Origin of the sequence: Salmonella sp. SAL04162, from assembly GCF_046551535.1 — a bacterium.
Taxonomy (GTDB): Bacteria; Pseudomonadota; Gammaproteobacteria; order Enterobacterales; family Enterobacteriaceae; genus Salmonella; species Salmonella enterica.
This window is the reverse complement of the sequence record NZ_JBGDVX010000005.1, coordinates 1-114,359: the sequence shown is the minus strand read 5'-3', so window position 1 is coordinate 114,359 and position 114,359 is coordinate 1. Positions and strand designations below refer to the sequence as shown.

At 51.5% G+C, this 114,359-nt stretch carries 118 protein-coding genes and 2 pseudogenes; 53 read left to right on the top strand and 67 right to left on the bottom strand.

The annotated features are described in order from the left end of the window. Nucleotides 1-83 precede the first annotated feature (83 nt). The 3 genes from cspF to msgA all read left to right on the top strand — a co-directional run bounded on the left by cspF (nt 84) and on the right by msgA (nt 1,664). On the top strand, nt 84-296 hold the full coding sequence (cspF, locus tag ACLJRH_RS11675) for a cold shock-like protein CspF (protein ID WP_001537306.1): 213 nt from the start codon (nt 84-86) through the stop codon (nt 294-296). Between the two features lie 416 nt (nt 297-712). Continuing rightward, nucleotides 713-1,234 (top strand): RICIN domain-containing protein, encoded by a 522-nt coding sequence (locus ACLJRH_RS11670; RefSeq protein ID WP_001542631.1) that lies wholly within the window; start codon nt 713-715, stop codon nt 1,232-1,234. Between the two features lie 190 nt (nt 1,235-1,424). Then, complete coding sequence (msgA, locus tag ACLJRH_RS11665) at nt 1,425-1,664, top strand: virulence protein MsgA (protein WP_000497451.1); 240 nt, start codon at nt 1,425-1,427, stop codon at nt 1,662-1,664. 210 nt (nt 1,665-1,874) lie between these two features. Here msgA and ACLJRH_RS11660 read toward each other — a convergent pair whose 3' ends face one another. Next, complete coding sequence (locus tag ACLJRH_RS11660) at nt 1,875-2,039, bottom strand: hypothetical protein (RefSeq protein WP_001036547.1); 165 nt, start codon at nt 2,037-2,039, stop codon at nt 1,875-1,877. 497 nt (nt 2,040-2,536) lie between these two features. Between ACLJRH_RS11660 and cdtB the strand changes: the two genes are divergently transcribed. Both cdtB and ACLJRH_RS11650 read left to right on the top strand, forming a co-directional pair. Continuing rightward, on the top strand, nt 2,537-3,346 hold the full coding sequence (gene cdtB / locus ACLJRH_RS11655; protein ID WP_001529135.1) for a cytolethal distending toxin S-CDT: 810 nt from the start codon (nt 2,537-2,539) through the stop codon (nt 3,344-3,346). Nucleotides 3,347-3,418: 72 nt separating this feature from the next. After that, entirely contained in the window at nt 3,419-3,796 is a 378-nt protein-coding gene (locus ACLJRH_RS11650) for a DUF1353 domain-containing protein (protein ID WP_001277616.1), read from the top strand. 147 nt (nt 3,797-3,943) lie between these two features. Here the strand turns inward: ACLJRH_RS11650 and ACLJRH_RS11645 are convergent, their stop codons facing one another. The 3 genes from ACLJRH_RS11645 to pltB all read right to left on the bottom strand — a co-directional run bounded on the left by ACLJRH_RS11645 (nt 3,944) and on the right by pltB (nt 5,828). After that, nucleotides 3,944-4,486 carry a glycoside hydrolase family 108 protein gene (locus ACLJRH_RS11645; RefSeq protein WP_000158845.1) on the bottom strand — a complete coding sequence of 181 codons (543 nt, stop codon included), beginning with the start codon at nt 4,484-4,486 and terminating at the stop codon, nt 3,944-3,946. Nucleotides 4,487-4,669: 183 nt separating this feature from the next. After that, complete coding sequence (gene pltA / locus ACLJRH_RS11640; RefSeq protein WP_000733630.1) at nt 4,670-5,398, bottom strand: typhoid-like toxin S-CDT ADP-ribosylating subunit PltA; 729 nt, start codon at nt 5,396-5,398, stop codon at nt 4,670-4,672. Between the two features lie 16 nt (nt 5,399-5,414). After that, nucleotides 5,415-5,828 carry a typhoid-like toxin S-CDT binding subunit PltB gene (gene pltB / locus ACLJRH_RS11635; protein WP_000275697.1) on the bottom strand — a complete coding sequence of 138 codons (414 nt, stop codon included), beginning with the start codon at nt 5,826-5,828 and terminating at the stop codon, nt 5,415-5,417. 611 nt (nt 5,829-6,439) lie between these two features. Between pltB and ACLJRH_RS11630 the strand changes: the two are divergent. After that, nucleotides 6,440-6,585: pseudogene (locus ACLJRH_RS11630) on the top strand (hypothetical protein); the annotation flags it as partial. A 16-nt stretch (nt 6,586-6,601) separates the two neighbouring features. Here ACLJRH_RS11630 and ACLJRH_RS11625 read toward each other — a convergent pair. The 3 genes and pseudogenes from ACLJRH_RS11625 to icd all read right to left on the bottom strand — a co-directional run. Continuing rightward, nucleotides 6,602-6,682 (bottom strand): annotated as a pseudogene (locus ACLJRH_RS11625) (tail fiber assembly protein); the annotation flags it as partial. Between the two features lie 190 nt (nt 6,683-6,872). Further along, nucleotides 6,873-7,997: a type III secretion system effector SopF gene (sopF, locus tag ACLJRH_RS11620; RefSeq protein ID WP_023136605.1), complete on the bottom strand. Its 1,125-nt coding sequence runs from the start codon at nt 7,995-7,997 to the stop codon at nt 6,873-6,875. Nucleotides 7,998-8,444: 447 nt separating this feature from the next. Continuing rightward, nucleotides 8,445-9,695, bottom strand: a complete 1,251-nt coding sequence (gene icd / locus ACLJRH_RS11615) for an NADP-dependent isocitrate dehydrogenase (RefSeq protein ID WP_000444508.1) — start codon at nt 9,693-9,695, stop codon at nt 8,445-8,447. Nucleotides 9,696-9,866: 171 nt separating this feature from the next. On the opposite strand from icd, the gene rluE reads away from it, so the two are divergent. The 9 genes from rluE to roxA all read left to right on the top strand — a co-directional run bounded on the left by rluE (nt 9,867) and on the right by roxA (nt 18,056). After that, the gene (gene rluE / locus ACLJRH_RS11610) at nt 9,867-10,532 is read left to right on the top strand and encodes a 23S rRNA pseudouridine(2457) synthase RluE (protein ID WP_001249415.1); all 666 of its coding nucleotides are present in this window, start codon (nt 9,867-9,869) and stop codon (nt 10,530-10,532) included. Then, nucleotides 10,529-10,858, top strand: a complete 330-nt coding sequence (locus ACLJRH_RS11605; protein WP_000825956.1) for a lysozyme inhibitor LprI family protein — start codon at nt 10,529-10,531, stop codon at nt 10,856-10,858. Before rluE ends, ACLJRH_RS11605 begins: the two co-directional genes overlap by 4 nt. Before the next feature lie 11 nt (nt 10,859-10,869). Then, nucleotides 10,870-11,331 (top strand): NUDIX hydrolase, encoded by a 462-nt coding sequence (locus ACLJRH_RS11600; protein WP_023136606.1) that lies wholly within the window; start codon nt 10,870-10,872, stop codon nt 11,329-11,331. A gap of 53 nt (nt 11,332-11,384) precedes the next feature. Further along, a complete protein-coding gene (gene mnmA / locus ACLJRH_RS11595) occupies nt 11,385-12,491 on the top strand; it encodes a tRNA 2-thiouridine(34) synthase MnmA (RefSeq protein WP_000004540.1) in 1,107 nt (368 codons plus the stop codon). An 86-nt stretch (nt 12,492-12,577) separates the two neighbouring features. Next, nucleotides 12,578-13,219, top strand: coding sequence for a high frequency lysogenization protein HflD (gene hflD, locus ACLJRH_RS11590; RefSeq protein ID WP_001519653.1), 642 nt, complete (start codon nt 12,578-12,580; stop codon nt 13,217-13,219). A 3-nt stretch (nt 13,220-13,222) separates the two neighbouring features. After that, nucleotides 13,223-14,593: an adenylosuccinate lyase gene (purB, locus tag ACLJRH_RS11585; RefSeq protein WP_023136607.1), complete on the top strand. Its 1,371-nt coding sequence runs from the start codon at nt 13,223-13,225 to the stop codon at nt 14,591-14,593. A gap of 126 nt (nt 14,594-14,719) precedes the next feature. Beyond that, entirely contained in the window at nt 14,720-15,391 is a 672-nt protein-coding gene (gene phoP, locus ACLJRH_RS11580) for a two-component system response regulator PhoP (RefSeq protein WP_001537766.1), read from the top strand. Continuing rightward, nucleotides 15,391-16,854: a two-component system sensor histidine kinase PhoQ gene (gene phoQ / locus ACLJRH_RS11575; RefSeq protein ID WP_001031687.1), complete on the top strand. Its 1,464-nt coding sequence runs from the start codon at nt 15,391-15,393 to the stop codon at nt 16,852-16,854. Before phoP ends, phoQ begins: the two co-directional genes overlap by 1 nt. Before the next feature lie 80 nt (nt 16,855-16,934). Then, nucleotides 16,935-18,056 (top strand): [50S ribosomal protein L16]-arginine 3-hydroxylase, encoded by a 1,122-nt coding sequence (gene roxA, locus ACLJRH_RS11570; RefSeq protein WP_000456514.1) that lies wholly within the window; start codon nt 16,935-16,937, stop codon nt 18,054-18,056. 39 nt (nt 18,057-18,095) lie between these two features. On the opposite strand, the gene ACLJRH_RS11565 is transcribed toward roxA, so the two are convergent. Both ACLJRH_RS11565 and pepT read right to left on the bottom strand, forming a co-directional pair. Next, entirely contained in the window at nt 18,096-19,430 is a 1,335-nt protein-coding gene (locus ACLJRH_RS11565) for a hypothetical protein (protein ID WP_023136608.1), read from the bottom strand. Between the two features lie 3 nt (nt 19,431-19,433). Then, nucleotides 19,434-20,663, bottom strand: coding sequence for a peptidase T (gene pepT, locus ACLJRH_RS11560; RefSeq protein WP_000359410.1), 1,230 nt, complete (start codon nt 20,661-20,663; stop codon nt 19,434-19,436). Nucleotides 20,664-20,913: 250 nt separating this feature from the next. Between pepT and potA the strand changes: the two genes are divergently transcribed. The 5 genes from potA (at nt 20,914) to potD (ending at nt 26,402) form a co-directional block, all read left to right on the top strand. Next, a complete protein-coding gene (potA, locus tag ACLJRH_RS11555; RefSeq protein ID WP_000531582.1) occupies nt 20,914-22,050 on the top strand; it encodes a spermidine/putrescine ABC transporter ATP-binding protein PotA in 1,137 nt (378 codons plus the stop codon). Beyond that, nucleotides 22,034-22,897, top strand: coding sequence for a spermidine/putrescine ABC transporter permease PotB (potB, locus tag ACLJRH_RS11550; RefSeq protein WP_000799391.1), 864 nt, complete (start codon nt 22,034-22,036; stop codon nt 22,895-22,897). The genes potA and potB overlap by 17 nt, the downstream gene beginning before the upstream one ends. A 328-nt stretch (nt 22,898-23,225) precedes the next feature. Next, nucleotides 23,226-24,236: an SPI-2 type III secretion system effector SifA gene (gene sifA, locus ACLJRH_RS11545; protein WP_001611910.1), complete on the top strand. Its 1,011-nt coding sequence runs from the start codon at nt 23,226-23,228 to the stop codon at nt 24,234-24,236. A 315-nt stretch (nt 24,237-24,551) separates the two neighbouring features. Next, a complete protein-coding gene (potC, locus tag ACLJRH_RS11540) occupies nt 24,552-25,331 on the top strand; it encodes a spermidine/putrescine ABC transporter permease PotC (protein ID WP_000580299.1) in 780 nt (259 codons plus the stop codon). Nucleotides 25,332-25,355: 24 nt separating this feature from the next. After that, a complete protein-coding gene (potD, locus tag ACLJRH_RS11535) occupies nt 25,356-26,402 on the top strand; it encodes a spermidine/putrescine ABC transporter substrate-binding protein PotD (protein ID WP_000759329.1) in 1,047 nt (348 codons plus the stop codon). An 81-nt stretch (nt 26,403-26,483) separates the two neighbouring features. Here potD and cobB read toward each other — a convergent pair whose 3' ends face one another. From cobB to lolC, 5 genes are read right to left on the bottom strand one after another with little or no spacing between them, the layout of a single operon-like run. After that, the gene (gene cobB, locus ACLJRH_RS11530; RefSeq protein WP_001191856.1) at nt 26,484-27,305 is read right to left on the bottom strand and encodes a Sir2 family NAD+-dependent deacetylase; all 822 of its coding nucleotides are present in this window, start codon (nt 27,303-27,305) and stop codon (nt 26,484-26,486) included. A gap of 18 nt (nt 27,306-27,323) precedes the next feature. Beyond that, the gene (gene nagK / locus ACLJRH_RS11525; RefSeq protein ID WP_000291333.1) at nt 27,324-28,235 is read right to left on the bottom strand and encodes an N-acetylglucosamine kinase; all 912 of its coding nucleotides are present in this window, start codon (nt 28,233-28,235) and stop codon (nt 27,324-27,326) included. Between the two features lie 28 nt (nt 28,236-28,263). After that, complete coding sequence (gene lolE / locus ACLJRH_RS11520; RefSeq protein WP_000168091.1) at nt 28,264-29,508, bottom strand: lipoprotein-releasing ABC transporter permease subunit LolE; 1,245 nt, start codon at nt 29,506-29,508, stop codon at nt 28,264-28,266. Beyond that, nucleotides 29,508-30,209, bottom strand: coding sequence for a lipoprotein-releasing ABC transporter ATP-binding protein LolD (gene lolD / locus ACLJRH_RS11515; RefSeq protein ID WP_001033714.1), 702 nt, complete (start codon nt 30,207-30,209; stop codon nt 29,508-29,510). The genes lolE and lolD overlap by 1 nt, the downstream gene beginning before the upstream one ends. After that, nucleotides 30,202-31,401, bottom strand: a complete 1,200-nt coding sequence (gene lolC / locus ACLJRH_RS11510) for a lipoprotein-releasing ABC transporter permease subunit LolC (protein WP_023223199.1) — start codon at nt 31,399-31,401, stop codon at nt 30,202-30,204. Before lolC ends, lolD begins: the two co-directional genes overlap by 8 nt. A gap of 337 nt (nt 31,402-31,738) precedes the next feature. On the opposite strand from lolC, the gene mfd reads away from it, so the two are divergent. Then, entirely contained in the window at nt 31,739-35,185 is a 3,447-nt protein-coding gene (gene mfd / locus ACLJRH_RS11505; RefSeq protein ID WP_001114324.1) for a transcription-repair coupling factor, read from the top strand. A 147-nt stretch (nt 35,186-35,332) separates the two neighbouring features. Then, nucleotides 35,333-36,298 (top strand): L,D-transpeptidase family protein, encoded by a 966-nt coding sequence (locus ACLJRH_RS11500; protein ID WP_000482962.1) that lies wholly within the window; start codon nt 35,333-35,335, stop codon nt 36,296-36,298. Between the two features lie 96 nt (nt 36,299-36,394). Here the strand turns inward: ACLJRH_RS11500 and bhsA are convergent, their stop codons facing one another. Then, on the bottom strand, nt 36,395-36,652 hold the full coding sequence (gene bhsA, locus ACLJRH_RS11495; protein WP_000706734.1) for a multiple stress resistance protein BhsA: 258 nt from the start codon (nt 36,650-36,652) through the stop codon (nt 36,395-36,397). Nucleotides 36,653-36,893: 241 nt separating this feature from the next. Here bhsA and comR point away from each other — a divergent pair, with 241 nt between their 5' ends. Continuing rightward, a complete protein-coding gene (comR, locus tag ACLJRH_RS11490; RefSeq protein ID WP_000205986.1) occupies nt 36,894-37,529 on the top strand; it encodes a TetR family copper-responsive transcriptional repressor ComR in 636 nt (211 codons plus the stop codon). A gap of 73 nt (nt 37,530-37,602) precedes the next feature. Here the strand turns inward: comR and ACLJRH_RS11485 are convergent, their stop codons facing one another. The 8 genes from ACLJRH_RS11485 to hinT all read right to left on the bottom strand — a co-directional run bounded on the left by ACLJRH_RS11485 (nt 37,603) and on the right by hinT (nt 43,675). Then, nucleotides 37,603-38,142 (bottom strand): glycine zipper 2TM domain-containing protein, encoded by a 540-nt coding sequence (locus ACLJRH_RS11485; RefSeq protein WP_001043449.1) that lies wholly within the window; start codon nt 38,140-38,142, stop codon nt 37,603-37,605. Nucleotides 38,143-38,320: 178 nt separating this feature from the next. Further along, nucleotides 38,321-39,625: an NADH-quinone dehydrogenase gene (gene ndh, locus ACLJRH_RS11480; RefSeq protein WP_000211053.1), complete on the bottom strand. Its 1,305-nt coding sequence runs from the start codon at nt 39,623-39,625 to the stop codon at nt 38,321-38,323. Between the two features lie 253 nt (nt 39,626-39,878). Continuing rightward, complete coding sequence (gene ycfP / locus ACLJRH_RS11475; RefSeq protein WP_000587945.1) at nt 39,879-40,421, bottom strand: alpha/beta hydrolase YcfP; 543 nt, start codon at nt 40,419-40,421, stop codon at nt 39,879-39,881. A gap of 24 nt (nt 40,422-40,445) precedes the next feature. Next, complete coding sequence (gene nagZ / locus ACLJRH_RS11470) at nt 40,446-41,471, bottom strand: beta-N-acetylhexosaminidase (protein WP_000529340.1); 1,026 nt, start codon at nt 41,469-41,471, stop codon at nt 40,446-40,448. A gap of 10 nt (nt 41,472-41,481) precedes the next feature. Continuing rightward, nucleotides 41,482-42,306, bottom strand: a complete 825-nt coding sequence (gene thiK, locus ACLJRH_RS11465) for a thiamine kinase (RefSeq protein WP_023136609.1) — start codon at nt 42,304-42,306, stop codon at nt 41,482-41,484. Further along, complete coding sequence (gene lpoB, locus ACLJRH_RS11460) at nt 42,287-42,925, bottom strand: penicillin-binding protein activator LpoB (RefSeq protein ID WP_000164359.1); 639 nt, start codon at nt 42,923-42,925, stop codon at nt 42,287-42,289. The genes thiK and lpoB overlap by 20 nt, the downstream gene beginning before the upstream one ends. Nucleotides 42,926-42,938: 13 nt before the next feature. Next, nucleotides 42,939-43,313 (bottom strand): YcfL family protein, encoded by a 375-nt coding sequence (locus tag ACLJRH_RS11455; RefSeq protein ID WP_000589563.1) that lies wholly within the window; start codon nt 43,311-43,313, stop codon nt 42,939-42,941. Nucleotides 43,314-43,315: 2 nt separating this feature from the next. Then, nucleotides 43,316-43,675 carry a purine nucleoside phosphoramidase gene (hinT, locus tag ACLJRH_RS11450; protein ID WP_023223200.1) on the bottom strand — a complete coding sequence of 120 codons (360 nt, stop codon included), beginning with the start codon at nt 43,673-43,675 and terminating at the stop codon, nt 43,316-43,318. 341 nt (nt 43,676-44,016) lie between these two features. On the opposite strand from hinT, the gene fhuE reads away from it, so the two are divergent. Further along, a complete protein-coding gene (gene fhuE, locus ACLJRH_RS11445) occupies nt 44,017-46,191 on the top strand; it encodes a ferric-rhodotorulic acid/ferric-coprogen receptor FhuE (RefSeq protein WP_023136611.1) in 2,175 nt (724 codons plus the stop codon). Between the two features lie 84 nt (nt 46,192-46,275). Here fhuE and ptsG read toward each other — a convergent pair whose 3' ends face one another. The 6 genes from ptsG to pabC form a co-directional block, all read right to left on the bottom strand. Continuing rightward, nucleotides 46,276-47,709, bottom strand: a complete 1,434-nt coding sequence (ptsG, locus tag ACLJRH_RS11440; protein WP_000475705.1) for a PTS glucose transporter subunit IIBC — start codon at nt 47,707-47,709, stop codon at nt 46,276-46,278. Nucleotides 47,710-48,003: 294 nt separating this feature from the next. Next, nucleotides 48,004-48,801, bottom strand: a complete 798-nt coding sequence (locus tag ACLJRH_RS11435) for a metal-dependent hydrolase (RefSeq protein WP_023136612.1) — start codon at nt 48,799-48,801, stop codon at nt 48,004-48,006. Between the two features lie 10 nt (nt 48,802-48,811). Next, a complete protein-coding gene (gene holB, locus ACLJRH_RS11430; protein WP_000872450.1) occupies nt 48,812-49,816 on the bottom strand; it encodes a DNA polymerase III subunit delta' in 1,005 nt (334 codons plus the stop codon). Then, nucleotides 49,813-50,454 (bottom strand): dTMP kinase, encoded by a 642-nt coding sequence (gene tmk, locus ACLJRH_RS11425; RefSeq protein WP_000535395.1) that lies wholly within the window; start codon nt 50,452-50,454, stop codon nt 49,813-49,815. The genes holB and tmk overlap by 4 nt, the downstream gene beginning before the upstream one ends. After that, entirely contained in the window at nt 50,444-51,466 is a 1,023-nt protein-coding gene (yceG, locus tag ACLJRH_RS11420; RefSeq protein WP_023136613.1) for a cell division protein YceG, read from the bottom strand. The genes tmk and yceG overlap by 11 nt, the downstream gene beginning before the upstream one ends. A 2-nt stretch (nt 51,467-51,468) precedes the next feature. Then, on the bottom strand, nt 51,469-52,278 hold the full coding sequence (pabC, locus tag ACLJRH_RS11415) for an aminodeoxychorismate lyase (RefSeq protein ID WP_000280842.1): 810 nt from the start codon (nt 52,276-52,278) through the stop codon (nt 51,469-51,471). A 414-nt stretch (nt 52,279-52,692) separates the two neighbouring features. Between pabC and ACLJRH_RS11410 the strand changes: the two genes are divergently transcribed. The 6 genes from ACLJRH_RS11410 to ACLJRH_RS11385 all read left to right on the top strand — a co-directional run bounded on the left by ACLJRH_RS11410 (nt 52,693) and on the right by ACLJRH_RS11385 (nt 58,676). After that, on the top strand, nt 52,693-53,235 hold the full coding sequence (locus tag ACLJRH_RS11410) for a fimbrial protein (protein ID WP_023136614.1): 543 nt from the start codon (nt 52,693-52,695) through the stop codon (nt 53,233-53,235). Between the two features lie 75 nt (nt 53,236-53,310). Further along, entirely contained in the window at nt 53,311-53,988 is a 678-nt protein-coding gene (locus tag ACLJRH_RS11405; protein WP_023223201.1) for a molecular chaperone, read from the top strand. 23 nt (nt 53,989-54,011) lie between these two features. After that, nucleotides 54,012-56,567 carry a fimbria/pilus outer membrane usher protein gene (locus tag ACLJRH_RS11400; protein WP_023136615.1) on the top strand — a complete coding sequence of 852 codons (2,556 nt, stop codon included), beginning with the start codon at nt 54,012-54,014 and terminating at the stop codon, nt 56,565-56,567. 37 nt (nt 56,568-56,604) lie between these two features. Then, a complete protein-coding gene (locus tag ACLJRH_RS11395; RefSeq protein WP_000754357.1) occupies nt 56,605-57,603 on the top strand; it encodes a fimbrial protein in 999 nt (332 codons plus the stop codon). A 12-nt stretch (nt 57,604-57,615) separates the two neighbouring features. Continuing rightward, entirely contained in the window at nt 57,616-58,137 is a 522-nt protein-coding gene (locus tag ACLJRH_RS11390; RefSeq protein ID WP_012513009.1) for a fimbrial protein, read from the top strand. 14 nt (nt 58,138-58,151) lie between these two features. Beyond that, nucleotides 58,152-58,676, top strand: a complete 525-nt coding sequence (locus ACLJRH_RS11385) for a fimbrial protein (RefSeq protein ID WP_000068580.1) — start codon at nt 58,152-58,154, stop codon at nt 58,674-58,676. A gap of 70 nt (nt 58,677-58,746) precedes the next feature. On the opposite strand, the gene fabF is transcribed toward ACLJRH_RS11385, so the two are convergent. The 8 genes from fabF to yceD all read right to left on the bottom strand — a co-directional run bounded on the left by fabF (nt 58,747) and on the right by yceD (nt 65,150). After that, nucleotides 58,747-59,988, bottom strand: a complete 1,242-nt coding sequence (gene fabF, locus ACLJRH_RS11380) for a beta-ketoacyl-ACP synthase II (RefSeq protein WP_000044666.1) — start codon at nt 59,986-59,988, stop codon at nt 58,747-58,749. A gap of 85 nt (nt 59,989-60,073) precedes the next feature. Next, nucleotides 60,074-60,310 (bottom strand): acyl carrier protein, encoded by a 237-nt coding sequence (acpP, locus tag ACLJRH_RS11375; RefSeq protein ID WP_000103754.1) that lies wholly within the window; start codon nt 60,308-60,310, stop codon nt 60,074-60,076. A gap of 155 nt (nt 60,311-60,465) precedes the next feature. Continuing rightward, entirely contained in the window at nt 60,466-61,200 is a 735-nt protein-coding gene (gene fabG / locus ACLJRH_RS11370) for a 3-oxoacyl-ACP reductase FabG (protein ID WP_000007236.1), read from the bottom strand. 12 nt (nt 61,201-61,212) lie between these two features. Beyond that, a complete protein-coding gene (gene fabD, locus ACLJRH_RS11365; protein ID WP_000191343.1) occupies nt 61,213-62,142 on the bottom strand; it encodes an ACP S-malonyltransferase in 930 nt (309 codons plus the stop codon). A 15-nt stretch (nt 62,143-62,157) separates the two neighbouring features. After that, on the bottom strand, nt 62,158-63,111 hold the full coding sequence (gene fabH, locus ACLJRH_RS11360; protein WP_000288148.1) for a beta-ketoacyl-ACP synthase III: 954 nt from the start codon (nt 63,109-63,111) through the stop codon (nt 62,158-62,160). Nucleotides 63,112-63,190: 79 nt separating this feature from the next. Further along, nucleotides 63,191-64,270 carry a phosphate acyltransferase PlsX gene (plsX, locus tag ACLJRH_RS11355; RefSeq protein ID WP_001518286.1) on the bottom strand — a complete coding sequence of 360 codons (1,080 nt, stop codon included), beginning with the start codon at nt 64,268-64,270 and terminating at the stop codon, nt 63,191-63,193. Nucleotides 64,271-64,403: 133 nt separating this feature from the next. After that, on the bottom strand, nt 64,404-64,577 hold the full coding sequence (rpmF, locus tag ACLJRH_RS11350; RefSeq protein ID WP_000290727.1) for a 50S ribosomal protein L32: 174 nt from the start codon (nt 64,575-64,577) through the stop codon (nt 64,404-64,406). 51 nt (nt 64,578-64,628) lie between these two features. Then, nucleotides 64,629-65,150, bottom strand: a complete 522-nt coding sequence (gene yceD / locus ACLJRH_RS11345) for a 23S rRNA accumulation protein YceD (RefSeq protein ID WP_001174492.1) — start codon at nt 65,148-65,150, stop codon at nt 64,629-64,631. 198 nt (nt 65,151-65,348) lie between these two features. On the opposite strand from yceD, the gene ACLJRH_RS11340 reads away from it, so the two are divergent. After that, nucleotides 65,349-65,933 carry a Maf family protein gene (locus ACLJRH_RS11340; protein WP_001137603.1) on the top strand — a complete coding sequence of 195 codons (585 nt, stop codon included), beginning with the start codon at nt 65,349-65,351 and terminating at the stop codon, nt 65,931-65,933. 94 nt (nt 65,934-66,027) lie between these two features. Here ACLJRH_RS11340 and rluC read toward each other — a convergent pair whose 3' ends face one another. Next, nucleotides 66,028-66,981: a 23S rRNA pseudouridine(955/2504/2580) synthase RluC gene (gene rluC, locus ACLJRH_RS11335; RefSeq protein WP_000846310.1), complete on the bottom strand. Its 954-nt coding sequence runs from the start codon at nt 66,979-66,981 to the stop codon at nt 66,028-66,030. 573 nt (nt 66,982-67,554) lie between these two features. On the opposite strand from rluC, the gene rne reads away from it, so the two are divergent. Then, on the top strand, nt 67,555-70,761 hold the full coding sequence (rne, locus tag ACLJRH_RS11330; RefSeq protein ID WP_023136990.1) for a ribonuclease E: 3,207 nt from the start codon (nt 67,555-67,557) through the stop codon (nt 70,759-70,761). A 256-nt stretch (nt 70,762-71,017) separates the two neighbouring features. On the opposite strand, the gene flgL is transcribed toward rne, so the two are convergent. The 11 genes from flgL to flgB all read right to left on the bottom strand — a co-directional run bounded on the left by flgL (nt 71,018) and on the right by flgB (nt 80,868). Next, a complete protein-coding gene (gene flgL / locus ACLJRH_RS11325; RefSeq protein ID WP_023136991.1) occupies nt 71,018-71,971 on the bottom strand; it encodes a flagellar hook-associated protein FlgL in 954 nt (317 codons plus the stop codon). 14 nt (nt 71,972-71,985) lie between these two features. Beyond that, nucleotides 71,986-73,647 carry a flagellar hook-associated protein FlgK gene (gene flgK / locus ACLJRH_RS11320; RefSeq protein ID WP_000096425.1) on the bottom strand — a complete coding sequence of 554 codons (1,662 nt, stop codon included), beginning with the start codon at nt 73,645-73,647 and terminating at the stop codon, nt 71,986-71,988. A gap of 64 nt (nt 73,648-73,711) precedes the next feature. Next, nucleotides 73,712-74,662 carry a flagellar assembly peptidoglycan hydrolase FlgJ gene (gene flgJ, locus ACLJRH_RS11315; protein ID WP_000578688.1) on the bottom strand — a complete coding sequence of 317 codons (951 nt, stop codon included), beginning with the start codon at nt 74,660-74,662 and terminating at the stop codon, nt 73,712-73,714. Next, on the bottom strand, nt 74,662-75,759 hold the full coding sequence (locus ACLJRH_RS11310; protein ID WP_001518955.1) for a flagellar basal body P-ring protein FlgI: 1,098 nt from the start codon (nt 75,757-75,759) through the stop codon (nt 74,662-74,664). Before ACLJRH_RS11310 ends, flgJ begins: the two co-directional genes overlap by 1 nt. Nucleotides 75,760-75,770: 11 nt before the next feature. Beyond that, the gene (gene flgH / locus ACLJRH_RS11305) at nt 75,771-76,469 is read right to left on the bottom strand and encodes a flagellar basal body L-ring protein FlgH (RefSeq protein ID WP_001174897.1); all 699 of its coding nucleotides are present in this window, start codon (nt 76,467-76,469) and stop codon (nt 75,771-75,773) included. A 54-nt stretch (nt 76,470-76,523) separates the two neighbouring features. Beyond that, entirely contained in the window at nt 76,524-77,306 is a 783-nt protein-coding gene (flgG, locus tag ACLJRH_RS11300; RefSeq protein WP_000625851.1) for a flagellar basal-body rod protein FlgG, read from the bottom strand. 13 nt (nt 77,307-77,319) lie between these two features. Next, nucleotides 77,320-78,075 carry a flagellar basal body rod protein FlgF gene (locus ACLJRH_RS11295; RefSeq protein WP_000349278.1) on the bottom strand — a complete coding sequence of 252 codons (756 nt, stop codon included), beginning with the start codon at nt 78,073-78,075 and terminating at the stop codon, nt 77,320-77,322. A gap of 20 nt (nt 78,076-78,095) precedes the next feature. After that, nucleotides 78,096-79,307, bottom strand: coding sequence for a flagellar hook protein FlgE (gene flgE, locus ACLJRH_RS11290; protein WP_000010562.1), 1,212 nt, complete (start codon nt 79,305-79,307; stop codon nt 78,096-78,098). Between the two features lie 26 nt (nt 79,308-79,333). Then, nucleotides 79,334-80,032 (bottom strand): flagellar hook assembly protein FlgD, encoded by a 699-nt coding sequence (flgD, locus tag ACLJRH_RS11285; protein ID WP_000020450.1) that lies wholly within the window; start codon nt 80,030-80,032, stop codon nt 79,334-79,336. A gap of 11 nt (nt 80,033-80,043) precedes the next feature. Then, nucleotides 80,044-80,448 carry a flagellar basal body rod protein FlgC gene (flgC, locus tag ACLJRH_RS11280; protein ID WP_001196448.1) on the bottom strand — a complete coding sequence of 135 codons (405 nt, stop codon included), beginning with the start codon at nt 80,446-80,448 and terminating at the stop codon, nt 80,044-80,046. 3 nt (nt 80,449-80,451) lie between these two features. Then, nucleotides 80,452-80,868, bottom strand: coding sequence for a flagellar basal body rod protein FlgB (gene flgB, locus ACLJRH_RS11275; RefSeq protein ID WP_000887043.1), 417 nt, complete (start codon nt 80,866-80,868; stop codon nt 80,452-80,454). 156 nt (nt 80,869-81,024) lie between these two features. Here flgB and flgA point away from each other — a divergent pair, with 156 nt between their 5' ends. The 3 genes from flgA (at nt 81,025) to flgN (ending at nt 82,496) form a co-directional block, all read left to right on the top strand. Beyond that, nucleotides 81,025-81,684 carry a flagellar basal body P-ring formation chaperone FlgA gene (flgA, locus tag ACLJRH_RS11270; protein WP_001194086.1) on the top strand — a complete coding sequence of 220 codons (660 nt, stop codon included), beginning with the start codon at nt 81,025-81,027 and terminating at the stop codon, nt 81,682-81,684. 91 nt (nt 81,685-81,775) lie between these two features. Continuing rightward, complete coding sequence (flgM, locus tag ACLJRH_RS11265; RefSeq protein ID WP_000020893.1) at nt 81,776-82,069, top strand: flagellar biosynthesis anti-sigma factor FlgM; 294 nt, start codon at nt 81,776-81,778, stop codon at nt 82,067-82,069. Between the two features lie 4 nt (nt 82,070-82,073). After that, entirely contained in the window at nt 82,074-82,496 is a 423-nt protein-coding gene (gene flgN / locus ACLJRH_RS11260; protein ID WP_000197547.1) for a flagella biosynthesis chaperone FlgN, read from the top strand. Between the two features lie 81 nt (nt 82,497-82,577). Here flgN and murJ read toward each other — a convergent pair whose 3' ends face one another. The 4 genes from murJ to rimJ form a co-directional block, all read right to left on the bottom strand. Next, a complete protein-coding gene (gene murJ, locus ACLJRH_RS11255) occupies nt 82,578-84,113 on the bottom strand; it encodes a murein biosynthesis integral membrane protein MurJ (protein WP_001537775.1) in 1,536 nt (511 codons plus the stop codon). Nucleotides 84,114-84,416: 303 nt separating this feature from the next. Next, nucleotides 84,417-85,340 carry a Gfo/Idh/MocA family protein gene (locus ACLJRH_RS11250; protein ID WP_001259725.1) on the bottom strand — a complete coding sequence of 308 codons (924 nt, stop codon included), beginning with the start codon at nt 85,338-85,340 and terminating at the stop codon, nt 84,417-84,419. Nucleotide 85,341: 1 nt separating this feature from the next. Next, complete coding sequence (locus tag ACLJRH_RS11245; RefSeq protein ID WP_000873047.1) at nt 85,342-85,989, bottom strand: YceH family protein; 648 nt, start codon at nt 85,987-85,989, stop codon at nt 85,342-85,344. Nucleotides 85,990-86,024: 35 nt separating this feature from the next. Next, nucleotides 86,025-86,609, bottom strand: a complete 585-nt coding sequence (gene rimJ / locus ACLJRH_RS11240) for a ribosomal protein S5-alanine N-acetyltransferase (RefSeq protein ID WP_000468204.1) — start codon at nt 86,607-86,609, stop codon at nt 86,025-86,027. A gap of 236 nt (nt 86,610-86,845) precedes the next feature. Between rimJ and mdtH the strand changes: the two genes are divergently transcribed. The 10 genes from mdtH to ACLJRH_RS11190 all read left to right on the top strand — a co-directional run bounded on the left by mdtH (nt 86,846) and on the right by ACLJRH_RS11190 (nt 94,254). After that, nucleotides 86,846-88,054: a multidrug efflux MFS transporter MdtH gene (mdtH, locus tag ACLJRH_RS11235; protein ID WP_000092178.1), complete on the top strand. Its 1,209-nt coding sequence runs from the start codon at nt 86,846-86,848 to the stop codon at nt 88,052-88,054. A gap of 63 nt (nt 88,055-88,117) precedes the next feature. Then, entirely contained in the window at nt 88,118-88,765 is a 648-nt protein-coding gene (gene grxB / locus ACLJRH_RS11230; protein WP_000780893.1) for a glutaredoxin 2, read from the top strand. A gap of 124 nt (nt 88,766-88,889) precedes the next feature. Continuing rightward, entirely contained in the window at nt 88,890-89,450 is a 561-nt protein-coding gene (locus ACLJRH_RS11225; RefSeq protein WP_000713057.1) for a lipoprotein, read from the top strand. A gap of 103 nt (nt 89,451-89,553) precedes the next feature. Next, the gene (pyrC, locus tag ACLJRH_RS11220) at nt 89,554-90,600 is read left to right on the top strand and encodes a dihydroorotase (protein WP_000126604.1); all 1,047 of its coding nucleotides are present in this window, start codon (nt 89,554-89,556) and stop codon (nt 90,598-90,600) included. Nucleotides 90,601-90,673: 73 nt separating this feature from the next. Next, nucleotides 90,674-90,919 carry a DNA damage-inducible protein I gene (dinI, locus tag ACLJRH_RS11215; RefSeq protein WP_001217763.1) on the top strand — a complete coding sequence of 82 codons (246 nt, stop codon included), beginning with the start codon at nt 90,674-90,676 and terminating at the stop codon, nt 90,917-90,919. A gap of 289 nt (nt 90,920-91,208) precedes the next feature. After that, a complete protein-coding gene (bssS, locus tag ACLJRH_RS11210; protein ID WP_000414441.1) occupies nt 91,209-91,463 on the top strand; it encodes a biofilm formation regulator BssS in 255 nt (84 codons plus the stop codon). A gap of 112 nt (nt 91,464-91,575) precedes the next feature. Beyond that, complete coding sequence (gene solA, locus ACLJRH_RS11205; RefSeq protein WP_000872769.1) at nt 91,576-92,694, top strand: N-methyl-L-tryptophan oxidase; 1,119 nt, start codon at nt 91,576-91,578, stop codon at nt 92,692-92,694. A 40-nt stretch (nt 92,695-92,734) separates the two neighbouring features. Next, nucleotides 92,735-92,848 carry a YceO family protein gene (locus tag ACLJRH_RS11200; RefSeq protein ID WP_001253282.1) on the top strand — a complete coding sequence of 38 codons (114 nt, stop codon included), beginning with the start codon at nt 92,735-92,737 and terminating at the stop codon, nt 92,846-92,848. A 261-nt stretch (nt 92,849-93,109) separates the two neighbouring features. Next, nucleotides 93,110-93,682 (top strand): cytochrome b, encoded by a 573-nt coding sequence (locus ACLJRH_RS11195; protein ID WP_001159784.1) that lies wholly within the window; start codon nt 93,110-93,112, stop codon nt 93,680-93,682. Beyond that, nucleotides 93,679-94,254 carry a YceI family protein gene (locus ACLJRH_RS11190; protein WP_000739886.1) on the top strand — a complete coding sequence of 192 codons (576 nt, stop codon included), beginning with the start codon at nt 93,679-93,681 and terminating at the stop codon, nt 94,252-94,254. The genes ACLJRH_RS11195 and ACLJRH_RS11190 overlap by 4 nt, the downstream gene beginning before the upstream one ends. 51 nt (nt 94,255-94,305) lie before the next feature. Here ACLJRH_RS11190 and ACLJRH_RS11185 read toward each other — a convergent pair whose 3' ends face one another. Beyond that, nucleotides 94,306-95,358: a rhodanese-related sulfurtransferase gene (locus ACLJRH_RS11185; RefSeq protein ID WP_001144629.1), complete on the bottom strand. Its 1,053-nt coding sequence runs from the start codon at nt 95,356-95,358 to the stop codon at nt 94,306-94,308. 219 nt (nt 95,359-95,577) lie between these two features. On the opposite strand from ACLJRH_RS11185, the gene ACLJRH_RS11180 reads away from it, so the two are divergent. From ACLJRH_RS11180 to ACLJRH_RS11170, 3 genes are all read left to right on the top strand, one after another. After that, nucleotides 95,578-96,498, top strand: a complete 921-nt coding sequence (locus ACLJRH_RS11180) for a Kdo(2)-lipid IV(A) acyltransferase (RefSeq protein WP_000163973.1) — start codon at nt 95,578-95,580, stop codon at nt 96,496-96,498. Between the two features lie 154 nt (nt 96,499-96,652). Beyond that, entirely contained in the window at nt 96,653-97,867 is a 1,215-nt protein-coding gene (gene mdtG / locus ACLJRH_RS11175) for a multidrug efflux MFS transporter MdtG (protein WP_023137395.1), read from the top strand. An 81-nt stretch (nt 97,868-97,948) separates the two neighbouring features. Next, entirely contained in the window at nt 97,949-98,323 is a 375-nt protein-coding gene (locus ACLJRH_RS11170; protein WP_000180050.1) for a MysB family protein, read from the top strand. Here the strand turns inward: ACLJRH_RS11170 and ACLJRH_RS11165 are convergent, their stop codons facing one another. The 3 genes from ACLJRH_RS11165 to mdoG all read right to left on the bottom strand — a co-directional run bounded on the left by ACLJRH_RS11165 (nt 98,324) and on the right by mdoG (nt 102,696). Next, nucleotides 98,324-98,551, bottom strand: coding sequence for a YceK/YidQ family lipoprotein (locus ACLJRH_RS11165; RefSeq protein ID WP_001217832.1), 228 nt, complete (start codon nt 98,549-98,551; stop codon nt 98,324-98,326). It abuts the gene before it with no gap. Between the two features lie 73 nt (nt 98,552-98,624). Continuing rightward, entirely contained in the window at nt 98,625-101,168 is a 2,544-nt protein-coding gene (gene mdoH, locus ACLJRH_RS11160; RefSeq protein ID WP_001044608.1) for a glucans biosynthesis glucosyltransferase MdoH, read from the bottom strand. Next, nucleotides 101,161-102,696: a glucans biosynthesis protein MdoG gene (gene mdoG / locus ACLJRH_RS11155; protein ID WP_023223202.1), complete on the bottom strand. Its 1,536-nt coding sequence runs from the start codon at nt 102,694-102,696 to the stop codon at nt 101,161-101,163. The genes mdoH and mdoG overlap by 8 nt, the downstream gene beginning before the upstream one ends. 271 nt (nt 102,697-102,967) lie before the next feature. On the opposite strand from mdoG, the gene mdoC reads away from it, so the two are divergent. Then, nucleotides 102,968-104,122 (top strand): glucans biosynthesis protein MdoC, encoded by a 1,155-nt coding sequence (gene mdoC, locus ACLJRH_RS11150; protein ID WP_023136823.1) that lies wholly within the window; start codon nt 102,968-102,970, stop codon nt 104,120-104,122. A gap of 16 nt (nt 104,123-104,138) precedes the next feature. Here the strand turns inward: mdoC and ACLJRH_RS11145 are convergent, their stop codons facing one another. The 6 genes from ACLJRH_RS11145 to csgB form a co-directional block, all read right to left on the bottom strand. Next, nucleotides 104,139-105,626 (bottom strand): phospholipase D family protein, encoded by a 1,488-nt coding sequence (locus ACLJRH_RS11145; protein WP_000976323.1) that lies wholly within the window; start codon nt 105,624-105,626, stop codon nt 104,139-104,141. Then, nucleotides 105,562-106,101, bottom strand: a complete 540-nt coding sequence (ymdB, locus tag ACLJRH_RS11140) for an O-acetyl-ADP-ribose deacetylase (RefSeq protein ID WP_000203939.1) — start codon at nt 106,099-106,101, stop codon at nt 105,562-105,564. The genes ACLJRH_RS11145 and ymdB overlap by 65 nt, the downstream gene beginning before the upstream one ends. Before the next feature lie 85 nt (nt 106,102-106,186). Then, nucleotides 106,187-106,507 (bottom strand): type 1 fimbrial protein, encoded by a 321-nt coding sequence (locus tag ACLJRH_RS11135; protein ID WP_023136822.1) that lies wholly within the window; start codon nt 106,505-106,507, stop codon nt 106,187-106,189. Between the two features lie 130 nt (nt 106,508-106,637). After that, nucleotides 106,638-106,964, bottom strand: coding sequence for a curli assembly chaperone CsgC (gene csgC, locus ACLJRH_RS11130; RefSeq protein WP_000557256.1), 327 nt, complete (start codon nt 106,962-106,964; stop codon nt 106,638-106,640). A gap of 62 nt (nt 106,965-107,026) precedes the next feature. Further along, nucleotides 107,027-107,482 carry a curli major subunit CsgA gene (gene csgA, locus ACLJRH_RS11125; protein WP_000771416.1) on the bottom strand — a complete coding sequence of 152 codons (456 nt, stop codon included), beginning with the start codon at nt 107,480-107,482 and terminating at the stop codon, nt 107,027-107,029. 41 nt (nt 107,483-107,523) lie between these two features. Further along, nucleotides 107,524-107,979: a curli minor subunit CsgB gene (gene csgB, locus ACLJRH_RS11120; RefSeq protein WP_000791656.1), complete on the bottom strand. Its 456-nt coding sequence runs from the start codon at nt 107,977-107,979 to the stop codon at nt 107,524-107,526. Nucleotides 107,980-108,734: 755 nt separating this feature from the next. Between csgB and csgD the strand changes: the two genes are divergently transcribed. Genes csgD through csgG form a run of 4 tightly spaced genes read left to right on the top strand, consistent with a single transcriptional unit; the run spans nt 108,735 to nt 111,088 of the window. Then, nucleotides 108,735-109,385 carry a biofilm master transcriptional regulator CsgD gene (gene csgD / locus ACLJRH_RS11115; protein WP_000481517.1) on the top strand — a complete coding sequence of 217 codons (651 nt, stop codon included), beginning with the start codon at nt 108,735-108,737 and terminating at the stop codon, nt 109,383-109,385. A 4-nt stretch (nt 109,386-109,389) separates the two neighbouring features. After that, nucleotides 109,390-109,785, top strand: a complete 396-nt coding sequence (csgE, locus tag ACLJRH_RS11110) for a curli production assembly/transport protein CsgE (RefSeq protein WP_000833307.1) — start codon at nt 109,390-109,392, stop codon at nt 109,783-109,785. A gap of 26 nt (nt 109,786-109,811) precedes the next feature. Further along, complete coding sequence (csgF, locus tag ACLJRH_RS11105; protein ID WP_001264073.1) at nt 109,812-110,228, top strand: curli production assembly/transport protein CsgF; 417 nt, start codon at nt 109,812-109,814, stop codon at nt 110,226-110,228. 26 nt (nt 110,229-110,254) lie between these two features. Next, nucleotides 110,255-111,088, top strand: coding sequence for a curli production assembly/transport protein CsgG (gene csgG / locus ACLJRH_RS11100; protein WP_001137620.1), 834 nt, complete (start codon nt 110,255-110,257; stop codon nt 111,086-111,088). A 38-nt stretch (nt 111,089-111,126) separates the two neighbouring features. On the opposite strand, the gene ACLJRH_RS11095 is transcribed toward csgG, so the two are convergent. The 4 genes from ACLJRH_RS11095 to ghrA all read right to left on the bottom strand — a co-directional run bounded on the left by ACLJRH_RS11095 (nt 111,127) and on the right by ghrA (nt 114,048). Then, a complete protein-coding gene (locus ACLJRH_RS11095; protein ID WP_001546652.1) occupies nt 111,127-111,609 on the bottom strand; it encodes a DUF1097 domain-containing protein in 483 nt (160 codons plus the stop codon). A 100-nt stretch (nt 111,610-111,709) separates the two neighbouring features. Next, nucleotides 111,710-112,264, bottom strand: coding sequence for a molecular chaperone (locus tag ACLJRH_RS11090; protein ID WP_001001890.1), 555 nt, complete (start codon nt 112,262-112,264; stop codon nt 111,710-111,712). Between the two features lie 23 nt (nt 112,265-112,287). After that, entirely contained in the window at nt 112,288-113,025 is a 738-nt protein-coding gene (locus tag ACLJRH_RS11085) for a phosphatase (protein ID WP_000283646.1), read from the bottom strand. Nucleotides 113,026-113,109: 84 nt separating this feature from the next. Then, nucleotides 113,110-114,048 carry a glyoxylate/hydroxypyruvate reductase GhrA gene (gene ghrA / locus ACLJRH_RS11080; RefSeq protein ID WP_000402552.1) on the bottom strand — a complete coding sequence of 313 codons (939 nt, stop codon included), beginning with the start codon at nt 114,046-114,048 and terminating at the stop codon, nt 113,110-113,112. Nucleotides 114,049-114,359: the final 311 nt, after the last annotated feature.

Below are 114,359 nucleotides of genomic sequence, written 5' to 3'. Positions count from 1 at the left end.
AATCTTGATTGCCATCAAATATAGCTGGCATTATTTATCCTGACGTGTATAGTGCGCCTCGTTATCCTCATTAAGGAATTTATTTGTCTCGTAAAATGACAGGAATTGTCAAAACCTTTGATTGTAAGAGCGGTAAAGGTCTCATCACCCCCTCCGATGGACGCAAAGATGTTCAGGTCCACATTTCAGCATGTCGCCAACACGAAACAGAAGCGCTTATCCCCGGTATACGCGTTGAGTTTTGTCGTATTAATGGCCTCCGCGGACCTACCGCCGCCAACGTTTATCTTTCATAATTCGTCCCTCGGCATTTTTTCAGAAAAATTTAGCGAGCCCGTATACCTCCGCAGTCTGCTATGAGGCTTTGCCTGAAAGGCTGCAGAATGTTTTCAGTGACGAAAATCTAAAGGATTTATTTTGCTGATGACTCCCGTGACCTCTCTTATCATATATCGGGTGTCAGCCCCCTTCTCACTTTGTTTAACGTGAAGAAATGTACAGCCGTTTTTCACTGTGATAGCATCTAATATTGCAAAAGTATTTAACGCTATATACCCATCGTCACAGGAGTGGCTGGCTGCGCGCATTTAACCGAAGTATTTATGTGATTCTATCGGAATTATCTCTATTGCCGCTCAATGCTACGTCATATTCAGTGGGTATAAATCGCCAATATAGTTGTAACGCTATTTATTTTTAGGGTAATAATTGAATGACTTTGCTTTCAGGAAAAACCACACTGGTTCTCTGCCTCTCCTCTATTTTATGTGGGTGTACGACGAACGGCTTACCCGCACCTTATAGTATTAATTTGTCGTTCCCGGTCATTACACAAAACCAGATTAATTCCGGTGGTTATTACATAAATGACGCGGAACAAATTCGGACAACTGATGGTCTGTGCCTTGATACAGGCTCAGATCAACAGAATCGTTTGACGCTGCGGGAGTGTAAGCATGTGCAATCTCAGCTTTTCTTATTTCACCGAGACAGAATCACGCAGGGTGAGAAATGTCTGGATGCTGCAGGACAGGGTACGAAAGAAGGCACGCCAATCATTCTTTATTCATGCACGGGTAATGATAACCAGCGCTGGCTCACTGATGATAACAAAATCAAGGGGAAGCAGAGCCGAAAATGCCTGGGCACAAATAGCATTATTGTCAGAAAAGGCGACCCTGTTGTATTGGCCGATTGCGATTTTAGTCGTGCCCTGGAATTTACCATCAGGTAGCAGGACACCGCTGTGAAGAGAGAGCCGCTAACCTCATGAAACGACAACAGGTTAGCGACCTTTACTTCCACGTGCGGTCAATTTACTTTACGCCCGCAACGTCAGGATGACAAAACGGCGGCTAAACCTTGACACCAGTTATATACCCAGCTTAAATACTGGTCATCCAACCAGTAAAAAGGAAATGGCGATGTTCGTCGAACTCGTTTATGACAAGCGAAATGTTGAAGGTTTGCCAGGCGCACGCGAAATCATCCTCAATGAACTCACAAAACGTGTACATCAACTTTTTCCCGATGCGCAAGTGAAAGTTAAGCCAATGCAGGCGAACGCATTAAACAGTGACTGTACAAAAACCGAGAAAGAACGGCTGCACCGTATGCTGGAAGAGATGTTTGAAGAGGCTGATATGTGGCTGGTCGCCGAATAACGTCCCCTCCTGCGAAAGCGACATATCCGATCGAAAACAGCGCCCTGAGGCGCTGTCTGTGACGATATAACGCAAACGCCACCACTCAGAACATGTAGCGGAAGTGGCGTTTATCGCATGGTCAACATTCTATTTGCCAAATGCCGCCAGCGCCAGTCCTTGCCACTGAATGTTTTGCCCAGTGCCACGCCTGTAAGCCCTATCAACGAATTATACGTTTTGCTGCGCATCGATAATATTGGTCACGGTTTTACAGTAAAAACGGTACCTGTTCTCAGGTTCTTCCGGCATCAGTGCACCGTTATAATGGTGAGGTCTGACGCTATTGTAGTCGTTCAAGATGTATCCATTAATTTGTCCGGTTTTCTTGTTCATTAAGTCACCTGTTTTGTGTTGAGGTGAGAATATCACCTTTAATCAGGTGACCAAATTTACTGTGTCACTACAAGAATGAGAATAGATGAAATGTTACCTTCCACACAGGGATATAATAATCCTGGTAATTAAAAATTTATGTTTACTTATAAAGTACTAATGATATCGAATCTCTATTTCCGCATATAAATCAACCCAATACAGTTACAATGAGATAAGTGAATGTAGTTTTAAATTCAGTTAGTTGTTTATCTATAGTTGTTTCTTTGGTATTAACAATAATTAATTGATTGTACTGAATAAACTATCATTTTACCTCTGTAATAGACATCTATTTTAGTTTTATTGACGTTAGGCTATGTATCTTACTATCTGCACAAGACATAGAACCAGAAACAAGTCAGGCATTGCCAGAATAAAATCAACGTCATGAAACAATGGGTTATGAACACATATATCATTCAGATAAAAAAGTAATAATCGGGAGAGTAGATATCATGAAAAAACCTGTTTTTTTCCTTCTGACCATGATCATCTGCAGCTATATTTCTTTTGCCTGCGCTAATATCAGTGACTACAAAGTTATGACCTGGAATCTTCAGGGCTCTTCAGCATCTACAGAAAGTAAATGGAATGTCAATGTCAGACAGCTTTTAAGTGGTACTGCCGGTGTGGATATTCTTATGGTACAGGAGGCCGGTGCTGTTCCCACCTCAGCGGTTCCTACCGGACGACATATTCAGCCTTTTGGAGTGGGTATTCCCATTGATGAATACACCTGGAATCTCGGAACCACCAGCCGTCAGGATATAAGATATATCTACCACTCGGCTATTGATGTTGGAGCACGCCGTGTTAATCTGGCAATAGTTTCCAGACAAAGAGCGGATAATGTTTATGTCTTGCGTCCGACAACTGTCGCATCTCGCCCCGTCATTGGCATCGGACTGGGTAATGATGTTTTTCTGACAGCGCACGCACTGGCTAGTGGAGGTCCGGATGCTGCAGCTATTGTCAGGGTTACCATTAATTTTTTTAGACAACCTCAGATGCGGCATTTATCCTGGTTTCTTGCCGGGGATTTTAATCGCAGCCCAGACAGACTTGAAAATGACCTGATGACTGAGCATCTGGAACGAGTTGTAGCCGTACTCGCACCTACAGAACCCACGCAAATTGGCGGTGGTATTTTAGATTATGGGGTCATTGTCGATCGAGCACCTTATTCACAAAGGGTTGAAGCATTACGTAATCCACAACTCGCTTCTGATCATTATCCCGTAGCCTTTTTGGCACGAAGCTGTTAATGAGTAAATAGCGTTGACGACATGTACTTTGAGCGTAAGGTGCAGAATATATATTTATTATAAGGTAAAATTATGAGTTGTTTTACCAGTCCAGCAATTATGGAAATGTTAGGTCATTATAAATGGCGTGTTTATGAGCCATTCAGGTTTTATCTCAGTGAAGATAAAAATGATGTCATTGAAGTACCGGTAGGATTCGTTACCGACCTTGCCACTGTTCCGCGTATTTTCTGGTCATTATTACCACCGGATGGTGAATATGCCAAAGCGGCAATCATTCATGACTACCTGTATCATTATCCATTACGTAACAGAAAAGAGTCCGATCTCATATTCCTGGATGGAATGAAAGTTCTGGGCGTGCCAAAATGGAAAAGGATAATAATGTATTTAGCCGTAAGAATATTTGGCTGGAAATACTATCATTCTCATACCATACAACATAATTAATTTCTCGTTTTTAACACACAAAGAACTATAGAAAAACCTGACGCCTTAATATAGTAATAATAAGACTTAGTGGCTTTCACCAGTTCTCTGTGTGAATATATCATTATATGCTATCATCACAAACCGCCATAGTGGTAAGTAAGGGGATTACAACCTTACCCGTTCCTTTATCCATCCATAAACAAATGACTCATTCGCCTGGCGCTTTTCAGCTAACTCCAGATAGCGTTGTCCCTGACTACAATTCAATGCCCGGATAAGTATCATTTCGCCCTCATCTCTCCGGTGAGAGAGAAAAAATGTTAGTGCCGAAAGCGTCCGTGGCCCAATCTGACCATCTGCTATCAAATCCGGATAAATTTTTTGCTGATCATTAAAAACATTAAGCCAACGCTGGAAGTACTTAATCGGGATTGAGGGTCCCATGTTCACACCAGTATCACAAAGCTCAGCTGCGATAGAGTGAGAGATAATGGCAACCTGATCAAGTCGTGGACCATACCAATAATCTGCCTCAAGGATTTTTAATGCTTGATTACGGGTAAGATTCCGCATATCCCCCATATAGCCATTAGCCCGGGCCGTCGTCAGGGTTATACCCCAATGCGTTGGTCCCCCCCTGTCGTCAGGGTGATCAACGTAACCGCCTTCTCTACTAAGGATAGATGCAAAGATTTCATCTTTAGTCATAATGACTCCTTCTAATATTAATAAAATACGTACCTGAATGCTATGATTGATAATGCAATGAATCTGATAAAAAACTTATTGAAGTATATAAACTTAAGTGGATAGCCAACTTAATAAACAATATTAACCAGACCACTAATAAACGGTCTGTTTAATTTAATAGGCAACATAGGTAAGTTTCATTTATTTAGAAAGTATAAGTTCTATTACAGGTCTTGCATCATAAAAAGACATGTTGTATACGTCAGCTCTTTGCCCTCGATGTGATTGACATACGCTACCTATTGAAAAGCATGAACTTATTAATGGGCCGAATGCATCAATTCGTTGTTGGGTATACGTCTGCGGTTCCGGAAGAAAAGGTATCACGCCAGGATTAGACGTAGTGCTTAAACCTAAATAACTGGAATTCATTGTGCTTACACCATCCTTTACCAGACCTGTTGCGCTATCATAAACAAGCGCCACGGCCTTTTGAATATTCTCGGGTAAAATAGATAATGTGGAAACATACTCTCTTTGCAATCGCATCATCGTTTTTTCATAAGCATTAAAGTGACCACCTTGCGTTTCCAGATAGGTGATGGATGGGAGCAAGCTGTAGAAATTATTATCTGCACGAATCTGATATCTGTATAAATTACCTTTGAATGTTGAGCGAGAATAGTACGCTCTGGCTATAGCATATGTTTGATTAACACTTGAGGTTGTTGCAATATAGCGACTGTCACTACTTCCACCACTACATGACCTTCCACTGATAAATTGCTGAAAGTTACGGTTATACCCAAGTAGTGAAAACCCATCGCGAAAAATAACGTCCGGCGGGGTTGAGTCCACACGATACACAAAATCTACTGCATAGTTATTAAAGCTAACTATAGATAAGGTTAAGAGTATTAACTTTTTCATTATTTCTTCCCCCCTCTTACTTGGGGCCAAAGCATTGTGTCGCACTGCACGATGATAGTCCCACAAGAGCATTTGCTGAAAAGGTATTTACAAAAAGCGGATAGGTCCAGATATTTTTTTGAACATGAATCCTTACGGATTGCCCTGTACTATAAAAATATCTTGCCTGGTCAAGAAGTTCTTTAAAGGAGGGTGCCCATATGCTCTGCTTTGATACCGCACATGCAACAACAGGTATACCACTACCGTTAGCTTTAACCGTTTTTATGCAAAAATAAGGACCAGTATCTATCTGACCAACATGTAATTCACTGATAACTTCGTCTGAGTAATAGGCGTTCGTTTTATCTCCTGTCCACTCAGCGCTGGCATTAAAAGAATAAATGAGAATTAATAATGTATAAACAGGCACAAACTTATTTATATACATACTACTCTCCTGTACATTTAAAATCATTAACAAAGCACAAATTTATTATATCTCATCACATCTAAATCCAGTCTATCATGATTTACTTCAACACAATGTTACCAACCACAACAAACACTCAAATTACTTGTGAATAGCAATTGATACATATATAAAAATTTCATCACTGATAATAAGCACACCTGTTTTATCAGTTACAGAATTCCTGCCACGGTAATAACACAGGTACTTCCGGCTCATATTGATCGCCGTCGTCTGTCTACTGGTTTTCATTTTCAGCAAAGCAGGACATAACTCATTAAGAAATTGACGATAATTTAACAAGTCCGCTCTTTGCAAGAACGTTCTGGATAACTATCAGATCACTATTATAGGATCAAAGAGTGGGGAATAAATCATTATCATCCAACTGAATCATGGACGACATCTTATTAACTGGCAATCTTTTTCCAGTGTAGTGATCCTACCCGCGTAATCAGTCTGTACCCTCCAGGTAAAGTGTCAGGCAATTTAGTCACCCTATTGTTGATAACCGCCAGAAAAGTAATATGTTCAGAAAGATGATCTAATAAAGTTGTGAGTTGTAGGTCGCTGAGATCTAGTATAAGGCAATGATATTTCAAACATTCCCGCATCCAAGTTTGTTGCGCGAAAATTTACCTAAAGAAAAAATAATAAGCCTTAATATTTTTACAGTATTTCAACTTATAGCAGAATAAATGTTCGTAGATGGCGTAAAAACCTGATGAGCAGGAACATCGATAGCCAGTAAATCACTCCTGTGGTAATGCAGGCCACCTGATGACTGTGAAGGTCGCTTCATCTGAAGCGCCGCTGAAGTCCAGCGATTTAAGGTGAAAAGTAGCCAGCAGGCGCTTCTGCTGGTCCATATTCCTCTATTTTGCCAGGCCATACTGAAGTGCCACACAGGTATCTGCCAGAGCGGTCCTAAGCTAATAAATATAAAAGCAGTTACTGCCTACCTCAAGAAATATGCGCTCATGATCATTTAAAGCTCTTTTCAAGAAACTGATAATAAGCTTGTCAATATAATATTATGCAGTCTCTATTAAGCGCCTGGTTTATTTGTTTTGCATAATCATATAGTTGACTTTTCGAGTAAGAATTTTCTTGCAACGACAAATAAACGTGTTTTATATCTCTAAATAAGCATACATCACCATGGATATGAGCCTCTATATAATTCCCTTCATAGCCTGTACCATAATTAGAGTGAGCTAAAAACTTTTCGCCCTTAGCCATTTTAACCAAACTCTTAAAGCAATTATAACCAAAAAAATCATTTTGACAGGATGCGATCAGGTTCTCCATATGCCAAAATGTAGATAATTTACTCGTATCCAGACCAAATCTGTGGCCGTAGGTATCAAAAGGTGAAAATGTACAATTTGTTTTTACATTATCATTTAATTCAAAAAATGATTTCCCATAGGCGCTGGCACCTCCATTTTCACCGTTCAGAAAGTCCAGTGCAGCATAAATTGGTCTGCTTGTAGGGCTAAAAGTTTTACTGTTGGGAGTATATGCTACGGAAAAACCGCCTGTCTGACCATATGGGGCATAAGGTGAATCTGTAAGCTTCTCCAGTTCAAATGCTTTAGTTTCAACTGAATCACGTCCGACATTATAAGCAGGTAAATCGCCTGGTCTGCAACCTAATGCATAAGAGTTCAGATATTCTTTATTTTTTAAGAGAGAGACAAAGTCAATTTTTGCTGCATTAAAATTTATTGTCAGCCGGGCATTTTGTAAAACATCCACCATCTTATTTAGCAAGAGAGCGCAATCTATTTCGGCACCACACTCACGGCTTATCCGCCTGAGCGCTTTTTCTCTTATTATGTTAGCGTCGCGCTGACACCTGGAATGAATATGTGCAAGTACTTGTTTTCCGAAAAGGCGACCGTACGCCTTTTTACGTTCTTCATTGCTGAGACCGCAAAACACTTCATCAAAAGAAAGCCTGTACGCTGCGCTTACAGAACCTCTCGCCGCTCTGCTTTCTGGAAATGGCGGAACATCTTCAACAACATTTTTAACTTGCTGAATGTCTGAAGACAGAGGAGTATGTCCGACATTTTTTTCCTTATCTGTTTCCAGATATTCCGGAACCTTTACACTTCCACTATAGCAGATAGGTTTGAGCATATGTCTCCTGAATTTTTACGACTAATAGTATTCACTTTCGCTGATGTATTCTTTATCAGGCTGATATTTCAACACTTCTTAGCCGCCTTGTAGAAGTGCAAATAAAGCATACTAATAATTTCATAAAATACTTAATCTACCCACTATTGCAGTCTATAAATTATCACCTTTTATTGAAATATTATCCTGATAATAACAACAAATCTGATAAGGCACTTTCAAAAAATAGCCAAACCACACATCATAAAGAAAACCACTACAATCAAAACCGGTAACTATCAACTTTCAGGGGGGCTCAGGTTACCATGACGATCGGGGTAAAGGATAGATTACTATTGCGGTCTGAATTGAGGGAGTTTTGATAAATTATTTTGATAACCGTTCGAATGCTAATAAATAAAAACGGGAACGTTAAGTCCCCGTTTTAGTTTTTAACAATTATCGTTATCACATATTTGCGATAATCGCGTCGCCAAACTCACTACATTTCAGCAGCTTAGCGCCTTCCATCAAGCGTTCAAAGTCATAGGTCACGGTCTTCGCGGCAATCGCGCCTTCCATACCTTTAACAATCAGATCCGCCGCTTCGAACCACTGCATGTGACGCAGCATCATCTCCGCAGACAGAATAATGGAGCCTGGGTTGACTTTATCCTGGCCCGCATATTTCGGCGCAGTCCCGTGAGTGGCTTCAAACAACGCGCATTCGTCGCCGATATTCGCACCCGGTGCAATACCGATACCGCCAACCTGAGCCGCCAGGGCATCGGAAATATAGTCACCGTTCAGGTTCATACAGGCGATAACGTCGTATTCCGCCGGACGCAACAGGATCTGTTGCAGGAACGCATCGGCGATAACGTCTTTAACCACGATCTCTTTACCCGTGTTCGGGTTCTTAATTTTCAGCCACGGACCGCCGTCAATAAGCTCACCGCCGAACTCGTCGCGCGCCAACTGGTAGCCCCAGTCTTTAAACGCGCCTTCGGTGAACTTCATGATATTGCCTTTATGTACCAGCGTGACGGAATCGCGATCGTTAGTAATAGCGTATTCAATCGCCGCGCGAACCAGACGTTTAGTGCCTTCTTCAGAACACGGTTTGATACCGATACCGCAGTGCTCCGGGAAGCGAATTTTCTTCACGCCCATCTCTTCGCGCAGGAACTTGATCACTTTCTCAGCGTCTGCAGAGTCAGCTTTCCATTCAATTCCGGCGTAGATATCTTCAGAGTTTTCACGGAAGATGACCATATCGGTCAGCTCCGGATGTTTCACCGGACTTGGCGTGCCCTGATAGTAACGAACGGGACGCAGACAAACGTACAGGTCAAGCTCCTGACGCAGGGCAACGTTCAGAGAGCGGATACCGCCGCCAACCGGCGTGGTCAACGGACCTTTAATCGCTACGCGGTAATCACGAATTAAATCAAGGGTTTCAGCGGGAAGCCAGACATCCTGGCCGTAAACCTGTGTGGATTTTTCTCCGGTGTAAATTTCCATCCAGGAAATTTTACGCTCGCCTTTATAGGCTTTCTCGACGGCGGCATCGACCACTTTAAGCATGGCAGGAGTGACATCAACACCGATACCATCGCCTTCAATAAACGGGATAATCGGATTCTCAGGAACGTTGAGTTTGCCGTTTTGCAGGGTGATCTTCTTACCTTCCACCGGAACAACTACTTTGCTTTCCATTCACCTCTCCTTCGAGCGCTTCTGGTTTGCTCGTCTGTCATCGCGCTGCATGTGCAATGGCGTCCTGCTGCACGACTGCGTTAGAGCAATTTTTTGTTAATGTTTTGTAATGAGCATGTCAATACTACCCTATTGTTTGCCGCCATGAAAGACACTCATTATTGCGCTATAATGCGGCAATTAATAAGTTCTGAAAACACCATGCAAAAAACTTCTTTTAGAAATCACTACGTTAAGCGATTCAGCTCACGACAAGCATCTAAATCACGGAAAGAAAACCAGCCAAAACGCGTGGTTTTGTTCAATAAACCTTACGATGTGTTGCCGCAGTTCACGGATGAAGCAGGTCGCCGCACGTTAAAAGATTTTATTCCTGTGCAAGGCGTTTATGCCGCAGGCCGCCTGGACCGCGACAGCGAAGGGCTTTTGGTGCTGACTAATGACGGCGCGCTGCAGGCGCGCCTCACGCAACCGGGCAAGCGCACCGGCAAGATTTACTATGTTCAGGTAGAAGGCATCCCGGATAATGAAGCGCTACAGGCGCTTCGTACTGGCGTCACGCTCAACGATGGCCCTACCCTGCCCGCCGGTATTGAGATTGTCGCGGAACCTGACTGGCTTTGGCCGCGCACCCCGCCGATTCGCGAGCGGAAGAATATTCCCACCAGTTGGCTAAAAGTCACCTTATATGAAGGCCGCAACCGCCAGGTAAGACGCATGACAGCGCATGTCGGTCATCCCACTCTACGATTAATTCGTTACAGCATGGGCGACTACACGCTCAACGGCCTCGATAATGGACAGTGGCGCGAGATCGCACAGGAGAAAGACAGATGAAACGGCTTCTCATTGCTTTTGCTTTATTAACACCGTTATCCGTTAATGCGGCCAGCTTCGACTGCCAGAAAGCGCAGGCTGCGGATGAAAAGGCTATCTGCGCGCACCTGACGCTGAATGATAAAGACGTGGAAATGCACACCAAATATCAGTTTCTGAAAGGGTTGTTCGCGATGGGCAGTCGCGGCGCCCTGCAGGACGCCCAGCAGAGCTGGCTTAAACAGCGTCAGCAGTGCAAGGCCGACGTCACCTGCCTGACAAAAGCTTATAACGAGCGTCTGAAACAGCTTGACGCGATCTATGACCACATTGATAAACCGCTGTAATAAGGATGCCTATGTTCAAGCCGCACGTGACCGTTGCCTGCATCGTACATGCCGAAGATAAATTTCTGGTGGTGGAAGAGACCATCAACGGTAAATCGTTATGGAATCAACCTGCCGGACACCTGGAGGCAGATGAAACGCTGGCGCAGGCCGCCGCGCGAGAACTGTGGGAAGAGACTGGCATCACGGCACAACCACAGTATTTTATCCGTATGCATCAGTGGATTGCGCCGGATAAAACCCCGTTCCTGCGCTTTTTATTCGCTATCAAGCTTGATCATATTTGCGCGACCGAACCCCATGACAATGACATCGATTGCTGCCATTGGGTGAGCGCCGACGAGATTCTGAACGCGCCGAATTTACGTTCTCCGCTGGTGGCTGAAAGCATTCGCAGTTATCAAACGGGACAATGTTACCCCTTATCTATAGTGGGCGAATTTAACTGGCCGTTTACAGAGGGTGTCAAGTAAAGGGCTGCGTGGTAGAATACGCCGCCTTGAAGTTCAATGTCGCGAGTATTCCAATGTCAGAAAGCCCAAAAAAAGTGATCGTCGGCATGTCCGGCGGTGTCGATTCCTCCGTTTCCGCCTGGCTGTTGCAACAACAGGGTTATCAGGTAGAAGGCCTGTTCATGAAGAACTGGGAAGAGGACGATGGTGAGGAATACTGTACCGCAGCAGCCGATCTGGCTGACGCGCAGGCAGTGTGCGACAAGCTTGGCATTGAACTGCATACCGTTAATTTTGCCGCAGAATATTGGGATAACGTCTTTGAACTGTTCCTTGAAGAGTACAAAGCAGGCCGTACGCCGAACCCGGATATTCTGTGCAATAAAGAGATCAAATTTAAAGCCTTCCTTGAATTTGCCGCAGAAGATTTAGGCGCCGACTATATCGCCACCGGTCACTACGTTCGCCGCGCGGATGTAAACGGCAAAAGCCGGTTGTTGCGCGGGCTCGACGGCAACAAAGATCAGAGCTACTTCCTCTACACACTTGGCCATGAGCAGATTGCGCAAAGTCTGTTCCCGGTTGGCGAGCTGGAAAAACCGCAGGTGCGTAAAATCGCCGAAGATCTGGGGCTGGTAACCGCCAAGAAAAAAGATTCTACCGGTATCTGCTTTATCGGCGAGCGCAAGTTCCGCGACTTTTTAGGGCGCTATCTGCCTGCGCAGCCGGGGAAAATCATTACCGTTGACGGCGATGAAATCGGCGAGCATCAGGGTCTGATGTATCATACGCTCGGTCAGCGTAAAGGGCTGGGAATTGGCGGCACCAAAGACGGTAGCGAAGACCCCTGGTATGTGGTGGATAAAGACGTTGAAAACAATGTGTTAATTGTCGCCCAGGGGCATGAGCACCCACGCCTGATGTCGGTAGGCCTCATCGCCCAGCAGCTACATTGGGTCGATCGCGAACCGTTCACCGGCACTCTGCGCTGTACGGTAAAAACCCGCTACCGCCAGACCGATATTCCGTGCACGATTAACGCGCTGGATGACGATCGTATCGAGGTCATTTTTGACGAGCCGGTTGCCGCCGTTACGCCGGGCCAGTCCGCTGTCTTTTACAGCGGCGAAGTGTGCCTGGGCGGCGGCATTATCGAGCAGCGACTGCCGCTGACGGTCTGATTATTCAATACACAACACCATTCAAGTCGCCTCAAAGCGGCTTAAAAGATGAAGTGTATTTTATTTGATACAAGGAAGCAGTGATTGTGGCAAAGAATTATTATGACATCACCCTCGCGCTGTCTGGCATTTGCCAGTCGGCACGCCTGGTGCAACAACTGGCGCACCAGGGGCACTGTGATGCCGACGCGTTGCACGTTTCACTCAACAGTGTCATTGATATGAATCCCAGCTCTACTCTGGGCGTGTTCGGCGGCAGCGAAGCTAACCTGCGTCTTGGTCTGGAAACACTGCTCGGCGTGCTGAATGCCAGCAGCCGACAAGGACTTAACGCCGAACTGACGCGTTATACGCTTAGCCTGATGGTGCTGGAGCGCAAGCTGTCATCCGCCAAAGGCGCATTGAATACGTTAGGCGATCGCATTAACGGCCTGCAGCGCCAGCTTGACCATTTTGATTTACAGTCAGACACGTTAATGAGCGCCATGGCGGGCATCTACGTGGATGTGATTAGCCCATTGGGCCCGCGCATTCAGGTGACGGGCTCCCCGGCCGTTCTGCAAAGTCCGCAGGTTCAGGCCAAAGTCCGCGCTTCGCTACTGGCAGGCATCCGTGCAGCCGTGCTCTGGCATCAGGTAGGCGGTGGTCGCCTACAGCTTATGTTTTCTCGTCATCGCCTGACGACTCAGGCAAAACAAATTCTTGCTCATTTAACCCCGGAGTTATGATCTATGGAATTATCCTCACTGACCGCCGTTTCCCCTGTCGATGGACGCTACGGCGATAAAGTCAGCGCGCTGCGCGGAATTTTTAGCGAATACGGTTTGCTGAAATTTCGTGTACAAGTCGAAGTACGTTGGCTGCAGAAATTAGCCGCGCACGCAGCGATCAAGGAAGTTCCTGCTTTTGCTGCCGACGCAAACGGTTACCTGGATACGCTTGTTGCAAACTTCAATGAAGAAGATGCCGCGCGCATTAAAACCATTGAGCGCACCACGAATCACGATGTGAAAGCGGTTGAGTATTTTCTGAAAGAAAAAGTCGCCGCGATCCCGGCGCTACATGACGTTTCCGAGTTTATCCACTTTGCCTGCACTTCTGAGGACATTAACAACCTGTCGCACGCGTTAATGCTCAAAACCGCGCGCGATGAAGTGATCCTGCCTTACTGGCGTCAGGTGATTAACGCGGTTAAAGATCTCGCCACGCAGTATCGCGATATTCCTCTGCTCTCCCGCACCCACGGCCAGCCGGCAACACCTTCCACTCTGGGTAAAGAGATGGCGAACGTGGCGTATCGTATGGAGCGTCAGTTCCGCCAGCTCAACCAAGTGGAGATCCTCGGTAAAATTAACGGCGCCGTAGGCAACTATAACGCGCATATCGCCGCCTATCCGGAAGTTGACTGGCATCAGTTCAGCGAAGAGTTCGTCACCTCGCTGGGCATCCAGTGGAACCCTTACACCACCCAGATTGAACCACATGATTATATTGCGGAACTGTTTGACTGTATCGCGCGCTTTAACACCATCCTGATCGATTTCGATCGCGATGTCTGGGGCTATATTGCGTTGAACCATTTCAAACAGAAAACCATCGCCGGGGAGATCGGTTCTTCTACCATGCCGCATAAAGTTAACCCCATTGACTTTGAAAACTCAGAAGGCAACCTCGGTCTGTCTAATGCAGTGTTGCACCATCTGGCAAACAAACTGCCGGTTTCCCGCTGGCAGCGCGATCTGACCGACTCAACCGTCCTGCGTAACCTGGGTGTCGGCATCGGCTATGCGCTTATCGCTTATCAGTCCACCCTGAAGGGCGTCAGCAAGCTGGAAGTAAACCGCGATCATCTGCTTGACGAACTGGATCACAACTGGGAAGTATTAGCCGAACCGATCCAGACCGTCATGCGCCGCTATGGTATTGAAAAACCATATGAAAAACTGAAAGAGTTGACCCGTGGCAAGCGTGTTGATGCCGAAGGAATGAAACAGTTTATTGATAGTCTGGCCCTGCCGGAAGCAGAAAAAACGCGCCTTAAAGCCATAACGCCGGCAAATTATATCGGTCGCGCTGTGACTCTGGTCGACGAACTTAAATAATGTCTGCCTCACCCTCTTTTCTTCAGAAAGAGGGTGACTATTTGTCTGGTTTATTAACTGTTTATCCCCAAAGCACCATAATCAACGCTAGACTGTTCTTATTGTTAACACAAGGGAGAAGAGATGATGCGCGTACTGGTTGTAGAGGATAATGCATTATTACGCCACCACCTGAAGGTTCAGCTCCAGGATTCAGGTCACCAGGTCGATGCCGCAGAAGATGCCAGGGAAGCTGATTACTACCTTAATGAACACCTTCCGGATATCGCTATTGTCGATTTAGGTCTGCCGGATGAAGACGGCCTTTCCTTGATACGCCGCTGGCGCAGCAGTGATGTTTCACTGCCGGTTCTGGTGTTAACCGCGCGCGAAGGCTGGCAGGATAAAGTCGAGGTTCTCAGCTCCGGGGCCGATGACTACGTAACGAAGCCATTCCACATCGAAGAGGTAATGGCGCGTATGCAGGCGTTAATGCGCCGTAATAGCGGTCTGGCCTCCCAGGTGATCAACATCCCGCCGTTCCAGGTGGATCTCTCACGCCGGGAATTATCCGTCAATGAAGAGGTCATCAAACTCACGGCGTTCGAATACACCATTATGGAAACGCTTATCCGTAACAACGGTAAAGTGGTCAGCAAGGATTCGCTGATGCTTCAACTGTATCCGGATGCGGAACTGCGGGAAAGTCATACCATTGATGTTCTCATGGGGCGTCTGCGGAAAAAAATACAGGCCCAGTATCCGCACGATGTCATTACCACCGTACGCGGACAAGGATATCTTTTTGAATTGCGCTAATGAATAAATTTGCTCGCCATTTTCTGCCGCTGTCGCTGCGGGTTCGTTTTTTGCTGGCGACAGCCGGCGTCGTGCTGGTGCTTTCTTTGGCATATGGCATAGTGGCGCTGGTCGGCTATAGCGTAAGTTTTGATAAAACCACCTTTCGTTTGCTGCGCGGCGAAAGCAACCTGTTTTATACCCTCGCCAAATGGGAAAATAATAAAATCAGCGTTGAGCTGCCTGAAAATCTGGACATGCAAAGCCCGACCATGACGCTGATTTACGATGAAACGGGCAAATTATTATGGACGCAGCGCAACATTCCCTGGCTGATTAAAAGCATTCAACCGGAATGGTTAAAAACGAACGGCTTCCATGAAATTGAAACCAACGTAGACGCCACCAGCACGCTGTTGAGCGAAGACCATTCCGCGCAGGAAAAACTCAAAGAAGTACGTGAAGATGACGATGATGCCGAGATGACCCACTCGGTAGCGGTAAATATTTATCCTGCCACGGCGCGGATGCCGCAGTTAACCATCGTGGTGGTCGATACCATTCCGATAGAACTAAAACGCTCCTATATGGTGTGGAGCTGGTTCGTATACGTGCTGGCCGCCAATTTACTGTTAGTCATTCCTTTACTGTGGATCGCCGCCTGGTGGAGCTTACGCCCTATCGAGGCGCTGGCGCGGGAAGTCCGCGAGCTTGAAGATCATCACCGCGAAATGCTCAATCCGGAGACGACGCGTGAGCTGACCAGCCTTGTGCGCAACCTTAATCAACTGCTCAAAAGCGAGCGTGAACGTTATAACAAATACCGCACGACCCTGACCGACCTGACGCACAGTTTAAAAACGCCGCTCGCGGTTTTGCAGAGTACGTTACGCTCTTTACGCAACGAAAAGATGAGCGTCAGCAAAGCTGAACCGGTGATGCTGGAACAGATCAGCCGGATTTCCCAGCAGATCGGCTATTATCTGCATCGCGCCAGTATGCGCGGTAGCGGCGTATTGTTAAGCCGCGAACTGCATCCCGTCGCGCCGTTGTTAGATAACCTGATCTCCGCGCTCAATAAAGTTTATCAGCGTAAAGGGGTGAATATCAGTATGGATATTTCACCAGAGATCAGTTTTGTTGGCGAGCAAAACGACTTTGTCGAAGTAATGGGCAACGTACTGGACAACGCTTGTAAATATTGCCTGGAGTTTGTCGAGATTTCGGCTCGCCAGACCGACGATCATTTGCATATTTTCGTCGAAGATGACGGCCCAGGCATTCCCCACAGCAAACGTTCCCTGGTGTTTGATCGCGGTCAGCGCGCCGATACCCTACGACCAGGACAAGGCGTGGGGCTGGCTGTCGCGCGCGAGATTACGGAACAATACGCCGGGCAGATCATTGCCAGCGACAGTCTGCTCGGCGGTGCCCGTATGGAGGTCGTTTTTGGCCGACAGCATCCCACACAGAAAGAGGAATAAACATTTCTGTGCGTTCTTCCACGCATCTCGTTAAGCATCCGTTATAATCGGTGTCAGATACCAGCCTGCGGATACTTAACATGGAATACCAATTAACTCTTAACTGGCCCGACTTTCTTGAACGCCACTGGCAAAAACGCCCGGTGGTGTTAAAACGTGGGTTTAGCAACTTTATCGATCCGCTCTCGCCGGATGAGCTGGCGGGGCTGGCGATGGAAAGCGAAATCGACAGCCGTCTCGTTAGCCATCAGGATGGCAAATGGCAGGTCAGCCATGGCCCTTTCGAAAGCTACGATCATCTGGGTGAGAGCAACTGGTCGCTGCTGGTACAGGCGGTAAACCACTGGCATGAACCCACCGCCGCCTTGATGCGCCCGTTCCGCGCTCTGCCGGACTGGCGTATCGACGATCTGATGATCTCCTTTTCCGTCCCCGGCGGCGGCGTTGGCCCGCATCTGGATCAGTATGATGTGTTTATTATCCAGGGAACCGGTCGCCGTCGCTGGCGCGTGGGCGAAAAGCTGCAAATGCGTCAGCACTGCCCACATCCCGACCTGTTACAAGTCGATCCGTTCGAGGCCATTATTGATGAAGAGCTGGAGCCGGGCGACATTCTGTATATTCCGCCAGGATTCCCGCATGAAGGCTATGCGCTGGAAAACGCCATGAACTATTCGGTCGGTTTTCGCGCGCCCAATAGCCGTGAGCTGATCAGCGGTTTTGCCGATTACGTCCTGCAACGGGAGTTGGGCAATACATACTACAGCGATCCGGATATGCCGTCCCGCAAGCATCCGGCGGATATCCTGCCGCAGGAGATGGATAAACTGCGTAATATGATGCTCGATTTGATCAATCAACCCGCGCATTTCCAACAGTGGCTTGGCGAGTTTCTCTCTCAGTCACGCCACGAACTGGATATTGCGCCGCCGGAGCCGCCGTATCAGCCTGATGAGATTTACGATGCCTTAAAGCAAGGCGAGGTATTAGTACGTCTCGGCGGGCTTCGCGTATTGCGTATCGGCGATGAGGTCTATGCGAATGGCGAAAAAATAGACTCCCCGCATCGCCCCGCTCTGGAGGCGCTCGCCAGTCATATTGCACTAACCGCTGAAAACTTCGGCGATGCGCTGGAAGACCCGTCCTTCCTCGCCATGCTGGCGGCGCTGGTGAATAGCGGGTACTGGTTCTTCGAAGGATAAGAACATCGCAATGCCCGGCGACCGCCGGGCTGACGCAAACTATCCACAACGATCGCCGCTAGGTTTGGCGAAATCGTTATATTGCGGATCGCTTGGGTAAATCGAGTGGGCCATTCGATGGCGAAATGACAATTGTCGGTAACGTCGCGCCAGTACGTTATCGCCAAGACCTTCGGCAATATTAGCCAATTGCTGTAATCGTTCATACTGCATCTTTGCTGGATAAGCTACGGCATCAAGCGTAAAGGCGCGTTCCGCAAAGTATTTTGCTTGTTCAAACTGTTGATTATTCTGATAAAGCAGCGAAATACCATGCAACACCATTGATACGTCAGACTGCCGACGTTTATATTCTTCCAGCAATGGGAGATAGAAGGAAGTACTGTCCAGGTCGATGTTTTCGGGCAAATAAAAGCGTAATCGTGATATTACCGTCGCCATTGGCGTTAAACGGCTCTGGTAATACGCGATAAGTTTAAGGTAGAGATCTTTCGCTTCCTTATAATGATGGCCCTGTGCATAAAAGCCAGCAAGATTATTGCTGTCAACCGTCATTTCGCCGAATTCGGCGCCATAAAGCGTTTGCTCAATTTTTAGCGCCTGACTTAGCGCATTAATCGCCTCGCTAATATGCCCTGCATTATAAGCAATATTTGCTTTCTGCTGCAAAAAAGAGGCGACGCGCTCACGATTATCCCAGGTTTTATCTCGTAAAATAACGCCCAGCCACTGCTGCTCCGTTGCGTCTATCTTCGCCAAATAATAGGCTTTACGCGCACTATCACATTCGACATCCCACTCTTCCAGCGCCTCAGAATAAGCGTCGCGCATCCTGTTTAAGGTATAAACCAATGCCTCCGTCGATGCCTTTTTGTCTTTAAGCCGCCACGTTAATGCCTGCTCTTGCCAGGCTATCTGCTGACGGTAATCAACCTTGATCTCGTATCGCCACTTCTCTGTCGGTGAATACTCTATATAACGATCGTTACTGTAAACATTAAAGGCCGCCAGGTGTTCAAACATATCGGCCCGATCGCCCGGATAAGTGCCCGCCGGAAATGTTTTCATGATTGCCCGCGCTCGCAGCAGCATTTGCGGCGTTAACTCCGGTTTACCCAGCCATTGATAAATATCGCTTTGTAATAGCAGGCTACGAACAAGCTGTATTGAGCGTTTGCCATATTGCCGCGAGGCCAGCCTCACCGCATCATCAATAAACGTTATGCAGGTTTCATCGCCGGTCATAAAACATGCTGCAGATTGTTGCTGGCGCTGAGACCAGGAAGGCGGATATTCGGCGCTCCAGGCAGAAAAATTTATGGCGGAAAATATCCCGCCATAAATAATAAAACGCTTCACCACAATGCGTAACATTCGCTACTGGCCGCGCTTCGCCGTCAACTCCGCGATACGTACAATCACCTGTACCGCTTTTTCCATCCCCTCCAGCGTCACAAACTCATGTTTACCATGATAGTTATATCCGCCGGTAAAGAGATTAGGACACGGCAGGCCCATAAACGACAGTTGCGCTCCGTCTGTACCGCCGCGAATCGGTTTCATCTCCGGCGTAATATGACAGTCGCGCATGGCCTGCTGGGCGATATCGAGAATATGCGGATGTTCAACCACTTTTTCGCGCATATTGTAATAACTGTCTTCTATCACCAGCTCGATATAGCAGTCCGGATGCAGTCCCTTACCGACTTTTTTGGCAATCTCCATCATTTTGCGTTTACGCGCTTCAAACTGCTTACGGTCGAAATCGCGAATGATGTAGTGCATTTCGGCCCGATCAACGGTGCCTTTCATGCTGGCCAGATGATAAAACCCTTCGTAACCTTCGGTGGTTTCAGGCGCTTCATCCGCCGGCACTTCCGCGTGAATCCTCGCCGCCAACGACAGCGCATTGACCATCACGCCTTTCGCCGTACCAGGATGCACGTTATTGCCGACGATTTTGATATTCACCGAGGCGGCATTGAAGTTTTCAAACTCCAGTTCGCCCACGCCGCCGCCGTCGACCGTATAGGCCCACTGCGCGCCAAATGCCTCAACATCGAAGTGCTTCGCGCCTTTCCCTACCTCTTCGTCAGGCGTAAACGCCACTTTAATGTCGCCGTGGGGAATAGGATTACCTTTCAGCACCGCCAGCGCAGTCATGATCTCCGCAACGCCGGCTTTATCGTCCGCGCCCAGCAATGTCTTACCATCGGTAGTAATCAGCGTCTGTCCCAGTAATTGATGCAGTACCGGGAACATCACGGGTGACAACACCTCATCGCCAATCCCTAATGCTATATCGCCGCCGCGATAATTCTCGACAATCTGCGGGTTAACGTTTTTACCGCTGAAATCCGGAGAGGTATCCACATGGGAGATAAAACCAATGGCGGGAATATCCCCCTCAACATTGGCCGGGAGCGTCGCCATCAACGTCCCTTTTTCGCTTAATGTAATGTTAACCAGCCCCATCTCTTCGAGCTGCTGTTTGAGCAAACGTAGTAACTTCCACTGCCCCTCAGTGCTGGGAACCTGCCGAACACCCGACTTTGATTGGGTATCCAGCGATACGTAGTGTAAAAAACGCTCAAGTAGTTTATCCATGCAGTCACCCTCACTTTTCGTGACAACATTATTAATAAGCAAGAAAAGACAAATATTGCGTCAGGTCACTTTTATCCCTGCAAACAAGAATATTTCACTTTGACACGCTTTCTGACTATAAAGCTAAGTCAGTAATTCGCAACAAGGATTGGCGATCACAGTGGTTTGCCGTAGAATGACCGGCCTCATTAAGAGTGATTAAGGTGGTTAACCACAAACCCCGCAGCGGTCAGCCATCCGTTGCGTTTACATGGGACAGAGTAAGAAATTGAATAAACAACCGCGTTCGCTTTCACCGCTGGTGCTTTTGTCGGGAATTAGCAAAAGTTTCGATGGCAAAGAGGTCATTTCACAACTGGATTTGACCATTAACAATGGCGAATTCCTCACGCTGCTTGGCCCTTCCGGCTGCGGTAAAACAACCGTTCTTCGCCTGATTGCCGGCCTGGAAACCGTTGATGCCGGGCATATCATGTTGGATAACCAGGATATCACCCACGTTCCCGCCGAAAATCGTTATGTGAACACCGTATTTCAAAGCTACGCTTTATTTCCGCATATGACGGTGTTTGAAAATGTCGCGTTTGGCTTACGGATGCAAAAAACGCCAGCCGCCGAGATTGCGCCCCGCGTGACCGATGCGCTGCGTATGGTGCAGCTTGAAGAGTTTGCACAACGTAAACCGCACCAGCTTTCCGGCGGACAGCAGCAGCGTGTGGCTATCGCCCGCGCGGTGGTGAATAAACCTCGCCTGTTATTACTGGATGAATCGCTCTCCGCGCTGGACTATAAATTGCGCAAACAAATGCAGAACGAGCTTAAAGCATTACAGCGTAAACTCGGTATCACGTTTGTTTTTGTCACTCACGATCAGGAAGAAGCGCTCACCATGTCCGATCGTATCGTGGTAATGCGTAATGGCGTGATTGAGCAAGACGGCACGCCGCGTGAAATCTATGAAGAGCCAAAAAACCTGTTTGTCGCCGGTTTTATCGGCGAAATTAACCGCTTTGACGCAACCGTCATTGAACGGCTTGATGAACAGCGCGTCCGCGCCAGCGTAGAAGGTCGGGAGTGCAATATATACGTCAATTTCGCTGTCGAACCAGGCCAAAAACTGAACGTCCTGCTGCGACCGGAAGATCTACGCGTCGAAGAGATCAACGATGATAACCACATCGAAGGGCTTATCGGCTACGTGCGCGAGCGCAATTATAAAGGTATGACGCTGGAGTCGGTGGTTGAACTGGAAAATGGCAAAATGGTGATGGTCAGCGAATTCTTCAACGAAGACGATCCTGACTTCGACCATTCACTTGACCAAAAAATGGCCATTAGTTGGGTAGAAAGCTGGGAGGTCGTACTGGCTGATGAAGAACACAAGTAAATTCCAGAATGTAGTGATTGTCACTATCGTCGGTTGGCTTGTGTTGTTTGTTTTTCTGCCCAACCTGATGATCATTGGCACCAGCTTTCTGACCCGTGACGACGCCAGTTTCGTCAAGATGGTCTTTACGCTGGATAACTACGCACGCCTGCTCGATCCGCTCTATTTTGAAGTGCTCCTGCACTCTCTGAATATGGCGCTGATCGCCACCCTCTCCTGCCTGGTGCTGGGCTATCCTTTTGCCTGGTTCCTGGCGAAGTTACCGGAAAAGATACGTCCGTTATTGCTGTTTTTGCTGATCGTTCCTTTCTGGACCAACTCACTGATCCGCATCTATGGGCTGAAAATATTCCTGAGCACTAAAGGCTATCTCAATGAATTCCTGCTGTGGCTGGGCGTGATTGATACGCCGATTCGCATCATGTTCACCCCGAGCGCCGTTATTATCGGCCTGGTTTACATTTTGCTGCCGTTTATGGTCATGCCGCTCTACTCCAGCATTGAGAAGCTCGACAAACCACTACTGGAGGCCGCACGCGATCTCGGCGCCAGTAAAATGCAAACGTTCATCCGCATCATTATTCCATTAACCATGCCGGGCATTGTCGCCGGTTGCCTGCTCGTGATGCTACCGGCAATGGGCCTGTTCTACGTCTCCGATTTAATGGGTGGCGCGAAAAACCTGCTGATTGGTAACGTCATTAAGGTACAGTTCCTGAATATTCGCGACTGGCCGTTTGGCGCGGCGACCAGCATTACGCTGACCATTGTGATGGGACTCATGCTGTTGATTTACTGGCGGGCTTCCCGCTTATTGAATAAGAAGGTGAGTGATATAAGCGATTAATTGCGCAACGCTAACAAATCCACACGCATTCAGGCATGAAGTTTATTCAAGGGTAAACTTCATGCCTCCGGCATAAAAAACGCATGAAAGCAGTTGCCGCCAGTATTGCAAATCTACAGCATCATCCGCGCCAGGCCTTCTTTTATTTTTACCTGTAGCGACGCTATCACAGACAGTAATGCGTTTATACGCGAAGCTCTCAGGTTTTATACTGATTGCCAGTCTCTTTTAAAAATTATATTACATCCGATGCGCCCGCAGTGGAGATAGAAAGGGCCGATTTAATCAATTATGTAGTCATTTTTACTCCAGTATAAGTGAGATTAATATGCCGATTACTATAGGGAATGGTTTTTTAAAAAGTGAAATCCTTACCAACTCCCCAAGGAATACGAAAGAAGCATGGTGGAAAGTTTTATGGGAAAAAATTAAAGACTTCTTTTTTTCTACTGGCAAAGCAAAAGCGGACAGTTGTCTACATGAGATGTTGTTTGCCGATCGCACCCCCACACGAGAGCGGCTTACAGAGATTTTTTTTGAGTTAAAAGAGTTAGCCTGCGCATCACAAAGAGATAGATTTCAGGTTTATAATCCTAATGAAAATGATGACACTATTATTCTTCGCATCATGGATCAAAACGAAGAGAACGAATTGTTACGTATCACTCAAAATACCGATGCCTTTACCTGTGAAGTCATGGGGAATGCTTATTTTTTAATAAAAGATCGCCCCGATATTTTAAAACCGCATCCACAAATGACGGCCATGATTAATAGAAGATATAGCGAAATCGTAGATTACCCCCTCCCTTCGACATTATGTCTCAATCCTGCTGGCGCGCCGACATTATCGGTTCCATTAGACAACATAGAGGGGTATTTATATTCTGAATGGAGAAAAGGAAATTTAGATGAGTGGAAAACGCAAGAAAAGGTAACCTACCTGGCAGCGAAAATTCAGTCTGGGATTGAAAAGACAACGCGCATTTTACAGCATGCGAATATATCCGAAAGTACTCAGCAAAACGCATTTTTAGAAACAATGACGATGTGTGGCTTAAAACAGCTTGAAATACCACCACCGCATACCCACATACCTATTGAAAAAATGGTAGAAGAGGTTTTACTGGCGGATAAGACGTTTCAGGCGTTCCTCGTAACGGATCCCAGCGCCAGCCTAAGCATGTTAGCTGAGATAATCGAAGCCATCTCTGATCAGGTTTTTCACGCCATTTTTAGAATAAACCCCCAGGCTATACAAAAAATGGCGGAAGAACAGTTAACCACGCTACACGTTCGCTCAGAACAACAAAGCGGCTGTTTATGTTGTTTTTTATAAAATCAGACGACGCTTTCTCAAACGTCACGTTCAGGGTTTACTCACGTACTCCATGTTTGCCTACAGAGTAACCTCTTGCCTGGTGCAATAATGCCGCATATGACCGGATCGGATGAGAATAGTCATTTAAATGGCCTTTTTTTCCCGCTCGTCTGGCAATTTGTTGTAAAATTCGCGGCTTCAAGCGGCAGCTTGCTTCTTCCTGGCTGCTGATAACCGCGAGACGTTTTGGAGAGATTTTGGAGAAGAGAAAAAATTGATCATTTTCAATACTCTAAAAGCACCCCATCCTCTGAATAAGAAGGTGGAACTTGAATGATCGGTCGGCTGCTCCGTGGCGGTTTCATGACTGCCATCTATGCGTATCTGTATATTCCCATCATTATTCTGATTGTGAACTCCTTCAACAGTTCGCGGTTCGGCATTAACTGGCAGGGCTTTACCACTAAATGGTACGAACTCCTGGTCAATAACGACAGTCTGTTGCAGGCCGCTCAACATTCACTGACGATGGCGATTTTTTCAGCGACCTTCGCCACGTTGATTGGCTCGTTAACCGCGGTGGCGCTTTATCGCTACCGCTTTCGCGGGAAGCCATTCGTCAGCGGGATGCTGTTTGTAGTAATGATGTCGCCGGATATCGTGATGGCGATCTCCCTGCTGGTGCTGTTTATGTTACTCGGCATTCAACTGGGCTTTTGGTCGTTGCTGTTCTCGCACATCACCTTTAGCCTGCCGTTTGTGGTCGTCACGGTCTATTCGCGCCTGAAAGGCTTTGATGTCAGAATGCTGGAAGCCGCAAAAGACCTGGGGGCCAGTGAGGTAACGATTTTACGCAAAATCATTCTGCCGCTGGCGATGCCGGCGGTGGCGGCGGGCTGGTTGCTGAGCTTTACGTTGTCGATGGACGATGTAGTAGTCTCGTCGTTTGTCACCGGGCCGGGCTATGAAATTTTACCCTTAAAGATTTATTCCATGGTAAAAGTCGGCGTTTCACCAGAAGTGAACGCGCTGGCGACCGTTTTATTGGTGCTGTCTCTGGTAATGGTCATTGCCAGCCAGCTTATTGCTCGTGATAAAACCAAGGGCCGATAAGGCCCGTAATTCAGGGGACGTTAAATGAAAAAATGGTCACGCCACCTGCTCGCGGCGGGCGCCCTGGCGCTGGGTATGAGTGCCGCTCATGCCTCCGACAACGACACGCTCTATTTCTATAACTGGACTGAGTATGTACCGCCGGGCCTGCTGGAACAGTTCACTAAAGAGACCGGCATTAAGGTGATTTATTCGACCTACGAGTCGAACGAAACCATGTATGCCAAACTCAAAACCTATAAAGATGGCGCGTATGACCTGGTTGTTCCTTCTACATACTATGTCGACAAAATGCGCAAAGAAGGCATGATCCAGAAGATCGATAAGTCGAAATTAACCAATTTCCACAACCTCGATCCGGAAATGCTCAACAAACCGTTTGACCCCAACAACGATTATTCTGTTCCGTATATCTGGGGCGCAACGGCGATTGGCGTGAACAGCGATGCTATCGATCCAAAAACCATTACCAGCTGGGCTGACTTGTGGAAACCGGAATATAAAAACAGCCTGCTTTTAACCGACGATGCGCGAGAAGTCTTCCAGATGGCGCTGCGCAAGCTAGGTTATTCCGGTAACACTACCGATCCGAAAGAGATTGAAGCGGCATATGAAGAGTTGAAAAAACTGATGCCGAACGTAGCGGCCTTCAACTCCGATAATCCGGCGAATCCGTATATGGAAGGGGAAGTCAACCTGGGGATGGTGTGGAACGGTTCAGCCTTCGTTGCTCGTCAGGCTGGCACGCCGCTGGAGGTCGTCTGGCCGAAGGAAGGCGGTATTTTCTGGATGGATAGCCTGGCTATTCCGGCGAACGCGAAAAATAAAGAGGGCGCGCTGAAGCTAATCAACTTCCTGCTGCGTCCTGACGTCGCGAAAGAGGTGGCAGAAACCATCGGCTACCCTACCCCCAACCTGGCGGCGCGTAAGCTGTTAAGCCCGGAGGTCGCCAATGATAAGTCGCTCTATCCGGATGCGCAAACCATCAGCAAAGGCGAGTGGCAAAACGATGTCGGCGACGCCAGCGCCATTTATGAAGAGTATTATCAAAAGCTAAAAGCAGGACGCTAATTCAGCCAAAGCGCCTGTCGGGCCTACAGATGAACGTAACGTGAAATGTAGGCCGGATAAGGCGTTACCGGGCAAACAGCACTACAGCCCTTTCAGGAATTTATCAACAAATTCCGGCACAACCTGGCTTGCCGGGCCGTAGTGCTTCTCTTCAAACTCGCTGCCGACCTGGCTTGGCTCAAGATTCAGTTCCACCGTATGTGCGCCGTGCAGTTTTGCTTCATGCACAAAACCCGCAGCCGGATAGACATGACCGGATGTGCCAATGGCGATAAAAATATCCGCCATCGACAGCGCCATATAAATTTCATCCATGCCAAGCGGCATCTCGCCAAACCACACCACGTGCGGACGTAGCGGCGCCGGGAACTGGCAGCAGTGACATTTATCTTCCGGCATCACATCGCCGTTCCATTCCAGAATCTGGCCGCTTTGCGAACAGCGCACCTTCAACAGCTCGCCATGCATATGAATGATGTTGCGATTGCCCGCGCGTTCATGCAAATTGTCGATGTTTTGCGTCACCAGCAAAAAGCGATCGCCAAGCGCTTCTTCAAGCTTCGCTAACGCCAGATGCGCCGCATTGGGTTGTATTTCCGGCTGTTGAAGCTGCTGACGGCGGGCATTATAAAATGTCTGCACCAGACCCGGATTACGGGCGAATCCTTCCGGCGTCGCCACATCTTCAACCCGATGCTCTTCCCAAAGGCCATCCGCCGCGCGAAACGTACGAATACCAGACTCTGCAGAAATTCCTGCACCTGTAAGGACTAATACTCTTGGGTTTTCCATCATTTCCGGCACCACTCTGTCTCTGAAAAAGATCCGCTGGCGCAGACGTTCACGCAACAGACGTTTATTTTTACGAAAGCGGCTTAATCGATGAAACCGACGCGACTGCATAACAACCTCTTTTTTTGATTAGTCGGTAAGATGTAAAAAAGCAGCACCGCGCATCCCACCTGCATCCCCATGCCGCGCACGCTCAATGCGCGGCGCGCGGGCAACAGGGAGGAGATGGCGCGGCAGTCTTTCCGCCAGTTGCGTTGTTATTGCCGTAAAGTTCGATAGTCCGCCGCCGATCACTAATAAATCGGGATCGACAATCGTCAGTATATTCCCCAGACAAACCGCCAGTAAATCCAGATAGCGCTCAACATGCGCGTGCGCCTGCTCATCGCCCTGCTCCCACAACGCGATAATCTCCGGCGCCTGCAGCGATTGATGATAATAATGCTGATATAGCCACGCAAACCCGCGCCCGGACAGATAATTCTCAATGCAGCCCATCTGACCGCATCCACAACGGCGGAGAGGAAAATCAAACCCCATCAACGTTAGCGCGTCAACCGGCAAACGCATATGGCCAAACTCGCCGGTGATATAGCTCTGACCGGTAATCGGCTTCCCGTTTAGCACCAGGCCACCGCCGACGCCGGTGCCGAGGATAAGCCCCATAACCAAAGGATATTGCGTGAATTCATCATCCCAGGCTTCGGACAAGGCAAAACAGTTAGCGTCATTGTCCAGACGCACATCGCGATCCAGTCGGGCGCTGAGATCGGCGCGCAACGGCTTACCGCTGGCTGCCGGGACATTCGCGGCGTACAGCGTGCCGTCTTCGGTTTCCGGCATACCGGGTATGCCAATCCCTACCGACCCTTTTACGCCAAATCGCTGGTCGGCTTCCGCGACCAGTTCGCACACGGCGTCTAAAAAGGCGCTATAGCTGGTATGGGGCGTGGGAACCCGTTTTTCCCACTGCAGCCGCCGCGTTGAGTCAAATACGCCTAACGCAATCTTTGTTCCGCCAATGTCAAACCCGTAATACATCACCGCTCCTTGTTTTTATATTCCGCGATTACTGGCCGCTCAATACTCGCGCAGGGTCAATGTTGCTCGCCCGCCGCGCCGGATACCAGCTCGCCAGTAAGCTTAACAACAACGCCGTGACCAGTACGTAAACAACGTCCAGCCAATGTAATTCGGATGGCAGGAAGTCGATAAAATAGATATCGCCGGACAAAAACTGATGCCCGATCGCCTTTTCAATCCCATTAATAATGGCGGTAAGCTGAAGCGAAACGACAACGCCGATCGCCACGCCAATCAAACTGCCCAGCAAGCCCGCCAGTAGTCCGTACCAGACGAAAATGGCACGAATCAAACCATCTTTCGCCCCCAGCGTTCTTAATACCGCAATGTCGCCGCTTTTGTCTTTTACCGCCATCACTAAGGTGGAAACGATATTAAAACAGGCCACGCCGATCACCAGAATCATCGCCAGATACATAATGGCGCGAATCATCTGGATATCGCGATACATATAGCCGTAGGTGCCGATCCAGCTCTTAATGTAGACATAGCTGTTAGTCACCTCACCCGCGTCACGCACCAGTTTGTTCGCATTAAACACGTCATGGACTTTAAGCGCGATACCGGAAACGCTGGACCCCATATCCAGATACTGCTGCGCATCCTCAAGCGGGATCATGGCGAAGCTGTGATCGAGCTGGCCGCTCAGTTGCAGAATCCCGATGACATGCAAACGCACGCGTTTGGGCTGGAGCAGCTTATGGTCGGCATTCGCATTGGGGATCATGATGGACACCCAGTCGCCCTGTTTCACGTTCAGCGCATCGGCGACACCTTTGCCGATAATGATCTGCTGTTCGCCCGCTTTGAAATGATCCCAGGCGTGATTTTGCACAAATGACGGTAACGCGCTAAGCTGCTGCTCTTGCTTAGGGTCGACGCCTTTAACCTGAATGGCGCGCAAATTCGCCCCGCTCTCTACCAGGCCGGTAAAATTGATATACGGCGCGGCGGCGGCAATGCCCGGCACCTTCTGCACTTTTGCCAGCGCTTCACGCCAGTTAGTCCACGGCTGATTGACCGCTTCAATCTCCCCGTGTGGAACCACCGCCAGAATACGGTTGTTCAACTCGCGTTCGAAACCGTTCATCGCGCTTAAACCGACAATCAATACCGCCACGCCCAGCGCGATACCGATGGTAGAAATGACGGAAATGAGCGAAACCATACCGCCGCGCCGCCGCCCACGGCTGAAGCGCAACCCAATTAATAATGATAAAGGCGACGCCATTACTCAGCCCCCATCAGGCTCAGTTCCGCCGTCAGGCGACCATCGCGCATCTCAAGCTGGCGGCTCATACGTTTCGCCAGTTGCAAATCGTGAGTCACCACCAGAAACGCGGTTCCCTGCAGACGATTTAACTCGCCCAGAAGCTCAAAAATACTGTCGGCATTACGCGCATCCAGATTACCGGTCGGCTCATCCGCCAGTACCAGACGCGGGTTATTCACCAACGCGCGCGCTATCGCGACACGCTGGCGCTCACCGCCGGAAAGTTCCGAAGGTCGATGGGTTGCGCGATGCTCCAGCCCTACGGCGTGCAGCATTTCTCGCGCCCGAGCGTCAATCTCCGCCGGTTTCTTTTTGCCAATTAATAATGGCATCGCCACGTTTTCCAGCGCCGTAAAATCCGGCAGGAGATGATGAAACTGATAGATAAACCCCAGTTTCTGGTTACGTAATTCCGCTTTTGCCGCAGAAGAGAGTTTGCTCATCGGCTGGCCGCTAAAAATCACATCGCCAGAGGTAGGCGTATCCAGCCCGCCTAACAGATGCAGCAACGTACTTTTACCCGAACCGGAACTGCCGACGATCGCCATCATTTCGCCTTCGCCGATACTGAAGCTGACATCGTGCAACACGTCGGTTTGTACGGTGCCTTCCTGATAGCGTTTGCACAGGTTGTCGCATTGCAACAGGATCTTATTCATAACGTAAAGCCTCAGCGGGTTGAGTGGCGGCAGCGCGCCAGGAAGGATAAAGCGTAGAAAGCAGCGCGATGGTCATTGCCACCAGCGCGATAACGATCACCTGTAATGGCTCTATCGCCACGGGCAACGCAGCGCCATCCAGAAACGCGCCGATGATCGGCATCAGGTTATTTAGTTGGCTGGCAAGCAATGCGCCCAGCGCGGCGCCCAACAGCGCGCCGATAATCCCGGCGCTGGCCCCCTGCACCATAAAGACCATCATAATTTGTCGCGGCGTCAGCCCTTGAGTTTGTAAAATCGCCACTTCGCCCTGCTTCTCCATGACCATCAGGCCCAACGAAGTAATAATGTTAAAAGCCGCGACCGCCACGATGAGACTCAGCAACAATCCCATCATGTTCTTTTCCATGCGCACAGCCTGGAACAACTCGCCTTTGCGTTCGCGCCAGTCCTGCCACTTCGTGCCTTGCGGCAGCGTCTGTTGGCTGAGGGTATCGACTTGCAGCGGTTCATCCAGCCACAGACGCCAGCCGGTAATATTGCCTGCCGGATAGCGCATTAAACGCGACGCGTCCTGAATATTGACCAGCATTTCATAGCCATCGACCTCGCTATTGGCGGCAAATGTGCCAATCACCGTAAACAGACGCTGGCTGGGCAGACGTCCCATTGGCGTAAACTGGCTGGCAGATGGCACCATTAGCCGAATCTGATCGCCGCGGTTGACCCCTAACTGTCCGGCGAGCTGCTCGCCGAGGATGACATTATACTTACCCGGCTGTAATTCGCTTTGCTTCACATTGACCAGATACGGCGTTAATGGATCTTTTTGCGCCGGATCGATACCCAACATCACGCCAACCGCAACGCTACGCGCGCTTTGCAGTACGACATCGCCCGTCGTCAGCGGCGCAATACGGTTAACGCCTTGCAGATTCACCGCTTTTTCCGGCATCTGATTCGGGTTAAGAGAACCATGTTCAGCAGAGAGGATGGCCTGAGGCATCAAACCAAGAATGTTATTTTGCAGTTCGCGCTCAAAACCGTTCATCACCGACAATACCGTGACCAGCGCCATCACCCCCAAGGTAATGCCGATAGTGGAAAGCCAGGAAACGAAGCGACCGAAGCGATCTGCTGCACGCCCGCGCATGTAACGCAGGCCGATGAATAGAGCGACAGGTTGATACATGTAATCCGTCTGGTTGCTGTTAGCAAAGTCCCGAGTATATAAGCGAAAGCGGAATGCGTAAATGTCTGAACCGTAAGAGTTCGTCAGCGCTATTCTGAAAAAGGCCGACAAATCAAGTCACTTACATGTTCATACTTTACCTGTTCGACGTGTTATCCGGCGGATTCAATTTGCTAATAAACAACGATCGCGGATAATAAAGAACATTGCTTATCAGTCATATGCCCCTGAATACCTGAGTCCTTCATGCTGTCCCGGCGCGCAGCCAACCATGAAGCAGCCTGAAGGGTGACGCGTAGAGTGCGGCGTAAAACAAAAAGAGATACTGACAACCGTTATGCCTGAAAAACAACGTTACACGCTGCCGACAAAAGCGGGCGATCAGCGCCAGTTGGGCGAACTTACCGGCGCCGCCTGCGCTACGCTGGTGGCGGAGATAGCCGAACGCCATGCCGGTCCGGTGGTACTCATAGCGCCTGACATGCAAAATGCTCTGCGATTGCATGATGAAATCCGCCAGTTTACCGATCAGATGGTCATGAACCTGGCGGACTGGGAAACGCTACCGTATGACAGCTTCTCCCCGCATCAGGAAATTATCTCTTCGCGCCTGTCCACGCTCTACCAGTTGCCGTCAATGCAGCGCGGCGTCTTGATTGTACCGGTAAACACCCTGATGCAGCGCGTTTGTCCGCATAGCTATCTGCATGGTCATGCGCTGGTGATGAAAAAAGGCCAGCGGCTGTCCCGCGACGCTCTGCGCGCGCAGCTTGACAGCGCCGGTTATCGGCATGTCGATCAGGTGATGGAGCATGGCGAATACGCGACGCGCGGCGCGCTGTTGGATCTCTTTCCGATGGGCAGCGAACAGCCTTATCGCCTCGACTTTTTTGATGATGAAATCGACAGCCTGCGTCTGTTTGACGCGGATACCCAGCGTACGCTGGAGGAGGTCGAGGCCATCAATTTGTTGCCCGCGCACGAATTTCCTACCGACAAAGCCGCTATTGAGCTTTTCCGTAGCCAGTGGCGCGATACCTTTGAGGTAAAACGCGACGCCGAGCACATCTATCAGCAGGTCAGCAAAGGCACCCTGCCCGCCGGGATCGAATACTGGCAGCCGCTCTTTTTCAGCGAACCGTTACCGCCATTATTTAGCTACTTCCCCGCCAATACTCTGGTGGTGAATACCGGCTCGCTGGAAACCAGCGCCGAACGCTTTCAGGCCGATACGCTGGCGCGTTTTGAAAATCGCGGCGTCGATCCTATGCGCCCGCTTTTGCCGCCGGAAGCCCTCTGGCTACGGGTAGATGAGCTCTTTTCCGAGCTTAAACGCTGGCCTCGCCTCCAGCTTAAAACCGACCATCTGCCGGAAAAAGCCGCCAATACCAATCTCGGTTTCCAGAAATTACCGGATTTGGCTATCCAGGCGCAGCAGAAAGCGCCGCTGGACGCGCTGCGTAAGTTCCTCGAATCTTTCAGCGGCCCGGTGATTTTTTCGGTGGAAAGCGAAGGACGCCGCGAAGCGCTGGGAGAGCTCCTGGCTCGCATAAAAATCGCGCCGAAGCGGATATTACGCCTGGACGAGGCGCAGGATGCGGGACGCTATCTGATGATTGGCGCCGCAGAACATGGTTTTATCGACACCCAACGCAATCTGGCTCTGATTTGTGAAAGCGATCTCCTGGGTGAGCGGGTTGCACGTCGCCGCCTGGATTCCCGCCGCACGATCAACCCGGATACGTTGATTCGTAACCTGGCGGAGCTCCACGTCGGTCAACCGGTAGTGCATCTGGAGCACGGCGTCGGGCGCTATGCCGGCATGACCACTCTGGAGGCTGGCGGCATCAAGGGTGAGTATCTGATGCTCACCTACGCCAATGACGCTAAACTGTATGTGCCGGTCTCCTCGTTGCATCTGATTAGCCGCTATGCCGGCGGCGCGGAAGAAAGTGCGCCGCTGCATAAACTGGGCGGCGACGCCTGGTCGCGCGCCCGGCAGAAAGCGGCGGAAAAAGTGCGCGATGTCGCAGCGGAACTGTTGGATATTTATGCGCAACGGGCGGCAAAAGAGGGTTTTGCCTTTAAGCATGATCGTGAGCAATATCAGTTATTCTGCGACAGCTTCCCGTTTGAAACGACGCCCGATCAGGCACAGGCGATTAACGCCGTATTGAGCGATATGTGCCAACCGCTGGCGATGGACAGGCTGGTGTGCGGCGACGTCGGCTTCGGCAAAACCGAAGTGGCGATGCGCGCCGCGTTCCTGGCGGTGGAAAACCATAAACAGGTAGCGGTACTGGTGCCGACCACGCTGCTGGCGCAGCAACACTATGACAACTTCCGCGACCGTTTCGCCAACTGGCCGGTACGCATTGAGATGCTGTCCCGCTTTCGCAGCGCCAAAGAGCAGACGCAAATCCTGTCGGAAGCCGCCGAGGGTAAGATCGATATTCTGATCGGTACGCATAAACTGCTACAAAGCGATGTGAAGCTGCGCGACCTCGGCCTGCTGATTGTCGATGAAGAGCACCGTTTCGGCGTGCGCCACAAAGAGCGAATTAAGGCGATGCGCGCCGATGTCGATATTCTGACGCTCACGGCGACGCCGATCCCGCGGACGCTGAATATGGCGATGAGCGGTATGCGCGATCTCTCCATTATCGCCACCCCCCCTGCCCGTCGTCTGGCGGTAAAAACCTTTGTCCGCGAGTATGATAGCCTGGTAGTAAGGGAAGCGATTCTGCGTGAAATCCTGCGCGGCGGTCAGGTTTACTATTTGTACAATGACGTCGAAAATATTCAGAAAGCCGCAGAGCGGCTGGCGGAACTGGTGCCGGAAGCGCGAATCGCTATAGGCCACGGGCAGATGCGCGAACGTGAGCTGGAACGGGTCATGAACGATTTCCACCATCAACGTTTTAACGTGCTGGTGTGTACTACCATTATCGAAACGGGGATCGACATCCCCACCGCTAACACGATCATCATTGAACGCGCGGATCATTTCGGCCTCGCGCAGTTGCACCAGTTGCGTGGCCGCGTAGGGCGCTCGCACCACCAGGCCTACGCCTGGCTGTTGACGCCACATCCTAAGGCCATGACCACCGATGCGCAAAAACGGCTGGAGGCGATTGCGTCGCTGGAGGATTTAGGCGCCGGGTTTGCGCTGGCGACCCACGATCTGGAGATCCGCGGCGCAGGCGAACTGCTTGGCGAAGAGCAAAGCGGCTCAATGGAAACCATCGGCTTCTCACTCTACATGGAACTGCTGGAAAACGCCGTCGATGCGCTGAAAGCAGGCCGCGAACCCTCGCTGGAAGATCTCACCAGTCAGCAAACGGAAGTCGAGCTGCGAATGCCGTCGTTACTGCCGGATGATTTTATTCCGGATGTTAATACCCGACTGTCATTCTATAAACGCATTGCCAGCGCGAAGAACGAAAACGAGCTGGAAGAGATCAAAGTGGAATTGATCGATCGCTTCGGCCTGCTGCCCGATCCAGCGCGTAATCTGCTGGATATCGCCCGCCTGCGCCAACAGGCGCAAAAGCTCGGCATCCGAAAACTGGAGGGTAACGAGAAAGGCGGAACGATTGAGTTCGCCGAGAAAAACCACGTTGACCCTGCCTGGCTTATCGGGTTGCTGCAAAAACAACCGCAGCATTTCCGTCTGGATGGCCCGACGCGCCTCAAGTTTATTCAGGATTTAAGCGAACGTAAAACGCGTATAGACTGGGTACGCCAGTTCATGCAGCAACTGGAAGAAAACGCTATTGCATAAGCGTCAGGCCGGGCGTCATTACCCTGCGTCCGGCCTAATCTTTACAAATTCTTTGCACTTCCCTGCAGTTCCAGACACAGCCAGCCGCCATAATTCTTATTTCCTCTTTTATAAAAATAACCACATAATAATCATGGGTTTATTATAATGTTCAACAATACGCGACTCTCTCGCTGGTGGGCGTTGTTTGCGCTTACCGCGACCATCATGCTTGCCCTTCCCGCGCAGGCAAATACGTGGCCTCTTCCGCCCCCCGGCAGTCGACTGGTGGGAGAAAATAAATTCCATGTCGTTGAAGACGACGGCGGCTCGCTGGAGGCGATCGCCAAAAAATATAACGTGGGCTTTTTAGCCCTGTTACAGGCCAACCCCGGCATTGATCCTTACGTGCCACGCGCAGGCAGCGTGCTGACGATTCCGCTGCAAACGCTGCTACCGGACGCGCCACGTGAAGGTATCGTCATTAACCTCGCGGAATTACGGCTTTACTATTATCAACCGGGGAAAAATACGGTCACGGTCTACCCTATCGGGATTGGCCAACTGGGCGGCGATACCCTGACGCCAACGATGGTGACGACCATTTCGGATAAACGCGCCAATCCAACCTGGACGCCGACCGCCAATATTCGCGCCCGTTATAAAGCGCAAGGCATCGATCTCCCCGCCGTGGTGCCTGCCGGTCCCGATAACCCAATGGGGCATCACGCGATTCGTTTAGCGGCCTACGGCGGCGTCTATCTGTTACATGGCACGAATGCCGATTTTGGCATTGGTATGCGCGTCAGTTCCGGCTGTATCCGTCTGCGCGACGGTGATATAGAGACATTGTTCCGTCAGGTCACGCCGGGAACCAAAGTGAATATTATCAATACGCCGATTAAAGCCTCGGTGGAGCCAGGCGGCGTGCGACTGGTGGAAGTTCATCAGCCGCTGTCTAAAAATATAGGCGACGATCCGCAGGTGCTGCCGATTGTGCTGAATGGCCCGATGCAGACCTTTAAGGACGCGCCGCAGACCGACGCCGCGGTGATGGAACATGTTATGGAAGTGCGCTCCGGAATGCCGGTGGATGTAACCCGTCAATCAGAGGCGAAACCGCAGTCGCTGTAAGCGTGAATAGCTGACCGACAAAAAAGCCTCGCGATGCATCGCGAGGCTTTCTCTTTTTATTGTGGCAATCGCGGCGGCATTAATGAGGGTTAATGCTTACTTATAGATTACCGCCGTACCGTGAAGGGTATTCGGGCCGGTAACAGAGGTAATACGGAAAGACTTCGCCCCCATCTCCTGCGCTTTTTGCGCCAGCTGATCTTCCAGCGAGCCCAGATTCGTGCCGCCATTCGCGGAAATGGTGCCAAACTTCTGTTGACCTTCTGGCGTTGCCTGAACTTCAACGGCGGCGAAGCTGGCGAATGAGAGCGAACTCAGTACCACAGCAGCGATGAGGGTTTTTACGATTTTCATAGTGATGACCTTTAGCAGATGAATGGGTGTCGTAAGCATTAACTTAACGATCGATAAGTTAATCATAGATGTGATCTACATCACACGTCAACTTCTTTTTATAATGATCGTTATATAATTTATAAAGATGTTATTTTTCATGTGAATAGAATTGATTTATTTTTCTAATGAATACTCTGGAGCCAGAAGTGGTTTGTTTTTATAATAGAGAGACCGCTCTTTAAACAGGTACAACGGCATCATGACAACGGATACCACGAGTTGCGCGAAGAAAAGCCGTGGCCGACCAAAAGTGTTCGACAGGGAAGCTGCGCTTGATAAGGCCATGACTCTCTTCTGGCAGCACGGCTATGAAGCAACTTCGCTTGCCGATCTCGTAGAGGCTACCGGGGCGAAAGCGCCTACTCTCTATGCGGAATTCACTAACAAAGAAGGATTATTTCGCGCTGTCCTGGATCGCTACATCACTCGCTTTGCCTCAAAGCACGAAGCCCAGCTCTTTTGTGAAGAGAAAAGCGTGGAATCGGCGCTGGAAGATTACTTCACAGAAATTGCCGCCTGCTTTACCAGTACGGACACGCCGGCTGGCTGCTTTATGATTAATACGTCCGCCACCCTCGCCGCCTCCTCGCGCGATATCGCTCGCACGGTAAAATCACGCCACGCCATGCAGGAACAGACGCTCATCCAGTTTTTGCGCCAACGTCAGGAGCGCGGTGAAATTCCGGCGCACTGTAACCCGCAGGCGCTCGCGGAATATATCAACTGTATTTTACAGGGAATGTCGATCAGCGCCCGCGAGGGAGCCACCTTCGAACAACTGATGCAAATTACGCGTACGACCCTGCGCATCTGGCCTGAACTGCTCAAGTCCTGAACAACGCAGCTTCGGATAAAAAAAGCCCCTCAGCCTGAGCGAATGAGGGGCTAACTTGCAGAGTACAGCTTTTTTATGCTTTGTTATTCAGAACCAGTTGACCATTGCCGTCTAGGGGAATTTGCGTTCCGGGGTCTTTATCCATGCGGATTTTGCCCTGCTGATCGCCAATTTTATAGGTCACGTCGTAGCCAAGCATCTTTTCAGATTTGTCATACACCGTCTTACAGCGTTGCTGCGTGGTAGTATAAGTATCACTTTCCTGCATTGATCCCTGGATTTGATTGCCAGCATAACCGCCGCCCAGCGCCCCGACGACCGTCGCCACATCTTTACCACGACCGCCGCCAAATTGATGTCCAATCACGCCGCCTGCTACTGCGCCAAGCACCGAGCCGGCAATACGGTTTTCGTCCTGAACCGGTCTGCGATGCGTGACCGTGACATTACGGCACTCCTGACGCGGCGTTTTTACCGTCTCTTTAATCGGTTTAGCCGATATCACCTGCGCATATTGCGGACCACGATCAAATACGTTGAGACTGGCCACTGCCGCCACACCCAGCGCAGCCGCTACGCCAATCCCTATACCCGCCAACATTGATTTATTCACGGGAGTTCCTCCTTCGTTGCTATTGGTAACAATTTTGCAACCAGTATGCGAACAAAGCCAATCGGAATGAGGATGAAAAATGCGGGATGAGGCGGTAAAGCTGAAGGATTCGGACAACTCCGAAGCGAGTGATGGAGAAGCGCTCACCGGCGCGAGCAGCCGGTGAGGCGCAGAGAAATTAATGCAGTTTCAGGCGCGGACGAATGACGCGGTTAATACTGCCCACCAGCATCATCAGGCCAGTTTTAAAGTATCCATGCAGCGCTATCTGGTGCATACGGTATAGCGAGATATACACGAAGCGGGCGATACGTCCTTCAATCATCATTGAACCGCGGGTCAGGTTCCCCATCAGACTACCCACGGTAGAGAAGTTGGACAGAGAGACCAGCGAACCATGATCTTTATACTGGTAAGCTTTCAGCGGTTTGCCATTCATCTGCGCCAGAATGTTATTCATCGCGCAGGTAGCCATCTGATGCGCCGCCTGAGCGCGAGGCGGCACAAAACCTCCCTCCGGACGTGCGCAGGAAGCGCAGTCGCCAATCGCATAAATATCAGGATCGCGCGTGGTTTGCAGCGTCGGTTCCACCACCAGTTGGTTAATGCGGTTCGTTTCCAGACCACCAATCTCTTTCATAAAATCTGGCGCTTTGATACCCGCCGCCCACACCATCAGATCGGCCTGAATATATTCACCTTCTTTCGTATGCAGACCGCCTTCGTCGGCGCTGGTGACCATAGTTTGCGTCAGCACGCGAACGCCCAGTTTGGTCAGTTCATTATGCGCGGCGCTGGAGATACGCGGCGGCAACGCAGGCAGAATACGCTCGCCAGCCTCAACCAACGTCACGTTCAGCGCGTCGTTGGTCAGCCCCTTATAACCATAGCTATGCAGCTGTTTTACCGCATTATGCAGTTCAGCCGACAGCTCAACCCCCGTCGCACCGCCGCCAACGATGGCGATATTGACCTTACCGTTCGCGCCCAGATTAGCCGAATACTTGAGGAACAGGTTCAGCATCTCCTGGTGAAAACGGCGCGCCTGATGCGGGTTATCGAGGAAGATACAGTGCTCTTTCACGCCCGGCGTGTTGAAATCATTAGAGGTGCTGCCCAGCGCCATCACCAGCGTGTCATACGCGATTTTGCGCTCCGGCACCAGCAGTTCGCCCTTTTCATCACGCAACTCGGCAATGGTGATGGTTTTCGCTTCGCGATCGATATCCATCACCGACCCCAGTTGGAACTGGAAACCATGATTACGCGCATGAGCCAGATAGCTCAGCGCATCCACGCCTTCGTCCAGAGAGCCAGTCGCCACTTCGTGCAGCAATGGTTTCCACAGATGGCTGTGATTTCTGTCTACCAGCGTGATTTTCGCTTTTTTCTTGCGCCCCAGTTTATGGCCTAACTGCGTCGCCATTTCCAGCCCGCCAGCGCCGCCGCCGACAATCACGATCTTTTTTAATGGTGTAGTCAACGTGACCCCCTTAAATTTATTAACCAATTGTTAATTAAACGTTATTAGCATAGCCTTTAATTAACAACAAGTTACGTTAATGAGAATAAGCTTCTGATATGAGAATAGCATGAACGGTGCATTGGTCATACCAAAATTGATGTGCATCAAGTTTTCATGCTGAAAAGATAGACAGCTTGCGAGAATTGAGCATAAAAAAACCAGCCGCAAGGCTGGTTATCCGGTCACTGATAACGCCATATTGCCGGGGGCGTTACCCCAGCGTTTTAAACGCTTTGATACGTTGCAAATGCGGCGAAATATTTTTGAATTTGTGAGTCTGTTCCTCATCCCACACAATTTCATAATACGGGTGAAGCGCTTGCGCTGAGCGTTGGCTATCCAGCGCTTCATCATGACGCGAGAGGATCACCAGACAACGATCGCGATTTTTTTCGCGAAAGTTGGTCACGCACTTTGTGGCGATGTCCGCATATTCTTCCGGGCGATCGATTTTCCCCTCCATGTTTTCATAGGGGAACAGGTTCGGGTTAAAAACCACCTGACGGATATCGCACAAAAAGCCAATCCGCTCCGCCCAGTAACCGCCCAGCCCCACGCCACAGATTAAAGGGCGCTCGTCCACATTCAACTGCAACATTTTGTCCACTTCTTTCAGCAGATGCTGCATATCGTGCTTAGGATGCCGCGTACTGTAGCTTACCAGCCGAACATCCGGGTCGATAAACTGTAATTGCAACACTTTTTCATGGTTGCCCGGACTATTTGAATCAAAACCGTGTAAATAAATAATCATCTGGCACCCTCACGAAAACTCGAGTTAATGACCTGCTTTTTCTTCCTGCCAGCGTTCATGTAACTGGTTGAGCTGGGCGCTGGCTGTTTTCCAGCGTGCTGAGTCCATGAGCTCCCGGCGTGAAAATGAACCTTTATGATACAAACGTGTAACACGTTCTGCTTTGATCGGCGACAGATTATCCAACACGCTGACTGCGCCTTTACGATTATTGCAGACCAGAATCATATCGCAACCCGCATCCAGCGACGCCTGAGCGCGCTCAGCATAGCTGCCCATAATCGCCGCGCCCTCCATCGACAGATCGTCGGAGAAAATGACGCCGTCAAAGCCTAACTCCTGACGCAGCACCGTTTTCAGCCAGTACGGCGAACCGCTTGCCGGACGCGGATCGATAGCGCGGTAGATCACGTGGGCAGGCATAATCGCATCCAGTTTATTCTCGCTAATCAGCGTGCGGAACACCGACATATCTTTGCCACGGATGTCCGTTTCAGGACGTGGATCGCACGGCGTCTCTTTGTGGGAGTCCGCCGTGACCGCGCCGTGGCCGGGGAAATGCTTACCGGTCGTTTTCATCCCGGCGTCATGCATGCCATCAATAAAGCGCGTTGCCATTGCCAACGCTTTTGCGGGATCGGCATGATAGGAGCGCTCGCCAATTGCCGCGCTGATATGCCCGACGTCCAGCACTGGCGCAAAACTGATATCAATATCCATCGCGATCATTTCGCTGGCCATCAGCCACCCTGCCTCCTGCGCCAGTCGCCCCCCTTCTTCCAGCCCATGCAGCGCAAAAAAAGATTGCGCCGCGGGCAAGCGGGTAAACCCTTCACGGAAACGCTGTACGCGCCCGCCTTCCTGATCGACGGCCACCACCAGATGGTTACGCGATGCCGCCCGAATCTGGCGCACTAATTCGCGCAGCTGTTCCGGGTCATGGTAATTACGCGTGAACAGAATAAGCCCGCCAACCAGCGGATGCGCCAGTATCTCGCGCTCCTCCGCATCCAGCTCACATCCTTCGACATTCAACATTACTGGGCCCACACTGCTCTCCTTATCCTTTCATACGTAGCTGGCGCCAGGTTTCATCGGCCAGCCTGATAAATTGTTGCTCGCCGGTTTGTCGCCAGCGGTATTCGAACCACCCTGCTTTTAGCATAATGACCCAGGGGTGCCATAATCGTATCTGTCGCCATAGCTGCCGGGCGTTGATTCGCGCGCGCGCGGCATAAGCGTCTGCCAGTTGCCGGTGCTGGCGTTCATCCTCAACCCATACTGCCGCCAGCTCCAACGCAATATCGCCGTCGCCGGCATACTCCCAGTCAATCAGTCTCAACCCGGCGGACGTTAATACTATATTGTCGCCATGGACATCCATATGCAAAGGCGCGAGCCGCAGCGGGCGAGGTTCACCGTTTTTTTGCAACTGTTTGAGCCGCCGCAACCAAAACGGCGTACGCCTTGCCGGATCGCAACACGACCAGTACTGCGCCAATAGTGGCGATAGCGCGATACGCCAGCCAAAACGCGGCTGTTGATGCAAATGATACAGTAAGGCCGCCAGTTCGTCGGCATCTGGCAGAGCGGAATTTACCACACCATGCAGATATTCTACCGCCATCCAGCCTGGCGTATAAAAAAGCGCTCGCGGCGCAAGACTGGCCGGCAATTGGGATAAGGCGCGGTAATGACGTAAAAAATGGGCTGGTGGAGCGTCGGGGTCGTGATGACGACGCAGCACGACACGGTGAGTATCGTGGTCAATAATACAGCTCCCGCCGCTTAGCCCCTGCGATGCGGCGACGGCGGGACGATACTGGGGAAAATAGCGCGACAGGATCTCGTCGCGCGTTAAGGGATTATTGTTGTTGGACCGCACCTTTACCTGACCAGATTATCTCGCCCGTTTGCACCAGCATTAACTGCATCTGTAATGCAGGCGCGTTAACGTTACCGGATGCGCTGGAGTAAAGTACATATTGCGCCCCGACATTGCGCGCAATGCCAATAGCTTTACTGCGCGTTCCCAGACTATCCTGCGGAGACAACCCTAACTGTTGTTTTGCCATCGAGAGTTGCTGTACGGAGACCAGCGTAAATTTACCGTTGTTCGCCAGCGCATTACGTAACGTTTCCGTTGCCTCGTTCGCATTTAACGACCCATTCGTCCGGTTATTCACGCTGTCGACAAGCAATACGCTTCCGGCCGTCACGCCATCAGCCTGCAACATTTTGCTGACCAGCGGTTGCATCGCGCCGTTCCAGTCATAGTGGCGCACCTTAGGCGCTGGCTGGCCCGTTTGATCTTCATGTTCGATCGGCCCCGGTTGCTGTGGAATGGTTGGCACAGACGGCACAACAGGAGGCTGTGGTGGCTGCGCGGGTTGTTCTGGCGCTGGTTTTACCTCTTCAACTGGCGCAGGTTGACGTTGCGCCATACACCCGGAGAGAAATATCGCCAGCGCAGCAATGGCAGCGTAGCGATGCATTTTTGTCATCAAAATTCACTCCTCACAAATAAAGATAAAGCCTGACCTTATGCGCCCCCAGATAATTGGCGCTGCCAAATAGCGTTACCGACGAACGCGCGGGTATGGTTACGCTACGCGGCGCCTCCAGCGGATGCATCTCCAGCCCCCGCGCGTCATACCAGTAAAACCGATAATGAACGGTTATGGGCTCTTGCCTTTCGTTATAGACGCGGGAAGAGGCTGATGGCTGGATATCAGACGCCGTCAGTTCAGGCGGCTCTGCGGTGACACCCGCCGCCAGAACCGTGGACTCCATCACCAGCGACTGCGCGTCGCTTACCGGAATTTCAGGGTGTGACCGGCAACCGGTAAGAAGCAGCAAGCCCAGAGAAACCGCGATGCATCCTTTGATCATACTTACAAGCCTTTATGCGCCAGCATCGGGCCTAGCGGGCGGCCGCCCAGTAGGTGCATATGGATATGATAAACCTCCTGGCCCCCATGACGGTTGGTATTCATGATTAAACGATACCCATCTTCGTCAATGCCTTCCTGTTCGGCGATTTTCGCCGCCACGGTGATCATCCGACCTAACGCCTGTTCATGTTCCGCCGTCACGTCATTGACGGTTGGGATCAGGATATTGGGAATAATCAAGATATGCGTCGGCGCCTGCGGTGAAATATCACGAAAGGCGGTGACCAGCTCATCCTGATAAACGATATCCGAAGGGATTTCACGACGAATAATTTTGCTGAATATAGTTTCTTCTGCCACGACGTTTTCCTTTTTCATAATAGCCCTTGCAGCGCACATGCTACGCCGAGCCATACTGCGAGTATAGAGTATGAGCGAGTTACCGACGCTCTTTCAACTTTAACCCACGATTTATTAAGCGAAAAATGACTACATGCTGGACTTACCGCCATATCCCCCTGCCATGACGCCTTTGTACGCTTAAAAAATATTTTTAGTTTGCCTGTTTATACCGTTTTACACATTTAATGCAAATGCGTATATTTCTCATTTGCATTTTTATGCGCATTAACTAGCAAAGAATGAAAAGGTTCAACGTCATACGTCCTGAACTTACCCCAATAACAAGCAAGGATTTTCAGATGTCTTTCATTCAATACCGCCGGGACAAACACCTTCCGTCCACCGCCGCACCGTCGCTGTTAGCTATGGGTATGGCGATGGCATTTATGCCTGCCGCCTTCGCGGCTGAGGATACCGTTATTGTCGAGGGCGCGACGACCGCTGACGCCGTAAACCGCGAAGAACAGGATTACAGCGTGAAAACGACCGCAGCGGGCACCAAAATGACGATGACTCAGCGCGATATCCCGCAGTCGGTCAGTATTGTCAGCCAACAGCGTATGGAAGACCAGCAGTTGCAAACCTTGGGCGAGGTGATGACCAATACGCTGGGGATCAGCGGAAGTCAGGCTGACTCCGATCGCATCAGCTATTACTCGCGCGGGTTTGAAATTGACAACTATATGGTTGACGGTATTCCAACGTATTTTGAGTCCCGCTGGAATCTGGGCGATGCGCTAACGGATACCGCGCTGTATGAGCGCGTGGAGGTGGTTCGCGGCGCGAATGGGCTGATGACCGGAACCGGTAATCCTTCTGCCTCAATAAATATGATTCGTAAACACGCCACCAATCGGGAGTTCAAAGGTAACGTCTCCACAGAATACGGTAGCTGGAATAAGCAGCGTTACGTCATGGATCTGCAAAGTCCGCTCACCGCGGACGGCAATGTCCGTGGGCGCATCGTGGCGGGTTATCAGAATAATGATTCCTGGCTGGACCGCTATAACAGTGAGAAAGCGTTCTTTTCCGGAATTGTCGATGCCGATCTGGGTACAACCACCAACCTTTCAGCCGGTTATGAATATCAAAAAATTGATGTCAACAGCCCAACCTGGGGCGGTCTGCCGCGCTGGAACACCGATGGCAGCAAAAATAGCTATGACCGCGCGCGTAGTACCGCCCCGGACTGGGCTTATAACAACAAAGAGATAAATAAATTCTTCGTCACGCTTAAACAGCGTTTTGCCGAAAGCTGGCAGGCGACCCTGAATGCGACCCATACTGAGGTCAAATTCGACAGTAAAATGATGTATATCGATGCGTTAGTCGATAAAGAGACAGGTACGCTGGTGAGTCCTTATGGCGCAAGCTACCCCGTGGTCGGCGGTACGGGCTGGAACAGCGGCAAGCGCAAAGTAGATGCCATAGATCTCTTTGCCAATGGCGCTTATGAGCTGTTTGGCCGTCAGCACAATATGATGTTTGGCGGCAGTTATAGTAAACAAAATAACCGCTATTTTAGCGCCTGGGCGAACGTCTTTCCGGACGACATTGGCAACTTCAGCGCCTTTAACGGTAATTTCCCCCAAACCCACTGGGCGCCACAAAATCTGGCGCAGGACGATACCACGCATATGAAATCGCTGTATGCCGCTACGCGCATTTCGCTGGCCGACCCGCTGCATCTGATTCTTGGCGCTCGTTATACCAACTGGCGTGTTGATACACTGACCTACAGCATGGAGAAAAACCATACCACGCCGTATGCCGGGCTGATTTATGATATCAACGACAACTGGTCCGCTTATGCCAGTTATACCTCTATCTTTCAGCCGCAGAATAAACGCGACAAAGCGGGTCAATATCTGGCTCCGATTACCGGTAATAACTATGAAGCGGGCCTGAAGTCCGACTGGATGAACAGCCGCCTCACCACCACGTTGTCCGTGTTCCGCATTGAGCAGAATAACGTCGCTCAGGCAACCACTATTCCCATCCCTGGCAGTAATGGGGAGTTTGCCTGGAAGTCTACTGACGGAACGGTGAGCAAAGGCGTCGAATTCGAAGTGAACGGCGCAATTACCGATAACTGGCAGATGACTTTCGGGGCTACCCGATATGTTGCCGAGGACAATGAAGGTAACGCCGTGAACCCTAATCTCCCGCGCACCAGCGTGAAGTTATTCACCCGCTATCGTCTGCCGGCGATACCGGAGCTGACGGTCGGCGGCGGTGTGAACTGGCAGAATCGGGTTTACAAAGATACCACGACGCCGTACGGCACTTTTCGCGCCGAACAGGGCAGCTATGCGCTGGTCGATCTGTTTACCCGCTATCAGGTGACGAAAAATTTCTCCGTACAGGGAAACATCAACAACCTGTTCGATAAAACCTACGACACCAATATTGATGGTTCCATTGTTTACGGCGCGCCGCGTAACGTCAGCCTCACCGCCAATTATCAGTTCTGACAGACTGTCGGAGAGCGGCATATAAAGCGCCATTAAAAAAGGCAGCCGAATGGCTGCCTTAATTCTCCCCAACATCATTACTGCTTAGCTGTTACGGATGTACTCATCCATTTCCGTTTTCAGGTTATCGGATTTCGTACCGAAAATAGCCTGAACGCCGGAACCCGCGACGACAACGCCTGCCGCGCCCAGTTTCTTCAGGCCAGCCTGATCCACTTTCGCTACATCGGCTACGCTCACGCGCAGACGCGTGATACAGGCATCCAGGTTAGTGATGTTCTCTTTACCGCCAAACGCCGCAACCAAAGCCGGCGCCATTTCGCTGGTCGCGCCCGCTTTTGCGTCATCAGTAGTGTCTTCACGACCCGGCGTTTTCAGATCCAGCGCTTTGATCAGCACGCGGAACACGGTGTAGTACACAATCGCATAACCGGCGCCAACAATCGGGAACAGCCACAATTTGCTGCTGTTACCGGACAGCACGATAAAGTCGATCAGACCGTGGGAGAACGACGTACCGTCACGCATCCCCAGCAGAATACAGATCGGGAATGCCAGACCTGCCAGAATCGCGTGAATAATGTACAGGATCGGCGCCACGAACATGAAGGAGAACTCGATAGGCTCGGTAATACCCGTCAAAAACGAGGTCAGCGCGGCGGAAATCATGATACCGCCCACTTTTGCGCGGTTTTCCGGTTTAGCAGAGTGCCAGATAGCAATGGCCGCAGCCGGCAGACCGTACATTTTGAACAGGAAGCCGCCAGACAACATACCCGCCGTCGGGTCACCCGCCATATAGCGCGGAATGTCGCCGTGGAATACCTGACCCGCTGCGTTGGTGTATTCGCCGATCTGCATCTGGAAAGGAACGTTCCAGATATGATGCAGACCAAACGGCACCAGGCAACGCTCGATGAAACCGTAAATGCCAAACGCGACAACCGGGTTCTGATAAGCCGCCCACTGCGAGAACGCCTGGATAGCCGTACCGATTGGCGGCCATACGAAAGACAGCACCACACCGGTAAAAATAGCGGCCAGACCCGAAATGATCGGCACGAAGCGTTTGCCCGCAAAGAAGCCCAGATACTCAGGCAGTTTGATACGGTAGAAGCGGTTAAACATATACGCTGCGATCGCACCGGAGATAATCCCCCCGAGAACACCCGTATCAGCAAGGTGTTTAGCGGCGATCTCTTCAGCAGGTAAATGCAGAACCAGCGGCGCAACCACAGCCATGGTTTTCACCATGATGCCATACGCTACTACCGCCGCCAGAGCCGAAACGCCGTCGTTGTTGGTAAAGCCCAACGCCACGCCGATAGCGAAAATCAGCGGCATATTGGCAAAAACAGATCCGCCCGCTTCTGCCATAACGTGCGATACAACGGCTGGCAGCCAGCTGAAGTTAGCGGAACCGACACCCAGCAGGATACCTGCGATAGGGAGTACGGATACCGGCAGCATCAGCGATTTACCGACCTTTTGCAGGTTAGCAAATGCATTCTTAAACATAATTGAGAGTGCTCCTGAGTATTTGTGCTTTTCTACGTTCTCACGCATTGGCGAGGGGGGAGAACCCCGCCGTGGACAGGACATCTAAGTGCCCTTTTATTTATTACACAGAGTAAAATAAATACGTCTGATTTTGTTTGACGGCTATCACGTTTCAGCGCCAGATAGCCTAAAAAGTATCACATTCTGCCAAAATGAGTTTCCGAATGTTTCTATAAGCTCGCTCACCGCCCCTTTTGTGGCGGTGAACTTTACGCGTTTTGCTTATTAATTACGAGCTTTAAAAAAACTCGTTTAACGGATTGATGACAGGCGAGACGCGTCAATATGGAACAGGCGAGCAAAGTTATCGGTGGTGATCTGCGCCAGTTCTTCAACGGCAACCCCTTTCAATACCGCCATATATTCTGCGACGTCGCGTACCATCGCAGGCTGGTTCTCTTTACCGCGATGCGGCACCGGCGCCAGATAAGGAGAATCGGTCTCGACTAATAACCGATCCAGCGGCACATAGCGCGCCGCATCACGCAACTGTTCAGCGTTACGGAACGTTACGATGCCGGAAAAAGAGATATAAAACCCCAGATCCAACAATTTGCCGGCCGTTTCTCTGTCTTCTGTAAAACAGTGTAGTACGCCGCCGCAATCCGTCACTTTTTCTTCGCGCAGGATAGCCAGCGTATCGGCACGCGCGTCGCGAGTATGGACAATCACCGGTTTATGCAAGTCGCGGCCAATCTGGATATGATGAATAAAAGACGCCTGCTGGCGGATTTTGGTCTCAGGCGTGTAAAAATAATCAAGCCCGGTCTCGCCCATCGCCACCACATCGTCTTCTGCAGCAAGGAGGCGCAGTTCTTCTACGTCATACGCTTCATCCTGATTTAACGGATGCACGCCGCAGGAAAAGACCACATTATCGCGCTTGCCCACCAGCTCGCGCATATGGCGATACCCCGGCAGCGTCGTCGCCACCGCTAAACAGAACTTCACATCGCGCGCGGCGGCTTTCGCCAGCACATCGTCCACGTCCTTATGCAAAGATTGATAATCCAGACCATCAAGATGGCAGTGTGAGTCGACTAAAAACATAATGTCTCTCTCAAAGATGAGGAACAGGCAACAAGGTGCCTGGTTGCAGGTAATGCTCGATGCGGAGAATGAGATCGGTTAATACCAGTTCGCGGTTTAATCCGGTCACATGAAGTAATTGATCACGACAATGGCAAACATCGTTCAGGATTGCCTGAATACGCGCCGGGGATAGCGGCCCCGCCAGCGCGGCAACAACCGCGTCCGCATCAACGTTTGTCAGGTACGACGCGCCGTGCTGACGTTTAAGAGCATCAACCAGCAGCGTCGCCAGCCAGTGCAGGCGCGCCGGGGCTTGCTCATGATTGAGCGCCGTTAATAACGCATACCAGTCGCCCGTATGTAAACTGTCCATTAACGCCTGACACAGCGCCTCACGCTGCGCCCAGCGTTCAGACTGCAACAGCGCCAGCGCGGCGCCGGGCGACCCCGCATTCAAGCGTAGCGCCGTGAGCAATGCTTCTTGTGACGCCGTCACTTCTCGCGACAGCCATGACATCGCATACGATTCAGACGGTGGCGCCAGATGATGCAGCCGGCAGCGGCTGCGTAATGTCGCCAACAGACGAGCAGGCTCCGGGCTGGCAAGGAAAAACCAGGTTTGCTCCGGCGGCTCTTCCAGCGTTTTGAGCAACGCATTGGCAGCGGCGTCGGTTAATAGCGCCGCATCCGCAATCCACACCACCTTCGCGCCGCCCAGACGGGAGTGCTCGTACAATTTCTCGCTGACCTCGCGTACCGCATCTACGCCGAGGCTGCTTTTGCCTTTATCCGGCGTCAGCGTGTAATAGTCCGGGTGCGTGCCAGCCTGCATAAGCTGACAGCCTCGGCAATGCCCACAGCTTTTGTGGCCCTCAGGCTGCTGGCATAACAGATAACGGCTCAGCGCATAGCACAGCGCCTCGTCGCCCATGCCAGGTAAGGCCTGAATCAGTAGCGCATGGTGCCCACGTCCCGCCTGGTAACTTTCTACCAGTTTTTCATAGGCGGGCCGTAACCATGGATACCATTTCATGCCGCTTGCTCCTGCACCCACTTCGTCACCGTGGCGCGAATGTCGCGCATGACGGCATCCAGCGGCTGGGTCGCGTCAATGGTGCGGATACGCGAGTCTTGCGCCGCCAGTTCCAGATAGCGCGCGCGAGTCCGGTTAAAGAAATCAAAAGATTCCTGCTCAATGCGATCCAAATCGCCGCGCGCTCTGGCGCGTTTTAGCCCGACTTCCGGCGTGACATCCAGATACAGCGTCAGGTCAGGGCGAAAATCGCCCAGCACGGCATCGCGTAGTGTCGCCAGCATGGTTTGATCAATGCCGCGCCCTCCCCCCTGATACGCCTGGGTCGAGAGATCGTGTCGATCGCCGATCACCCATACGCCTTGCGCCAGCGCGGGTTTGATTACCGTTTCGACGAGCTGTACGCGAGCGGCATAAAACATCAGTACTTCCGCTTTATCGGTAATCACTTCGTCGCCTACCGCTCGAATATCCAGCACCAGACTTCTTAGTTTTTCGGCAAGCTGCGTACCGCCCGGCTCACGGGTAAAAATCATGTTACGAATACCCAGTTGCTCAAGGGTCTCCACCACCACGTCGCGCGCAGTGGTTTTTCCGGCGCCTTCCAGGCCCTCGATGACGATATAATTACTGCCCATTTTTTTCCTTAAGCACTTTCAGGTACTCCTGCACTGACCGATTATGGCTGGCAAGATTGGTGTTAAATGTGTGACCGCCTTTACCGTCGGCCACAAAATAGAGATACGGCGTTTTCGCCGGATGCGCCGCCGCCTGCAATGACGCTTCGCTGGGCGATGCAATCGGTCCTGGCGGCAGCCCGGTTATGGTATACGTGTTATAAGCCGTCGGCTTTTCCAGATCCGCACGCGACAAGTTACCATTATAACTCGTCCCCATCCCGTAAATCACGGTGGGATCGGTCTGAAGGCGCATACCGATTCTCAGGCGATTAATAAAGACTGAGGCCACCTGATCGCGTTCGCTGGCGACAGCCGTCTCTTTTTCAATAATCGAGGCCATTGTCACCAGTTGGTTCTGATCTTTATAAGGCAGCCCCTCGGCCCGGCCTTTCCAGACAGTATCGACAGTTTTCACCATCTTTTGGTGCGCTCGCTTGAGAATAGCGACATCGCTGGTGTTGGCGGTATACATCCAGGTATCGGGCCAGAACCACCCTTCTACCCATTCCGGGTGCGCAAGCTTTAAAGCCTGAGCGACAGTGGCGTAGTCATCATCCGGCAATGTATGGCGAATATACGGCGCCTCTCGTAGCTGTTTCAGGTAATCGCTAAGGCGCATCCCTTCCACAAACCGCAACGGGAATTGCGCTTCTTTGCCGCTCTCCAGCAACTCAAGCATCTCCCTTACGGTCATCCCCGGCGTAAGACGGTAAGTTCCCGCTTTAAAGTGCGATAACTCAGGCTCCACGCGCAGCAGCCACTGAAATACCCGGGGGCGATTAATGATTTTTTCATCATAAAGCTGGTCGCCAAGCGCCAGCCGCCCCGTTCCCGCCTTGAGCGTAAAGATAGTCTCGTTTTTAATAAGTAATGTGCTGTTCGCCAGATGGCGAACTTTCCACATCCCCACGCCCGCGGCAATACCCAGCACAACCAACAGCAGAAGGAAAACGCCTGACAATTTTTTCATAACTAATTCGGATGCTCACAAAATGGGGCTAAAAATTGAAACAGTGTTCGCGAAGAATACGACGTCCCGTGATAGGCGCGTATGGGAATAATCGGCATTAGCGCGTTGCAGATGATAACCTCATCCGCCTGCCTGACCGCCTCCTCTCTCGCCTGAACTTCAAGGACCTGGAAAGGAGATTGCGCCAGTTGGCGTAAACAAAATTGTCGCATAATGCCGTTCACCCCGGCCTGATCCAGACGCGGCGTAAAAACAATGTCGCCTGTACGCCAGAACAAATTAGCCGCACAGCATTCCGTAACCCATCCCTCGCTGTCAAGAACCAGCGCCTCATCGGCGTCCGTCTGCTCAAGATGAGAGCGAATCAACACCTGTTCGAGGCGGTTCAGATGTTTTAATCCGGCAAGATAAGGATTGCGCCCAAGCGGTATGGGACTAAGGGTAAGAGTGATGCCCTCGTCTTTCCAGCGGGCGTAGTGGGCAGGGTAAGGCGACACGCTAAGAATCCGTGTGGGTAATTGACAACTGGCGGCGCTGTAACCGCGTCCGCCTGCGCCGCGGGTAATCATCACTTTCAGCACGCCTTCCCGATGCGGTTGTGCCAGGCAGCGCATCTCTTTTACTAATACATCCCAATCGTTAAAGGGGATCGCCAAACGAGAGCACGTTTCTTCCAGGCGAGCCAGATGACGGGAAAACAAGGCAATCTCCCCCGCCGCGATCCGCGCAGTGGTAAAGCAACCGTCTCCGAACTGCACCCCCCGGTCATTCACCGCGAGTCGTTCAGTGGATTGGCCGTTAATCAGATACATTCATCCTCCAGATAACCGCCCATCAGAGTGTCAGGGGAATGGCCTGCGCGCAAGGACTTTGCCAGCAAGATAACACGTTATTTTTCAGGTTTTCCTTATTTTAATAAGAAAAGGCATATTTATGTCAACCATAACAAATAAATTATAGCAATAATATTAATCACAGCATCTTAAATGACGAAATTGATTTATTGAGCGAATATATTTAGTAAAACAAAAAACATTAATTAGATATTATTTATAGTCATAACTTTCACATATGGTCAAAATGTAATTGGGTATCGTCTGACGTTACCCTATCATATTTAATACTGCAATTAGAAAGTCATAATTAATATATTTATTACTCAAAGCCTATTTATCGTGCGCTGAGTAATATCTACGTATCGAGTCGACCATGAAAGGACATTTTTAATGAAAGGAAAATTTGCCGCTGCCGTATTATTCACCGCAATGGGGCTTGCTTCGACTGCAATGGCTCAGGATGGCCAGGTTAATTTTACCGGCAAAATCATCGAAGCAGGTTGCAAAATTAACGGCAGTGTCACCAGTTCTCAGGATGTCAAGCTGGGCGAGGTCTCTAAAACAGCGTTTACCAACGCTGGCTCAACGGCAGCAACCACCAAGTTTTCATTGGTATTAACCGCCTGCCCTGCAGAGCTGCTGGGAAAACCGGTTTCCGTAAAATATGACGGTATGCCGGACACCCTGAATAACGACTATCTGCAAATTACCGGTTACGGTACTACCGGCGTCGCTAAAGGTGTCGCTATCCAGTTGTTGAATAGCGATACCAGCGAACTGCCGCTGGGTACTGAGTCTAAATCCGTTACCATTGCCTCCGATGCGGCAGAAGAAACGAACCTCGACTTTTTCGCCCGTTATATCGCGACAGAAGATAGCGTATCAGGCGGCGATGCCAACGGCGTCGTTAACTTTACCCTGACCTACAACTAATCGCGCGGAATTTATTCTCTCGTTTTAGTAAACCAATAAAGCCGGATGGACCCGGCTTTGCTTTGGAGATACTCCATGAATAAATATAGTTTACTCACTGCCGCCACGCTTATATTCACTACGGCAACCGTACAGGCCGGTGTTATTATCGGCGGAACCCGTATTATTTATAACGGCGATAAAAAAGAAACGTCGATTAGCGTTAAAAATCCGGACCAATCTTCTTATCTCATTCAGTCATGGAGTGACGCCGGGGAAAAAAGCAGCGATAAATCGCCGTTTATGGTCACGCCGCCGCTTTTTCGTTTAGGCGCAGGGCAGGAAAATAATCTGCGAATTCTCCGTACTGGCGGCAATTTGCCGGAAGATCGTGAGTCCCTCTACTGGATGAATATTAAGTCGATCCCATCGACGACAGAAAAGCAGGATAACGTTAACACTCTGCAAATTGCGGTGAAAACCCGCATTAAATTAATTTACCGTCCGCAGGCGTTGACGGAGCAACCGGAAAACGTCACCGCGAAGCTGACCTGGCAGCACAGCGGTAACCGTCTTACCGTGACCAATCCCACAGCCTACTACATAAACTTCAGCACGGTGAAGATAGGAACCAGCACCGTGAAAGACGCTACCTATGTCGCGCCGATGAGTTCCGCCAGCTTTACCGCGCCCGCCGAAGCCAGCGGCGACGTAACCTGGACACTTATTAACGATTTCGGCTCTATCGGGTCTGAACACCACACACGCCTGTAAGACCACACCGAAAGGATATCGGGATGAATGCAGACGCATACAAAAAAATAATGACGCTCAGTCGAATCGCCTGCTTTATCGCCCTGCAGTGCGCACTGCCAGCCGGTAACACTGCGTTTGCCCGCGAATATTTTAACCCAGCGCTGCTGGGGATCGACGGGCCGGGAAAAGAGCTTACCGATCTTTCCGCTTTTGAAGAAGGCATCGGCCAAATGCCTGGCACCTATCGCGTTGACGTCATTGTGAATAAATCGTCCGCTGGCGTGCATGACGTTAATTTTGTTATGCAAAAAGATACGGCAGGCAACACCACTCTGCAGCCCTGCTTCAGCGTTGACTCGCTGCGCGAGTTCGGTATTCGTACCGACGCGTTTCCAAATCTTGCTGGTCACGGCGACTGCGCTAACCTGGCGGCGATCCCGCAGGCCAGCGCCGAGTTCGCCTTTGAACGCCAGCAGCTACGGCTGTCTATTCCGCAGGCCGCCGTAGACAGCCATGCCCGCGGCTACGTCGCCCCGGAACGGCTCGATGAGGGCATTAACGCCCTGCTGCTCAACTATAGCTTTTCCGGCGCCAACACCGAAGCGCGCCGCGGCGATATGACCGACTCCGACAGCTATTATCTGAGCCTGCGTCCGGGCCTGAATATTGGCCCCTGGCGCATTCGCAACTACAGCACCTGGAATCGCAACGTCAACGGCGATAGCGCCGATGAAAGCTGGGATTCGCTCTACACCTACGCCCAACGCAATATTATCGCGCTGAAAAGTCAGCTAACATTCGGCGACAGCACCGCGCCCTCCGAGCTGTTTGATAGTGTGCCGTTCCGCGGCGCACAGCTGGCCTCCGACGATGATATGTTGCCCGATAGCCTGCGTGGCTACGCGCCGGTGGTGCGCGGCATCGCCCGTACTAACGCGCAGGTAATTATCAAACAGAATGGTTACACCATTTATCAAAGCTATGTTTCGCCGGGCGCATTTGAGATTACCGATATGTACCCAACCGGCAGCAGCGGCGATCTTGACGTCACAATTAAAGAGGCCGACGGTAGCGAACAGCATCAGACGGTGGCCTTCGCCTCTCTGCCTATTCTGCAGCGCGAAGGGCGGCTGAAGTACAGCGTGACCAGCGGCCAGTATCGCCCCTATGAGAGCGATATTGACAAAAAAATGTTTACCCAGGCCACCCTGATTTATGGCCTGCCAGCCGGGTTTACGGTATATGGCGGGGGCCAGTTCTCACAGCACTACAAGTCCCTGCTCACCGGGCTTGGAAAAAACCTCGGCGAGTTGGGTGCCGTCTCGGTGGATGGCACTCAGGCATGGTCAACGCAAAAAGATCAGGATAAAGAGAGCGGCCAGTCCTGGCGCATCCGTTACAGTAAAAATATTCTCGAAACCGGCACCAATATATCCATTTCCGGTTATAGGTATTCAACATCAGGTTATTACACTCTCCCGGAAGTACTGGATACCTGGCGTGACGACGAGTCGCAAAATAATAACGACCGCCGCCGCAACCGTGCTGAACTTCAGCTTAACCAGAGTATCGGGGCGAGTCTGGGGTCACTGTCGCTCAATGCTATTAGCGAAGATTACTGGAACAGTGACCGGAAGATGCGCTCTCTCGGTGTGGGTTACAGTAATAGCTGGGGCGGCGTGACGTACAACATCAATTACAGCTATAACCGCAATACCACCGACAGTGACGATAGCGACAAAATCTACGATGAAGATCAGGTCTTCTCACTGAGCATAAACATCCCGCTCGACCGCTGGTTAAGTCACAGTTACGCCACTTACAACCTGAATACCAGCAAACGGGGCAATACCAACCATACCGTCGGGCTAAACGGGTCAGCATTAGAAGACAATAACCTGAACTGGAGTCTCCAGCAGAGCGAAACGAATCACGGCGAAGGGAATGGCGGTTACGCCAGCCTCGATTATCAGGGGACCTACGCACGAATGAATGGTGCCTACAGCTATGACAACGACCAGAAACGCGTTAACTACGGCATGGAAGGCGGCATTGTCGCCCACGCGCATGGTGTCACGCTCAGCCAGTCGTTGGGCGAAACCTCAGCACTGGTAGAAGCCCCCGGGGCGAATGGCGTTACGATAAGCAACCAGACGGGTGTAAAAACCGACTTCCGCGGTTACACCGTGGTGCCTTACGTGACGCCGTACCGTGAAACCGCCGTCTCACTGGATACCGAAACGCTGCCTGATGGTGCTGACGTCGACCTGACCAGCCAGATGATTACCCCCACGCGCGGCGCAATTGTACGCGCACATTTTGATACCCGTATCGGTAAAAGGGTACTCATGAATTTGTCACGTACCCCTACGGAGATAGTGCCATTTGGAGCGCTGGCAACGATAGAGGGTCAACCTGCGGATAAGAGCTTCATCGTGGGTGACCACGGGCAAGTCTATCTTACCGGTGCGCCCGAACGCGGAACCTTAAAGGTAACGTGGGGCCGTACAGCGAATGACACCTGTCACGTAACATTCAATTTAACAGAATTGAATGCGACTGATGGTGTGATGGAAACGCAAGAATCTTGTCGTTAATAACGATGACCATAATCGTCATAAGGAAAACGTATTCGTGAAAAAAACAGTCGGCCTTGCGTTGTTAATATCTGTGTGCCCGTTGATAACGTCCGTTGATGCTCTTGCAGGTATCATAAATACAAGCAGTGCGAATACATCAACTTTACCTTATAAATTCAGCTCCTTTACTATGCCGAGTTCGGCCGGGGGGACAACCTGGTTTGACGACTGGGGGGAACACTGGAAATTGCCAATAATAGCTAGCAGCCAAAAAGGTTATATTGATTTTACTGTGAATGGCGAACCGACAGGGGGAACGACTACTAATGACGCAACGGTGTATAAAACCAATAACCCGGGTGTAGGCATTGCCTATCAAATGACTTACACCCCAGCGGGCGTAGTAACCCCGGATAAAGATTATACGGCTCCATTTCGTTTAGACGTCGATAGTAATGTCAACGCATCCGGCGACCTAATTATTCGCTACATGCTGGTGCGTTTAACGGATGAACTACCGGCGGGCCCCATTACTGAGGTGCCAAGCGTTACTGTTTCTTATCATAACCCAGCGGATAGCGGATATGGAGATGTGACTTTCGTGGCCCGTTCTGGTGTGGCTAGTCAGCCAAAGTATACGGCTTGTGGAATTAACGCACCAACAGAAATTAAACTCAACCCACTTTATGGGAATAGCCTAAAAACGGGCGCACAAAATAGTATTCAGGCGCCGACGATAACGCTCACAAACTGCCCGGGGGCCATCAATGGTATCTCTTATAATTTTTCCGCAGTCTATGGAGCCCACGACGAGGCCAATGGGGTTCTTAATACTGTGACGGGTGATACCTACGCGAAAAATGTTTATGTGCAGATACAGAATACCGATGGTACGCCTCATACAATTAATTCAGCGATCGCGCTCCAGAATTATAACGGCTCCGGGGATTATGTGTTGCCTGACTTTAAAGTGTCTTATTTTATAGATGATGCTGAAAGCGTAACTGCGGGTAATGTCAAAACAGCCATTGAGCTTAAAGTTACTTACAACTAATAGGGATTATATATGATTGTTACAAACAGGAAAAAGACAGTGGCATTCATCATTGCGCTTGGTTGGTTATTTTCCTCATCCAGTCAGGCTGTCAATATTGATATCAGCGGTACCGTTATCGCCTCACCTTGTGTGGTTAACGGCGGCGATGAGTCTCTCGCTATTAATCTGGGGACCGGGATTCAGGCCAATACTCTGGAAACAAGTGGCAGCACTACCCCATGGGTTGAAAAGACATTGACGCTCACCGATTGCCCAGCCTCCACCACCTCATTTAGCGTAGCCTTTGCTGGCACCGCCGACACGGATACAGACTTCTACAAAAATACCGGCACTGCCACCAACCTGAAGCTTGAGTTAACGGATGACAAAAGCGAGCACGCCTATAAAAATGGCGCTGCTCTGAAGGACATCGCAATCCCATCCGACACGCATGCCTATGACCTGAAACTGCGCTCCCGTGCAGTGGCAACAGGCCTCGTGATGCCAGGCACCATCGAGGGCCAAGTACAGGCAACCTTCACCTACCAGTAATCCAGGACGGGACAATGGCGCAACAGATAAATAAACTGCTCCCCGCGTTGGCCTGTCTATGGGCGGTAAGCAGTATTTATTCCGTGCAGGCAACCGATATTAACCTGAGCGGTATAGTAATTGCTTCTGCCTGCATCGTGGATACGGGCACAAAGGAACAGACGGTCACGTTCCAGCAGGCACGCGCCGTTGATTACCTGAAGGTGGGCGATACCAGTGAGTGGCAGGATTTTGAACTGACCCTCTCCTCCTGCCCGCCATCAACTACTCAGGTGACTGCCCTGTTCAGCGGTGATGCCGACACTGACGATGCTACCAAATTCGCTAACAGCCAGGGCAGCGCTACCGGTATGGCACTGGAAATTATGACCCGCGATCATCAGACGGAAATCTCACCGGCGGATACGCTGGCCGTGAAAGTGAACGGCAATGACCACCGGGCCGTTTTCCCGCTCTCTGCGCGCATGTACACACCGACGGGTCGCGTAACGCCAGGGGAATTCAAGACTGTCGTTCAACTGAACTTTACGTACCAGTAGCCTTCAGATCAAGAATACATAAAAAAGCGGAGCGCCAGGCGCTCCGCTTTTTTATTCATAACAGTACTGACTAGATACGTTTGAAAATCAACGAACCGTTAGTACCGCCAAAGCCAAAGGAGTTACACAGAGCGTACTCCAGATCGCTGACCTGGCGCGCTTCATGCGGCACGAAGTCCAGATCGCAACCTTCATCCGGGTTATCCAGATTAATGGTTGGCGGAATGGCCTGATCGCGCAGCGCCAGAATAGAGAAAATAGACTCTACTGCGCCTGCGGCGCCCAACAGATGGCCGGTCATCGATTTGGTCGAGCTCACCATCACTCGGCTTGCGGCATCGCCAAAGACTGACTTAACCGCCTGCGTCTCAGCTTTGTCGCCGGCAGGCGTCGACGTGCCGTGTGCGTTGACGTAGCCAATCTGAGCAGGCTCAATCGCGGCATCACGCAACGCGTTAACCATCGCTAGCGCAGCGCCTGCGCCATTTTCCGGCGGCGACGTCATATGGTAAGCATCGCTGCTCATACCAAAGCCGACGATTTCAGCATAGATTTTCGCACCACGCGCTTTTGCATGTTCGTACTCTTCAAGCACCAACATACCGGCACCGTCGCCCAGTACAAAACCATCGCGTTCTTTATCCCACGGACGGCTCGCCGCCTGTGGGTTATCGTTGCGGGTCGACAGCGCGCGCGCTGCGCCAAAACCACCTACGCCCAGCGGCGTACTGGCTTTTTCTGCGCCACCTGCCACCATCGCGTCCGCATCGCCATAGGCGATGATACGCGCGGCATGGCCGATGTTATGCACGCCTGAAGTACAGGCAGTCGCAATAGAGATGCTTGGCCCACGCAGGCCATACATGATAGTCAGATGGCCTGCTACCATGTTAACAATCGTCGACGGGACAAAGAACGGGCTAATCTTACGCGGTCCGCCTTTTACCAGCGAACTGTGGTTTTCTTCGATCAGACCGAGACCACCGATACCGGAGCCGATAGCGGCGCCAATACGGCTTGCGTTCTCTTCCGTCACTTCAAGGCCAGAATCCTGCATGGCCTGTACGCCAGCGACAATTCCATATTGAATGAAGGCATCCATCTTGCGCTGTTCTTTGCGCGAGATAATGTCATCACAGTTAAAATCCTTTACTAAGCCAGCAAATTTCGTTGCATAGGCGCTAGTATCGAAATGGTCGATCAGGCTGATGCCACTCTGACCGGCAAGGAGAGCTTTCCAGGTAGACTCTACGGTATTGCCGACAGGAGACAACATGCCCAGTCCGGTCACAACTACACGACGCTTAGACACGGTTGTCCTCCAGGGAGGGAAAATGATTCTAGTGGGACAAAAAGATAAAACTCAGGCGGTCGAATGACCGCCTGGAGATGTTCACTTACGCCTGGTGGCCGTTGATGTAATCAATGGCAGCCTGAACGGTGGTGATTTTCTCAGCTTCTTCGTCCGGAATCTCAGTATCAAACTCTTCTTCCAGAGCCATTACCAGCTCAACGGTGTCAAGAGAATCTGCGCCCAGGTCTTCAACGAAAGAAGCATTGTTGGTTACTTCTTCCTGCTTAACGCCCAGCTGTTCGCCGATAATTTTCTTAACGCGTTCTTCGATAGTGCTCATACTCTTAAATTTCCTATCAAAACTCGCTTTCGCGATGGTTTTCGTAGTGTATAAAATGTTGAAAAATTTGCAACTAAATCCCGGCAGGTCTTACCACGATTTTACGTTATTTTGCGGCCTTTCGCCCTAATAACGCAAATATTTTTCAATCGTGATTAAACCATGTACATTCCGCCGTTGACGTGCAGAGTCTCACCAGTGATGTAACTCGCTTCGTCAGAGGCTAAAAATGCAACCGCACTGGCGATTTCCTGAGCGCCGCCGAGGCGACCCGCAGGCACCTGCGCCAGGATACCCGCACGCTGATCGTCAGACAGCGCACGCGTCATGTCCGTTTCAATAAAACCCGGAGCCACAACATTGACAGTAATACCACGGGACGCAACTTCACGCGCCAGTGATTTACTGAAACCGATCAGGCCCGCTTTCGCCGCAGCGTAGTTTGCCTGACCTGCATTTCCCATGGTACCAACCACAGAACCAATAGTGATAATGCGACCACAACGCTTTTTCATCATAGCGCGCATTACCGCTTTTGACAGGCGGAAAACGGATGATAAATTGGTTTCGATAATATCGTTCCACTCATCATCTTTCATTCGCATCAACAGATTATCACGAGTGATACCGGCATTATTAACCAGGATATCCACTTCACCAAATTCTGCGCGAATATTTTCCAGAACAGATTCAATAGATGCAGGATCGGTCACATTCAACATCAAACCTTTCCCGTTAGCACCTAAATAGTCGCTAATGTTCTTCGCACCATTTTCACTGGTCGCAGTCCCGATAACTTTCGCGCCGCGGGCAACGAGAGTCTCTGCAATTGCGCGGCCTATGCCACGGCTTGCACCAGTCACCAGCGCAATCTTTCCTTCAAAGCTCATGGTTTTCCTCTTTTATTGCGTAAGTGCCGCAGACAGCGCCGCCGGCTCGTTCAGCGCCGACGCTGTCAGGGTGTCGACAATACGTTTCGTCAGACCAGTGAGGACTTTACCTGGACCCACTTCATAAAGATGTTCAACGCCCTGCGCCGCGATAAATTCCACGCTCTTCGTCCACTGTACCGGATTGTACAACTGGCGAACCAGCGCATCGCGGATAGCGGCGGCATCGGTTTCACATTTCACGTCAACGTTGTTTACTACCGGCACCGTTGGCGCGCTAAAGGTAATTTTGGCTAATTCAACCGCCAGCTTATCTGCCGCTGGTTTCATCAGCGCGCAGTGCGACGGTACGCTCACCGGCAGCGGCAGCGCGCGTTTCGCTCCAGCGGCTTTACAGGCTGCGCCCGCGCGTTCTACTGCCTCTTTATGCCCGGCGATGACCACCTGTCCCGGCGAGTTAAAGTTAACCGGCGAAACAACCTGCCCTTCGGCAGATTCTTCACAGGCTTTAGCAATAGAGGCATCATCCAGACCGATGATCGCAGACATGCCGCCAGTGCCTTCCGGAACCGCTTCCTGCATGAATTTACCACGCATTTCCACCAGACGAACGGCATCAGCAAAGTTGATGACGCCAGCGCAAACCAGCGCGGAATATTCGCCCAGGCTGTGACCTGCCATTAACGCAGGCATTTTACCGCCCTGCTGCTGCCAAACGCGCCAAAGCGCGACGGAAGCGGTTAATAACGCCGGCTGCGTCTGCCAGGTTTTATTCAGTTCTTCCGCTGGACCTTGCTGGGTGAGCGCCCACAGATCATATCCCAGAGCCGCAGAAGCTTCAGCAAACGTTTCTTCTACGATAGGGTAATTTGCCGCCATCTCGGCCAACATCCCAACGCTCTGAGAACCCTGACCGGGGAACACAAATGCAAATTGCGTCATGTTTAAATCCTTATACTAGAAACGAATCAGCGCGGAGCCCCAGGTGAATCCACCCCCGAAGGCTTCAAGCAATACCAGCTGACCGGCTTTAATTCGCCCGTCACGCACGGCTTCATCCAGCGCGCACGGCACAGAAGCCGCGGAGGTATTGCCGTGCCTGTCCAGCGTGACGACGACATTGTCCATCGACATGCCGAGTTTTTTCGCTGTCGCGCTAATGATACGCAGATTAGCCTGATGCGGCACCAGCCAATCGAGTTCTGAGCGATCCAGGTTATTAGCCGCCAGCGTCTCATCGACAATATGCGCCAGTTCAGTGACCGCCACTTTAAAGACTTCATTACCCGCCATCGTCAGGTAAATCGGGTTATCCGGATTTACGCGATCGGCATTCGGCAGGGTCAGTAATTCACCGTAACGGCCATCGGCATGAAGATGAGTGGAGATAATACCCGGTTCTTCAGAAGCGCTCAGTACGGCCGCGCCTGCGCCATCGCCGAAAATAATGATCGTACCGCGATCGCCAGGATCGCAAGTGCGGGCTAATACATCGGAACCGACCACCAGCGCGTGTTTAACCGCGCCGGATTTAACGTACTGGTCGGCGATGCTTAACGCGTAGGTGAAACCTGCGCACGCTGCCGCGACATCAAACGCCGGGCAACCTTTAATACCGAGCATACTTTGAATCTGACATGCCGCGCTTGGAAATGCATGCGTTGCTGATGTGGTAGCCACCACAATCAAGCCAATTTGGTCTTTATCGATCCCCGCCATCTCAATCGCGCGATTCGCAGCGGTAAAGCCCATCGTCGCGACAGTTTCATTCGGCGCGGCGATATGGCGTTCACGAATACCTGTACGAGTGACAATCCACTCGTCAGAGGTCTCAACCATTTTTTCCAGATCGGCGTTAGTCCGCACTTGTTCGGGCAGATAGCTGCCAGTACCAATAATCTTCGTATACATGTACGCTCAGTCACTTTTCGGTTATATACCGTTACCTGTAAACGTCTGGCACGCTGGCGGCGCCGGGGAGACAGCGATATTATCTGTGCGCCCGCAGGTTTACGCCTTTGCCATCGTCCAGCGGTTCAAATCCGGCTGGGTATACAGATTCCAGGCGAGCGGCAATTCGCTGAGGAACTTGTCGCTGCACCGCCTGCACTGCCTGTTCAATCGCGACTGCAAATGCTCGCTGATTGGCCGCACCATGACTTTTTATCACCGTGCCGCGCAATCCTAACAGACAGGCGCCATTATACTGGTCGGGGTTGAGGTGACTGAATCGCCTCGTCAGGCTTTTTTGTAACCAACGTTTTAATAACAGCAGCCACCACGACCGTTTTTTCCCTTCGCCCTGTGATTTCAGCAGTGAAAGGAACATTCTGACAACCCCCTCCATCGTTTTAAGTGTGACATTGCCTGTAAAGCCGTCACACACCAGTACATCGGTTTTTCCCGTCAGTAACTCATTCGCCTCAAGGTAGCCGATGTAATTGATGGTTGGAACTGTTTTTAACATTAAAGAGGCTTCGCGAATACTGTCGAGGCCTTTGGTTTCTTCTTCCCCGATATTGAGTAGCGCCACGCGGGGATTTTTGATCCCGACGACCTCTTCCGCCAAAACGGCACCCATCACGGCAAACTGCACCAGCATGGTACTGTCGCAGTCGACGTTGGCCCCCAAATCAAGCACTACCGTTTTGCCCTTTTGCTGGTGCGGTAATACCGTCACCAACGCCGGACGCTCAATCCCCTCAAGAGGCTTGAGCAATAATTTCGCCAGCCCCATCAGCGCCCCGGTATTACCGGCGCTAACGCAAGCTTCGGCTCGGCCTTCTTTCACAAGCTCCAGGGCCACACGCATGGATGTCCCGCGACTGGCGCGGATCGCCTGCGAAGGCCGGGCATCACTGGCAATAACTGACTGTGCAGGGATAATCTGCAGACGCGAACGTTGTTCAAAGTCAGCTTTGGCAAGTAATGGCGTGATAATATCGGGATTCCCGACTAAAAGAAGAGTGAGCTGCGAATTAGCGTTCAGTGCCTGCAATGCTGCAGGCACCGTCACGGAAGGACCAAAATCGCCCCCCATGACATCTAACGCCAGGGTTAGACGTGTCAAGGTATCGTCGCTGCCTGGTTCGGTGTTCTCCGCTTACGCGGAGAAATCCTCACTAAGCTTTATCACGCTTGTACTCTTCGGCTTTTACACCACAGGCACGCCTGTGATGCAAAAGGCATCGAGTATCGCGCGATTACTTAGCGATGACCTTACGGCCGCGGTAGTAACCGTCGGCAGTGATGTGGTGACGCAGGTGTTTTTCACCAGAAGTTTTGTCTACAGACAGGCTGGTGACTGCGGTCAGAGCGTCATGGGAACGACGCATGCCACGTTTGGAACGGGTTGGTTTATTCTGTTGTACGGCCATGGACCTTACTCCTCAATTACGGTTTATCCCTGCGTCCGCGGGGAAGACCTATTACTTACGCTTTAAGCTGGCTAATACGGCAAATGGGTTTGGCTTTTGCGCTTCATCAGGCAGTTCGCCAAAGACCATGTCCGCCTCGGACACTTCACAGTGTTCAGAATCATGCACCGGAACTACCGGCAAGGCGAGGATGATTTCATCTTCAACCGTCGCCAGCAGATCGATTTCGCCGAATTCGTTTACCTCAATCGGCTCATACGCTTCCGGCAGTGCTTCAGCCTGCTCGTCGGAACGGACAGGGCTAAAACAATACGTTGTGTGAACCTGATGGGTAAACGGTTTCCCGCAACGCTGGCATTCGAGCGACACCGTAACGACCGCATCGCCGGTTAAAACGGCGAGACGCTGGTTATCGATAGCGAACGACATGGAGCATTCCACATCACTGTCCACACTGACTACAGACTCGGCAACGCGCTCAACCTGATCGGGGGTATAGATACCCTGGTAATCAAGGCGTTTTTGAGCGGTACGAACCGGATCAAGAGTCAGGGGTAATTTTACCTTTTGCATAGGGCGCGCATATTAACTTCGTAACGTCATATAGTCAAAGAAAAAGGCAGCCTGCGGTTGCCTTTTGCCAATAATTCGCACACATTGCGGGTTACAGACTTATTTTCGCTCAAGACGAGTCAGTATGACAGGCTTGAAGACCGAAGAGCATAGTTTAAGATGGCTCTCATCATTACGCTATATCTGAGGGAAAAAAATATGCCCCGTCTCATCCTTGCGTCTACCTCTCCCTGGCGTCGCGCGCTGCTGGAAAAGCTGACGATTCCTTTCGAATGCGCCGCGCCGGATGTTGATGAAACCCCCATGCCGGGCGAAGCGCCGCGCCAATTGGTGTTGCGGCTGGCGCAGGCGAAGGCGCAATCGCTCGCCGCGCGTTTCCCGAATCATTTGATTATTGGCTCCGACCAAATTTGTGTTCTGGACGGCGAAATCACCGGCAAACCGCTGACGGAAGAAAAAGCGCGTCAGCAATTAGCCAAAGCCAGCGGAAATATTGTGACGTTTTATACCGGACTGGCACTGTATAACTCCGCCTCCGGGCACTTACAAACCGAAGTGGAGCCTTTTGACGTTCATTTTCGCCATTTAAGCGAAGCGGAAATAGACGACTATGTCCGTAAAGAGCATCCGCTGCATTGCGCGGGAAGTTTTAAAAGCGAAGGTTTAGGCATTGCATTATTTGAGCGCTTAGAGGGCCGTGACCCAAATACCTTGATCGGTTTGCCGCTGATCGCGTTGTGTCAAATGCTGCGGCGGGAAGAGATGAACCCGCTGAATGCCTGATTAATCTGCCTGTTAATCTGCCTGATGGCGACGCGATGCGTCTTATCAGGCCTACGGTGCATCACACGATTGTAGGCCTGATAAGCAATGCGCATCAGGCTTTACTACGTAATACCTCAAGGCAGCGCTTCAATTGCTTATCCATCGGCGCTTCAATACGCATCACTTCACCCGTTCCCGGATGGGTAAATTTCAACGCTGCTGCGTGCAGGAAAAGTCGGTTCAACCCCGTATCCGCCAGTTGCTTATCAAACTCACGGTCGCCGTAGCGATCGTCGAACGCAATAGGGTGACCGGCATATTGGGTATGTACGCGAATCTGATGCGTACGGCCCGTGACCGGGCTACAGCGCACCAGCGTGGCGAAGGCATAGCGCTCTTCCACCTTGAAGCGCGTTTCTGACGGTTTGCCTTCCTGGCTCACGCGAACAATGCGTTCGCCGCTTTGCAGAATGTTCTTTAATAATGGCGCCTGTACGGTTTTAACGTGCGATTGCCACTGGCCGCGCACCAGCGCCAGATAATCTTTCTGCATTCCCTTTTCGCGCAGTTGCTCATGCAGCGAACGCAGCGCGGAGCGTTTTTTCGCCACCAACAGCACGCCGGAGGTATCGCGGTCAAGACGATGCACCAGTTCCAGGAATCGCGCTTCCGGACGCAACGCCCGCAGCCCTTCGATGACGCCAAAACTTAACCCGCTCCCGCCGTGTACGGCGGTGCCGGAAGGCTTATTCAGCACCAGAATATGGTCGTCTTCATACAAAATGACGTCCGCCAAGGCCGCCACTTTTTGCAAATGCGGCGACACGGCCTCTTCTTCACGTTCAGCAACGCGAACCGGCGGAATGCGGACTTCATCGCCCGCTTCCAGTTTGTATTCCGGTTTAATGCGTTTTTTGTTCACCCGCACCTCGCCTTTACGCAAGATGCGATAAATCATACTTTTTGGTACCCCTTTCAGTTGGGTGCGCAAAAAGTTATCAATGCGTTGCCCCGCTTCGTCAGCGGCGATGGCAACAATTTTTACGGATGGCGTTTCTGTTTTCATGGGGGGCGATTCTAAATAGCCTGTGAGATTCGCGCCACACATTTTTCTATGCTTATAGAGACGTCTACGCTAGTGGATGAACATTTTTCACTGCGGTTTTGCTGGTTATTAAAGCGATTGGCTCACGCTGGTGAAAAAACTGTGAGTAAGCGGGTGATAAATGGTAAAAGTCATCTTGCTATAACAAGGTTAGCAGTGGAATAATGATACGGTTTCCGCACCGAAACTTGTTAAAACAAAAAGTTTAGCGGAATAACCCATTTTGTCTGACCGATCATCAACGCAGCAATGGCGTAAGACGTATTGATTTTTCAGACAGTTAGCGGGCTGCGGGTTGCAGTCCTTACCGGTAGATAGGATCTTCTCTGGAGAGTAATGCCCAGGCTGCTTCCCTGATAATTGCGCTGTGTTTCCGTATGAAATACAGGCAACCGACACTCTGCGCCTCTTTGAGCTGACGATAACCGTGAGGTTGGCGACGCGAAATAGTCACGAGGCCATCGGTTCATGCCCGGTAAGGCGTCACCATGCCCGCAGCTTAGTCGTCAACGTAAGAATAATGAGTAAGTTACGATGAAAAGAATGTTAATCAACGCGACTCAGCAGGAAGAGTTGCGCGTCGCCCTTGTAGATGGGCAGCGTCTGTACGATCTGGATATAGAAAGCCCCGGACACGAGCAGAAAAAAGCGAACATCTATAAAGGCAAAATTACCCGTATTGAACCGAGCCTGGAAGCGGCTTTTGTTGATTACGGCGCAGAACGCCACGGTTTCCTCCCGTTAAAAGAAATTGCCCGCGAATATTTCCCCGCTAACTACAGCGCTCATGGTCGCCCGAACATTAAAGACGTGTTACGCGAAGGCCAGGAAGTCATTGTTCAAATCGATAAAGAAGAGCGCGGCAACAAAGGCGCGGCGTTAACCACCTTTATCAGTCTGGCGGGCAGCTACCTGGTGCTGATGCCGAATAACCCGCGCGCGGGTGGTATTTCCCGTCGCATTGAAGGAGACGATCGTACCGAGTTAAAAGAAGCGTTGGCCAGCCTGGAACTTCCTGAAGGGATGGGGCTTATCGTGCGTACCGCAGGCGTGGGTAAATCCGCCGAAGCGTTGCAGTGGGATTTAAGCTTCCGCCTGAAACACTGGGAAGCCATTCAGAAAGCCGCTGAAAGCCGTCCCGCGCCGTTCCTGATCCATCAGGAAAGCAACGTCATCGTACGCGCGTTTCGCGACTATCTGCGTCAGGATATCGGTGAAATCCTGATCGACAATCCCAAAGTGATGGAAATGGCGCGTCAGCATATCGCCGCGTTGGGCCGCCCGGATTTTAGCAGCAAAATTAAGCTGTACACCGGTGAAATCCCGTTGTTCAGCCATTACCAGATCGAATCGCAGATCGAGTCAGCGTTCCAGCGTGAAGTGCGCCTGCCCTCCGGCGGCTCCATCGTCATTGACAGTACCGAAGCGTTAACCGCCATCGATATCAACTCCGCCCGCGCGACTCGCGGCGGCGATATCGAAGAAACGGCGTTTAATACCAACCTGGAAGCAGCCGATGAAATTGCCCGCCAGCTGCGTCTGCGCGACCTGGGCGGCCTGATCGTTATCGACTTTATCGATATGACGCCGGTACGTCACCAGCGCGCGGTAGAAAACCGCCTGCGTGAAGCGGTGCGTCAGGACCGGGCGCGTATTCAGATTAGCCATATTTCCCGCTTCGGCCTGCTCGAAATGTCGCGTCAGCGCCTGAGCCCGTCGCTGGGCGAATCCAGCCATCACGTGTGTCCGCGCTGTAGCGGTACCGGCACAGTGCGCGATAACGAATCTCTGTCGCTGTCCATTCTGCGCCTGATTGAAGAAGAAGCGCTGAAAGAGAATACGCAGGAAGTCCATGCCATTGTTCCGGTGCCGATCGCCTCTTATCTGCTTAACGAAAAACGGACGGCAGTTAACGCTATTGAGACGCGTCAGGATGGCGTCCGCTGTGTCATCGTCCCGAACGATCAGATGGAAACGCCGCACTATTCCGTGCTGCGCGTACGCAAAGGGGAAGAAACGCCGACCCTGAGCTACATGCTGCCGAAGCTGCACGAAGAAGCGATGGCGCTGCCTTCTGAAGAAGAGTACGCCGAGCGTAAACGCCCGGAACAGCCTGCGCTGGCGACATTCGCTATGCCAGATGTGCCTCCGGCGCCGACGCCTGTCGAACCGGCGGTTAGCGTCGCCACGGCGAAAAAGGATAATGTTGCCGCCGCGCAGCCTGCCCAGCCGGGTCTGTTTAGCCGCTTCCTAAACGCGCTGAAACAACTGTTCAGCGGTGAAGAAACGAAAGCCGTCGAAACAGCCGCGCCGAAAGCGGAAGAAAAAGCGGAGCGTCAGCAGGATCGTCGCAAGCCACGGCAGAACAACCGTCGCGATCGTAACGAACGCCGCGACACCCGTGATAACCGTGCCGGACGTGACGGCGGCGAGAGCCGCGACGATAATCGTCGTAACCGTCGCCAGGCGCAGCAGCAAAATGCGGAAGCGCGCGATACCCGCCAGCAGGAAACGGCGGAAAAAGTGAAAACCGGCGATGAGCAGCAACAGACGCCGCGTCGCGAACGCAGCCGCCGCCGCAATGATGACAAACGCCAGGCGCAGCAGGAAGTAAAAGCGCTTAACCGCGAAGAACTGCCTGTCCAGGAGACCGAGCAGGAAGAACGCGTTCAGCAGGTTCAGCCGCGCCGCAAGCAGCGTCAGCTTAATCAGAAAGTCCGCTTTACCAACAGCGCAGTGGTTGAAACGGTTGATACGCCAGTCGTCGTCGACGAACCACGCCCGGTTGAAAACGTTGAACAGCCCGTTCCAGCGCCGCGTACCGAATTGGCGAAAGTTGATTTACCTGTCGTTGCCGATATCGCGCCGGAGCAGGATGATAGCGTAGAACCTCGCGATAATACCGGTATGCCGCGTCGCTCCCGCCGTTCTCCGCGCCACCTGCGCGTTAGCGGTCAGCGTCGTCGTCGCTATCGTGACGAGCGCTACCCGACACAATCGCCGATGCCGTTAACCGTCGCCTGCGCGTCGCCGGAAATGGCGTCCGGTAAAGTCTGGATCCGCTACCCGATTGTCCGTCCTCAGGAAACGCAGGTTGTTGAAGAGCAGCGTGAAGCAGATCTGGCGCTGCCACAACCGGTTGTCGCTGAACCGCAGGTTATCGCTGCGACCGTAGCGTTAGAACCACAAGCGTCGGTACAGGCGGTAGAAAACGTTGCCGTTGAGCCGCAGACTGTCGCCGAACCACAGGTGCCGGAAGTCGTCGAGGTCGAGACAACGCATCCGGAAGTGATTGCCGCGCCGGTTGATGAACAGCCGCAACTGATTGCCGAAAGCGATACGCCGGTGGCGCAAGAGGTTATTGCTGACGCCGAACCGGTAGCAGAAACCGCCGACGCGTCCATTACGGTGGCTGAAAACGTAGCTGATGTTGTCGTTGTCGAGCCAGAAGAAGAGACAAAAGCGGAAGCGGCTGTTGTGGAGCACACGGCAGAAGAAACCGTTATCGCACCGGCCCAGGTGGTGGAAAAGCCGCAGGACGTTGTCTGCGTTGACGACGATCATAATCACGCCAGCGCGCCGATGACGCGTGCGCCAGCGCCGGAATATGTGCCGGAAACCCCGCACCATAGCGACTGGCAGCGCCCTTCCTTCCACTTTGAAGGTAAAGGCGCAGCAGGCGGACACAGCGCCACACGTCACGCCAGCGCCCCGGCGACACGCCCACAGCCGGTAGAATGATGTAAATGCTGATACAAAGCCGACCGCCAGGTCGGCTTTTTTATGCCCCTTACAGGGCGATGCCTTACCCCATGGCGTCTTTTAGTCACTCCAGGCGTTTATGAGATCGGGCAGGATAATACGTACGGATGGCGTCGCTACGGGCGCGACAATATGACCACTAACTCAATGACGACTAAAAAAATGCCCGCGCCGGGGTGGATGGCGCGGGCAGACAAAACATATCCAGTTTCGTGATATGTTTCAAAAAGAGGCGTTACCGGTTCAACTGGAAAAGCGACATTCCCTGCATGTCGGTAAACGTTTTATAGGACGCCTGTAATGCCGCCTGTTGCATGACGTAGGAGGAAATGACCGAGTTCCAGTCCACATCTACCAGATTGCTCATCTGCAGCTTCTGCCCCAGCACACGGTCGCTTCCCAGTGAATCCAGCGTACTGAGTTCGCTCAGTTGCGTTCCCAGTTCCGCACGAACGGTCAGGACGTTATTGAGCGAATTTTTTAAGCCGCGATTGGTTTTATCAATGGCGGCAGCGGCTTTTTCTTTTTCCACGTCATTGCCTTCCACCGGGGTCTTAAGTGCGGCAATTGCCGTATCGAGCATGACAAACAGATTCTTTTCGGAGTCCGAGCCATCCGGTTCCGGCACCGCATTGCTGGTGATGCTATTAAAAATTTGCGCTCCCGTATGGCCAATTACCATCGTGCGTGCGGAATCCACCTGCTGGGTAACACTTTTCTCGCCGCCATGATAACCACCTGTCGCCTGGTCGAATGGCGCTGCTTCCGTTTTATACCCGGCAAAGATATAGCGACCATTGCCGTCAGTGCTGTTTGCCAGGTTCATCAGCTGATCGCGGATGCCCTGTAAATCCGTCGCCAGCGAAGCGCGGTCATCGTCGCTTAACGTGCCGTTTCCGGCATAGACGATTTTTTCCTGCGCGGTTTGAATCGCCGTCGTCACCTGACTGAGTACGCTTTCTTCCAGCGACACTTTTTGGGTGGCAAACGTACGCGCCAGGGCGTACTGGCTATTCTGCGCCTGCGCCTGAGAGAGTACTACCGCCTGCGACGCGGCGATCGGATCGTCAGATGGGTTGGTAACGCGCTTACCGGTAGACATCTGCTCGCCCAGCTTCATCCATTCGGCCTGAGAATTAGTGATGCCGCTCATATTTTGTTCGTACATCATCTGGGTACTGATACGCATGTCATCCTTCTCCTTTAGCGAATATTCAGTAACGCATCAAACAGCGCATTCGCGGTCTGCAATACTTGCGCATTCGCCAGATAATACTGCTGATAACGCTGCAAATTGCCGTACTCTTCGTCGAGGTTAACGCCGGAAACCGACTGTTGCTGTTTATAAAGCTGTTTAACCACATTCGCCTGCGTGGTGCTGCTGGTTTTCAGCGTTGACGTTTTGTTACCCACATCGCTGACCAACGTGGCATAAGCATCGTTAAAGGTTTTGTTGCCGCCCACTACATTGCTGTTTTGTAAGTCCAGCAATGCCTGACCATTGCGGTTATCGCTGTCGCCGGTATCCACATCAGGATCGAGTTTTGACTCAGACGCCATCGCAATCTCGGCTTCATTTGTCACTTTAACGTTCATGTCGACGATAGCATTGCTGACCGGCTTGAGAAGAAAACTGTCGTTTTTCTGTGCACCGGTCCCTACCGTCACTTTCAGACCGTCAATCTCCAGTTTTCCGTCAGCATCTTTTGTCGCCGTGAAGGTAGTGTTATCCGCAGTGCGAGTAACCTGCCAGTCTGTACCGTCAAAAACAATCTTATAATCCGTCGCCTGAACCTTCGTGCTGTCGACCACCTTAGCGGTTAGCGATACCGTTTTATCGGCATTATTACTGTTGCTATATACCACCGGCGAGCCAATGCTAAAGAAGTCTTTCCCTTTATTGCCGTCGGCGTCATAACCTTTGGTATGCTGCGCGTTAAACGCATCGGCAAACGCTAACGCCAACTGGCCCAGCGTATTACGAGTCTGATCCAAATCCTGAGAACGGAACGTCAGTAGCCCGCCGAGCGAACCGGTGTTCAGCAACTTTTCCGGAATTTCGATGTTACCGGCGGCCTCATCGACATAAGCGACAGTCGTTCGCGTCGGGTCGGCGCTGGAGGGAACCGCCGCCAACTGACGCGCCGTCGACCCCTGCACCAGCGTATAGCCATTGGCCATCGTCAGGTTATAGGTGCCGCCGTCCTGTACACTCACCTCGACGCCAACGATCTTGTTAAGCTCGCTGACCAACTGATCACGCTGATCGAGCAGGTCGTTCGGCGATGCGCCCGCGCCTACGCCCGTCATACGGGAGATTTGATCGTTCAGGTTAGCTATCTGCTTCGCGTAATTGTTGATTTGCGCCACGCTGGAGCCAATCGCGATATTGACCTGTTTATCCTGATCGCGCAGATACTGATCGGTGGTTTTGAACTGGTTTACCAGCCCTTCCGCTTTACCAATCAGCGCCTGACGCGCCGCAGGATCTTCCGCGTTACTGACTAACGTTTGCAGGCTGGTAAAAAAACTCTGCAACGAACCAGACAGTGAGCTGGATTTATCGGCCAGCAGGTTGTCGATTTTCGACATTTGTTCATAGCGCGTGGTTAAGCCGCTGCTCTGATTTTGCGCGCCGCGTAGCTGATTAGTGATAAACGCATCATATTCGCGCTGTACGCCTGAAACGTAAACGCCATTACCTATCCAGCCGCCAGCCCCTAACGTACTGTTTGCCTGCGCCAGAATAGTTGTCTGCCGGGTATAACCCGCAACGTTATAATTGTTGATGTTATTACTGACCGTATTTAACGCGGCCTGCGCGGCGTTAAGTCCGCTCATGGCGTGATTAATCAAGCTGGACATGATGGTTCCTTTTAATCCTTCAATACTCGTTGTTATCGGCAGCGACTACGTGGACTTGAGCAATTTAAAAGAGATTGTCGAGATTCGCGCTGTAGGTTTTGCTGACCTTTTCACTCATCGCTTTCAACTGCTGAATCATGCTGGTCAATTTACGCGCGTAATTCGGGTCAGTGGCGTATCCGGCGTTTTGCAGAGCCACTGCGCCCTGCTCTGCCGTGGCGGCAGTGGTCACGGCAGCGTAGCGTGGGTTACGCGTTAACAGCGCGACATAATCCGATAACGCCTCCAGATACGAGCTATAGACGCGGAATTTCGCTTTCACTTTTTTCGCTTCGCCATTTTCGTATTCAGTGGTGGTGATTTCCGTCACCGGCCCTTTCCAACTGGCGGTCGCTTTCACGCCAAATACGTTATAGCTGGGTTCGCCATTCTCCCGCAGGATTTGCCGTTGCCCCCAGCCCGACTCCAGCGCCGCCTGCGCCAGAATCAGGTGATGCGGCACCCCGCTTTGTTCGCTGGCCAGCCTCGCCGGGAGCGAAAGCCGGGCCAGAAAGTCTTTACTGTCGCCGGAGAGCGGCACATCGCTGCTGTCCGGCGTTTTCGGGATGGCTTTGCGCACCAGTTGGGTCAGCGCCTGATTTTGATAGCTGTTTACCGTCTCCAGGGAGAATTTAAGCGGTACTTGCGGCGCGTCATCCGCAGGCATCGTCTGCCCGCCCGTCATCTGTTTAACCATCATATCCGCCAGCCCCAATCCCTTACCGGCGGTCATCTGCTGGGCGATCTGCTGGTCATACATGCTGGTATACAGACGCGTCTGATCGCTGCTGAATAAACCATCTTTGGGTAAAGCCTCACGCATACTTTTCAGCATCATCTGCACAAACATCCCTTCCACCTGACGGGCCACAGGACGGATATTCGCCGCCGGGTCCTGGCCCGCTTTCGCTTTCAGTTCGTTCAGAGATTGCGCATCCCAGGCCGCGCTGGCCAGCAATTTACCGTCTCCGATCATCAGATGATTTCCAGTTTGGCGCGTAGACAGCCCGCGCTCTGCATGGACTGCAAAATCGACATCAGGTCCATCGGCGTCGCGCCAAGCGCATTCAGCGCACGCACTACGCTGTTCAGATTGGCGCTGGAACGCACGCTCTGTAGCGATCCGCCGCTCTGACGCAAATCTATTTGAGTTTGTGGCGTCACCACGGTCTGCCCGCCGCCAAATGGCGTATTCGGCTGGTTGACGTTGAGCTGGCGATTGACTGTCACTGACAAATTGCCCTGCGCCACAGCGCAGCTATCCAGCGTGACTTCCCGATTCATGACCACCGAACCGGTACGCGAGTTGATCACAACTTTTGCATCCTGCGGCGTCACGTTGACTTCCATATTTTGAATGTCCGCCAGAAAACGCACCTGCGAGCTGTTGCCGCTGGGCACGCGTACCTGTACCGTTCGCGCATCAAGCGCAGTGGCGCTGCCGTAACCGCGGGCGCGGTTGATGGCGTCGGTAATTTGCTGCGCCATCGTAAAATCTTCGTCGTTCAATTGCAGATTAATGGTGTTGCCAGCGCCGAACTGAGTCGGCAACTCACGTTCGATAATCGCGCCATTAGTGATGCGCCCGCCATTAAGCTGGTTAACCTGCACGCTACTGCCGCCTGCGGAAGCGCCCGCGCCGCCGACCAGAATATTGCCCTGCGCCAGAGCATACACCTGGCTGTCCACCCCTTTTAACGGCGTCATTAACAACGTCCCGCCACGCAGACTTTTAGCGTTCCCCATTGAGGAAACGACGACATCGATCGTTTGTCCCTGTCGCGCAAAAGGCGGATACGACGCCGTCACCATCACCGCCGCCACGTTTTTCAACTGCATGTTGGTGCCGGTGGGGACCGTAATCCCCAGTTGTGACAGCATGTTATTCAGCGTCTGGGTGGTAAATGGCGTCTGAGTCGTCTGGTCGCCCGTACCGTCCAACCCGACCACCAGCCCGTAGCCGATCAGCGAGTTTTCCCGTACTCCCTGGACACTGGTCAGATCCCGGATACGCTCGGCGTGCGCCAGAGTGGCAACCAGTGCCAGAACGATTCCTGCAAGAGCTTTAAACACATACACCTCGCTTACATCGGCGACAAATTAAGGAAGAAACGTTGCAGCCAGCCCATATTTTGCGCTTCGTTAATATAGCCGTTCCCGACATATTCAATCCGCGCATCCGCCACCTGTGTCGAGGGAACAGAGTTGCTGCCGCTGATGGTGCGTGGATTTACCACGCCGGAGAAGCGGATGAATTCCGTTCCCTGATTAATCGCGATCTGTTTTTCCCCCACGACGTGTAAATTGCCATTGGCCAGAACCTGATCGACGGTCACGGTCAGCGTGCCGCTAAAGGTATTGCTGGCATTCGCGCCGCCTTTGCCGTTAAAAGAGTTGCCGCCGGAGGCCTCCATATCCGCGCGGGAATTACCGAATAATCCCTGCAGATAACGCGGTACCGTATCAAAACCAAAACTGGTTTTGCCGTCGCGACTGGCATTTGCCGACGAGCTTTTACTGGCGCTGACGTTTTCCTGTAACACAATCGTGAGCGTATCGCCGATATTACGCGGTCGACGATCTTCAAAAAGCGGCTGATAGCCATAATTAATCGGCTGCGCAGACTGAAATATGGAGCCATTCGCCACCGGTACCGGGCCAGGTATCGGCTGCGCCGTGGTCGCCCCCTGCACAAGCGGTTTAGCGGGTATCCAGGCGCATCCTGTCAGCGTCGCGACCATCAGGGCCATAACTGGGTAAGCGTGAAGCGCGTATTTTTGCATTACCTTCATCTTCAAAATCAGGGAGCCGGTGGCGTATCCCCCACCGGCGGCCCCTTAGAGTTGCGTCAGTTTCTGCAGCATCTGATCGGTCGTCGATACTGCTTTACTGTTAATTTCATAGGCGCGTTGAACCTGAATCATGTTCACCAGCTCTTCCGCCACGTTAACGTTCGACGTTTCGACATACCCTTGATACAACAACCCCGCGCCGTTGAGCCCCGGCGTGCTTTCGTTCGGCGCGCCGGACGATTGCGTTTCGATATAGAGGTTCTCGCCAATGCTTTCCAGCCCGGTGTCGTTCATAAAGGTGGTCAGGTTAAGCTGCCCGACCTGAACCGGCGCGGCCTGCCCCTGCTGGGTAACGCTGACCACGCCGTCGCGGCCAATCGTGATGCTTAACGCGTTGGCCGGAATGGTGATTGCCGGCTGCACCTGAAAACCGCCCGCCGTCACCAGTTGACCATTCTGATCCACCTGGAAAGAGCCGTCGCGGGTATAGGCAGACGTACCGTCCGGCAGCATGACCTGGAAAAAGCCCTGCCCTTTAATCGCCACATCTTTACTGTTGTTGGTCTGCGACAGGTTCCCCTGACTGTGCAGACGCTCCGTGGCGACCGGACGCACGCCGGTACCGATTTGCAGCCCGGAAGGCAGCGTCGTCTGCTCGGACGACTGCGCGCCCGGCTGGCGGATGGTCTGATACAACAGATCTTCAAATACCGCGCGCTGACGCTTAAAACCATTGGTGCTGACGTTTGCCAGGTTATTGGCAATCACATCCATATTGGTTTGCTGCGCGTCCAGACCGGTTTTGGCGATCCATAATGAACTGATCATAAAATGTCCTGTATTAACTCATCGACAGCAGTTGGTTAGCTCGCCCTTCGTTCTCATCTACGCTGGTGATAACCTTCATCTGCATTTCAAAACGACGTGCGTTGGCGATCATGTCGGTCATGGCTTCAACCGGCTTGACGTTACTGCCCTCCAGCACGCCCGACATAATGCGAATTGACGGGTCGGCGGCCAGTACCGCCCCGCGTTCAGCCTGTGCCTCGGCGGTAAGGCGGAATAAACCGTCATCGCTCCGCTGCACCTCATTGCCTTCCGCTTTGACCAGCTTCAGTCGCCCAACGGGCGCCACCGTGTTTGGCGGGTCGCCGGGATTGAGCGCGGAGATCGTGCCGTCTGCCGCGATGGTGATTTCCGACCCTTCAGGAACGGTGATCGGGCCGCCTTCGCCGATAACCGGATGTCCCTGAATGGTTAACTGCCCGGTCGGCCCCACCTGGATATTCCCGTTACGGGTATATCCTTCAGCGCCATCCGCCGCTTGCACCACCAGCCAGCCGTCCTGCTGCAACGCAACATCCAGCGGGCGGGACGTGTAGTCCAACTGACCCGGGGTCATATCCGCCCCCGGCGTCGACGCCGTAACCAGCGTGCGCGTCGCTAAAGAGAGGCCATCAACGGGCACCGCGCGTAGCGCGTTAAGCTGCGCGCGAAAGCCCGGCGTTGAGGCATTAGCCAGGTTGCTGGCCGTTACCGCCTGCTGGTTAAGCGTCTGGCTGGCCGCCCCCATGGCGGTATAAATTGCGTGATCCATTAAGCTATCCCGTCAGGCGCTTAGCGCAGGTTAACCAGCGTATTGAGGATCTGGTCCTGGGTTTTGATGGTCTGCGCATTCGACTGGTAGTTACGCTGCGCTACGATCATATTCACCAGCTCTTTACTCAAATCCACGTTAGAGGCTTCCAGCGCGCCGTTCGTCAGCTTACCGAAGTTGCCGGAACCGGCAGTCCCCAGCAGCGCTACCCCGGAGGCCTGCGTCGCCGCCCAGACGTTATCGCCCTGGGATGCCAGACCTTCGTTGTTGGCGAAGTTAGCCAGCACTATCTGCCCCAGCACCTGCTCCTGCTCGTTGGAATAGTTGCCAACTACGGTGCCGTCGTTGTTAATCTGGTAGCTCACCAGGTCGCCCGGCTTATAGCCGTTCTGATTGGTGGCGACGATGTTGTTAGCCCCGGTGTTCTGCTGCATGGAGTTAAGGAAGCTGAGGGAGAAGGTGGCCGCTGTCGCGCCATTAATCGTACCGGTGGTGATGTTCACCGTACCGCCGGATTGCAGTGTCCCGTTTGCGTTAAATACCAGAGTGGTTGATGGTGCCGCCGGCGCTGTGGCTGCAGGATCGCTACTGTCATGGGTGTACACGGCCCATTCATTATCTTTGGTTTTCACAAAATAGACGTTCATGTCATGGGCATTACCCTGGCTGTCATAAACGGTGACGGTGCCTTTTTTGTTATACGAATCCGCATCACTCACGCTAAAGGGCGTTTTAGACGGTACAGGGTCCGTCGAGTTCAGGTTGATCTGCATTGACGCGGTGGTGGTCGATTTCGCCGCCATCAGCGTGTTCGGAATGGTGATCGGCGCAGGATTCGCCCCCTGCTGAATGGTCGGCGGCGTACCGGTGGCCGGATAGCCGGTCAACTGCATCCCCTGCATATTGACCAGGTTACGGTTCTCGTCCAGTTTGAACTGGCCGTTGCGGCTATAGAACACGGAACCGTTGCTGTCTACCAGGCGGAAAAAACCGTTCTGGCTAATCGCGACATCCAGCCCGCGCCCGGTGTTCGTTGTCGTACCGTCGGTAAAATCCTGGGTAATCCCCGCCACTTTTACGCCCAGCCCCACTTTGGAACCGGCAAACATATCGGCAAATGATGCCGTACCGGACTTAAAGCCATAGGTGGCGGAGTTGGCGATGTTATTACCGATAACATCAAGGTTGGTGGCCGCAGCGTTCAGGCCGCTAACCGCTTGAGAAAAAGACATGACTGACTCCTGATAAGTGTAAGGGCTTAGATTATTTGCCGAACTTCGTCGAGTGTGGTGGTGCCGTAGGTACCCAGATCCAACAGGTTGCCGTTACTGCCCTTCGTCACGCCCTGTACCAGAGCGAATTGCAGCGGCTGCGCCACCAGTTGCGTCCCGCCATTGCTGGCGGTAATCGCAATGTTGTAAGAACCATTCGGTACCGTTGTTCCGTCCGTTTGTTTACCATCCCAGGTAAAGGTGTGTACCCCGGCTCGCAACTCACCGATCTCCAGCGTCCGTACCACCCGGCCATCTTTATCGGTAATGGTTGCCGTCACTTTGTCCGCAGGCTGTTGCAATTCCACGCCAAACGGCGTCGTGGACGTCACGGCCCCTTCTTCCGCGCCTTTACCCGCCAGAATTGTGGTGCCAGGCACCATAACGCCATGTCCAATCAGCGTGGTCGCCTGTAGGGACTGACTATTATCGATTTGCCCGGAAATAGCCCCCAGCGTCGTATTCAGTTTTTCAATGCCGCTCACGGTACTGATTTGCGCCAACTGCGTCGTTAACTCATTATTTTGTAATGGGTTAGTCGGGTCCTGGTTCTTCAATTGCGCGACCAGTAAGGTCAGGAAACTGCTTTGCAGATCGGCAGCGTTGCTTCCGGTCATCGACCCGCTGCCGGTCGTCGTTTTGACGCCCGTGTTGGTCGGGTCATTCATATTTACGGCAATAGACATACGCGCCTCCTTTACTGGCCTAATGTCAGCGTTTTAAGCATCATGCTTTTTACGGTATTCAGGACTTCGATATTTGCCTGATAGCTGCGCGAGGCTGACATCGTGTTGACCATTTCGCCGACCACATCGACGTTGGGCATTTTGACGTAACCATTAGCGTCCGCCAGCGGATTGCCTGGCTCATAAACCAGCTTTTCCGGTGCCTGACTTTCAATCACGCTGGCGACCTTTACCCCGCCAGTGGCTTGACCCGGCGCGGCATCCACCTGAAAAACCACCTGTTTGGCACGATAAGGCTGTCCGTCCGGGCCGGTGACGCTATCCGCATTCGCCAGGTTACTGGCCGCAACGTTCAACCGCTTGGACTGTGCGGCAAGCGCCGATCCGGCAATATCAAAAATGTTTAACAGCGCCACGAATTAGTTTCCTCCCTGTAGCACATTCATCATGCCTTTGAGTTGGCTACCCAGAACGGTAAGCCCCATCTGATATTTGAGACTGTTATCCGCAAACTGCGTACGTTCCCTGTCCATATCTACGGTGTTACCATCCAAAGAAGGCTGATCGGGTACGCGATAAAGCAGATCCACTGCGGGAGAAGAGACCGCCTGGGCGGGAATATGGTGAGAGGAAGTCAACGTTAACGCGACGCCGCCGGTTTCTTCCCGTCCACGCACCATCACCTTTTTTAACTCACTGGCAAAATCAATATCGCGCGCCTGATACCCCGGCGTATCGGCATTGGCGATATTCGCCGCTAATATTTCCTGACGTTGCGCGCGCAGATTTAGCGCTTCCTGCTGAAATCGTAAGGCGGCATCGAGCCTGTCGAGCATATCTCCTCCGCAAATGGCAAAATTCAGCCGACAGCTTAAATGCCTTCACGCGCGCGTTATCGCCGGAATAAACGCAAAATGCGTCGCTATTTATTGCGTTGATGCTTGCTTCACACGGGTAGAATCCTGTCATGACATCAACCAGGGGGAAGTACCATGCAAACGTTAAAACGAGGATTCGCCGTGGCGGCTTTGCTGTTCAGCCCCCTGACAATGGCGCAGGACATCAACGCCCAGCTGACCACGTGGTTTTCCCAGCGTCTGGCTGGCTTCAGCGACGAGGTGGTTGTCACGCTCCGTTCATCGCCCAATCTGCTACCGAGCTGCGAGCAGCCAGCCTTCAGCATGACGGGCAGCGCGAAGCTGTGGGGCAACGTCAATGTGGTGGCGCGCTGCGCCAATGAAAAACGTTATTTGCAGGTGAATGTGCAAGCGACCGGCAATTATGTCGCCGTTGCCGCGCCCGTCGCGCGCGGCGGAAAATTGACGCCGGCCAACGTCACGCTAAAACGTGGCAGGCTGGATCAGTTACCGCCGCGGACGGTACTGGATATCCGTCAAATTCAGGATGCCGTCAGTTTGCGCGATCTCGCTCCCGGGCAGCCGGTACAGCTTACGATGATACGTCAGGCCTGGCGCGTCAAAGCGGGTCAACGAGTACAGGTCATCGCCAATGGCGAGGGGTTTAGCGTCAATGCGGAAGGTCAGGCGATGAATAATGCCGCCGTCGCGCAAAATGCGCGCGTGCGCATGACATCGGGTCAAATCGTGAGTGGAACCGTCGATTCTGATGGGAATATTCTTATTAACCTATAATTGTGTAAAGATTTTGTCGCGGCTGCCGATGAGATATTCAACCATGATGGTAGCTGGCCGCTACAACGTAACCCTCGATGAGGATAAATAAATGAGCATTGACCGTACCTCACCTTTGAAACCCGTTAGCACTGTCCAGACGCGCGAAACCAGCGATACGCCGGTACAAAAAACGCGTCAGGAAAAAACGTCCGCCGCGACGAGCGCCAGCGTAACGTTAAGCGACGCGCAAGCGAAGCTCATGCAGCCAGGCGTCAGCGACATTAATATGGAACGCGTCGAAGCATTAAAAACAGCTATCCGTAACGGTGAGTTAAAAATGGATACGGGAAAAATAGCAGACTCGCTCATTCGCGAGGCGCAGAGCTACTTACAGAGTAAATAAGCGTATGACTCGTTTGTCAGAAATACTTGACCAGATGACCACCGTCCTGAATGACCTGAAGACGGTGATGGACGCCGAGCAACAACAGCTTTCCGTAGGCCAGATTAACGGCAGCCAGCTACAGCGTATTACAGAAGAAAAAAGCTCGTTGCTGGCGACGCTGGATTATCTGGAACAACAGCGCCGTCTGGAGCAGAACGCGCAGCGTAGCGCAAACGATGACATTGCAGAGCGCTGGCAGGCGATTACCGAAAAAACGCAGCATCTTCGCGACCTCAACCAGCACAACGGCTGGCTGCTGGAAGGGCAAATTGAGCGTAATCAACAGGCGCTGGAGGTGCTGAAACCTCACCAGGAGCCGACCTTGTACGGGGCTGACGGTCAGACTTCCGTCTCTCACCGCGGCGGTAAAAAAATTTCTATCTAATCAGTGCCGGATGGCGACGTTGCGCCTTTCCGGCCTGAATGCCTTGTAGGCCTGATAGCACAGCGCTATCAGGCACTGAATTTACGCCGTCCGGCGAACAAACTCTTTCACTTTAAAGCCCAGCACGGCAAGCGCGGCGAAATAGGCCGCGATACCCGCGATCACTACCGCCATCAAACGTAGCAAACGCCATAACATCGACCCTTGCGACCACTCCGGCATAATATGCAACACGCCGAACAATACGGCGGCCATCACCAGTACGGAAATGATCAGACGCATCAGGAACCACATCCAACCCGGTTGTGGCGTAAAGATATTCTGTTTGCGCAGTTGCCAGTACAGCAGCGACGCATTGAGACATGCCGCCAGACCAATAGAGAGCGACAGCCCGGCGTGTTTCAGCGGTCCAATAAACGCCAGGTTCATTAACTGAGTCATGATTAACGTCACGATGGCGATTTTCACCGGCGTTTTAATATCCTGGCGAGAATAGAAGCCCGGGGCCAGCACTTTTACGACGATCAAGCCAATCAGCCCCACCGAATAGGCGATTAACGCCCGCTGCGTCATCGCCGCATCAAAGGCGGTGAATTTACCGTACTGAAACAGCGAGACCGTCAGCGGCTTCGCCAGAATGCCTAACGCTACCGCGCTCGGCAACGCCAGTAAAAAGCACAAACGCAGCCCCCAGTCCATCAGGCGGCAGTACTCATCATGATTGCCGCTGGCAAAGCTTTTCGACAATGACGGCAACAGGATGGTCCCCAACGCCACGCCCAGCACGCCGGACGGGAACTCCATCAACCGATCGGCATAGTACATCCATGAGACCGAGCCGGAGGCCAGAAACGAGGCGAAAATGGTATTGATGATAAGGGAGATCTGACTGACGGATACGCCCAAAATCGCCGGCCCCATCTGTTTGACCACCCGCATCGCCCCGGTGTCGCGAAAGTTAATGCGCGGCAGCACCAGCATACCGATCTTTTTCAAATACGGAAGTTGATACACCAGTTGCAGCACGCCGCCGACGGTGACTGCCCAGGCTAACGCCAGCACCGGCGGATTAAAGTATGGCGCGGCGAATAATGCAAAACCGATCATGCTGATATTAAGAAATGTCGGCGCAAAAGCGGGAATAGAGAAGCGATTCCAGGTGTTGAGAATGGCGCCAACCAGTGAAGCCAGCGAGATCAGCAGAATATAGGGAAACGTAATCCGCAGCAGTTGCGTCGTCAGCGCGAATTTATCCGCAGTATCGGCAAAACCCGGCGCGGTTACCATAATCACCCACGGGGCGGCCAGCATACCGGCCACCGTCACGACGGCCAATGCCAGCGTCAACAGGCCGGAAACGTAAGCGACAAAGATCCGCGTCGCTTCTTCACCCTGCTTGCTCTTATATTCCGCCAGGATAGGCACAAAGGCCTGAGAAAAAGCGCCTTCGGCAAAGATCCGGCGTAGTAAATTAGGGAGTTTAAACGCCACAAAAAAGGCGTCGGTCGCCATCCCTGCGCCAAAAATTCTGGCGACAATCGCATCACGGGCAAAGCCCAACACGCGTGAAAACATAGTCATCGAGCTGACGGCAGCCAGCGATTTCAATAAATTCATTTCTTTTGTATTCCAGACCCTGGCGTAAAACTCCTGCATGGCTGATCCATCGACCGGATAACGCAACTTCTGCCGTATCCGGCTGTATCACCGCGCCTGACGGCGACGTTAAAACGTCTTATCAGGCCTTACAGACTCCCCACGGTTTGCCATTATTCACTGTGAAAAGAGGTATTATGTAGAGTGGGCATATATACCCGCCATACTTCGAGCTGCATGTGCGTTAGCTTTTCTGCAACTCGAATTATTGAGCGTATAGTACCTGGATTACGATGAATTACTACCGCCAGATGTTACAGAGGATTATTCGCTGATGGCGTCCCGCCACAGCGCCTCCACGACGCGCTGGGCCAAAATCGCCTGCTCCCCCGCCGTTTCCGGAACCGTCTGATTTTGTACGCAGTCAATGAAATGCCGCGCGCATCCGACAAAACCACGCTGTTCAAGCGTCGTTTGCCAACCCGGAATGGGTTTGATGAGAATACCCTGCCCGCGCTCTTCGCGCCATTCACGCATATCCGTTACGTCATACAGCCCGCCGTCGGTGACGGCCTGGACCGATTCACGCTGACTTCCGGCGCGCCGGTGCATACTGGTAGTAATTTGTAGTTTGTCGGCGGAAAAATGATGTTCCGCATAGCACATTTCGCCGGACTCGCTGGTGAGCAACGTGCCGCTGGCAAGGCGCGCCTCGCCGCCCGCCAGCCACAGAGCGGTATCCACGACATGCAGATAGTCATCGAGCAAAGTAAAACGTAAGTCGTGCGGCCCGATGCTATCGGTACGATGTTTATCCATACGCAGTGACGCCGCAGTACCGAGGCGCGTCTTCAGTTCGCGGTACAGCGGCGCGAAACGGCGATTAAAGCCAACCATCAGCGTCAATTTTTTTTGCGCCGCCAGCGCCACCAGCCGTTCGGCATCACGTAGATTTTCCGCCAGCGGTTTATCCACGCAAACATGGACGCCGGCATTGAGAAGTTCGCTGACCACGGCATAATGGCTTGCGGTACTGGAGTGGACGAAGACTGCATCGCAGCCGGACGCTAAATTCGCCAGCGAATCCACATACGGTATGCGCCAGCTTTCGCAGATACGTAAGGCTTTATCCCGCGAAGGAGACCAGGCGCCCTGTAACGTCCATCCGGCGGTGTTGGTTAATACCGGCAGCCAGGCCTTCTGCGCAATACCGCCTAATCCGACAATGCCAATCCGTAATGTTCTCACATTACTCTCCCAGGTGAGCTAACAAAGAATCCAGCCGCTGCTTTAACTCCGCCACTTCGCTTTCCAGCGCTTCGACGCGCGACTGAAGATCGCCCGACGCACTTTCCGGCGCAGACGTCTGGAGAGACAGTTCATCGACGTCGCCGCAAAAAAGGTGCATATAACGGCTTTCGCGCTTACCCGGTTCACGCGCCAGACGGACGACATACGGGCCGTCCTCACGACTGGCAAGCCGTTCCAGCGTGGATTCAACTTCCGCCATATCGCTGAATTCATGCATCCGCGACGCCCGACTACGCAACTCGCCGGGCGTTTGCGCGCCGCGCAGCAGCAGCGTAGTGACGAGCGCCACTTCCGCCGCGCTAAGTTTCAGATCGCCAAATTCGGAATTACAGAAACGCTGTTCATATTTGGTGACGCGATTGCCAAACCCGCTGACCGTACGCAAAAAGTGGCGTTTCACCAGGTTATCGAGTTGCTCCTGCACCTCTTGTTCCGTCAGGTTCATCACCGGTTCACGGTTGGTTTTCTGATTACAGGCTGTCACCACGCCGTTGACGGAAAGCGGATACTGTTCCGGCGTTGTCACCTGCTTTTCCAGCAGACAGCCAATCACTCGCGCTTCAGTGGCGGTTAATTCATATTTCATCGTTTTCTCCCTTTGCCTCTCATTCCGTAAGCCGCTCAACGCCCCGGCGTCCATAACGGCGTGGTTAACGCCGTCAGGACATGGTCGCGCCATTGTCCATCAATCAACAGATAATCTTTCGCATAGCCTTCTTTTTCAAAGCCAAGCCGCGCCAGCAACGCGCCGCTACGTTTGTTGTGCGGCATATAGTTCGCCATGATACGGTGGATATGCTGAGTGCGCTGCATATAGCGAATCGCAGCGGTTAAGGCTTCAAACATCAGCCCCTGCCCCTGCCACTTCTGCGCAATGGAATAGCCCAGATAACAGGCATGAAAAGAACCGCGCACCACATTGGAAAAATTCGCCACGCCGATAATTTCTTTTTCTTCCGGATCAAGTAGCGCGAAATAGAAGGCGGAGCCCTGTTTGTGAAATTCACCGATCATTCCCAGACGCGCCTGCCATCCTGAAGGATAACAATGACTTTCATCTCGGACCGGTTCCCAGGGTTTTAAAAAATGACGATTTTCCGCGTAATAATCGGCCAGACGCCAGGCATCACGCTCATGCACTAAACGTACCACCAGACGATCGGTGGTTAAGCGCACTTTTGGCACGTTACTACGATAGCCAAACATTCTATACCTACTCCTTCCTGTAACGTCTTCAGCACGCCAGTAACATTACTATACCTGCGCAACCAGGCTCTGTGAAAAGCGCAAATCGTCATTTTTTGAATTGCTGCCACATTTTGATGAAAACTCTCGATTAAAAAGGACTTTTGATAAAAAAATATTGTCCCGCTAACGGTAGGAAAAAACGAAACGCCGCCGCAGAATAGAAGACGCTCATCTATTATTTCCCGGGAGGGGAAATGTCGCGCGTCTCGCAGGCGAGGAACCTGGGTAAATATTTTCTTCTCATCGATAACATGTTGGTGGTGCTGGGTTTTTTCGTCGTATTCCCGCTCATCTCTATTCGCTTTGTCGATCAAATGGGGTGGGCTGCCGTAATGGTAGGGATCGCGCTCGGCCTGCGCCAGTTTATTCAACAAGGTCTGGGCATTTTTGGCGGCGCCATCGCCGATCGCTTTGGCGCGAAACCGATGATTGTCACCGGTATGCTGATGCGCGCCGCCGGCTTTGCCACCATGGGTATCGCGCATGAGCCCTGGCTCTTGTGGTTTTCCTGCTTTCTTTCCGGTCTCGGCGGTACGCTTTTCGACCCGCCGCGCTCAGCGCTGGTGGTCAAATTAATTCGTCCGGAGCAACGGGGCCGCTTCTTCTCTCTGTTGATGATGCAGGACAGCGCGGGTGCGGTGATTGGCGCGCTACTGGGAAGCTGGTTGCTACAATACGATTTTCGTCTGGTCTGCGCGACAGGCGCTATTTTGTTCATATTATGCGCCCTTTTCAATGCATGGCTGCTTCCGGCCTGGAAGCTATCAACGGTCAGAACGCCGGTGCGTGAAGGAATGCGCCGCGTCATGAGCGATAAAAGGTTTGTCACCTACGTGCTGACGCTGGCGGGCTACTATATGCTGGCGGTACAGGTCATGTTAATGCTGCCGATTATGGTAAACGATATCGCCGGCTCGCCTGCTGCCGTGAAATGGATGTACGCTATAGAGGCGTGTCTCTCGCTGACGTTGCTCTACCCGATTGCCCGCTGGAGCGAAAAGCGTTTTCGGCTAGAGCATCGGCTGATGGCCGGTTTGCTCGTCATGTCGCTGAGCATGCTCCCCATCGGGATGGTGGGCAATTTACAGCAGCTTTTTACGCTTATTTGCGCTTTCTATATCGGCTCGGTTATCGCCGAACCGGCGCGCGAAACGCTCAGCGCGTCGCTCGCGGACGCGAGGGCGCGGGGAAGCTATATGGGCTTTAGCCGTCTGGGATTAGCCATTGGCGGCGCGATTGGTTATATCGGCGGCGGCTGGTTGTTTGATATGGGTAAAGCGCTTGCGCAGCCTGAACTACCGTGGATGATGCTCGGTATTATCGGCTTCATCACCTTTTTGGCTTTAGGCTGGCAATTTAGTCATAAACGCACGCCGCGCCGCATGCTGGAACCCGGCGCCTGATTTGATACCTGTCGCTATCTCCTCCATACTGGTCAGATACCGACAGTCAAATGGAGGAGAAACGTGAAGCTTTATATTTACGATCATTGCCCTTTCTGCGTTAAAGCCCGCATGATTTTCGGCCTGAAGAACATCCCCGTTGAACTTAACGTGTTACAAAATGACGACGAGGCGACGCCCACCCGGATGATTGGTCAAAAGATGGTGCCCATCCTGCAAAAAGATGATAGTCGCTACCTTCCTGAAAGTATGGATATTGTACATTATGTCGACAACCTCGACGGCAAACCGCTGTTAACCGGGAAACGCAATCCAGCCATTGAGGAGTGGTTGCGCAAAGTTAACGGTTACGTTAATCAGCTACTGCTGCCGCGATTTGCAAAATCCGCTTTCGATGAATTTTCTACCCCTGCGGCGCGCCAGTATTTTATCCGCAAAAAAGAAGCCTCATCTGGCAGTTTTGACAACCATCTTGCGCACTCTGCCGGACTGATTAAAAAGATCGGCGATGATTTACGTTTGCTGGATAAACTCATCGTACAGCCTAACGCCGTTAACGGCGAATTATCGGAAGATGATATTCATCTGTTTCCGCTTCTGCGTAATCTGACGCTGGTCGCCGGTATCCATTGGCCGACAAAAGTCGCGGACTATCGCGATAATATGGCAAAGCAGACGCAAATTAATTTACTCTCCTCAATGGCTATCTAACGCCCGCCAGGCGGCAACCCTTTCTTGCCGCCTTTTTCAGCTTTTTCTAGTGGCGCCATGTCCGCTGGCGCGACATGCTGCTTTGTGTCAAGATTAGGGCATAGGCAACATGCTAAGGAACGCCATGAAAAAGTTTTTTTTTGCCGCTGCGCTGGTAGTTAGCGGCCTGTTAGTGGGTTGTAATCAACTTACGCAATACACCATTAGCGAACAAGAAATCAATCAAGCGCTTGAAAAACGGAATAATTTCTCAAAAGATATTGGTCTGCCCGGCATTGCCGACGCGCATATCGTATTGACTAACCTTGTCAGCCAGATTGGTCGGGAAGAGCCTAATAAAGTCACCCTTACTGGCGATGCCAGGCTGGATATGAATTCCCTGTTTGGCAGTCAAAAAGCGACGATGAAACTCAAGCTAAAAGCCCTGCCGGTCTTTGATAAAGAAAAAGGCGCCATCTATCTTCAGGAGATGGAAGTAGTAGACGCCACCGTGACGCCGGAGAAAATGCAATCGGTGCTACAAACGCTCCTGCCCTATTTAAATCAGTCTTTACGTAGCTACTTTAACCAGCGGCCCGCTTACGTGTTGCGTGAGGACAGCAGTAAAGGCGAAGCGTTAGCGAAGAAACTCGCGAAAGGCATTGAAGTTAAACCTGGTGAAATCGTTATTCCTTTCACCAATTGATTTCGGAGGGCGCGCTCGCGCCCTTTTTTTACGTGCAAACGAAAACGTTTCCGCTTATCCTTTGTTTCCGGCAAAAAGACTATTCCTCAGCCGGAGCTTATTAATGACTGCACCATCCCAGGTTTTAAAGATCCGCCGCCCGGACGACTGGCACGTTCACCTTCGCGATGGCGACATGTTAAAAACGGTCGTACCCTATACCAGCGAAATTTATGGTCGCGCTATCGTGATGCCGAACCTGGCGTCCCCCATCACGACCGTTGATGCAGCGATCGCCTACCGCCAGCGTATTCTCGATGCGGTGCCCGCCGGGCATGATTTCACGCCGTTAATGACCTGCTATTTAACGGATTCGCTCGATGCCGATGAACTGGAGCGTGGTTTCCATGAAGGCGTATTTACTGCGGCTAAGCTTTACCCGGCCAATGCCACCACTAACTCCAGTCATGGCGTAACGTCAGTCGACGCTATCATGCCGGTACTGGAGCGGATGGAAAAACTCGGAATGCCATTACTGGTCCACGGTGAGGTGACCCATGCGGAGGTTGATATCTTCGATCGCGAAGCGCGTTTTATCGACACCGTAATGGAACCGCTACGCCAGCGTCTGACCGCGCTTAAAGTGGTCTTTGAACACATCACGACCAAAGATGCCGCGCAGTATGTCCGTGACGGCAACGACTACCTGGCGGCTACCATTACGCCTCAACATTTAATGTTTAACCGTAATGATATGCTGGTTGGCGGCATTCGTCCTCACCTGTACTGTCTGCCGATTCTGAAACGCAATATTCACCAGCAGGCGTTACGCGAACTGGTTGCCAGTGGTTTTACGCGCGCCTTCCTGGGGACGGATTCAGCGCCGCATTCACGTCATCGTAAAGAGACCAGTTGCGGCTGCGCTGGTTGTTTCAACGCCCCCTCCGCCCTTGGCAGTTATGCCGCCGTGTTTGAGGAAATGAACGCGCTGGCGCACTTTGAAGCGTTCTGTTCACTGAATGGCCCGCAATTCTATGGCCTGCCGGTGAATACGGGGTGGGTGGAACTGGTTCGCGATGAACAACAGGTACCGGAAAATATCGCGCTGGCTGATGATTCGCTGGTGCCTTTTTTAGCGGGTGAAACAGTACGCTGGTCAGTAAAAAAATAAAAAATGCGCTTACTTGTTGCTATATATTGGATTTAACTGTATATATACCCAGTATATTCAACAGGGGGCCATTATGCGTATTGAAGTCACTATAGCCAAAACGTCACCTCTGCCTGCCGGTGCGATTGATGCGCTGGCGGGCGAACTCTCCCGTCGTATTAGCCATCATTTTCCTGAGAACTTGGGTAACGTCACCGTACGTTACGCTACCGCCAACAACTTGTCCGTCATTGGCGCATCAAAAGAGGACAAAGAACGCATTAGCGAGATTCTCCAGGAGACCTGGGAGAGCGCTGATGACTGGTTCATCAATGAATAAAAAATGATATGCAGTGATGTATGTTTGCCGGGTCGCCCCGGCTTTTTTATTTGCGCAACTGATGAATATTTCGCCTGACCCTCAAAATAATTGCACAACATCCTAAAAAAATATGAATGAACTGCCGCTTTATTGTTCATATAATTCTTAAAAAGAGAAACTTATCCTCCGGTCTCTTTAAAAACGCAGTGAATAGCCTTATTAATTGGTATACTGAAGTTGCTTCAGAAGAAAAACACGCATTGAACCTCGAGAACCGTTGTCTTATAACACGTACCAGGGGGGCATGATGGAAAAGAATAATGAAGTCATTCAGACCCATCCGCTTGTAGGATGGGACATCAGCACCGTCGATAGCTATGATGCGCTGATGCTGCGTTTACACTACCAGACCCCAAATCGTCCGGAACCGGAAGGGACTGAAGTTGGTCAAACGCTCTGGTTAACGACAGATGTAGCCAGGCAATTTATTTCAATATTAGAAGCCGGGATCGCCAAAATAGAATCAGGTGATTACCAGGAAAACGAGTATCGTCGCCATTAGCGTGACGCGCTCCCCCTCTCTCAGGCACCGTAAGGTGCCTCACTTATTTCTGGCTTGTATATCTCAGCGCAGTTATTTACCCTGAAATCATCGCGATAGCAGAGAGAAGCTGATGAAATACGACCTTATTATTATCGGCAGCGGTTCGGTTGGCGCCGCCGCTGGTTATTACGCTACCCGCGCCGGGCTAAAGGTCCTGATGACCGATGCGCATATGCCGCCTCATCAACAGGGCAGCCATCACGGCGATACCCGTCTTATCCGCCACGCTTATGGTGAAGGCGAAAAATATGTCCCACTGGTGCTTCGCGCCCAGGCGCTTTGGGATGAACTCTCCACACACAATGAAGAGCCTATTTTTGTCCGCTCCGGCGTCGTTAACCTCGGCCCGGCCGACTCCGCTTTCTTAGCCAACGTCGCACGAAGCGCGCAACAGTGGCAATTAAACGTCGAGCGCCTGGACGCGACGGCCCTCATGACGCGCTGGCCGGAAATTCGCGTGCCCGATAATTATATCGGGCTGTTTGAAACTGACTCCGGTTTCCTGCGCAGCGAATTAGCCATTACCACATGGCTTCGTCTGGCCCGAGAGGCAGGCTGCGCACAGCTATTTAACAGCCCGGTAAGCCATATTCACCATGATGATAACGGTGTGACGATAGAGACGAGTGAAGGCTGCTACCACGCCAGCAAGGCGCTGATTAGCGCGGGCACCTGGGTCAAAGCGCTGGTACCGGAGCTGCCCGTTCAGCCCGTACGTAAAGTTTTTGCCTGGTTTAAGGCGGATGGACGTTACAGCACTAAAAACCGCTTTCCGGCTTTTACCGGCGAAATGCCCAACGGCGATCACTATTACGGCTTCCCGGCGGAGAACGACGAGTTAAAAATCGGCAAACACAATGGCGGGCAGCGAATACAGGCTCCGGAAGAGCGCAAGCCCTTTGCCGCCGTTGCCAGCGATGGCGCGGAAGCATTTCCTTTCTTGCGTAATGTACTGCCGGGTATCGGCGGTTGTTTACATGGGGCGGCATGTACCTATGATAATTCGCCGGACGAGGATTTCATTATCGATACGCTGCCTGGTCATGAGAATACGCTTGTCATCACTGGACTCAGCGGACATGGTTTTAAATTCGCCCCCGTGTTAGGAGAAATCGCTGCGGATTTTGCGTTGGGAAAAACGCCCTCCTTTGATCTGACGCCGTTCCGGCTTTCCCGTTTTAGCCAATAATTTGTCGGCCCCGTAAAGGGGCTGTTTATTAAGGTAAGCTATGCGTCGTCTCTTTCATTTTCTGATGAATAATATTCGCGAACATTTCATGCTTTACGTTATTCTTTGGTCGCTGCTGGCGGTGATGGATATTGTTTATCTCCTTTTCTTCTGATTGCTTTTCATTGACGTTAACTGACACTTCCTGAAAGTTCCTCGCTTTTTATTTCATAACGTTAAGCACGGCAATAATGCCAGTTCCTGCCATTGCGCGGTTATCAGGGGGAAATATCTCGAAACTTCTGAAGCTGAACCGCAAACAACATCAAAATTATTGAAATAAAAATAAATATCATTCAAATTCTTATTTATAAGTTGCATTCGGCGCTTTTCCACGCCATTTTTATTCTCTCGTGAAATATTCATTGGTGTGTTTATGCAATTTAAAAATACTCCACAGCGTTATGGCGTGGTTTCCGCCGCGCTCCACTGGCTGACCGCCCTGGTGGTCTATGGCATGTTTGCGTTGGGTTTATGGATGGTCACGCTCAGTTATTACGACGGCTGGTATCACCAGGCACCGGAAATACATAAAAGTATTGGCATATTACTGATGATGGCGCTGATCGTGCGTATTATCTGGCGGCTTTATTCTCCACCGCCCGTTGCTTTGACCAGCTATTCCCGTTTAACGCGCGCTGGCGCCGCCGCGGGTCATCTCCTCCTGTATCTCCTGCTCTTTGCGATAATCATTAGCGGCTACCTGATTTCCACCGCCGACGGTAAACCGATTAGCGTCTTTGGCTGGTTTGAGATTCCGGCCACGCTTACGGACGCGGGCGCGCAGGCTGACATCGCCGGAACGCTGCATCTGTGGTTTGCCTGGTCGCTGGTCATTATCTCGCTCTCGCATGGGGTTATGGCGCTAAAACACCATTTCATCGATAAAGACGACACACTGAAACGTATGACAGGAATGTCGTCATCTGACTATGGAGCTCAAAAATGAAAAAAAACCTGCTGGGATTCACCCTCGCATCCTTGTTATTCACGACCGGTTCCGCCGTGGCGGCGGAGTATAAAATTGATAAAGAAGGCCAACATGCGTTCGTCAATTTCCGCATTCAGCATCTGGGCTACAGCTGGCTGTACGGCACCTTTAAAGATTTCGACGGCACGTTTACTTTTGACGAAAAAAATCCGTCGGCAGACAAAGTGAACGTGACCATTAACACCAATAGCGTCGACACTAACCATGCCGAACGTGACAAACACCTGCGTAGCGCGGAATTTCTTAATGTTGCGAAATTCCCGCAGGCAACCTTCACCTCTACCAGCGTGAAAAAAGAGGGCGATGAACTGGATATTACCGGCAATCTGACACTCAATGGCGTGACTAAACCGGTGACGCTGGAAGCGAAGCTGATGGGCCAGGGCGACGATCCGTGGGGCGGTAAGCGCGCGGGCTTTGAGGCCGAAGGAAAAATTAAGCTGAAGGATTTCAATATAACTACCGATCTCGGCCCGGCCTCACAAGAGGTTGAGCTTATCATCTCAGTAGAAGGCGTTCAGCAGAAGTAACGCCTGGCGAAATGCCGGATAGCGGCCTTTACGCGGCTATCCGGCAAAATATTACTCAGCCGGATCGGGAATGCTCAGTTTGCTATTAAGCCGACCACGCGATTTATTAAAAATTTTGTTGCCGTTCTCGCGACCCGCACGACGTCGGCGCTGTTCTTCCTCCGGCAAGGCCAACTCTTCACAGCATTGTTCACTACAGCAGCCGTTAAATTTACTGGCGCACTGCGGACACTGGATAAACAGCAGATGGCAACCGTCATTTTTGCAGTTGGTATGGCTATCGCAGGGCGCGCCGCACTGATGGCAATGCGCGATAACCTCATCCGAGATTCGTTCGCCCATTCGCTCATCAAATACAAAATTTTTGCCGATAAAGCGAACGGGAAGCCCCTGCTCGCGCGCGCGACGGGCGTATTCAATGATGCCACCCTCAATATGCCAGACTTTATTGAAACCGTTGTGTTTCATCCAGGCGCTGGCTTTCTCACAACGAATACCGCCGGTACAGTACATCACTATCTTTTTATCTGCATGTTCCCGCAGCATTTCAACCGCTTTTGGCAACTGTTCACGAAACGTATCCGCCGGGATTTCCAGAGCATTTTCGAAATGGCCGACTTCATACTCATAGTGGTTGCGCATATCAATAAAGACCGCGTCAGGATCGTCCAGCATCGCATTCACATCTGCCGCCTTCAGATAATCGCCGACATTACTGGCGTCAAAAGTCGGATCGTCAATACCGTCAGCAACGATACGGTCGCGAACTTTCATACGCAGCACCCAAAATGACTTTCCGTCATCCTCCAGAGCGATATTTAAACGCAGCCCGTCCAGCGCGGGGTCGAACGTATAAAGCTGTTGACGAAACGTCTCGAGCTTGCTTTGCGGCACGCTGATTTGCGCATTGATGCCTTCATGCGCCAGGTAAACGCGACCAAAAACGTCCAACGCCGTAAACACCTGATACAACGCGTCCCGCGTCTGTTGCGGCGAGGCGATAGTGAAATATTTATAAAAAGAAATTGTCGTACGCGGCTCGCTTTCCGCCAGCATTTTGGCTTTCAGCTCGTCATTAGAGATGCGGTTGTGTAACACTGGCATGGTGTACGTATCCTGCAATCAGCAAAAAATAAAGTGGGCAGGCATGATAAGGCAAGTCTCGCCAATTTACATCCACACATTTTGCGCTACATTTCCTGCTTTACACTAAATAATTAACAACAATTGTCGATTTAATCGCCACTCTCCTGCTACATATTTTTGCTCAACGCAAAAAGATGCGAGAATACGGGGAATTGTTCGTTGAAAGACAGGATAGAAATGACGAAGTTGCCTAAGTTCTCCGTGGCCTTACTGCACCCGCGCTATTGGTTAACCTGGTTGGGTATAGGCGCGCTTTGGTTGGTCGTGCAACTCCCCTACCCGGTCATCTATAAATTGGGTTGCGCATTGGGCCACCTGGCGCGACGCGTAATGAAACGCCGCGCGAAAATCGCCTATCGCAACCTTGAATTATGCTTTCCGGAAATGAGCGCGCAGGAACGCCACACCATGGTGGTCAAAAACTTTGAATCCGTCGGTATGGGCGTGATGGAAACCGGCATGGCCTGGTTCTGGCCCGATCGGCGAGTGAACCGCTGGATGGAAGCGAGCGGTCTGGAGCATATCCGTGAAGTTAAGGCGCAGGGGCTGGGGTTCATTCTGGTAGGAATACATTTTCTTACCCTTGAGTTTGGCGCCCGCATGTTTGGTATGCATAACCCGGGTATTGGAGTTTATCGCCCGAATGATAATCCGTTGCTCGACTGGTTACAGACCTGGGGACGCTTACGCTCCAATAAATCGATGTTGGATCGCAAAGATCTGAAAGGCATGGTTAAGGCATTGAAAAGCGGCGAATTGATCTGGTATGCGCCGGATCACGATTATGGCCCGCGCGCCAGCGTTTTTGTACCATTATTCGCTGTCGACCAGGCTGCCACGACCTCCGGTACCTGGATGCTCGCGCGCATGTCTAAAGCCTGTATTATCCCCTTCGTGCCTCGCCGTAAACCCGATGGGAAAGGCTACGAACTGATCATTCTTCCTGCGGAATATTCGCCTCCACTGGAGAGCGCAGAAGCGACTGCCGCATGGATGAATAAGATTGTTGAGCAGTGCATTATGATGGCGCCAGAGCAGTATATGTGGCTGCATCGCCGCTTTAAAACTCGCCCTGAAGGCGTACCGTCGCGCTATTGACAGGATTGCAGCCGTCAGGCTGCAATTTTTCCCCTCTTTTAGCTTTAAAAGCTCCCCACATTGCGAGGCTGGTAAGGTCGGCGCATAATTATAATTAGTACGCTCATAATTAAATTGATGATAGCGCAAACCGCGCATCATACTGTGGAACGCTATGTCACCCTCTGATGTCCCCATAAACTGGAAACGCAATCTAACCGTTACCTGGCTGGGCTGTTTTTTAACCGGCGCGGCATTCAGTCTGGTCATGCCTTTTCTCCCTCTCTACGTTGAGCAACTCGGCGTAACAGGCCATAGCGCGCTCAACATATGGTCCGGGCTGGTCTTTAGTATTACGTTCCTCTTTTCAGCTATCGCTTCCCCTTTTTGGGGCGGTCTGGCGGATCGTAAAGGGCGTAAGATTATGCTGTTGCGTTCCGCTCTCGGCATGGCCATTGTGATGCTGTTAATGGGCATGGCGCAAAATATCTGGCAATTTCTGATCCTCCGCGCGTTATTAGGCCTGCTGGGCGGATTTATTCCCAACGCCAATGCGCTCATCGCCACTCAGGTGCCGCGCCATAAAAGCGGCTGGGCGTTAGGGACGCTCTCTACTGGCGGCGTCAGCGGCGCTCTGCTTGGCCCACTTGCGGGCGGTCTGCTCGCCGACCATTACGGCCTTCGCCCGGTCTTTTTTATTACCGCCAGCGTGTTGTTTATCTGTTTTCTGCTCACCTTCTTTTTTATTCGCGAGAATTTCCTGCCGGTGAGCAAAAAAGAGATGCTTCACGTTCGGGAAGTGGTCGCCTCGTTAAAAAATCCCCGCCTGGTGTTAAGCCTGTTTGTCACCACGCTGATTATTCAGGTGGCGACGGGGTCTATTGCGCCCATCCTGACGCTCTATGTGCGCGAACTCGCGGGAAATGTCAGTAATATTGCGTTCATTAGCGGGATGATAGCGTCCGTTCCCGGCGTGGCGGCATTACTTAGCGCCCCCCGACTCGGCAAGCTCGGCGACAGAATTGGCCCGGAAAAGATCCTTATCGTCGCGCTGATTATTTCCGTACTGCTGCTGATTCCAATGTCTTTTGTGCAAACGCCGTGGCAGCTCGCGCTATTGCGGTTTCTGCTTGGCGCGGCGGATGGCGCGCTGCTGCCAGCCGTTCAAACTCTGCTGGTTTACAACTCTACCAACCAGATAGCCGGGCGCATATTCAGTTACAACCAATCTTTCCGCGATATCGGCAACGTCACCGGCCCTCTCATGGGCGCCGCAATTTCCGCGAGCTATGGCTTCCGCGCCGTCTTCTGCGTCACGGCAGGCGTGGTGTTGTTCAATGCTATCTATTCATGGAACAGCTTACGACGGCGCAGACTGGCAATAGAATGATTTTTGCGCTTTCATACTTGCAATATCACAGAATCAGCTATTCTTTCCCTAAATACCTCGTCAAATCAAAGGGAGACACTGATGACCATGTATGCCACGCTGGAAGAAGCTATCGATGCAGCCCGGGAAGAATTTCTGGCTGACCATCCAGGCCTCGAACAAGATGAAGCGAATGTGCAGCAGTTCAACGTTCAGAAATATGTACTGCAGGATGGGGACATCATGTGGCAGGTCGAATTTTTCGCCGATGAAGGTGAAGATGGCGAATGTCTGCCGATGCTGAGTGGTGAAGCCGCGCAGAGCGTGTTTGACGGCGATTATGATGAGATAGAGATCCGCCAGGAATGGCAGGAAGAGAATACCTTGCATGAATGGGATGAAGGGGAATTCCAGCTTGAACCCCCGCTTGATACCGAGGAAGGCCGTACTGCGGCAGACGAATGGGATGAGCGTTAATTACTCATAAGGCCCGTGGTGAATATCGAGCGGCAGTAGCAGTGTATCGAAGATCAGTGAGAAGGGCAGATCGAGGATAGTGATATAGCGCCATGCGGAATCACGCATATCCCACTGCACGCCAGGGTAATACTGGTTGCCGTGTCCTTGTCCGGGGATCGTTCTGCTGATAATACTGCCGCAGCCGCTCAGGGTAATCACCATTATGCTCACCGCGAATATACGCACCTGATACCTCATTTCACTATAAAAATACCGGCATCACGCCGGTATTTTTCACCTCACTCCAGACCTGAAGACCTTATCCCACTGACGATGCTCGTCCCTGCAACGCCTGCGGATTCAGGACGAGAGACTGATAATGGTTTACCCAGGAAGAGTATCTCTCTGGCGCATTCCAGACCCGATAGTGTAAACGCGCCATCGTCACCGGATCGCTGAGCAAAACCAGACGCCGATCGCGGTTCAGTTTCTCCGGCGTTTCGTTTAGCGCCTGCTCCACATGACGATCGCGGGCTATTTCCAGCACCTTACTGGCGCGGTGACGCGCGGTGGCCATCGCGGTCGCCAGCGCATTAAGCGACGGGTTAAATACCGCATGCATAAAGCCATCGTCCAGAATACGGCGGCGATTCATCTCCAGATATTTATCGGTATCGACCAATACCTGAGGCGGCGAATACTCTTCCGGGATCAGGAACAGCTTCCAGCGTTTGGTGCGTAATCCTACCGTTGAACGACTGGAGATCACCGAAACAAATGGCGACAGAATCAGCGAAAAGACAATCGGCGCCAGCCAGAACAGAAAGCGTAAATCCAGCCACGCCATACCCACCGCCCAGACCAGCCCCAGCAGCAGTTGAGAACCGTGACGCATAAAGGCTTCTCCCCACGGCGTAGAATCATCGTCGCGTTGCGGTGAGTTCCAGACCACTTCCCAGCCGAGAAACGCGCTGACCACAAACACGGTATGAAACAGCATACGCACCGGCGCCAGCAACACGGAGAACAGCACTTCCAGCAACAGCGACAGCGTAACGCGCCAGAAACCGCCATACTCTTTGGTGCCTTTACACCAGATCAGCATAATACTGAGCAGCTTCGGCAGGAACAGCAGCACCATCGTTGACGCAAACAGCGCGATTGCCAGTTCCGGACGCCACTGCGGCCAGACCGGAAAAAGCTGGCGCGGCTGAAGGAAATATTGCGGCTCTGTTAACGCATGAACGACCTGCAGCGCGGTAGAAAGCGCGAGGAACATAAACCATAACGGCGCGGACAGATATGACATTACCCCCGTCAGGAACACGGCGCGATGCACCGGGTGCATTCCTTTCACCAGGAACAGACGAAAGTTCATTAGGTTGCCGTGACACCAGCGGCGGTCGCGTTTAAGCTCATCCAGCAGGTTTGGCGGCAGCTCTTCATAGGAGCCGGGAAGATCGTAGGCAATCCAGACGCCCCACCCTGCCCGACGCATTAGCGCCGCCTCCACAAAGTCGTGGGAAAGAATCGATCCGGCGAACGAACCTTCTCCCGGCAGCGGCGCCAGAGCGCAGTGCTCGATAAACGGTTTCACGCGGATAATGGCATTGTGCCCCCAGTAGTGCGACTCTCCCAACTGCCAGAAGTGCAGCCCGGCGGTAAACAGCGGCCCATAAACACGGGTCGCGAACTGTTGGCAGCGGGCATACAGAGTATCCATCCCCGACGCTTTCGGCGAAGACTGGATAATCCCGGCGTTTGGATTCGCTTCCATCAGGCGCACCAGCCCGCTCAGACACTCGCCGCTCATCACTGAGTCCGCATCCAGCACCACCATATAGCTGTACTGATTGCCCCAGCGGCGGCAAAAATCGTCAATATTGCCGCTTTTGCGTTTCATACGGCGGCGGCGGCGGCGGTAAAAAATTTGGCCTTCGCCCTGCACTTCCGCGATAAGCTCCATCCACGCCTTTTGCTCCGCCACGCAGATATCCGGGTTATAACTGTCGCTAAGGATATAGACGTCAAAATGCGCGGCGTTGCCTGTGGCTTTAACGGACTCCCAGGTCGCGCGCAGACCGGCGAAAACGCGGCTAACGTCTTCATTACAGATAGGCATGATCAGCGCCGTCCGGTGTTCCGGATTGAGGGGCTCATCGCCAACCGTAGACGCGGAGATGCTGTACTTATCGCGCCCGATAAGCAGTTGCAGGAAGCCCATCAGCGCCGTCCAGAATCCGGCTGACACCCAGCAGAACAGCACGGCAAACAAAATCAGGATACCGGTTTGCAGCATGTAGGGCAGGAGCTGCATAAAAGAGACCCAAATATCCTGCCCCACCATATCCATAGGATTGATGAGCGCCCATCCCTGATAAGGCAGAATGGTCTTCATATACCAGGTCGCGACGACGGTTTGCGCCAGAGTCAAAATTAACAAAATATAGCGGCGTATAGTGCCGACGGTACGCCATTTTTGCTCGCTCGCCTGCTCTTCTTTTGTCAGACGAGAAACATAGCGCGGCGTTACATCCCGCCCACGCAGGCGATCCCAGAAACGGCCAACCGGGTTGGTTCGCCAGGGATCGGGAAACATCGAAGAGCGCGTCGCTTTTGGCATAGCCTGCAACTGATCGCGCCCTTCATCATCTTTAATTAACTGCCCCTTCGCCAATGAATCCGGCCAGGCGTGTTCAAGGCGGGCTTTTACGGAACCCTGCGGTGAATCGTCTTCTCGCGAGTAAGTCCGATGCTCGGCATCCAGCGCCTGATGTACGGCGCGGATGTCAGTTTTCGGCAATGCCGCTTTCTCACGTTCAGAAAGCAGCAGTGCGTCAATATACTCAGTTGTTTTATTCATTGGCAGGTAACTGGTAGCTCCAGGTTTCACTTAGCGTCTGATCGGCATTCACCAATGCGGCACGCATTTCCGTGGTTTTCTTCGCGTCTTTGACTTTCACGCGCAGCATTAAACGCCAGCCTTTAGTGACTGGGTTATAGCGTACATTACTGTCAACGATTTCACCGTTATCGCCAATGCTGGTTTGCGCAGCGACAGGCGTATCCGGCGGCAGTTTTTTCATGTCGGCACCAACGAAATCCACCACAAAGGCAATAGTGCCGTCGGGCTGGCGAATCAGATTCGACTGTTTAACGTCGCCCGTTGAGCGGCGTGTTTGCAGCACCCAGGCATTATCCGGCGCATGAAGTTTATCTTCATCGCGGCTGAAGGTCAGAGTGTACTTGAAGTTCATCTCTTTACCCGGTTCCGGCAATTGATCCGGAGTCCAGTAAGCGACGATGTTATCGTTGGTTTCATCATTGGTCGGAATTTCAACCAGTTCAACCTTACCTTTGCCCCAGTCGCCTTTCGGGGTAATCCAGGCGCTTGGACGCAGGTCGTAGCGATCGTCTAAATCTTCAAAGCGCGAGAACTCGCGACCGCGCTGCAACAGGCCGAATCCCTGAGGGTTTTCCATCGCATAGCTGCTCACCGCGAGGTGTTTTGGATTGTTCAGCGGACGCCAAATCCACTCGCCATTACCCGCATGAATAGATAAGCCGTTCGAGTCATGCAGTTCCGGACGATAGTTGGTCGTCGGCGACAGCTGGTTTGGCCCAAACAGGAACATACTGGTTAATGGCGCAACGCCCAGCTTGCCTACTTTATCGCGCAGATAGACTTTTGACTGCACGTCCACCACGGTATCGCGGCCAGGAATGATCACAAAACGGTAAGCGCCGGTCGCGCGCGGAGAATCGAGTAATGCATAGACGGTCAAACGCTTATCGGTGGGTTTTGGACGCTCAATCCAGAACTCGCGAAAGCGGGGAAACTCTTCACCAGATGGTAAGGCGGTATCAATCGCCAGGCCGCGCGCAGATAAGCCATATACCTGGCCTGCGCCGATCACGCGGAAATAGCTGGCGCCAAGCATACTGACGATTTCGTCGTTCTTATCTTTACTGTTAATGGGGTACAGGACTTTGAACCCGGCGAAGCCTAAATCTTTTACCGTGTCTTTATCATGCTGAACATTGCCAAAATTGAAGTAATCCGGGCTGTATTTGATTCTTTTGACCGTCGTCGCCGTCACTTCGTTAATCTTGACCGGCGTATCGAAGTACATCCCCTGATGGTAAAATTCGAGCTTAAAAGGGGTCTTTAAGTTGTTCCAGTAGGCTTTATCGCTATTAAACTGGATCTGCTGATAATCCGCATATTTCATGTCGCGGAAAACGGAGGGCAAGTTGCTTTTAGGCGCCTCATAGCCTTTCCCGGCTAAAGATTGAGCTTGTTTTGCCACGTCATCAATACTGAACGCCCAGCTCGATGATGCGTAAAGCGTTAACATAATAGCTGCGCCCAACCAACGCATTTTCATCATTTGTCGTTTATGTTTCATAATAAGTAAGCACTTCCCCCTTTGTGTGCTTATATCGATCCGATCCATTTTAATGGATAATCAGGCATTACGACAACTGAATCCAGGCTTTGTTCAGCGCGCTGGCTCATGGATTAAGCACCTCCCGCGCCTGTTTTCACTTTGCGTGCTTATCCTGGAGACAGGTTGTCGGAGTTGGTGTAGGGTTGCTACCGAATGTAACTATAATTCGCCTTATGGATAAGGTGAAAAATCTGAGAATACGTGACCTTATATGAGCTCTGTACCCGCGCCGCGTGAATATTTTCTTGACTCTATCCGCGCATGGCTGATGTTGTTAGGGATTCCCTTTCATATCTCGTTGATCTATTCCACTCACAGTTGGCATGTCAATAGCGCCACGCCATCGTGGTGGCTAACCCTGTTTAACGATTTTATCCACGCTTTTCGTATGCAGGTGTTTTTTGTTATTTCTGGTTATTTTTCGTACATGCTGTTTTTACGTTATCCGTTAAAACGCTGGTGGAAAGTACGGGTAGAACGTGTGGGTATTCCCATGCTTACCGCAATCCCTTTGCTTACCTTGCCGCAATTTATCCTGTTGCAATATGTCAAAGAGAAAACAGAGAACTGGCCTATGCTCTCTGCCTATGAAAAATATAATACATTAGCGTGGGAACTCATTTCACATCTGTGGTTTTTACTGGTGCTGGTGATATTAACCACAGTCAGCATCGGGATTTTTACCTGGTTCCAAAAAAGGCAGGAAACAAGCAAGCCTCGTCCCGCCGCTATTTCACTGGCCAGGCTTTCGCTTATTTTTTTCCTGCTGGGGATGGCTTACGCCGCTATCAGGCGCATTATTTTCATCGTATATCCGGCAATCCTCAGTGACGGCATGTTCAATTTTATTGTGATGCAAACGCTATTTTATGTGCCGTTTTTTATTCTCGGCGCGTTGGCCTTCATTCACCCCGATCTGAAAGCGCGCTTCACCACGCCCTCACGCGGATGCACTTTAGGCGCTGCCGTTGCTTTTATCGCGTATCTGCTGAATCAACGTTATGGGAGCGGCGACGCCTGGATGTACGAAACCGAATCCGTGATTACGATGGTCATGGGGCTGTGGATGGTGAACGTGGTATTCTCACTGGGGCATCGCTTGTTAAACTTCCAGTCCGCGCGTGTCACCTATTTCGTGAATGCTTCGCTGTTTATCTATCTGGTGCATCATCCCTTAACGCTTTTCTTTGGCGCGTATATTACACCGCATATCACCTCCAACCTGATCGGGTTCTTGTGCGGGCTGATATTTGTTATGGGTATTGCGTTAATTCTGTATGAAATTCATTTACGCATCCCGCTCCTGAAATTTCTCTTTTCAGGTAAACCGCCGGTAAAACAAGAAAGCCGCGCCGCGATCGGGTAGTTTTCCGCGCGCGGGTTCACAGCAACCATTCCACAGGTAAAATTGCCGCCAACCGTACCAGAACTCGCTGCCAGAAACGCGTAGCGGGTTCTTTCTTTAACACCTTTTCCTCTTCTTGCTGACGATCGATCCAGTTAATTCGTCCCCAGCGATCCAGCCGCAGTTGCCAGGCCGCATCGCGTTGGCTCTGCGTAAAACGCTTATGAATAAGCGTCGCCAGCGTCTCACTTTCAATGACAAAGCCCATTTCGGTATTTAAAAGCGTTGAACGGGGATCAAAATTAAGCGACCCGATAAACACCTTACTACCATCAATACTGAACGTTTTAGCATGTAAGCTGGAACCTGAGTTCCCGGTGAGTCCGCGATCATGTACGGCGGTTTCATGTTCGCGGGTCGGTTTCAGTTCGTAGAGCTCCACGCCATAGCGCAGTAATTTCTTTCGCCAGCGCGCGTACCCTGCGTGAACGACCGCCACATCGTTGGCCGCCAGAGAGTTAGTTAAGATGGCGATCTTCACGCCCTTCCTGACCAGATTAAGCAACTGCGCCACGCCTGCGCGCGTAGGGACAAAGTAAGCGGAAATAATGTCGATACGCTCCGTCGGCGACCCCATCACGTCAAATAATCGCTGCGGAAGAAGCGAATGGCGCTGCGCCTTCCCCTCGCCTTTAGAAGGGTCATCGCTAAGCAAGCGTGTTTTTGCCCAAATCAGCGGCAACGTTCCGCGATCGAGATCCGCCATAAACTGGCTGGTTTCCAGCTTATGCAGATAACGGCGGGTGATCTCATCGTTATACCAGGATTCGGGAAGTTCGATACGCTGCGTCAGTTCCTGCTCAGAAAGGGATAATACTTGCTGCAATGTCGACACTGAACTACAGCGCCAGTAACGTTCAAAATCATTGGCGACATCATTGACCACCGGGCCAATGGCCATCACGTCCAGATCGGAAAATAACGGCTCCTCGCCAGCGCCGAAATAGGCATCGCCGATGTTGCGCCCACCGACCAGCGTCACTACGCCGTCGGCAGTGTAACTTTTATTGTGCATCCGCCGATTCAGCCGCGCAAAATCCGTCAAATATCCCAGCGCGCGTAGCGTACGAAAAGAGAAAGGATTAAACAGACGAACTTCGATATTAGGATGGCTATCCAGCAAGCGCAACGTATCATCCAGACCAGGCGTATTGTTATCATCCAGCAGCAGACGAACATGAACGCCGCGCTTCGCCGCCGACAGCAGTACCGAAAAGAGCAGCCGCCCGGACATATCGTCTTCCCAAATATAATACTGCACATCCAGCGTCCGCGCCGCCATTTCGGTCAGGCGGTAGCGGGCGGCAAAAGCGTCCAGACTGTTATCCAGCGCCAGAATGCCGCACTCTCCGGGATGGCGCGCGCATAGCGGTTCAACGGCACGCTCCAGGCGTGTTTTATCAGGCAGGGTCGTCGCCTTGCTGAGTAAGTAATCTTGCGTAAAGCCGGGCAGTTTCTTCATCATAACAGACAAAGTATACCTGTTCAGGCAGAGCGTAACGGGTAATAAAATCTGAAACCGTCCTGACGGCGACTTCAGCGGCCTGGGCGCGTGGATAGCCATAAACGCCGGTACTGATTGCCGGAAAAGCGATGGAACGAAAGTGATTCGCCTCGGCAAGCAGTAAACAATTCCGGTATGCCGCTTCGAGTAGCTCAGCTTCCTGGTGTTCGCCGCCTCGCCAGACGGGCCCCACTGTGTGAATAACCGCCTTTGCCGAAAGCTTGCCAGCAGGCGTGATAACCGCATGTCCCGTCTGACATTCGCCCTGTTGCTGGCGGATGAGTTTACAGGCGTCCAGCAATGCTGGCCCCGCCGCGCGATGAATCGCGCCGTCTACGCCGCCGCCGCCCATTAATGATGCGTTAGCGGCATTCACAATCGCATCGACGCTAAGTTGAGTGATATCACCCTGTATGACCTGAAGACGTGATGTCATAACCCCCCCTTTGTCTCACCTTATCTGCAAAGTGTACAGCAGGGCTTTCAACAGAGTCGCTCTTTTTATATCTATGACACCGCCGTTAACGGTACTCAATATTCATCACCGCCAGGCTTTTTTGCGCATCGAGATAATGCAGCCGCACCGTCGCAATGGACTGAATATCCTGCGGTAATCCAGATGCCTGCCGAAGGTCAATCCGGTACATTTGCTTTTTACCTTCGCGTAGGCAGGTTAAATCAATATTTTCGGCGTGAGTAGAAATATCGCACAGTGGCTCAACAATCGCGCCGCGAAAATGGATAACGCCGCCCTGTACCGTTTGTTGCCCTACCGCAGAATGGATAAAAAAAGCGCAGATACACAGACCTATGGCAGGGATATTTTTCTTGATTACGGACATGTTAACTCCTCAATGATTAGTCATCCTCGAGGGTTCGGCGTTACCTTTTAGCGACATGCCGAGACGATGAGACGCTTTTATCGCCTCTTTATACCCAGGTCAGCCAATCCATTTCCGCCACCATCAAAAACTACTGTGCAGAAGGCGGCCATTGTTGTGATAAATGCAGTGATTGTCCGTCCGAAACAGTAACAATAATTTTAACCGAGTCCTCTGAAGATATATTTACACTAAGACGAGACAACTCAATCGGTTGATTAGCAGGTAAAGATAGCGTTTGTTTTTGCTGTGTATGGCTTTGTCCCCCGACGCCGTCGCGCACAGAGAGAATTTGCACCTGACAGACGCAGGGTTCGTTTAATGTGACTTGAGGGATCACCGTGTAAATATCGCCTTGCTGAGTTGTGGTAAACGTAATCTGATTTGAAAGTGCGGCAAGGAGCAATAAAGTATGCATAATTTCCTCCCGAAAAAAAACAGGGCTTACGCCCTGTTTTTTTTATTAGCGCAGACGCTAAATTAATACTGGTTAGCCGTGGCGTTGTTGCCAAAACCAACCTGACGCACCATTACGCTGGAATCAGATGCGGTCTGATTAACCAGCGCGGCGTTATTACCGCCGTATTGGCCGACAGTAATATCGGAGTTTTTAGCGTTCCACTGGTCGATGGTGGCATTGTTTCTGAAACCATTCTGAGTCAGTTCAATAGTACTATTATCCGCACCCTGGCCTACATCGGCGCCGTTACCATAACCGCTCTGGGTAATGGTCGTTTCAGATTTACGGGCATCGCTTTGCAGAGCAAGCGCAGCGTTAGCGGAACCGTACTGATAAATGCTCAACGTTGAGTCCGGGCCGGAACTATTGCCGCCGCCGTTATGATTACCGCCGCCGCCCCATTGTGGAACGACGCCTGCCAGAGCACTGCCAGAAACTACGATTGCTGCGAATGCTGCCACTTTTAAAAGTTTCATGGTAAAACCCCCATCGGATTGATTTAAAAGTCGTAACGGTATTAGCGTTGGGTGACGCGAATAGCCATCTGCGACTGTTTCTGCACTACAACTGCTGTTTTCTGCGTACCGTACTGGGTAATATTGGCCTTATTTCCAGAACCTTTCTGGATAATAGCCGCACTATTACCGTAAGCGCTTTGCGATATACTGGCATCGTTGGCATTGCCCGTTTGCTCAATATACGCAAAGTTATAATTCCCTGCCTGGTCGACTTTCGCCCGATTATTTCCTCCTTCTTGTGAAATAACGGACAATAGTTTTGATCCTTCCTGGCGTACTCTGGCACTATTATCCGTGCCGACTTGACCAATAATGGCCGCCTGATTAAATGAAGACTTGCTTAATTCATTTACCGCAAAATTATATTCTGAACGAGCCAGATCATAATTTGTCGCGGTTGCAATCCCAGGCGCACCCAGTATTGTCAACATCATAAATAACAATTTGTTTTTCATGCTGTCACCCTGGACCTGGTCGTACATAGCGAAAACTATCTATTGTTTTGTTAGCGACATGCGTTTTTTGTTAACGCGTCGTTACGATGAAGAGTATGTCCGTGGAAACATTTTTAATAACTCACCCACGCGTGGTATTTTGTTATTTAAGCTCATACCAAAGTGCTAATAAAACGATAGCCATGTGATTTTTTATAATTGATTTTTGGCCACAGAAGAGAGTGTATCGCGCACCCAAAAAATGAAGTGTTGGTGTGTGTTATGCCACCATGGGGATGTTCTTATGCTTCCCATGGGGGGGCAATACGCACAAGACGTGACACACTTCGTTTTTTTTGTCTTTGTGCTGTCCAGGTTAATGCCACGTCTCAAATTTTAAGAAAAAATAAAATCAAAACATGACTTACAATAATTAAAATGATTAAAAATCAATGAATTATTATAATTTGTATGATTTTTTAAATCTATGCAATAACAGCTAAATGTACAACTTTACTATCAAATCTAAACTTCAAAAAAACCCAAAAACAACATTTTAATATATATTTTTACATCTTGTTACAAGTTTAACACTTGCTTTAAGATTTGTAATGGCTAGATTGAAAACAGTTAAAAGTATTTCCGTAAATATTTTTCTCTTTCTGGATAATGGGCTATTTCAACCCACAGCAGTGCAACATCTGTCAGTACTTCTGGTGCCTTTATTTTATGGGGGCAGCTGTCAGATGTGCGATTAAAAAAAGTGGAGTTTCATCATGTTTAATGAAGTCCATAGTAGTCATGGTCACACACTATTGTTGATCACAAAGCCATCTCTGCAAGCTACGGCATTATTGCAACATTTAAAGCAATCGCTGGCCATAACCGGAAAACTGCATAATATTCAACGTTCTCTGGAAGATATCTCAGCCGGTTGCATTGTTTTAATGGATATGATGGAAGCGGATAAGAAGCTTATCCACTATTGGCAGGATAATTTAAGCCGCAAAAACAATAATATAAAAACATTATTGTTAAATACCCCTGACGATTATCCCTACCGTGAAATTGAAAACTGGCCTCATATTAACGGCGTGTTTTACGCCACTGAAGACCAGGAACACGTGGTCAGCGGATTACAGGGTATTCTGCGCGGCGAATGCTATTTTTCACAAAAATTAGCCAGTTACCTGATTACACACTCAGGAAATTACCGCTACAACAGCACCGAGTCCGCATTACTCACTCATCGCGAAAAAGAGATCCTCAATAAGTTACGTATTGGTGCCTCTAATAATGAAATCGCCAGGTCGCTATTTATCAGCGAGAATACGGTTAAGACACATCTTTATAATCTTTTCAAAAAGATAGCTGTCAAAAATCGCACCCAGGCAGTTTCATGGGCAAACGATAATCTCAGGCGGTAAGGCCATGAAACGCTATCTGACCTGGATTGTAGCAGCAGAGTTACTGTTCGCTACCGGAAACCTGCATGCCAATGAAGTTGAAGTCGAGGTTCCCGGATTGTTAACCGACCATACCGTCTCTTCGATAGGACATGAATTCTATCGTGCATTCAGCGACAAATGGGAAAGCGAATACACCGGCAATCTGACCATTAATGAAAGACCCAGTGCGCGTTGGGGAAGCTGGATCACCATAACGGTAAATCAGGACGTTATTTTCCAGACTTTTTTATTTCCAATGAAAAGAGACTTCGAGAAAACCGTCGTCTTCGCATTAGCGCAAACAGAGGAAGCATTAAATCGCCGACAAATAGATCAAACGCTATTAAGTACGAGTGATTTAGCGCGTGATGAATTCTAAAACATGATTTTTATCCGGAGGCTGTCATGCGTGTTAAACATGCAGTAGTGCTGCTCATGCTTTTTTCGCCATTAACCTGGGCTGGAAACATGACGTTCCAGTTCCGTAATCCTAACTTTGGTGGAAACCCCAATAACGGTTCCTTTTTATTGAATAGCGCCCAGGCGCAAAATTCATATAAAGACCCCGCTTATGATAACGATTTTGGTATCGAAACCCCCTCAGCGTTGGATAACTTTACGCAGGCTATTCAATCGCAAATTCTGGGCGGCTTGTTGACCAATATTAATACCGGGAAACCAGGACGTATGGTGACCAACGATTTTATTATCGATATCGCTAATCGCGACGGACAGCTCCAGCTCAACGTCACGGACAGAAAAACGGGAAGAACCTCGACCATCGAAGTGTCAGGTTTACAAACTCAGTCAACCGATTTTTAAGCTACAGTCACTAAAGGATATAAATCATGCCGCGCTTACTTATTTTGGTTGCCGTTTTATTGTTGAGCGGATGCTTAACTGCCCCGCCGAAACAAGCTGCGAAACCGACATTAATGCCCCGCGCACAAAGTTACAAAGATTTGACGCACTTACCTGCTCCCACCGGTAAGATCTTTGTTTCGGTATATAACATTCAGGATGAAACGGGCCAATTTAAACCTTACCCGGCAAGTAACTTTTCCACGGCTGTGCCGCAGAGCGCCACCGCTATGTTGGTCACCGCGCTGAAAGATTCGCGCTGGTTTATCCCACTGGAACGACAAGGCTTACAGAATCTTTTGAATGAACGGAAAATTATTCGCGCAGCCCAGGAAAACGGCACCGTGGCGATGAATAACCGTATCCCGCTTCAGTCGCTGACGGCGGCAAATATTATGGTGGAAGGTTCTATTATTGGTTATGAAAGTAACGTCAAATCCGGCGGGGTCGGCGCAAGATATTTCGGTATTGGCGCCGATACGCAGTATCAGCTGGATCAGATTGCTGTCAACCTGCGCGTGGTTAACGTCAGTACGGGCGAGATCCTTTCTTCGGTGAACACCAGTAAAACGATCCTTTCCTATGAAGTACAGGCAGGCGTGTTCCGTTTTATTGATTACCAGCGTTTACTGGAAGGCGAAATCGGCTATACCTCGAACGAACCGGTGATGCTGTGTCTGATGTCAGCCATTGAAACCGGCGTTATCTTCCTCATTAATGATGGTATCGATCGCGGCCTGTGGGATTTGCAGAATAAAGCGGACAGGCAAAATGATATTCTGGTGAAATACCGTGAGCTGTCAGTACCGCCAGAATCCTGATGAATACGACAAAGCGTGGGGAAGACCCCACGCTTTTTTTATTTTGTGACCGCCGTATTCGCTGAATGTTGCTCGCGGCGTGATGCCAGCCATAGCCCACTATTTTTCATGGCATAGCCAAAGATTAGCCCCAGCGCCAGCGACGGTAATACCAACCGCCAGTCACCCTGCCCTGCAAATGTCGCGCAGGCGCCGATAAATGTTCCCGGAACAAAAGAAAGCAATAGCTGCTTTGCCTGGATACACATCAGGAATGCCACGATCCCCGTCAACACGTAACTGACAATTTCCAGATGCGGCGCCAGCGCGCTACCGTGAATAATGACCAGCGCCCACACCATACCGCTTAACAGCGTACAGGCGGAAATCAACAATCCCTTAAAGCCTCCCTGCGGACAGGCGAAATAAGCCGTACAGCCTAAAAAACCGGCCCAGCTTAGTAACCCCAGGGAGACGGCCACCCATCCCCATATTCCAGAAAGGATGCCCGTCGTGATAGCAATAGAAAGAAGTATGTTCATGGCGCGCATCATAACAGAAAAGCGGCACATTAATGAGATCACGCACACATTTTATGCAATGATGTAAAACACGTTGCAGTTAATGGTGATTTACATCACATTATTCTTCATCTTCTTCCTGAAGTTCATCCCACATGGCCCCTATCGCATCACGCGTTAGCGGCGCCAAAGTGCGCCAGAATGGCGTAACGGCATGGGCTTCAACTTTACCGAGGAAGGTATTGCACCAGGGAAGCAGATAATCGGCAAATAAGGTTTCCAGCGCTTCACTTTCATCTTCGGCAGACTGATCTTCCAGCCAGGAGGCCGCGAGCAATAAAGTACCAATGTGATCGGCAGGCGTATCGGCCAGCGGCATCCCTCGCGACGTTAAAAAAGCGCGCACCTCAGACTCTTCCGCGCCTTCGACCCACGCACTGCGGTATGGCGCTACCGCGCACTCTTCCCCAACAAATAACGCATTGTAATCAGTGGAAATCTGCGTGATATCGCAGCTTTTCTGTAAACGCGCCAGCATATCATCCTGCTCCAGCGGCCAGTTTGCCGCCAGTTTACCTTCACGGATTAACGTAAACAGCGGAACCAGTAAAGGATCTTGCGGTTGGCGGTAATACAACGATCCCAGCACACGGCACAGGATTGAAAACTCATTCATTGATATCTTCCCGTAAATAACGATTAAAGTTCGGCAAATTCCGGTACAGGCGCCATACCGCGTGATTCGAGAAAGGCCAGTAAGCGCTGCGGCGAGACGTTCAGGATTCGATCTTCCGGAAAATTCACCGCATCCAGAATTTTCCGGCATTCGGTGAAATCGCCAAGCGTAAAGGCCGTATGGGAATCAGAGCCTAACGCTACCCAGCCTCCCGCATCGCGTACGGCGGCAGCGACCGCGCGGCAATTATCTTCGCTTCCTTTACGCGAATGCAGAAAAGAAGAGTTGTTGATTTCCAGCGCTACATGGTGTTTCGCCGCCGCCTGCGCGATGGCGTTAACCTCCACTGGATACTTTGGATTTCCGGGGTGACTAATTATATGCACCTTGCCGCTGGCGATGGTCGCGATCATCGCCTGAGTATTGGTTTCTTTATCATGCGGCGCAAAAACGGGCTCATGAAAGCCTGCGATAATCAGATCCAGCGAGTCGAACATCTTTCCGGAGCAATCAATTTCACCGTTAATGTTCTTGATATTCGCCTCAATGCCACGCAGTATCCCCACGCCGTCAACCAGACGCGGCCAGATGCGCATGTTAATAAAATGCCAGTGATGCGGCGCATCTTCCATGTCCGGACCATGGTCGGTAATCGCAAAAAGTTTAATGCCTTTGCGTTTGGCTTCCGCGATATAATCGCTCAAAGTACTGTAGGCATGAGTGCTGGCGACGGTATGCATATGCAGGTCAACGGGATACATTGCTCTCTCCTGTAGTCATTTCCGACAAGGATAGCAGGTATCGCCAGCGTTTTTTAGCGAAACCCGGCCCGCGCCGGGTTGATGTCAATATCCTCTCGCCCGATCCACCTGCCCCGTCACCGGCTCTCCCTTCTCCAGCTGGGTAATTGTGCGGCTAATATAATCGATGGCTTCCGCCGGACGGGTGACTGCCGCAATGTGCGGCGTCATGGCGACTCGCGGATGGCGCCATAATGGGCTTTCCTGCGGTAACGGTTCCTGGCTAAAGACATCCAACATCGCGCCTTTTAGCTTACCGCTATCAAGCGCAGCCAGCAGATCAGCCTCCTGAACATGAACGCCGCGCGCGAGATTCAGCACGTAGGCGCCATCCGGCAATTGATCCAACAATTCGCTATTAATAATTCCTACCGTTTGGGCCGTATTCGGCAGCAGATTAATCAGCACCCGCGTCTGGTTCAGGAAAGCGCGCAGCTCTTCACGCCCTACATAACTTTCCACGCCAGGCCAGGATTTGCGGCTACGACTCCAGCAACGTAACGGGAACCCCCACGCCTGTAGACTTTCTGCCACTTTTGCGCCCAGTACCCCTGCGCCCATGATACCGACGCTAAATTCTTCGCGGGTATATTCCGGCAACGGTTTCCATAGCGCCTGATTTTTCAGCGCCTGATAATCATCGAAACGACGGAACCAGTGTAATACCTGGCTGACGGCATACTCCTGCATTTGCAGGCCCATTCCGGTATCTTCCAGACGAAATAGAGGAATGGAGGCGTCCAGCATTTCCGGATGCGCATTTAATTTACTCAGAATTGCATCCACCCCCGCGCCCAGTGCAAAAACGGCTTTTAAGCGTCTTCCGGCCAGCATTTCAACCGGGGGCTGCCATACAAGCGCATAGTCTGCGGGGTTGTTATCACCGACCTTCCATTCACGAACGCGCGCATGTGGGAGAGCCTTCTCCAGCGCATTTACCCACCAGGCGGCGTTAAATGTCGGGTGATAAAAAATTATCTCCATGTTATCTCCTGAGCAGTATGGTGCGGAATGTGATTGCGCCTGTTATCAGCGTTTTCAACGGGATGTGCAGCATAGCAAATTTCCCGGCGCGGGCAAAAAAAGCAGTTTTCGCCTATTAAAGCCACAGATTGGTGGAAGTTTGTATAAACGCGCATTTTTTTAAAAAAGTTGATTGACGTAGAAAAGATATTTCCCTACATTAGCGCCCGTTCCAGTAATGCTGGAGCGACAATTTGGTGAGGTGTCCGAGTGGCTGAAGGAGCACGCCTGGAAAGTGTGTATACGGCAACGTATCGGGGGTTCGAATCCCC

Bases quoted from the DNA above. Each gene is read 5' to 3' on its own strand.
- mdoC (WP_023136823.1), top strand. From the start codon at position 102,968: ATGAGCTCTGTACCCGCGCCGCGTGAATATTTTCTTGACTCTATCCGC.
- ACLJRH_RS11190 (WP_000739886.1), top strand. From the start codon at position 93,679: ATGAAAAAAAACCTGCTGGGATTCACCCTCGCATCCTTGTTATTCACG.
- potD (WP_000759329.1), top strand. From the start codon at position 25,356: ATGAAAAAATGGTCACGCCACCTGCTCGCGGCGGGCGCCCTGGCGCTG.
- sifA (WP_001611910.1), top strand. From the start codon at position 23,226: ATGCCGATTACTATAGGGAATGGTTTTTTAAAAAGTGAAATCCTTACC.
- ACLJRH_RS11245 (WP_000873047.1), bottom strand. From the start codon at position 85,989: ATGAAATATGAATTAACCGCCACTGAAGCGCGAGTGATTGGCTGTCTG.
- csgG (WP_001137620.1), top strand. From the start codon at position 110,255: ATGCCGCGCTTACTTATTTTGGTTGCCGTTTTATTGTTGAGCGGATGC.
- cobB (WP_001191856.1), bottom strand. From the start codon at position 27,305: ATGCAGTCGCGTCGGTTTCATCGATTAAGCCGCTTTCGTAAAAATAAA.
- flgB (WP_000887043.1), bottom strand. From the start codon at position 80,868: ATGCTCGACAGGCTCGATGCCGCCTTACGATTTCAGCAGGAAGCGCTA.
- ACLJRH_RS11500 (WP_000482962.1), top strand. From the start codon at position 35,333: ATGTTCAACAATACGCGACTCTCTCGCTGGTGGGCGTTGTTTGCGCTT.
- ACLJRH_RS11410 (WP_023136614.1), top strand. From the start codon at position 52,693: ATGAAAGGAAAATTTGCCGCTGCCGTATTATTCACCGCAATGGGGCTT.
- ACLJRH_RS11200 (WP_001253282.1), top strand. From the start codon at position 92,735: ATGCGTCGTCTCTTTCATTTTCTGATGAATAATATTCGCGAACATTTC.
- mdoH (WP_001044608.1), bottom strand. From the start codon at position 101,168: ATGAATAAAACAACTGAGTATATTGACGCACTGCTGCTTTCTGAACGT.
- yceG (WP_023136613.1), bottom strand. From the start codon at position 51,466: ATGAAAAAATTGTCAGGCGTTTTCCTTCTGCTGTTGGTTGTGCTGGGT.
- mdoG (WP_023223202.1), bottom strand. From the start codon at position 102,696: ATGATGAAAATGCGTTGGTTGGGCGCAGCTATTATGTTAACGCTTTAC.
- csgB (WP_000791656.1), bottom strand. From the start codon at position 107,979: ATGAAAAACAAATTGTTATTTATGATGTTGACAATACTGGGTGCGCCT.
- flgL (WP_023136991.1), bottom strand. From the start codon at position 71,971: ATGCGTATCAGTACCCAGATGATGTACGAACAAAATATGAGCGGCATC.
- ACLJRH_RS11085 (WP_000283646.1), bottom strand. From the start codon at position 113,025: ATGTATCCCGTTGACCTGCATATGCATACCGTCGCCAGCACTCATGCC.
- ACLJRH_RS11670 (WP_001542631.1), top strand. From the start codon at position 713: ATGACTTTGCTTTCAGGAAAAACCACACTGGTTCTCTGCCTCTCCTCT.
- flgK (WP_000096425.1), bottom strand. From the start codon at position 73,647: ATGTCCAGCTTGATTAATCACGCCATGAGCGGACTTAACGCCGCGCAG.
- nagK (WP_000291333.1), bottom strand. From the start codon at position 28,235: ATGTATTACGGGTTTGACATTGGCGGAACAAAGATTGCGTTAGGCGTA.
- icd (WP_000444508.1), bottom strand. From the start codon at position 9,695: ATGGAAAGCAAAGTAGTTGTTCCGGTGGAAGGTAAGAAGATCACCCTG.
- flgG (WP_000625851.1), bottom strand. From the start codon at position 77,306: ATGATCAGTTCATTATGGATCGCCAAAACCGGTCTGGACGCGCAGCAA.
- ACLJRH_RS11565 (WP_023136608.1), bottom strand. From the start codon at position 19,430: ATGTTACGCATTGTGGTGAAGCGTTTTATTATTTATGGCGGGATATTT.
- ptsG (WP_000475705.1), bottom strand. From the start codon at position 47,709: ATGTTTAAGAATGCATTTGCTAACCTGCAAAAGGTCGGTAAATCGCTG.
- rpmF (WP_000290727.1), bottom strand. From the start codon at position 64,577: ATGGCCGTACAACAGAATAAACCAACCCGTTCCAAACGTGGCATGCGT.
- ACLJRH_RS11145 (WP_000976323.1), bottom strand. From the start codon at position 105,626: ATGATGAAGAAACTGCCCGGCTTTACGCAAGATTACTTACTCAGCAAG.
- ACLJRH_RS11225 (WP_000713057.1), top strand. From the start codon at position 88,890: ATGAAAAAGTTTTTTTTTGCCGCTGCGCTGGTAGTTAGCGGCCTGTTA.
- pltA (WP_000733630.1), bottom strand. From the start codon at position 5,398: ATGAAAAAGTTAATACTCTTAACCTTATCTATAGTTAGCTTTAATAAC.
- ycfP (WP_000587945.1), bottom strand. From the start codon at position 40,421: ATGATTATTTATTTACACGGTTTTGATTCAAATAGTCCGGGCAACCAT.
- fhuE (WP_023136611.1), top strand. From the start codon at position 44,017: ATGTCTTTCATTCAATACCGCCGGGACAAACACCTTCCGTCCACCGCC.
- ACLJRH_RS11600 (WP_023136606.1), top strand. From the start codon at position 10,870: ATGTTCAAGCCGCACGTGACCGTTGCCTGCATCGTACATGCCGAAGAT.
- rne (WP_023136990.1), top strand. From the start codon at position 67,555: ATGAAAAGAATGTTAATCAACGCGACTCAGCAGGAAGAGTTGCGCGTC.
- murJ (WP_001537775.1), bottom strand. From the start codon at position 84,113: ATGAATTTATTGAAATCGCTGGCTGCCGTCAGCTCGATGACTATGTTT.
- tmk (WP_000535395.1), bottom strand. From the start codon at position 50,454: ATGGGCAGTAATTATATCGTCATCGAGGGCCTGGAAGGCGCCGGAAAA.
- ACLJRH_RS11405 (WP_023223201.1), top strand. From the start codon at position 53,311: ATGAATAAATATAGTTTACTCACTGCCGCCACGCTTATATTCACTACG.
- mdtH (WP_000092178.1), top strand. From the start codon at position 86,846: ATGTCGCGCGTCTCGCAGGCGAGGAACCTGGGTAAATATTTTCTTCTC.
- ACLJRH_RS11340 (WP_001137603.1), top strand. From the start codon at position 65,349: ATGCCCCGTCTCATCCTTGCGTCTACCTCTCCCTGGCGTCGCGCGCTG.
- phoP (WP_001537766.1), top strand. From the start codon at position 14,720: ATGCGCGTACTGGTTGTAGAGGATAATGCATTATTACGCCACCACCTG.
- rimJ (WP_000468204.1), bottom strand. From the start codon at position 86,609: ATGTTTGGCTATCGTAGTAACGTGCCAAAAGTGCGCTTAACCACCGAT.
- pabC (WP_000280842.1), bottom strand. From the start codon at position 52,278: ATGTATCTGATTAACGGCCAATCCACTGAACGACTCGCGGTGAATGAC.
- ACLJRH_RS11170 (WP_000180050.1), top strand. From the start codon at position 97,949: ATGACCATGTATGCCACGCTGGAAGAAGCTATCGATGCAGCCCGGGAA.
- bhsA (WP_000706734.1), bottom strand. From the start codon at position 36,652: ATGAAAATCGTAAAAACCCTCATCGCTGCTGTGGTACTGAGTTCGCTC.
- ACLJRH_RS11385 (WP_000068580.1), top strand. From the start codon at position 58,152: ATGGCGCAACAGATAAATAAACTGCTCCCCGCGTTGGCCTGTCTATGG.
- phoQ (WP_001031687.1), top strand. From the start codon at position 15,391: ATGAATAAATTTGCTCGCCATTTTCTGCCGCTGTCGCTGCGGGTTCGT.
- ACLJRH_RS11660 (WP_001036547.1), bottom strand. From the start codon at position 2,039: ATGAACAAGAAAACCGGACAAATTAATGGATACATCTTGAACGACTAC.
- ymdB (WP_000203939.1), bottom strand. From the start codon at position 106,101: ATGACATCACGTCTTCAGGTCATACAGGGTGATATCACTCAACTTAGC.
- ACLJRH_RS11605 (WP_000825956.1), top strand. From the start codon at position 10,529: ATGAAACGGCTTCTCATTGCTTTTGCTTTATTAACACCGTTATCCGTT.
- mdtG (WP_023137395.1), top strand. From the start codon at position 96,653: ATGTCACCCTCTGATGTCCCCATAAACTGGAAACGCAATCTAACCGTT.
- csgD (WP_000481517.1), top strand. From the start codon at position 108,735: ATGTTTAATGAAGTCCATAGTAGTCATGGTCACACACTATTGTTGATC.
- mnmA (WP_000004540.1), top strand. From the start codon at position 11,385: ATGTCAGAAAGCCCAAAAAAAGTGATCGTCGGCATGTCCGGCGGTGTC.
- bssS (WP_000414441.1), top strand. From the start codon at position 91,209: ATGGAAAAGAATAATGAAGTCATTCAGACCCATCCGCTTGTAGGATGG.
- ACLJRH_RS11390 (WP_012513009.1), top strand. From the start codon at position 57,616: ATGATTGTTACAAACAGGAAAAAGACAGTGGCATTCATCATTGCGCTT.
- dinI (WP_001217763.1), top strand. From the start codon at position 90,674: ATGCGTATTGAAGTCACTATAGCCAAAACGTCACCTCTGCCTGCCGGT.
- mfd (WP_001114324.1), top strand. From the start codon at position 31,739: ATGCCTGAAAAACAACGTTACACGCTGCCGACAAAAGCGGGCGATCAG.
- lolC (WP_023223199.1), bottom strand. From the start codon at position 31,401: ATGTATCAACCTGTCGCTCTATTCATCGGCCTGCGTTACATGCGCGGG.
- flgM (WP_000020893.1), top strand. From the start codon at position 81,776: ATGAGCATTGACCGTACCTCACCTTTGAAACCCGTTAGCACTGTCCAG.
- pepT (WP_000359410.1), bottom strand. From the start codon at position 20,663: ATGGATAAACTACTTGAGCGTTTTTTACACTACGTATCGCTGGATACC.
- lpoB (WP_000164359.1), bottom strand. From the start codon at position 42,925: ATGACAAAAATGCATCGCTACGCTGCCATTGCTGCGCTGGCGATATTT.
- flgH (WP_001174897.1), bottom strand. From the start codon at position 76,469: ATGCAAAAATACGCGCTTCACGCTTACCCAGTTATGGCCCTGATGGTC.
- purB (WP_023136607.1), top strand. From the start codon at position 13,223: ATGGAATTATCCTCACTGACCGCCGTTTCCCCTGTCGATGGACGCTAC.
- csgF (WP_001264073.1), top strand. From the start codon at position 109,812: ATGCGTGTTAAACATGCAGTAGTGCTGCTCATGCTTTTTTCGCCATTA.
- flgN (WP_000197547.1), top strand. From the start codon at position 82,074: ATGACTCGTTTGTCAGAAATACTTGACCAGATGACCACCGTCCTGAAT.
- pltB (WP_000275697.1), bottom strand. From the start codon at position 5,828: ATGTATATAAATAAGTTTGTGCCTGTTTATACATTATTAATTCTCATT.
- ACLJRH_RS11185 (WP_001144629.1), bottom strand. From the start codon at position 95,358: ATGCCAGTGTTACACAACCGCATCTCTAATGACGAGCTGAAAGCCAAA.
- flgE (WP_000010562.1), bottom strand. From the start codon at position 79,307: ATGTCTTTTTCTCAAGCGGTTAGCGGCCTGAACGCTGCGGCCACCAAC.
- roxA (WP_000456514.1), top strand. From the start codon at position 16,935: ATGGAATACCAATTAACTCTTAACTGGCCCGACTTTCTTGAACGCCAC.
- sopF (WP_023136605.1), bottom strand. From the start codon at position 7,997: ATGCTCAAACCTATCTGCTATAGTGGAAGTGTAAAGGTTCCGGAATAT.
- yceD (WP_001174492.1), bottom strand. From the start codon at position 65,150: ATGCAAAAGGTAAAATTACCCCTGACTCTTGATCCGGTTCGTACCGCT.
- ACLJRH_RS11645 (WP_000158845.1), bottom strand. From the start codon at position 4,486: ATGACTAAAGATGAAATCTTTGCATCTATCCTTAGTAGAGAAGGCGGT.
- ACLJRH_RS11400 (WP_023136615.1), top strand. From the start codon at position 54,012: ATGAATGCAGACGCATACAAAAAAATAATGACGCTCAGTCGAATCGCC.
- fabD (WP_000191343.1), bottom strand. From the start codon at position 62,142: ATGACGCAATTTGCATTTGTGTTCCCCGGTCAGGGTTCTCAGAGCGTT.
- ACLJRH_RS11455 (WP_000589563.1), bottom strand. From the start codon at position 43,313: ATGATCAAAGGATGCATCGCGGTTTCTCTGGGCTTGCTGCTTCTTACC.
- csgC (WP_000557256.1), bottom strand. From the start codon at position 106,964: ATGCATACTTTATTGCTCCTTGCCGCACTTTCAAATCAGATTACGTTT.
- csgE (WP_000833307.1), top strand. From the start codon at position 109,390: ATGAAACGCTATCTGACCTGGATTGTAGCAGCAGAGTTACTGTTCGCT.
- ACLJRH_RS11095 (WP_001546652.1), bottom strand. From the start codon at position 111,609: ATGAACATACTTCTTTCTATTGCTATCACGACGGGCATCCTTTCTGGA.
- ACLJRH_RS11295 (WP_000349278.1), bottom strand. From the start codon at position 78,075: ATGGATCACGCAATTTATACCGCCATGGGGGCGGCCAGCCAGACGCTT.
- ghrA (WP_000402552.1), bottom strand. From the start codon at position 114,048: ATGGAGATAATTTTTTATCACCCGACATTTAACGCCGCCTGGTGGGTA.
- holB (WP_000872450.1), bottom strand. From the start codon at position 49,816: ATGAAATGGTATCCATGGTTACGGCCCGCCTATGAAAAACTGGTAGAA.
- ACLJRH_RS11435 (WP_023136612.1), bottom strand. From the start codon at position 48,801: ATGTTTTTAGTCGACTCACACTGCCATCTTGATGGTCTGGATTATCAA.
- ACLJRH_RS11090 (WP_001001890.1), bottom strand. From the start codon at position 112,264: ATGAATGAGTTTTCAATCCTGTGCCGTGTGCTGGGATCGTTGTATTAC.
- flgJ (WP_000578688.1), bottom strand. From the start codon at position 74,662: ATGATCGGAGACGGTAAATTGCTGGCCAGCGCGGCCTGGGATGCGCAA.
- ACLJRH_RS11650 (WP_001277616.1), top strand. From the start codon at position 3,419: ATGAGTTGTTTTACCAGTCCAGCAATTATGGAAATGTTAGGTCATTAT.
- potA (WP_000531582.1), top strand. From the start codon at position 20,914: ATGGGACAGAGTAAGAAATTGAATAAACAACCGCGTTCGCTTTCACCG.
- ACLJRH_RS11135 (WP_023136822.1), bottom strand. From the start codon at position 106,507: ATGTCCGTAATCAAGAAAAATATCCCTGCCATAGGTCTGTGTATCTGC.
- msgA (WP_000497451.1), top strand. From the start codon at position 1,425: ATGTTCGTCGAACTCGTTTATGACAAGCGAAATGTTGAAGGTTTGCCA.
- flgA (WP_001194086.1), top strand. From the start codon at position 81,025: ATGCAAACGTTAAAACGAGGATTCGCCGTGGCGGCTTTGCTGTTCAGC.
- ACLJRH_RS11195 (WP_001159784.1), top strand. From the start codon at position 93,110: ATGCAATTTAAAAATACTCCACAGCGTTATGGCGTGGTTTCCGCCGCG.
- rluE (WP_001249415.1), top strand. From the start codon at position 9,867: ATGCGGCAATTAATAAGTTCTGAAAACACCATGCAAAAAACTTCTTTT.
- ACLJRH_RS11180 (WP_000163973.1), top strand. From the start codon at position 95,578: ATGACGAAGTTGCCTAAGTTCTCCGTGGCCTTACTGCACCCGCGCTAT.
- lolD (WP_001033714.1), bottom strand. From the start codon at position 30,209: ATGAATAAGATCCTGTTGCAATGCGACAACCTGTGCAAACGCTATCAG.
- csgA (WP_000771416.1), bottom strand. From the start codon at position 107,482: ATGAAACTTTTAAAAGTGGCAGCATTCGCAGCAATCGTAGTTTCTGGC.
- potC (WP_000580299.1), top strand. From the start codon at position 24,552: ATGATCGGTCGGCTGCTCCGTGGCGGTTTCATGACTGCCATCTATGCG.
- solA (WP_000872769.1), top strand. From the start codon at position 91,576: ATGAAATACGACCTTATTATTATCGGCAGCGGTTCGGTTGGCGCCGCC.
- cdtB (WP_001529135.1), top strand. From the start codon at position 2,537: ATGAAAAAACCTGTTTTTTTCCTTCTGACCATGATCATCTGCAGCTAT.
- acpP (WP_000103754.1), bottom strand. From the start codon at position 60,310: ATGAGCACTATCGAAGAACGCGTTAAGAAAATTATCGGCGAACAGCTG.
- flgD (WP_000020450.1), bottom strand. From the start codon at position 80,032: ATGTCTATTGCCGTAAATATGAATGACCCGACCAACACGGGCGTCAAA.
- comR (WP_000205986.1), top strand. From the start codon at position 36,894: ATGACAACGGATACCACGAGTTGCGCGAAGAAAAGCCGTGGCCGACCA.
- pyrC (WP_000126604.1), top strand. From the start codon at position 89,554: ATGACTGCACCATCCCAGGTTTTAAAGATCCGCCGCCCGGACGACTGG.
- fabH (WP_000288148.1), bottom strand. From the start codon at position 63,111: ATGTATACGAAGATTATTGGTACTGGCAGCTATCTGCCCGAACAAGTG.
- rluC (WP_000846310.1), bottom strand. From the start codon at position 66,981: ATGAAAACAGAAACGCCATCCGTAAAAATTGTTGCCATCGCCGCTGAC.
- fabG (WP_000007236.1), bottom strand. From the start codon at position 61,200: ATGAGCTTTGAAGGAAAGATTGCGCTGGTGACTGGTGCAAGCCGTGGC.
- lolE (WP_000168091.1), bottom strand. From the start codon at position 29,508: ATGGCGTCGCCTTTATCATTATTAATTGGGTTGCGCTTCAGCCGTGGG.
- potB (WP_000799391.1), top strand. From the start codon at position 22,034: ATGAAGAACACAAGTAAATTCCAGAATGTAGTGATTGTCACTATCGTC.